At 39.5% G+C, this 115,343-nt stretch carries 99 protein-coding genes and 1 tRNA gene (1 of these 100 running past the window's edge); 51 read left to right on the forward strand and 49 right to left on the reverse strand.

Features of this window, described 5'->3' with window-relative positions; all coding sequences use genetic code 11:
- A partial coding sequence (locus ZA05_RS05770) for an OmpA family protein (protein WP_053990739.1) occupies positions 1-1,703 on the forward strand: 1,703 nt, incomplete at its 5' end.
- A gap of 164 nt (positions 1,704-1,867) precedes the next feature.
- Positions 1,868-4,234 (forward strand): T9SS type B sorting domain-containing protein, encoded by a 2,367-nt coding sequence (locus ZA05_RS05775; RefSeq protein ID WP_053990740.1) that lies wholly within the window; start codon positions 1,868-1,870, stop codon positions 4,232-4,234.
- Positions 4,235-4,244: 10 nt separating this feature from the next.
- Here the strand turns inward: ZA05_RS05775 and ZA05_RS05780 are convergent, their stop codons facing one another.
- From ZA05_RS05780 to ZA05_RS05790, 3 genes are all read right to left on the reverse strand, one after another.
- Positions 4,245-4,550, reverse strand: a complete 306-nt coding sequence (locus tag ZA05_RS05780) for an antibiotic biosynthesis monooxygenase (RefSeq protein WP_053990741.1) — start codon at positions 4,548-4,550, stop codon at positions 4,245-4,247.
- Positions 4,551-4,560: 10 nt separating this feature from the next.
- Complete coding sequence (locus ZA05_RS05785) at positions 4,561-5,292, reverse strand: YqjF family protein (protein WP_053990742.1); 732 nt, start codon at positions 5,290-5,292, stop codon at positions 4,561-4,563.
- A 117-nt stretch (positions 5,293-5,409) separates the two neighbouring features.
- Positions 5,410-10,989, reverse strand: a complete 5,580-nt coding sequence (locus ZA05_RS05790) for an Ig-like domain-containing alpha-2-macroglobulin family protein (protein WP_053990743.1) — start codon at positions 10,987-10,989, stop codon at positions 5,410-5,412.
- Positions 10,990-11,225: 236 nt separating this feature from the next.
- Here ZA05_RS05790 and ZA05_RS05795 point away from each other — a divergent pair, with 236 nt between their 5' ends.
- The 3 genes from ZA05_RS05795 (at position 11,226) to ZA05_RS05805 (ending at position 14,409) form a co-directional block, all read left to right on the forward strand.
- Positions 11,226-12,779: an aldehyde dehydrogenase family protein gene (locus tag ZA05_RS05795; RefSeq protein WP_053990744.1), complete on the forward strand. Its 1,554-nt coding sequence runs from the start codon at positions 11,226-11,228 to the stop codon at positions 12,777-12,779.
- Between the two features lie 189 nt (positions 12,780-12,968).
- Positions 12,969-13,868, forward strand: a complete 900-nt coding sequence (locus ZA05_RS05800; RefSeq protein ID WP_053990745.1) for an OmpA family protein — start codon at positions 12,969-12,971, stop codon at positions 13,866-13,868.
- Positions 13,869-13,884: 16 nt separating this feature from the next.
- Complete coding sequence (locus tag ZA05_RS05805; RefSeq protein ID WP_053990746.1) at positions 13,885-14,409, forward strand: hypothetical protein; 525 nt, start codon at positions 13,885-13,887, stop codon at positions 14,407-14,409.
- A 236-nt stretch (positions 14,410-14,645) separates the two neighbouring features.
- Here ZA05_RS05805 and ZA05_RS05810 read toward each other — a convergent pair whose 3' ends face one another.
- Both ZA05_RS05810 and ZA05_RS05815 read right to left on the reverse strand, forming a co-directional pair.
- Positions 14,646-15,779 (reverse strand): ATP-binding protein, encoded by a 1,134-nt coding sequence (locus ZA05_RS05810; RefSeq protein ID WP_053990747.1) that lies wholly within the window; start codon positions 15,777-15,779, stop codon positions 14,646-14,648.
- A gap of 18 nt (positions 15,780-15,797) precedes the next feature.
- A complete protein-coding gene (locus ZA05_RS05815) occupies positions 15,798-16,550 on the reverse strand; it encodes an SDR family NAD(P)-dependent oxidoreductase (RefSeq protein WP_053990748.1) in 753 nt (250 codons plus the stop codon).
- 312 nt (positions 16,551-16,862) lie between these two features.
- Between ZA05_RS05815 and ZA05_RS05820 the strand changes: the two genes are divergently transcribed.
- The 15 genes from ZA05_RS05820 to ZA05_RS05890 all read left to right on the forward strand — a co-directional run bounded on the left by ZA05_RS05820 (position 16,863) and on the right by ZA05_RS05890 (position 33,579).
- Positions 16,863-17,924, forward strand: a complete 1,062-nt coding sequence (locus tag ZA05_RS05820; protein WP_053991030.1) for a DUF4382 domain-containing protein — start codon at positions 16,863-16,865, stop codon at positions 17,922-17,924.
- Positions 17,925-18,077: 153 nt separating this feature from the next.
- Complete coding sequence (locus tag ZA05_RS05825) at positions 18,078-19,079, forward strand: MoxR family ATPase (protein WP_053990749.1); 1,002 nt, start codon at positions 18,078-18,080, stop codon at positions 19,077-19,079.
- 97 nt (positions 19,080-19,176) lie between these two features.
- The gene (locus tag ZA05_RS05830) at positions 19,177-20,043 is read left to right on the forward strand and encodes a DUF58 domain-containing protein (protein WP_053990750.1); all 867 of its coding nucleotides are present in this window, start codon (positions 19,177-19,179) and stop codon (positions 20,041-20,043) included.
- 15 nt (positions 20,044-20,058) lie between these two features.
- Positions 20,059-21,762, forward strand: coding sequence for a BatD family protein (locus tag ZA05_RS05835; protein WP_053990751.1), 1,704 nt, complete (start codon positions 20,059-20,061; stop codon positions 21,760-21,762).
- Positions 21,763-21,773: 11 nt separating this feature from the next.
- The gene (locus tag ZA05_RS05840; RefSeq protein ID WP_053990752.1) at positions 21,774-22,778 is read left to right on the forward strand and encodes a VWA domain-containing protein; all 1,005 of its coding nucleotides are present in this window, start codon (positions 21,774-21,776) and stop codon (positions 22,776-22,778) included.
- 49 nt (positions 22,779-22,827) lie between these two features.
- Entirely contained in the window at positions 22,828-23,865 is a 1,038-nt protein-coding gene (locus ZA05_RS05845; protein WP_053990753.1) for a VWA domain-containing protein, read from the forward strand.
- Between the two features lie 132 nt (positions 23,866-23,997).
- Positions 23,998-24,843: a tetratricopeptide repeat protein gene (locus ZA05_RS05850; RefSeq protein WP_231632454.1), complete on the forward strand. Its 846-nt coding sequence runs from the start codon at positions 23,998-24,000 to the stop codon at positions 24,841-24,843.
- Positions 24,844-24,879: 36 nt separating this feature from the next.
- A complete protein-coding gene (locus ZA05_RS05855) occupies positions 24,880-26,655 on the forward strand; it encodes a BatD family protein (RefSeq protein ID WP_053990755.1) in 1,776 nt (591 codons plus the stop codon).
- Between the two features lies 1 nt (position 26,656).
- The gene (locus ZA05_RS05860; protein WP_053990756.1) at positions 26,657-27,415 is read left to right on the forward strand and encodes a tetratricopeptide repeat protein; all 759 of its coding nucleotides are present in this window, start codon (positions 26,657-26,659) and stop codon (positions 27,413-27,415) included.
- Positions 27,416-27,471: 56 nt separating this feature from the next.
- Positions 27,472-27,774 carry a hypothetical protein gene (locus ZA05_RS05865; protein WP_053990757.1) on the forward strand — a complete coding sequence of 101 codons (303 nt, stop codon included), beginning with the start codon at positions 27,472-27,474 and terminating at the stop codon, positions 27,772-27,774.
- An 85-nt stretch (positions 27,775-27,859) separates the two neighbouring features.
- Entirely contained in the window at positions 27,860-29,452 is a 1,593-nt protein-coding gene (locus ZA05_RS05870; protein ID WP_053990758.1) for a SulP family inorganic anion transporter, read from the forward strand.
- 6 nt (positions 29,453-29,458) lie between these two features.
- The gene (locus tag ZA05_RS05875; protein ID WP_053990759.1) at positions 29,459-30,253 is read left to right on the forward strand and encodes a universal stress protein; all 795 of its coding nucleotides are present in this window, start codon (positions 29,459-29,461) and stop codon (positions 30,251-30,253) included.
- Between the two features lie 38 nt (positions 30,254-30,291).
- On the forward strand, positions 30,292-30,921 hold the full coding sequence (locus ZA05_RS05880) for a carbonic anhydrase family protein (protein ID WP_053990760.1): 630 nt from the start codon (positions 30,292-30,294) through the stop codon (positions 30,919-30,921).
- Between the two features lie 165 nt (positions 30,922-31,086).
- A complete protein-coding gene (locus ZA05_RS05885; protein WP_082333694.1) occupies positions 31,087-32,946 on the forward strand; it encodes a SulP family inorganic anion transporter in 1,860 nt (619 codons plus the stop codon).
- Between the two features lie 6 nt (positions 32,947-32,952).
- Positions 32,953-33,579 carry a carbonic anhydrase gene (locus ZA05_RS05890; protein ID WP_053990762.1) on the forward strand — a complete coding sequence of 209 codons (627 nt, stop codon included), beginning with the start codon at positions 32,953-32,955 and terminating at the stop codon, positions 33,577-33,579.
- Positions 33,580-33,638: 59 nt separating this feature from the next.
- On the opposite strand, the gene ZA05_RS05895 is transcribed toward ZA05_RS05890, so the two are convergent.
- The 3 genes from ZA05_RS05895 to ZA05_RS05905 form a co-directional block, all read right to left on the reverse strand.
- Positions 33,639-34,838, reverse strand: a complete 1,200-nt coding sequence (locus ZA05_RS05895; protein WP_053990763.1) for a T9SS type A sorting domain-containing protein — start codon at positions 34,836-34,838, stop codon at positions 33,639-33,641.
- A 302-nt stretch (positions 34,839-35,140) separates the two neighbouring features.
- Positions 35,141-36,232, reverse strand: coding sequence for an HmuY family protein (locus ZA05_RS05900; protein ID WP_053990764.1), 1,092 nt, complete (start codon positions 36,230-36,232; stop codon positions 35,141-35,143).
- Positions 36,233-36,245: 13 nt separating this feature from the next.
- Entirely contained in the window at positions 36,246-38,381 is a 2,136-nt protein-coding gene (locus ZA05_RS05905; protein WP_053990765.1) for a TonB-dependent siderophore receptor, read from the reverse strand.
- A gap of 73 nt (positions 38,382-38,454) precedes the next feature.
- On the opposite strand from ZA05_RS05905, the gene ZA05_RS05910 reads away from it, so the two are divergent.
- The 4 genes from ZA05_RS05910 to ZA05_RS05925 are packed head-to-tail and all read left to right on the forward strand — an operon-like array spanning position 38,455 to position 43,547.
- Positions 38,455-39,360, forward strand: coding sequence for a DUF6607 family protein (locus ZA05_RS05910; protein WP_053990766.1), 906 nt, complete (start codon positions 38,455-38,457; stop codon positions 39,358-39,360).
- Positions 39,361-39,364: 4 nt separating this feature from the next.
- Complete coding sequence (locus ZA05_RS05915) at positions 39,365-40,846, forward strand: ankyrin repeat domain-containing protein (protein WP_053990767.1); 1,482 nt, start codon at positions 39,365-39,367, stop codon at positions 40,844-40,846.
- A gap of 12 nt (positions 40,847-40,858) precedes the next feature.
- Complete coding sequence (locus ZA05_RS05920; RefSeq protein ID WP_053990768.1) at positions 40,859-41,344, forward strand: DUF2271 domain-containing protein; 486 nt, start codon at positions 40,859-40,861, stop codon at positions 41,342-41,344.
- Between the two features lie 10 nt (positions 41,345-41,354).
- Complete coding sequence (locus ZA05_RS05925; RefSeq protein ID WP_053990769.1) at positions 41,355-43,547, forward strand: PepSY domain-containing protein; 2,193 nt, start codon at positions 41,355-41,357, stop codon at positions 43,545-43,547.
- On the opposite strand, the gene ZA05_RS05930 is transcribed toward ZA05_RS05925, so the two are convergent.
- Entirely contained in the window at positions 43,544-44,083 is a 540-nt protein-coding gene (locus ZA05_RS05930) for a CvpA family protein (RefSeq protein ID WP_053990770.1), read from the reverse strand. The two genes, ZA05_RS05925 and ZA05_RS05930, sit on opposite strands and share 4 nt — an antisense overlap.
- Positions 44,084-44,193: 110 nt before the next feature.
- Here ZA05_RS05930 and ZA05_RS05935 point away from each other — a divergent pair, with 110 nt between their 5' ends.
- The 8 genes from ZA05_RS05935 (at position 44,194) to ZA05_RS05970 (ending at position 53,022) form a co-directional block, all read left to right on the forward strand.
- Positions 44,194-44,550, forward strand: a complete 357-nt coding sequence (locus ZA05_RS05935; RefSeq protein WP_053990771.1) for a hypothetical protein — start codon at positions 44,194-44,196, stop codon at positions 44,548-44,550.
- 35 nt (positions 44,551-44,585) lie between these two features.
- Positions 44,586-45,605, forward strand: a complete 1,020-nt coding sequence (pheS, locus tag ZA05_RS05940) for a phenylalanine--tRNA ligase subunit alpha (protein WP_053990772.1) — start codon at positions 44,586-44,588, stop codon at positions 45,603-45,605.
- A gap of 122 nt (positions 45,606-45,727) precedes the next feature.
- Positions 45,728-46,228, forward strand: coding sequence for a GbsR/MarR family transcriptional regulator (locus ZA05_RS05945; protein WP_053991031.1), 501 nt, complete (start codon positions 45,728-45,730; stop codon positions 46,226-46,228).
- A 20-nt stretch (positions 46,229-46,248) separates the two neighbouring features.
- Complete coding sequence (locus ZA05_RS05950) at positions 46,249-47,373, forward strand: efflux RND transporter periplasmic adaptor subunit (RefSeq protein ID WP_053990773.1); 1,125 nt, start codon at positions 46,249-46,251, stop codon at positions 47,371-47,373.
- A 22-nt stretch (positions 47,374-47,395) separates the two neighbouring features.
- On the forward strand, positions 47,396-50,536 hold the full coding sequence (locus ZA05_RS05955) for an efflux RND transporter permease subunit (protein ID WP_053990774.1): 3,141 nt from the start codon (positions 47,396-47,398) through the stop codon (positions 50,534-50,536).
- A 4-nt stretch (positions 50,537-50,540) separates the two neighbouring features.
- A complete protein-coding gene (locus tag ZA05_RS05960) occupies positions 50,541-51,956 on the forward strand; it encodes an efflux transporter outer membrane subunit (RefSeq protein ID WP_053990775.1) in 1,416 nt (471 codons plus the stop codon).
- Positions 51,957-51,974: 18 nt separating this feature from the next.
- Positions 51,975-52,568, forward strand: coding sequence for a TetR/AcrR family transcriptional regulator (locus ZA05_RS05965; protein ID WP_053990776.1), 594 nt, complete (start codon positions 51,975-51,977; stop codon positions 52,566-52,568).
- Positions 52,569-52,626: 58 nt separating this feature from the next.
- Positions 52,627-53,022, forward strand: coding sequence for a hypothetical protein (locus ZA05_RS05970; RefSeq protein WP_053990777.1), 396 nt, complete (start codon positions 52,627-52,629; stop codon positions 53,020-53,022).
- 6 nt (positions 53,023-53,028) lie between these two features.
- On the opposite strand, the gene ZA05_RS05975 is transcribed toward ZA05_RS05970, so the two are convergent.
- Positions 53,029-54,030: an NAD(P)H-dependent glycerol-3-phosphate dehydrogenase gene (locus ZA05_RS05975; RefSeq protein ID WP_053990778.1), complete on the reverse strand. Its 1,002-nt coding sequence runs from the start codon at positions 54,028-54,030 to the stop codon at positions 53,029-53,031.
- Between the two features lie 613 nt (positions 54,031-54,643).
- On the opposite strand from ZA05_RS05975, the gene lysM reads away from it, so the two are divergent.
- Positions 54,644-55,129, forward strand: coding sequence for a peptidoglycan-binding protein LysM (lysM, locus tag ZA05_RS05980; RefSeq protein WP_053990779.1), 486 nt, complete (start codon positions 54,644-54,646; stop codon positions 55,127-55,129).
- Between the two features lie 40 nt (positions 55,130-55,169).
- Here lysM and ZA05_RS05985 read toward each other — a convergent pair whose 3' ends face one another.
- Genes ZA05_RS05985 through mfd form a run of 3 tightly spaced genes read right to left on the reverse strand, consistent with a single transcriptional unit; the run spans position 55,170 to position 60,764 of the window.
- Entirely contained in the window at positions 55,170-56,474 is a 1,305-nt protein-coding gene (locus ZA05_RS05985) for a thioredoxin-like domain-containing protein (RefSeq protein WP_053991032.1), read from the reverse strand.
- Between the two features lie 55 nt (positions 56,475-56,529).
- Entirely contained in the window at positions 56,530-57,399 is an 870-nt protein-coding gene (locus ZA05_RS05990) for a DMT family transporter (RefSeq protein ID WP_053990780.1), read from the reverse strand.
- On the reverse strand, positions 57,396-60,764 hold the full coding sequence (mfd, locus tag ZA05_RS05995) for a transcription-repair coupling factor (RefSeq protein ID WP_053990781.1): 3,369 nt from the start codon (positions 60,762-60,764) through the stop codon (positions 57,396-57,398). Before mfd ends, ZA05_RS05990 begins: the two co-directional genes overlap by 4 nt.
- A gap of 338 nt (positions 60,765-61,102) precedes the next feature.
- Here mfd and ZA05_RS06000 point away from each other — a divergent pair, with 338 nt between their 5' ends.
- Positions 61,103-61,534 (forward strand): fructose 1,6-bisphosphatase, encoded by a 432-nt coding sequence (locus tag ZA05_RS06000; RefSeq protein WP_053990782.1) that lies wholly within the window; start codon positions 61,103-61,105, stop codon positions 61,532-61,534.
- 185 nt (positions 61,535-61,719) lie between these two features.
- Here the strand turns inward: ZA05_RS06000 and fbp are convergent, their stop codons facing one another.
- Complete coding sequence (fbp, locus tag ZA05_RS06005) at positions 61,720-62,733, reverse strand: class 1 fructose-bisphosphatase (protein ID WP_053990783.1); 1,014 nt, start codon at positions 62,731-62,733, stop codon at positions 61,720-61,722.
- Between the two features lie 123 nt (positions 62,734-62,856).
- On the opposite strand from fbp, the gene ZA05_RS06010 reads away from it, so the two are divergent.
- The 3 genes from ZA05_RS06010 to ZA05_RS06020 are packed head-to-tail and all read left to right on the forward strand — an operon-like array spanning position 62,857 to position 66,452.
- Positions 62,857-63,336, forward strand: a complete 480-nt coding sequence (locus ZA05_RS06010) for a GNAT family N-acetyltransferase (protein WP_053990784.1) — start codon at positions 62,857-62,859, stop codon at positions 63,334-63,336.
- 1 nt (position 63,337) lies between these two features.
- The gene (locus ZA05_RS06015; protein ID WP_053990785.1) at positions 63,338-64,588 is read left to right on the forward strand and encodes an aspartate kinase; all 1,251 of its coding nucleotides are present in this window, start codon (positions 63,338-63,340) and stop codon (positions 64,586-64,588) included.
- Between the two features lie 22 nt (positions 64,589-64,610).
- Positions 64,611-66,452: a lysophospholipid acyltransferase family protein gene (locus tag ZA05_RS06020; RefSeq protein ID WP_053990786.1), complete on the forward strand. Its 1,842-nt coding sequence runs from the start codon at positions 64,611-64,613 to the stop codon at positions 66,450-66,452.
- A 23-nt stretch (positions 66,453-66,475) separates the two neighbouring features.
- Here ZA05_RS06020 and ZA05_RS06025 read toward each other — a convergent pair whose 3' ends face one another.
- The 12 genes from ZA05_RS06025 to ZA05_RS06080 form a co-directional block, all read right to left on the reverse strand.
- Positions 66,476-66,928 (reverse strand): TM2 domain-containing protein, encoded by a 453-nt coding sequence (locus ZA05_RS06025; RefSeq protein WP_082333697.1) that lies wholly within the window; start codon positions 66,926-66,928, stop codon positions 66,476-66,478.
- A gap of 99 nt (positions 66,929-67,027) precedes the next feature.
- Positions 67,028-67,414 (reverse strand): VOC family protein, encoded by a 387-nt coding sequence (locus tag ZA05_RS06030; RefSeq protein WP_053990787.1) that lies wholly within the window; start codon positions 67,412-67,414, stop codon positions 67,028-67,030.
- 18 nt (positions 67,415-67,432) lie between these two features.
- Complete coding sequence (locus tag ZA05_RS06035; protein ID WP_053990788.1) at positions 67,433-67,891, reverse strand: DUF1801 domain-containing protein; 459 nt, start codon at positions 67,889-67,891, stop codon at positions 67,433-67,435.
- A 76-nt stretch (positions 67,892-67,967) separates the two neighbouring features.
- Positions 67,968-68,903, reverse strand: a complete 936-nt coding sequence (locus ZA05_RS06040) for a 2-hydroxyacid dehydrogenase (protein WP_053990789.1) — start codon at positions 68,901-68,903, stop codon at positions 67,968-67,970.
- Positions 68,904-68,911: 8 nt separating this feature from the next.
- Positions 68,912-70,285, reverse strand: coding sequence for a magnesium transporter (mgtE, locus tag ZA05_RS06045; RefSeq protein WP_082333698.1), 1,374 nt, complete (start codon positions 70,283-70,285; stop codon positions 68,912-68,914).
- Positions 70,286-70,296: 11 nt separating this feature from the next.
- Complete coding sequence (gene rsmA / locus ZA05_RS06050) at positions 70,297-71,079, reverse strand: 16S rRNA (adenine(1518)-N(6)/adenine(1519)-N(6))-dimethyltransferase RsmA (protein WP_053990790.1); 783 nt, start codon at positions 71,077-71,079, stop codon at positions 70,297-70,299.
- Positions 71,080-71,147: 68 nt separating this feature from the next.
- Positions 71,148-71,474, reverse strand: coding sequence for a DUF4286 family protein (locus ZA05_RS06055; protein ID WP_053991035.1), 327 nt, complete (start codon positions 71,472-71,474; stop codon positions 71,148-71,150).
- A 185-nt stretch (positions 71,475-71,659) separates the two neighbouring features.
- Positions 71,660-73,438, reverse strand: coding sequence for a tetratricopeptide repeat protein (locus tag ZA05_RS06060; protein ID WP_053990791.1), 1,779 nt, complete (start codon positions 73,436-73,438; stop codon positions 71,660-71,662).
- A gap of 392 nt (positions 73,439-73,830) precedes the next feature.
- Positions 73,831-75,099 (reverse strand): serine--tRNA ligase, encoded by a 1,269-nt coding sequence (gene serS, locus ZA05_RS06065; protein ID WP_053990792.1) that lies wholly within the window; start codon positions 75,097-75,099, stop codon positions 73,831-73,833.
- A gap of 45 nt (positions 75,100-75,144) precedes the next feature.
- A complete protein-coding gene (locus tag ZA05_RS06070) occupies positions 75,145-76,458 on the reverse strand; it encodes an HTTM domain-containing protein (protein WP_053990793.1) in 1,314 nt (437 codons plus the stop codon).
- A complete protein-coding gene (locus ZA05_RS06075; RefSeq protein WP_053990794.1) occupies positions 76,451-77,383 on the reverse strand; it encodes a bifunctional riboflavin kinase/FAD synthetase in 933 nt (310 codons plus the stop codon). The genes ZA05_RS06070 and ZA05_RS06075 overlap by 8 nt, the downstream gene beginning before the upstream one ends.
- A gap of 96 nt (positions 77,384-77,479) precedes the next feature.
- A complete protein-coding gene (locus tag ZA05_RS06080) occupies positions 77,480-79,429 on the reverse strand; it encodes a M43 family zinc metalloprotease (protein ID WP_053990795.1) in 1,950 nt (649 codons plus the stop codon).
- A gap of 275 nt (positions 79,430-79,704) precedes the next feature.
- Between ZA05_RS06080 and ZA05_RS06085 the strand changes: the two genes are divergently transcribed.
- Positions 79,705-82,437, forward strand: a complete 2,733-nt coding sequence (locus ZA05_RS06085) for a reprolysin-like metallopeptidase (protein ID WP_082333699.1) — start codon at positions 79,705-79,707, stop codon at positions 82,435-82,437.
- A gap of 52 nt (positions 82,438-82,489) precedes the next feature.
- Here ZA05_RS06085 and pth read toward each other — a convergent pair whose 3' ends face one another.
- The 3 genes from pth to ZA05_RS06100 all read right to left on the reverse strand — a co-directional run bounded on the left by pth (position 82,490) and on the right by ZA05_RS06100 (position 84,766).
- The gene (gene pth / locus ZA05_RS06090) at positions 82,490-83,056 is read right to left on the reverse strand and encodes an aminoacyl-tRNA hydrolase (protein WP_231632455.1); all 567 of its coding nucleotides are present in this window, start codon (positions 83,054-83,056) and stop codon (positions 82,490-82,492) included.
- A gap of 135 nt (positions 83,057-83,191) precedes the next feature.
- Complete coding sequence (locus ZA05_RS06095) at positions 83,192-83,812, reverse strand: 50S ribosomal protein L25/general stress protein Ctc (RefSeq protein ID WP_053990798.1); 621 nt, start codon at positions 83,810-83,812, stop codon at positions 83,192-83,194.
- Between the two features lie 12 nt (positions 83,813-83,824).
- Positions 83,825-84,766 carry a ribose-phosphate pyrophosphokinase gene (locus ZA05_RS06100; protein WP_053990799.1) on the reverse strand — a complete coding sequence of 314 codons (942 nt, stop codon included), beginning with the start codon at positions 84,764-84,766 and terminating at the stop codon, positions 83,825-83,827.
- A gap of 148 nt (positions 84,767-84,914) precedes the next feature.
- On the opposite strand from ZA05_RS06100, the gene ZA05_RS06105 reads away from it, so the two are divergent.
- Positions 84,915-84,996: transfer RNA gene (locus tag ZA05_RS06105), tRNA-Leu, on the forward strand.
- Positions 84,997-85,070: 74 nt separating this feature from the next.
- Here the strand turns inward: ZA05_RS06105 and ZA05_RS06110 are convergent.
- The 6 genes from ZA05_RS06110 to ZA05_RS06135 all read right to left on the reverse strand — a co-directional run bounded on the left by ZA05_RS06110 (position 85,071) and on the right by ZA05_RS06135 (position 91,715).
- Positions 85,071-87,275, reverse strand: a complete 2,205-nt coding sequence (locus tag ZA05_RS06110) for a heavy metal translocating P-type ATPase (RefSeq protein ID WP_053990800.1) — start codon at positions 87,273-87,275, stop codon at positions 85,071-85,073.
- A gap of 107 nt (positions 87,276-87,382) precedes the next feature.
- A complete protein-coding gene (locus ZA05_RS06115) occupies positions 87,383-87,844 on the reverse strand; it encodes a hypothetical protein (protein WP_053990801.1) in 462 nt (153 codons plus the stop codon).
- Positions 87,845-87,982: 138 nt separating this feature from the next.
- Entirely contained in the window at positions 87,983-88,603 is a 621-nt protein-coding gene (locus tag ZA05_RS06120) for a DUF4240 domain-containing protein (RefSeq protein WP_053990802.1), read from the reverse strand.
- Positions 88,604-88,772: 169 nt separating this feature from the next.
- The gene (locus ZA05_RS06125) at positions 88,773-89,225 is read right to left on the reverse strand and encodes a hypothetical protein (RefSeq protein WP_157514564.1); all 453 of its coding nucleotides are present in this window, start codon (positions 89,223-89,225) and stop codon (positions 88,773-88,775) included.
- A gap of 141 nt (positions 89,226-89,366) precedes the next feature.
- Positions 89,367-90,767, reverse strand: a complete 1,401-nt coding sequence (locus tag ZA05_RS06130) for a T9SS type A sorting domain-containing protein (protein ID WP_157514566.1) — start codon at positions 90,765-90,767, stop codon at positions 89,367-89,369.
- A 141-nt stretch (positions 90,768-90,908) separates the two neighbouring features.
- Positions 90,909-91,715 (reverse strand): response regulator transcription factor, encoded by an 807-nt coding sequence (locus ZA05_RS06135; RefSeq protein WP_053990805.1) that lies wholly within the window; start codon positions 91,713-91,715, stop codon positions 90,909-90,911.
- Positions 91,716-92,069: 354 nt separating this feature from the next.
- Here ZA05_RS06135 and ZA05_RS06140 point away from each other — a divergent pair, with 354 nt between their 5' ends.
- Complete coding sequence (locus ZA05_RS06140; RefSeq protein WP_053990806.1) at positions 92,070-92,525, forward strand: hypothetical protein; 456 nt, start codon at positions 92,070-92,072, stop codon at positions 92,523-92,525.
- A gap of 57 nt (positions 92,526-92,582) precedes the next feature.
- On the opposite strand, the gene ZA05_RS06145 is transcribed toward ZA05_RS06140, so the two are convergent.
- Both ZA05_RS06145 and ZA05_RS06150 read right to left on the reverse strand, forming a co-directional pair.
- On the reverse strand, positions 92,583-93,713 hold the full coding sequence (locus ZA05_RS06145) for a PepSY domain-containing protein (protein ID WP_053990807.1): 1,131 nt from the start codon (positions 93,711-93,713) through the stop codon (positions 92,583-92,585).
- A gap of 63 nt (positions 93,714-93,776) precedes the next feature.
- On the reverse strand, positions 93,777-96,122 hold the full coding sequence (locus tag ZA05_RS06150; RefSeq protein ID WP_197276054.1) for a TonB-dependent receptor: 2,346 nt from the start codon (positions 96,120-96,122) through the stop codon (positions 93,777-93,779).
- 113 nt (positions 96,123-96,235) lie between these two features.
- Here ZA05_RS06150 and ZA05_RS06155 point away from each other — a divergent pair, with 113 nt between their 5' ends.
- On the forward strand, positions 96,236-97,216 hold the full coding sequence (locus tag ZA05_RS06155) for an AraC family transcriptional regulator (RefSeq protein ID WP_053990809.1): 981 nt from the start codon (positions 96,236-96,238) through the stop codon (positions 97,214-97,216).
- A gap of 11 nt (positions 97,217-97,227) precedes the next feature.
- Here the strand turns inward: ZA05_RS06155 and ZA05_RS06160 are convergent, their stop codons facing one another.
- The 3 genes from ZA05_RS06160 to ZA05_RS06170 all read right to left on the reverse strand — a co-directional run bounded on the left by ZA05_RS06160 (position 97,228) and on the right by ZA05_RS06170 (position 99,816).
- Positions 97,228-97,578, reverse strand: coding sequence for an SdpI family protein (locus ZA05_RS06160; protein ID WP_053990810.1), 351 nt, complete (start codon positions 97,576-97,578; stop codon positions 97,228-97,230).
- 56 nt (positions 97,579-97,634) lie between these two features.
- Positions 97,635-99,320, reverse strand: coding sequence for an RluA family pseudouridine synthase (locus tag ZA05_RS06165; RefSeq protein ID WP_053990811.1), 1,686 nt, complete (start codon positions 99,318-99,320; stop codon positions 97,635-97,637).
- Between the two features lie 88 nt (positions 99,321-99,408).
- Positions 99,409-99,816, reverse strand: a complete 408-nt coding sequence (locus tag ZA05_RS06170) for a gamma-glutamylcyclotransferase (RefSeq protein ID WP_053990812.1) — start codon at positions 99,814-99,816, stop codon at positions 99,409-99,411.
- Between the two features lie 152 nt (positions 99,817-99,968).
- Here ZA05_RS06170 and ZA05_RS06175 point away from each other — a divergent pair, with 152 nt between their 5' ends.
- The 7 genes from ZA05_RS06175 to ZA05_RS06205 all read left to right on the forward strand — a co-directional run bounded on the left by ZA05_RS06175 (position 99,969) and on the right by ZA05_RS06205 (position 107,908).
- Positions 99,969-100,367 carry a DUF302 domain-containing protein gene (locus ZA05_RS06175; RefSeq protein ID WP_053990813.1) on the forward strand — a complete coding sequence of 133 codons (399 nt, stop codon included), beginning with the start codon at positions 99,969-99,971 and terminating at the stop codon, positions 100,365-100,367.
- Entirely contained in the window at positions 100,357-100,656 is a 300-nt protein-coding gene (gene trxA / locus ZA05_RS06180; protein ID WP_053990814.1) for a thioredoxin, read from the forward strand. The genes ZA05_RS06175 and trxA overlap by 11 nt, the downstream gene beginning before the upstream one ends.
- A gap of 303 nt (positions 100,657-100,959) precedes the next feature.
- Positions 100,960-101,346: a hypothetical protein gene (locus ZA05_RS06185; RefSeq protein WP_053990815.1), complete on the forward strand. Its 387-nt coding sequence runs from the start codon at positions 100,960-100,962 to the stop codon at positions 101,344-101,346.
- 203 nt (positions 101,347-101,549) lie between these two features.
- The gene (locus ZA05_RS06190; protein ID WP_157514568.1) at positions 101,550-101,963 is read left to right on the forward strand and encodes a hypothetical protein; all 414 of its coding nucleotides are present in this window, start codon (positions 101,550-101,552) and stop codon (positions 101,961-101,963) included.
- A 154-nt stretch (positions 101,964-102,117) separates the two neighbouring features.
- Positions 102,118-103,200, forward strand: a complete 1,083-nt coding sequence (locus tag ZA05_RS06195) for an efflux RND transporter periplasmic adaptor subunit (protein WP_053990817.1) — start codon at positions 102,118-102,120, stop codon at positions 103,198-103,200.
- 21 nt (positions 103,201-103,221) lie between these two features.
- Positions 103,222-106,464, forward strand: a complete 3,243-nt coding sequence (locus ZA05_RS06200; RefSeq protein WP_053990818.1) for an efflux RND transporter permease subunit — start codon at positions 103,222-103,224, stop codon at positions 106,462-106,464.
- Positions 106,454-107,908, forward strand: coding sequence for a TolC family protein (locus ZA05_RS06205; protein WP_053990819.1), 1,455 nt, complete (start codon positions 106,454-106,456; stop codon positions 107,906-107,908). Before ZA05_RS06200 ends, ZA05_RS06205 begins: the two co-directional genes overlap by 11 nt.
- Positions 107,909-107,985: 77 nt before the next feature.
- Here ZA05_RS06205 and ZA05_RS06210 read toward each other — a convergent pair whose 3' ends face one another.
- From ZA05_RS06210 to ZA05_RS06235, 6 genes are all read right to left on the reverse strand, one after another.
- Entirely contained in the window at positions 107,986-108,528 is a 543-nt protein-coding gene (locus tag ZA05_RS06210; RefSeq protein ID WP_053990820.1) for a YceI family protein, read from the reverse strand.
- Between the two features lie 11 nt (positions 108,529-108,539).
- The gene (locus ZA05_RS06215) at positions 108,540-108,899 is read right to left on the reverse strand and encodes a hypothetical protein (RefSeq protein ID WP_053990821.1); all 360 of its coding nucleotides are present in this window, start codon (positions 108,897-108,899) and stop codon (positions 108,540-108,542) included.
- 20 nt (positions 108,900-108,919) lie between these two features.
- Positions 108,920-109,774: a DUF5777 family beta-barrel protein gene (locus ZA05_RS06220; protein ID WP_053990822.1), complete on the reverse strand. Its 855-nt coding sequence runs from the start codon at positions 109,772-109,774 to the stop codon at positions 108,920-108,922.
- Positions 109,775-109,808: 34 nt separating this feature from the next.
- A complete protein-coding gene (locus tag ZA05_RS06225; protein ID WP_053990823.1) occupies positions 109,809-110,201 on the reverse strand; it encodes a hypothetical protein in 393 nt (130 codons plus the stop codon).
- An 11-nt stretch (positions 110,202-110,212) separates the two neighbouring features.
- Entirely contained in the window at positions 110,213-110,695 is a 483-nt protein-coding gene (locus ZA05_RS06230; RefSeq protein WP_053990824.1) for a hypothetical protein, read from the reverse strand.
- 239 nt (positions 110,696-110,934) lie between these two features.
- On the reverse strand, positions 110,935-111,384 hold the full coding sequence (locus ZA05_RS06235) for a LexA family transcriptional regulator (RefSeq protein ID WP_053990825.1): 450 nt from the start codon (positions 111,382-111,384) through the stop codon (positions 110,935-110,937).
- 161 nt (positions 111,385-111,545) lie between these two features.
- On the opposite strand from ZA05_RS06235, the gene ZA05_RS06240 reads away from it, so the two are divergent.
- The 3 genes from ZA05_RS06240 (at position 111,546) to ZA05_RS06250 (ending at position 114,449) form a co-directional block, all read left to right on the forward strand.
- Positions 111,546-112,136, forward strand: coding sequence for a HupE/UreJ family protein (locus ZA05_RS06240; RefSeq protein ID WP_053990826.1), 591 nt, complete (start codon positions 111,546-111,548; stop codon positions 112,134-112,136).
- A gap of 227 nt (positions 112,137-112,363) precedes the next feature.
- Positions 112,364-112,795 carry a dCMP deaminase family protein gene (locus ZA05_RS06245; protein WP_053991036.1) on the forward strand — a complete coding sequence of 144 codons (432 nt, stop codon included), beginning with the start codon at positions 112,364-112,366 and terminating at the stop codon, positions 112,793-112,795.
- A 61-nt stretch (positions 112,796-112,856) separates the two neighbouring features.
- Positions 112,857-114,449: a S41 family peptidase gene (locus ZA05_RS06250; protein ID WP_053990827.1), complete on the forward strand. Its 1,593-nt coding sequence runs from the start codon at positions 112,857-112,859 to the stop codon at positions 114,447-114,449.
- Between the two features lie 3 nt (positions 114,450-114,452).
- Here ZA05_RS06250 and ZA05_RS06255 read toward each other — a convergent pair whose 3' ends face one another.
- The 3 genes in view from ZA05_RS06255 to ZA05_RS06265 are tightly spaced (at most 12 nt apart) and all read right to left on the reverse strand, a layout consistent with a single transcriptional unit that may run on beyond the window.
- Positions 114,453-115,055, reverse strand: coding sequence for an FAD-dependent oxidoreductase (locus ZA05_RS06255; protein WP_053990828.1), 603 nt, complete (start codon positions 115,053-115,055; stop codon positions 114,453-114,455).
- Positions 115,055-115,258 carry a hypothetical protein gene (locus ZA05_RS06260; protein ID WP_053990829.1) on the reverse strand — a complete coding sequence of 68 codons (204 nt, stop codon included), beginning with the start codon at positions 115,256-115,258 and terminating at the stop codon, positions 115,055-115,057. The genes ZA05_RS06255 and ZA05_RS06260 overlap by 1 nt, the downstream gene beginning before the upstream one ends.
- A 12-nt stretch (positions 115,259-115,270) precedes the next feature.
- On the reverse strand, positions 115,271-115,343 hold the final stretch of the coding sequence (locus ZA05_RS06265) for a MarC family protein (RefSeq protein WP_053991037.1). It continues 515 nt past the right edge of the window; only the last 73 of its 588 coding nucleotides appear in the window; the start codon falls outside the window, past its right edge; it ends in the stop codon at positions 115,271-115,273.

Below are 115,343 nucleotides of genomic sequence, written 5' to 3' on the forward strand. Positions count from 1 at the left end.
TCTACAACACGGAGGCGGCCGAGGGCTGGTACGCGAAGGCCATCGAGGCCGGCAACCAGGACCCTGAGATGGTCTATAGATATGCCCAGATGCTGAAGGCCAACGGTAAGTACAGCGAGTCGAACGCACAGATGGCGAAGTTTGCCTCCCTGGCGCCGGGCGACGAGCGCGCCAAGGCCTACCGCTCTGCACCGGACTATATCGAGGCGATCAAGTCTACTCGCAAGCGCTTCGAGGTGGAGGACATGGCACTGAACACGCAGTACTCTGAGTTCGGGGCCGTGGAGAAGGACGGGGAGCTTTACGTGGTCTCCGCCCGCAACACGAGCCGCAAGACCTATGGCTGGAACGGGGAGCCGTTCCTTGACATCTACAGGTTTGCCAAGGGCGAGGACGGCAGCTTCACTGAAGGGGAGCTGTTGGGCAAGGAGATCAACACAAAGTACCACGAGGGTACGCTGTCCTTTACACCGGACGGCAATACGATGTACTTTTCACGTGAGAGCTTCTTCGAGAAGGTATACGAGAAGGAGGACCGCACGAAGATCAGTGTGATCCACCTGTTCCGCTCCAATAAGAACGACAACAAATGGGGACCTGCAGAGGGCTTTGCGATGAACAGCGACAGCTACTCGGTAAAGGACCCAGCGGTGAGCGCAGACGGGAAGACCCTGTACTTTGCCTCGAACATGCCGGGGGGTATGGGCGGTTTTGACCTTTACAAGGCAAGCATCAATGCCGATGGCAGTCTTGGAGAACCGGAGAACCTTGGGTCGAAGATCAACACGGAGGGGCACGAGGTGTTCCCTTTTGCAGGGAGCAACGGTGAGCTATATTTTGCCTCGAACGGCCACTTGGGCCTAGGTGGGCTTGATATGTTCCAGGTGAAGGCCGATATGTCCGGTGTTGACAACATGGGGGTACCTGTGAACAGCAGCGGTGACGACTTTGCCCTTAGCTATGACGATGCCACCGGTATGGGTTATGTGTCCTCTAACCGCGCAGGCGGGAAGGGCAACGACGATATCTACCGCGTAAGAAAGGTAGAGGAACCATGCGATACCCAATTGTTGGTTAAGATCACAGATGAGAAGAGCAAAGAGGCGATTGTGGGAGCTATGGCCACATTATACGGAGCCAACGGAGAGGAACTTGGCAGTGCTGTTTCCGATGCGCAGGGTATGGTAAGCTTCAGCGTATTGTGCGAGACGGATACGGAACTTGGAGTGACCTCTGCGGACCACATCGGCAAGCGCGTGTCAATCGAGGGAAGCCTTGAGAAGGAAGTAAAAGAGTCTGTAGAATTGGCACCTATCGAGGAGCTTATCGTAGCGGACCAGGTGGTACTCAACCCAATCTACTTCGACTTTGATAAATCGAACATCACGGCACAGGCAGCCTTTGAGCTTGACAAACTGGTACAGGTGATGACCAAGTACCCGGAGATGGTGATCTTGGCAACTTCGCATACGGACAGCCGAGGATCTGACGCCTACAACATGTCATTATCGGACAGCCGTGCGAAGTCAACGGCACAGTACGTGATCTCCAAGGGTATCGACAAGAGCCGCATCACCGGAGAGGGCAAAGGAGAGACCGAGCCTAAGGTGGACTGTGGAGGCAACTGCAGCGAGGAGCAGCACCAGTTGAACCGTAGATCGGAGTTCATCATCGTGAGCGGTGGACCTAAAACAGCAAACTAACCTATAATAACCAATCAAAAATAAAAAAGCTCCATCGGTAATGATGGGGCTTTTTTATTGGTTAAAATTAACTGAATGTTATTTGAAAGTTAAAAAGCATGATAAATTTTAGAGTAAATACAAATTCTCTTAGATTTCTTGGTTAAATCATGTTAATTTTTTAAATGAAATTAATTAAACTAATAGTATTGATTTTTTTATTGGGAACTTTTCCAGGCTATGCACAATTGGGATTTTGTTCAGGAACTTCTGGAGAGCCTATTTTTGTAGAGGATTTTGGAACGGGTACAAGTAATGGGCCACCATTGCCAAGTACTGTTACAACATATAATTATGTTACTGGTTATGGTAGTTTTGCAGCAGGAGAGTATACCATTTCCAATACTACCGATTATCACGCTTGGTATGAAACCGGTGACCATACACCTGGCGATGTTAATGGGAAATGTATGGTGGTAAATGGTAGTTTTTCAACAGGAGTATTTTATCAAATACAAGTTGAAGAATTGTGTGAATTCACAACTTATGAATTTTCTGCTTTTGTTTTAAATTTAATTAACCCTGCGACTACCTCTTGCAATCCTGCAATTCCTATCAATGTGACCTTTGAAATTTGGGATGAGACTAATAGTGTACTTATTGCATCTGGAGATACTGGCAATGTTTATGAGTCTTCTGAGATTACTTGGAACCAATATGGTTTGGTATTTCAAACGGAAGCAGGGCAAACCTCTGTGATTTTGAAAATGATCAACAATGCACCGGGTGGTTGTGGAAATGATTTAGCAATTGATGATATTGTCTTTAAAGCTTGTGGTGATACTACAGTGGTGACCGATGAATTAGGTAATACCGAAACAAGCATTTGTAATAGTGCCATTCCGTATGACTTGGATCTGATTGCTACACCTGATTATGCTGTGTATACTACCCATGCTTTTCAATGGCAAGAGAGTGTTGATGGCGTAAATTGGACGGATATACCTGGAGTTACGACTCAAAATGTTACTGTAACTGTTAATGGTCCAACATATTTCAGGACCAAAGTGGCGGAAGCAGCTATTAATCTAAGCAACGATCAATGTATTACTTATTCCGAAGTATTTTTCATTGATATCAATCCAGATCCAGCATTGGCAATAAGTGCAGGAGATGTGGATTTTAATTGCGATACAGGTCAGGCTGTGTTGTCCGTTACAGCTGAAAATGGTCTTCTTGTGAATTGGTATGATGAGCCTGCAGATGGGAATTTGTTGGCAGAAAATGGCCTTAGTTATGAAGCGACAATGGTAGGCAGTTTTTATGTGGAGACGGTAGATCCTGTAACGGGTTGTGTGTCGGTTTCTCGAACGGAAGTATCGGCGATTGGTGTTATTCCCGAGGCGCCTTTGAGCAATGGGGATGTAGATTTTAATTGTTATGATGGGTCGGCTTTGCTTTCTGTTTCGGTGCCAGACGGAGTGCAAGTGAATTGGTATGATGCCGAAACAGACGGCACTTTGTTGCTAGCCAATAGTCCTACCTATGAAGTCCTTCAAGAAGGGACGTATTATGTCGAAGCTGTAATTCTTGGAACGGGTTGTACTTCGGAAACACGTACCCCAGTTTCAACCACTATTACCTATCCAGAATTGCCTTTAAGCGCTGGTGATGTATTTGTGTGTGAAGAAGGAACGGCTGAATTGAGTGTTACTGTACCCGATGGAGTGACCGTGAATTGGTATGATGCCGAGACAGGAGGGAATTTGTTGGTGGAAGATAGTACTTCTATAGAGGTTTCTGAATTGGGAACTTATTATGCTGTGGCTGTTTTTGAAGATACCGGCTGTGCTTCACAAGGAAGTACTCCTGTAAGCCTAAACCTATTTGAAACTCCCGAAGTTTGGGACGAAACCTTATATTTTTGTGAAGGAGAATACATAATGCTTCACGCGGATATCATGGATGTGAGTTATCTATGGAATACCGGACAAACAACAGAAGGTATCAATGTAAACGAACCGGGAGTTTACACGGTGGAAGTCACCAGTCCCGAAGGTTGCAAGGCTACCAAAAGCATAACCTTGATCGAAATTGGGCCACCGGTGATTCAAAGTGTGGTTTCAGATGGCGCTACGATTATCATTACCATGCAAAATGAAGGAGATTATATGTATTCTTTGGATGGCATAGATTATCAATCCAGTAATGCGTTCAATAATGTGCCCGGTGGGTATTATACCATCCATGTACAAGAAATTAATGGTTGTGAAGAAGCAGTGATGGAATATCTACATTTTATGATTCCAAAATTGATGACGCCTAATTTCGATGGACATAATGACCGTTTTGATTTAGTAGGAATTGAGTCCTTTTCATCTTCCGAAGTTTATGTGTTTGATCGTTTCGGGAAATTGTTGGTGAGTTCAAGGAATACCTCTTTTGCTTGGGATGGTACCTATAACGATGCCCTTATGCCTACAAGTGATTATTGGTATTTGATCAAGATTGAAGGGCAGGTTTTTCAAGGACATTTTACCTTGAAACGTTAACCGGAATGCTTTAGAACTCGTATTCGCGCTCTACCTTGCAGATTTTTACATTGTACCAGCTGTACCAATGGGTTTTTCCTTTACGTTGAGCGACTAAATGTTCACTGTGTTGTTTCCATTTTTGGATGCTGTCTAGGCTATCCCAATAGCTAACCGTAATGCCTATGTCATTTCTGGCGCTGTCCATTCCCAAAAAGCCTGGTTGCTCTTTGGCCAGTTGTTCCATTTGTTGAGCCATTTCGGCATAACCTTCAAGTGTGTTGCTTTGTTTTGAGGTGAAAATAACCGCGTAATAGGGCTGAAACTCTGTGTTCATTGGTTGTGTATTAAGAGTGGGCAATGGGCAATTTGCGTTTTCCCCAAGTCAATACTTGTACGCCTTTGGAGTAGTGGCTTCGATTTGGAGGAGTATTTAAAAACATTTGGAATTTTGGATAATGGACCTTCAATTTTTTAACATTGAGCGTTTGAATGGGCCATTCCAAATGATGTACATCATAAGCAATTAGGTTGTCTCGATAATCCTGAAAAACGGCATAACGCTCCGTTAGCCATATATCCGTCTCGTCCTTATAATTCAAATAGTCGCCAAGCCGATATTCTACCTCAAGGATATTGTTTTGTTTAGTGTTTTGCGAGTGATAGCTAAAATCGTTGCGTTGGATATTGGCGTGTTGGTAAGGAAATTTTGAAATCATTTTCAAGATGCTGCAAGAGGATCTTTTGCTGCCTTCCATACTCAGAAAATAAACGCTAGGTTTTCCATGTCTCTTGACATAAGTGCGGAGGTTGATTTCATGAAAATCGGAAATATGTGGTAATTTTGGAACACTCCTAACCCCAATATTGTTCATGTCGAACGCTACCAAGCTAAGCCATGTTTTCCCATTTATGGTATCTAATTCTAATCCTTGAGGGAGTAGTGACTCCAATTCCTTAGGTTCAATTTCCCAATGGAAAAAAAGGGCCTTGTTCCATTCTTGATAGAATTTCCAAGGCCTTTTTGGTATGTTAAACGAGCGGTGTTTAGTGTGTTGTAATAGCTCTGTAGCTTTCATTTTAGTGTATTTTCAAGGAGGACATTATTTTAACTGCGGTCTTCCTTAAAATTACACATTTATTTTGTTTTCAGCTTTACCTTAGGTACACAATCTCCTGAAAATTAGAGCTTCGATTTATTTTACAACATCTACCCGTTTTCCTTTGTTTCTCACTAAATAATCATTGTCATACATAGCTTCTACTTGAATTCCTGGAAGGTAATAGGTTCCCAAATACGATGCATTCAACATGATATTGAAGGTTTTGGTGTCCTGTGGTCCTTTCTTGCTTAAATCGAAGTAGAAATTCACGCGGTCATCCCTAATATCTGTATAGCGTGCTTGACTAACTGTAGTATCTCCAAAATCGGTAAAGCGTGTGTTGACAATTTCCCAGCCCGAAGGGAATATTTGGGTTAAGGCAATATCGTTGACGTTTTCTTCTTTTAGGTTGCTCACTTTAACTGTGGCCACAAAATCCTGTCCTTGCTGAAGCTTGGTTATATCCACAGGATTACCGCCTAGGTCTTTGTAAACTACCGAAACGCTTAATCCGCGCTGTTCAGTCAATTCTTCTCCTAAGGGTAATTTTCCAGAATTCAAGATTCGTACATAAACAGTGTTGTTTATGTTGTTGGAGAAGGTTATGGTATTAGTACCTTCGGAAACCTTCAATTGACGTTGTGCAATGGCATTTTTCGTGTTTATGGTTTCTGTTTTTCCATTGAAGGTGTAAGCCAGATTTAAGGCTTTGCCGCCATTGGCATTTACCATTTTTGCCATGGACATCAAGCAATATGCCGTAGTTTGGGTACTCATCCATTTGTTGCTAGAGAGGCTGTTGGCAATATATTCGGCAGTTTCCCTCATCTTCGGATTTTTGGTCAAGACCATCGTCTCAAGAGCCATGGCACGATTTCTTTCTACTGAGCCATAGGTGTAATAATTGTATTGGGAAGACTTGAAATGAATATTCGCCGAATTGGAAATTTGCCCACTCGCTTCCTTTTGACCGGCCAACGCATAAGCAGCAGCTAAACGCCATTTGGCTTCATTGGACAATTCAGTAAATTCACGCAAGCGGTTCATGGCTGCCAAATCTGGTGCTCCGGCCAAAGCCAATGTGTATAAACGATAGGCTTGTGCTAAATCGGAATTATGGGAGCGGTAACTTGGTCTCCAATCCCTAGCTGCCTGTCTTTGATATTGTAGCCAATTGCTTTTAAAGGTCAAAGGCAGTACAAATCCTTTTTTCTCGGCTTCCAACATGAAGTGGCCCGCATAGGAGGTTCCCCAATCATTGGCTGATGCTTCACCCATCCAATAGCTCATTCCTCCATTTGCAGTTTGGAAATGCGATAAACGTTTGATGCCGTTTTCAATATTGCTCTGGATGGCTTTCTTTTTGTCGCCAGTCAAATCGAATATATCTCCCAAATACAATTGCGGAAATACGCTAGAAGTAGTTTGCTCTACACAGCCGTGAGGATATTGGATCAAGTATTGTAATCTACGTGTAAAATCCATTGGAGGGAGGGTTGAAAACTCTACGGTAGCACTGTTGCTACCAGGCACTCCAAATGTTGCAAAGTCAATTGTTTTATTGGTATTGCCTTCCAAAATAGAATCTATAGCCTTTGAGCTGATTGGGTTGGGATTGATAACGTCCATTTCAACTTTATAGGAAGACTGTTCGCCGCTTCCTTTGGCGATGACTTCTACCGTGCTAATCCCTTTGGCTTTACTCACATCCAATGAAAAGTAAGCCATTTGTTCTCCTGGTTTGCTAAACGAAAGCGTTTGGGAAGGGTCTCCTTCTATGGTAATGCCATTGCTTAATTTTAAGCTCAAGTTGACGGTTTTTACCTTGTCCTCCATAGCAAAAACGGTAACTGGAAGTGTTACTTTTTCGCCAGGACTTAATTTCCGCGGAAGCGATGCCAAAACCATCAAAGGTTTTTTAACCTGTACAGATTTGTCTGTGCTTCCATAGGCTTCGGTTTGGTTGTTTCCTGCAACCACCATGGTTCTCACGGCTCCTATGTAGTTTGGGAGTTTTAAGTTATGAGTGCGTGTTTCGCCAGCTTTTAGGGTAAATGGGCCTATATAACTTACGACAGGTTTAAAACGGTTTGCTTTTTTGTTTTTACCAGCAGTAGCATAGCCATCGCCACCTACGGCAAACACTTGGTCAATACTTCCTGAATACGCACCAATTACATCATCATAGATATCCCAGGTTTTTACTCCTAAGGCTTCACGGGCATAGAAGGTATCCCAAGCATTTGGGGTTTTGAAACGAGTTAAATCCAATAAGCCTTCTTCTACCATCGCAATGGTATAGGTCATTGGCTTGTCCTGTTTTTCGGAAACACTGATTTCGAAGGTCTGTTCCGGACGCAACACATCGGGCATTTTTAGTTCCGGTTCCAAACGAGTGTCTGGATCTTCCACCATAATTGGAATGACCCCGTAAAGTCTTATGGGAAGATCGTTGGCCGAAATTGCATGGGGTTGCAACAGCGAAATATTGATGAATACGTTTGGTGCCATTAATGACGTAATTGGCAATTCCACAGTGGTTTCTCCGGGTTGTGTTTTTACCCAGTTGAAGTCGATAACCTCGGTGCCATTTTCAACACTTACCAAAGCTCTTCCCTCAGATCCAGATTGGAAGGTGATTTTGGCTGTTTCGCCTACATTGTATTTCTCTTTATCGGCCGCAAACACCAACATTTTGGCGGCTTCTTTATCGGCTGATGGGGCTTTTTGCCACCAGTTTTTGTAGAAATAAACGGTGCGCCCGGTAGCGTGCCCGCTTGCTGGATCGATAACTCTAATGAGGTAACGGCCGCGTCTATAATCAGGGACATTTACTTTAAAAGTTCCTTTTCCTTTAGAATCTGTGTCTATCGTTGTATTAAAAAACGGTGTATGGTATGAGCTGGAAGCATAGCTGGATAGGTTGTCGTAAGAGGAGTTCCACCACCAGCGCCATTCAATTTTATATACTTTCACTTCCAAACCATCACGCTGTACAGGTTTTCCATCTTTATCCACAACAACAATGTCAAAGGTTTGGTCTTCTTCCGTAGGTAAAGACCCGTAGGCATTGCCTTTTGGGGATTTTAAACCAACGAAAGTTTTGTATGGGGCATAAGATTTTGTGAAAGCGTTTAATGAGAAATCTCCTCCGTTTTCAAAGGCACGTACCAAAAATTGGGCATTTAGCATTCCTGGAGCGTTTTTGCCAATCTCCAGTTTTGAATTGATTTGAGCTAGACCCTCGTCATCTACATTGCCTTCAAAAATGTTGAGTTCTTCGGTGTTGAATTCTCTGGAAGGATCTACAAAGGTATAGTCCTTATAGTTTTCAAAACCGCTATAGGAAGTGCTGAATTTAGCTTTCACTTCAGCTTTTAGATTTTTTCCTGGGGCTCCATGCAACCATTTTACATCCAAAAGTCCTTTAAGAGGTGCGTTGTAACCCAAGACCTCATTATCAAAATCCAAATTTAGCTTTAGTCTGTTGGGTTTTACCGTTTCTATTTTAAGGGATTTATGGAATACTGCGCCACCAACAGAAACTTTGGCGCCATAGTTCCCTGTCTTCCCTTCGGATGATGTTGGTACGGTAAATTTGTAAAACTGATTAACATTTTGGGTAGTGACATTTTTGTAAATGAGTTTGCCGCTAGGATCCATGACTTCCATTTTTACAGGATGCCCTTTTGGAAGTTTGTTTTGGGCATCATTTAAAATAAAGGTTAGGTGCAGCGAATCGCCTGGACGCCATACGCCGCGTTCGCCATAAATATAACCTTTTAGGCCGTGTTGCAATTTGTTTCCGGAGATGTCAAATTTGCTAAGAGATAATGAATTTCCATCGTGCAGTTTGACATAAGTGGTACTTTGTCCTTTGGTAACGATGGCAAACGCCGCATGTTTATCGGAGTCAATCAAAGTAAGACCTTCTTCGTCTGTGGAGGCTCTTGCGATTTCCTGTTGTTGGTAGTTGTAAATGGCCACCGTGGCATTAGACTCTGGATTGGTAGTTAAAATATCGGTTACCGCAAAATAATAGGAGTTGTTGGCTCCTTGTTTTACAATGGCTCCTAAGTTGGATGCGATCAAGTTTTGCGTGATGATGCGGTCTTCGTTGTAATAGGCATCATGGCAAGGATTATTTTTCTCGTTCCAATTATAGCTGTAGTGGCGGTAGCGATAGGTGAGATTGTCCCAATATTCTTCTTCCTTTAAATCCTCGTCTTCGGTGTCGGTTTCGGTATAATCTTCGTCATAATAATACTCTTCATCATAATAGTATTCATCGTATTCCTCATCATCATTGGAAGTGGAGGTCGCCGAATGTGCATCGCAATGGTACAGAGAATAACTTTTGTCGAAACTTAATTCTACACGGTAGATAGCGCCTGGTTCAGCTTGAAAACATTTGGAAAGGTCGATACTATAGGACTTCCATTTTCCTGTGTTTTCAGTTTCGTTTTGAATAAGTGGAATGGTATGTTTGGCAATTCTTCTCCCCACTTTTCTAATGTCTCGGGAACTGTTACTGTTTAGGTTATTGTCCTGTAAAAACTGAAGCACATTGTCTTCGAAAATCTTGATAATGCGTACATCAACCGCTTTTAAGTTGACAGCTTCAAAATTGAATTTCAGTTCTTTTGAATTGGGTAGGATAGAACCGCTTCCAATCAATTTTACATTGGGTTTAAGCTCTTCAAAGGACAGGATTTCAGAATAAGGCGTTTTTAGTTTGAAACCATCCTGGTTGGTGATGCCTTGAAAAACATCAATTTGGATATTACCCACCAATTTAGCATCTGGATAGACTTTTAACACGTTGCCATCCACAACAAATTTTGGGGATTTTACATTTTGAATGCTTACCAAACCATCAAAATTTTGCTGTTGCTTTAACGGATCGGAGAAGTTTAGGGATAAGCACTGCTCTGGCGACTGGATTACGGACACATCTACAATAGTAAAGTTATTGGTGCCGGGAATGGTGATTTCGCGTTCTCCTTCATTGGTGGCTTTTATGGTTTTTCCGTTCCAAGTCACCACAATTTTGGAGTCTTCCACCTTACGGTTGATACTGTCGATTTTGAATTCGAAAACCTTGGCACTTGCACTACTTTCATTGAAAACAATACTTAGAGGCTTATTGTTTTGGGAGGCTGTAAGCAGTTCTTTGGCATTGTCAAGAGAGATTACATCTGCCGACTTGATCATACCTTCCAAATATTGCCAGTTCTTGCTGTATGATTGCAGGTTGTTGGTGGTAATGTTGAAATTTGGAGTGATGGTTTTAAATTGAAACGTGTAATCCTTAAACTCATCAGGAATGTTTTGGTAGATGTCTTTCAATTTAACGGTTACAGTATACTCTGTTGAAGAATCCAATGGTTCGTCAGGAGTAAATAACAAGGAATGGTCGTTAGCAACGGTCAAAGTTCCTTGAACATACGGTGATATACTAACTAATTTATCATTGATTTCCTGGCCCATTTCCCAGCCTTCCACATTTTTGGCCAAATTAATTTGAATGGGTTCGGCTACAGAGACCATTCCAGAGGTGGTGTAGCTAATGTATTCCCTGAACTTAAAAATATTGTCAGGTTCTTCGTTCTTTTTACAGGATACGGCAAGCGCCATCACAAGTGCGATAGCAAATAATTTTCTTAGAAGCATAGGTTGGTGGTGATAAAATGAATGAACTTAATTGTAAGAAATCGTGCGTGGTTTCTTGTTAAAATAATTACGTTCAATGGGTTAGGTTTAGATTCGGTTTGGTTGTTAAATTTGTCTTAAAATGATGGTGTAAAGGGCTAAAGTTAACACTTATAAAGCAATGTGGACTTTATAAAAGCGACTTATTATTAGTATATTCGCAAAAAAGCAAACAAATAATTCAAAAATTTTAAATTATGCAGGCAGTTGCAATAGATTTCGGGATAGAAAAAGCCCTAGAGGAATTAGGGGTAAAAGATATAAATGAAGGGACTTCTACAGGATCTCAAAGTTTTTCAAATGGTGATATTATTGAAAGTTTTTCTCCAGTAGATGGACAACTTATTGCCAAGGTAAAATCTACCACAAAGGAAGATTATGAAAGGGTTATGGAGTCGGCAACTTCTGCCTTCAAAATTTGGCGTAGTACTCCTGCTCCTCAAAGAGGGGAGATTGTAAGGCAGTTTGGAGATAAATTGAGAGAGAAAAAGGAAGCGCTAGGAAAATTGGTATCCTATGAAATGGGGAAATCGTACCAAGAAGGCTTGGGTGAAGTTCAGGAAATGATAGACATCTGCGATTTTGCTGTTGGTTTGTCGCGTCAATTGCATGGTTTGACTATGCATTCAGAACGTCCAGGGCATAGAATGTATGAGCAGTATCATCCTTTGGGTGTGGTTGGCATTATTTCGGCCTTTAATTTTCCGGTAGCAGTTTGGTCCTGGAATACGGCATTGGCTTGGGTATGTGGTGATGTGTGTGTGTGGAAACCAAGTGAAAAGGCATCGCTTTGTGGGGTGGCTTGCCAAAATTTGGCCGCTGAAGTTTTTGCTGCCAATAATTTGCCTGAAGGAATTTCCTGTTTGATTAATGGAGATTATCGCGTAGGGGAGTTTATGACTAAGGATACTCGAGTACCTTTAATATCTGCAACAGGTTCTACCCGAATGGGAAAAATTGTAGCACAGGAAGTGGCCGCTCGTTTAGGAAAATCTTTATTGGAACTGGGAGGAAACAATGCCATTATTGTAACGCCAGATGCCGATATCAAGATGACAGTTATTGGAGCTGTGTTTGGAGCTGTGGGAACCTGTGGACAACGTTGCACCTCTACTCGTCGATTGATTATTCACGATAGTATTTATGATAAAGTGAAGCAGGCCATAGTGGATGCTTACAAGCAATTGCGGATAGGAAACCCACTAGATCAACACAATCATGTTGGGCCGTTAATTGATAAGGATGCTGTTGCTAATTATGAAGCAGCTTTGGCTAAAGTGGTTGCTGAAGGTGGTGAAATTTTGGTTGAAGGCGGAGTGCTTAGCGGAGAAGGATATGAAAGTGGTTGTTATGTAAAACCCGCTATTGCTGAAGCACAACCTGAATTTGAAATCGTGCAGCACGAGACTTTTGCGCCAGTATTGTACTTATTGAAATATTCTGGAGATGTGGAAAATGCCATTGAGATTCAGAATGGTGTTGCTCAAGGTTTGAGCTCTGCAATTATGACCAATAATTTACGTGAAGCAGAACGCTTTTTGTCGGTTGCAGGGTCTGATTGTGGAATTGCCAATGTAAATATTGGAACTTCAGGCGCCGAAATTGGAGGTGCTTTTGGAGGTGAAAAGGAAACCGGTGGCGGACGAGAGTCTGGAAGTGATGCTTGGAAAGTGTATATGCGTCGTCAAACCAATACGATTAACTATACTACTGAGCTGCCATTGGCACAAGGAATTAAATTCGACTTGTAGAAGACGATCTATAGTTAGAAAAGCTCCATTGAAAAATGGGGCTTTTTTTGTTTAAAGCAGATTGGGTGTACTTGTAAATAATTTCATCTGTTACCTTATTTTAAGTCAGAAAAATTTTCCTTATTCATTTATGTTAAAATTTGCTCAAAATTTAGTAATTTCAAGGTTAATTAATTAATCCTTAGCTAGATGAGTAAATTAACGTACCAACTCGGTATTTTGATTACAATCCTTCTTGGCGCAATTTTAAACTATTATTACTGTTGTGATGTAGAGGAAATTGTCGTTGAAGAGATTGTTTCAGAACCAATGATTGAACCAACCAAAAATCCATTTTTGGTTCAAGATGCAAATGGCAATTTGGATGTGAATGTTAATGACAACTTTAACTTCAAAGCATCAGAAATGGCCATTTTAGAACCGCTTTCCGAAAGGGTTGTAGGCGGTGTGACCCAATTGTCGGCCTATTTGGCTGAACATCCAGACAAATCTGTAAGTATAACCGGATATTATAAAAGCGATGAGCCTAACCATACAGCTTACCCCAATTTAGGCTTGGCAAGGGCGGGAGCCGTCAAAAACTATTTTGTATCCAAGGGGATTTCTTCCCGAGTCATCGACACACATGGCAAGCTTTATGATGCTATGGTTCCCGATGCGGACAATATTTATTACGGTCCGGTAGAGTTTGCTGTGGCAACTACTGGAGATCATGGTGACTTGGATGCTTTGGCAGACGAAATCAATAAGGATCCTCTGGTGTTAAATTTTGGTATTGACAAGTTTGTCATAAACCTTACTGAAGAACAACGGCATAAATTCGCTAAAATATCTCGCTACTTGGATAAGGTGGATGGAGCCACTTGTACAATTGTAGGGCATACCGATACCACGGGGCCAGAAGACCACAATATGGTCTTAGCTCAGGAGCGTGCCGATTTTGCCAAAGCCTATTTGGTGGCACATCACATTCCCGAGGCTAAAGTCATGACCGAATCCAAGGGGTCTTCAGAACCTATTGCCGACAATAGTACTACCGAAGGGCGTGCTGCTAACCGAAGAACCATTGTAACCGTTAACAAACCATAAACCAAAAAGATAAATTATGAACATGTGTAGTTTAATTCCAATTATAGTAGGCGCTATTTGTGCGCTCTTAGGGTATCTGTTAGGAAAAATGCTTGGAAAAGGACCTGACAATACCGCAGAAATTCAAGCTTTGAAAAATAAGATAGCAGAACTAGAGGGTAATTTAAAATCCTGTAAAGATAAATTAGGAGCGCTTCAAATGCAGGATAGCCGTATGGCTGCTGCTATGGCGCATGCCCCGATTCCTTTTAATGCGGCAGAAGCCAAGGCTATTTTTGGAAAAGCAATTAAGGAAAATGATCTTACAATTGTAGAAGGTATTGGTCCTAAAATTCAAGAATTGTTCCATAAACATGGTGTGCATACTTGGAAAGCACTATCTGAATGTAGCGTGGCCAAATGTCAAGAAGTGTTGGATGATGGAGGAGAAGCCTATAAAATCCACAACCCAAAAACTTGGCCAAAACAGGCTTTGTTGGCCTATGAAGGTAAGTGGAAGGAACTTTTTGATTGGCAACAAGAGCTCGATGGAGGTCTTTAATATCAATCCAAAATTAAAAGCAAAGCCGTTTCAAATTTCGAAACGGCTTTTTCTTTTGCAGGATTGGATGTAAAAACAAAACCCTATTTCAATGCCGAACTTTTATCGGGAGAAATAGGGTATGTATTTAATTGATTAATAGCTAGGCTAAATTCGTGAAAAAGAAGTTGATGGATTTACGGAAATCTATAACTGGTATCAAAAAATGTATAATCGGTAAAGGTCGAAAAGACCATTTAACTGTATTTCACTTTTCTTAAAATTCGCATGGCATCCTTGTAAGAATCGTAGATGCTTTCGCTGTATTGCCTTAAGTATGGTTTGGCTTCGTTCAGCTTGTCAATGGCGTTGTGGAATAGGTTTAGATAGCAGATTAAATAGGTCTCAGGAAGGTTTCTTAGGTCCGCAAGTTCATTGGGTGTTAGGGTGAGTCCTTTTTTTAGTTTAGCCAATAAAGTGTTGTTGGTGTTGTAAATGTGGTGCAAAACCTTTTTATCGAATTGAGGGGGCTGAAACAATAATTTGGCGTCTATATTGTAATTGGCGTTGTCCTCAAAACTGATAAGCGTTTCTTCCAAGGGGTAATATCTATAGGAATTTTGAAGCCCTAATTTTACATATTCAATAATCTTGAAACTATTGTCGTCGTAACTAATGGAAACCTCGTCTAGATTGGAAAAGAAAATCCGAACTTGTTCATTCACCAATTCAATATCTACCCTTGAAAAGAAAATTTCATCCTTAACAGTTTTTTTCTTTCCAGACCAGCACAATACAAAGTATTCCTTGAAAACCTTGTACTGCGGGTTGTAATCCTTGCGCTTGTTCATGAAATCGAACACGCCATCCAAAGTGTATTCAATATTGTTTTGGGAGTGGTGCTCTATAGCTGCTACGATTTTGGAATTAACATCCTTAATTTCAACATCGAAAACTTTGGGCATGCTCATGCTGCCTTCCCTGAAAAACACAGAGCCTCCGTAGTATTTCCAAATGTTTTTCCGAAGGGAGGTAATCTCACCAATGGGCCTAATGGTTACCAAACCCACCACTTTGTTGTCTGGCAAATGAGGAAAGGGAATGTTCTCATATTGCACGATGGGTGGGTTGGTTAAATAGGCGTTTATCAGGTTTTGAATCTTACTGTCGTCAAAGAAATCTACACCCCAAATTTTATTGTCTTCATCATCGACACCAATGACGATGTAGGAATTGTTTTTGGGGTTGCTGTTGGAAAGCGCGCAGATATGTTTTAAAAATTTGGCCTTTCCTTCCTTCTGGCTAATATCAATTTTTCGCTTCTTATCATAAAAACTGTTCTCGTCGTTATGTGCGAGCAAGTTTTTAATAAGTAAGCGTTTATTGATCATTTAGCTGTTTCTTAAAGGTTAGAGTTCTTTTTTAACGATGGTTGAGGAGGCTTGTGCCGTTGGGAAGACCAGTAAGTCCGCCACGTTGACATGAGAAGGACGTGATACCACAAAATAAATGATCTCGGCAATGTCTTCGGCCTGAAGCGCTTCAAATCCTTTGTAAACGGTATCCGCTACAGGATCACCTTTAAAACGAACTTGAGAGAATTCAGTTTCTACCATCCCGGGATTCACGGCACTTACCTTGATGCCAAATTGGTTAAGGTCAATGCGCATTCCTTCCGTTATTGCCAATACGGCATGTTTGCTTCCGCAGTAAACATTTCCTTTGGGGTATACTTCTTTTCCTGCCGAAGACCCAATGTTGATAATATGCCCAGAGTGGCGTTTCGTCATTCCTGGAATTACTGCTTTACTCACATACAAAAGTCCTTTCACGTTAATGTCCATCATGGCATCCCAATCGTCAAGAGAGCCATTTTGTATAGGATCCAGTCCATGGGCGTTACCCGCATTGTTGATTAAAATATCGATGTTTTTGAAATCGTCGGGCAAGGAAGCAATGGCATCTAAGGTGGCTTCTTTATCTCTTACGTCGAAGTTTAAAGTAATCACGTTGGTCTCTTTCTTAAGGGCTTCTTCAATAGTGTCCAAACGTTCTTGTCGTCTGCCGCATAAAACCAATTGAATGCCGTTTTTGGCAAAAATATGGGCTGTGGCGCGTCCAATTCCGCTGGTTGCTCCGGTGATTAAAGCAGTTTTTTTCATTGATTTTATATTAACTAGGTAATTTTAGCGTTTATGATGTTAGATTATTGCAAAAATGCCTTTTCTAAATTCAGAAATGACATAAATTTGCAAACTTTTTTGGCGATACAAGCCTCTGAAAACAAAACTAAAGTTACAGAATTGTATAAAAATACGGGAAGTTGAAGAGAGCTAATTTGTGAAGTTTGAGCTGTTTGTGTTTGAATGTTTTTGTAATTGGTTGTTTTTTAAGTGTGTATGGCTGTTTGAGTGAGTTGAATAATCTAAAAGTAGAATATGCTGCGTATATATAGACAAAACCCCAAATTAATTATGAAGATTTTAAAAACATGCTTTTTATTATTTAGTCTTGTCATATTTTTTACCCTTTCAAATTGTAGTAGCGATTCCTCTACTGGAAATGGTGTAGATGGCACCTCTTTTATTTCTGTTAGATTATCCGATGAACCTGGAGATTTTGATAATGTCTTTATAGATGTTCAAGATGTTATGGTGAAGGTGAACGATAACAGTGAAGGCGAAGGCGGTTGGCAGAGTTTAGGACCTATCAATGCTGGTGTTTACGACCTTTTGGAACTTACCGGAGGTATCAGTGTTTTGTTGGTAGACAATTTTGAAGTGCCTTCTGGCATGCTGAACCAAATTAGATTGGTGTTGGGCGACGATAACACTGTAGTTATTGACGGAGTGACACATGACTTACAAACCCCAAGTGCGCAACAATCTGGTTTGAAGATTAAGGTGAATGAAACCTTGGATCCTGGATTTACCTACGAATTCTTATTGGACTTCACCGTTGATGAGTCTATTGTAATTGCTGGCGATTCAGGAAACATCAATTTAAAACCAGTTATCTATGCCAGTGCAGAATATGCTTCTGGGATTATCGAAGGAATGGTGTCTCCATCCAATATTCAAGTGGTTGCTTCTGTTGAAGTAGATGGTAATATTATTTCGGCTTATACAAATGAAGAAGGCGTTTTCAATTTGAATGGCGTGCCTCAAGGAACTTATGATGTTACCATTACGCCTGCTGAAGGTTCTGGATATACGTATACAGTGATTGAAGGCGTTGAAGTTATCAACGGTCAATACACAGATATCGGAGTTATCAATTTGCCATTAATGCCTGGAAGTATCGCGGGAACGGTTCTTAACGAAGGACTTTCCGCTACTGCCTCAGTAATGGTGGAAGGTGAAATGGTTTCTGCTTCAACCGATGAACTTGGAACCTTTTTGTTGGAAGGGATTCCAGCTGGAATATATAATGTTTATGTGGCGCCAGAAGAAGGTTCTGGTTTGGAAACTTCAGAATTTATAGAGATAGAAGTAATTTCAGGTGAAACAACCAACTTAGGGGACATTATGTTATAAAATGTTAGGAGCCTAATAAAAAATTGTTAAAGAGCAGCACAATACGTGCTGCTCTTTGTTTTTTAACCTACAATTAACAGTTTGGCAGGAAAAATTTCAACAATTTGCAAGCCTCAATTAAGGATACTATATTCGAGTTTAAAAATAAATAGAATGGAACAAACAGGTACAATTGATATCAAGACCATCAATGAGAAAATTGAAAAAGAGAGTGCTTTTGTTGATTTGCTTACCCTAGAAATGAATAAAGTAATTGTAGGCCAGAAACATATGGTGGAGCGATTGCTTATTGGTTTGTTGGGACAGGGACATATTTTATTGGAAGGGGTGCCTGGATTGGCAAAAACTCTTGCCATTAATACGCTGTCCAAAGCTGTTCACGGGAGCTTTAGCAGAATTCAGTTTACTCCAGACCTGTTGCCTGCCGATGTGGTGGGAACCCTTATTTATAACATCAAGGAGAATGATTTCTCTATCAAAAAAGGACCAATTTTTGCCAATTTCGTGTTGGCGGATGAGATCAACAGGGCCCCTGCCAAAGTACAGTCGGCTTTGTTGGAGGCCATGCAGGAAAAGCAGGTAACTATTGGTGATGAGACCTTTGTGTTGGACAAGCCGTTCTTGGTAATGGCTACTCAAAACCCTGTGGAACAGGAAGGAACCTATCCGTTACCGGAAGCGCAGGTAGACCGTTTCATGTTGAAAACCGTGATCGATTATCCTAAGTTGGAAGAAGAGCAATTGATTGTTCGTGCCAACCTAAAAGGTGCTTTTGAAAAAGTAAATCCTGTGGTGTCTATCGATCAGATCTTGAGTGCGCAAAAGGCGGTTCGTGAGGTGTATATGGATGAGAAGATTGAGAAATACATCCTCGACATTATTTTTGCGACCCGATATCCTGAAAAATATAGATTGGCCGATTTGAAACCGTTGATTTCCTTTGGGGCTTCTCCTCGGGGAAGTATCAACCTAGCCACTGCCGCCAAATGTTATGCATTTATCAAACGTCGCGGGTATGTGATTCCTGAGGATGTGCGTGCGGTGGTTTATGATGTGTTGCGCCACAGAATTGGAATTACTTACGAAGCCGAAGCAGAAAATATTACTTCCGTAGATATCATCAATAAAATTGTAAACGAAATTGAAGTGCCTTAGTCGGTGCCTTTACGAGATAGATTTTGTTTCGCAGCAAGGCCTTTGCCAAACTGTGACCAACACTTTATTTGCTGATTGCTAAATACTGTAGGCCAATATGGATACTAAAGAGTTATTAAAGAAAGTTCGAAAAATAGAGATTAAGACAAGACGTTTGTCCGATCATATTTTTGGGGGAGAATACCATTCTACCTTCAAGGGACGTGGTATGACTTTTAGTGAAGTACGGCAGTATCAATTTGGGGATGATGTACGGAATATCGACTGGAATGTTACTGCACGTTACAACGAACCCTATGTGAAAGTATTTGAGGAAGAACGCGAGCTGACCATGATGTTGATGGTAGATGTTTCGGGTTCTGAATTGTTTGGTACGGAACAGCAATTCAAAAATGAAGTGGTTACCGAAATTGCTGCAACCTTGGCCTTTTCTGCCACACAGAATAATGATAAAATTGGCTTGATTTTGTTCTCGGATGAAATTGAGCTTTTCATTCCGCCTAAAAAAGGTAGATCGCATGTACTGCGTATTATTCGTGAGCTTATCGAGTTTCAACCTAAAAGCAGACAAACGAATGTTGTGGAAGCCTTAAAGTTCTTGACTAACGTCATGAAGAAAAAGGCCATTGTATTCATGCTCTCCGATTTTATTGCAGACGATTACAAGCAAACCCTGAAAATTGTATGTGGTAAGCACGATGTTACCGGAATTAGGGTGTATGATCAACGCGAAGAGGAAATTCCAAATATTGGGGTGGTGCAAATGCAGGATGAGGAAACGGGTGAACTGATGTTAGTCAACACTCAATCTAAAACGGTACGCCGCAACTATTCCAAATTTTACCATGACAAGGTAGATTACTTTAGGGATAGCTTTACAAAATCTGGAGCAGGAACTATTGACTGCCGCGTAGATGAAAGCTATGTGAAAAAACTGTTGGGATATTTTAAAAGACGCGCTTAAAAAAGATAATAACCTATGAAAAACAGCCTCGGAATTATAAAATTGAACCTCAAAAAACAACTGCAAGTTTTGGGTGTTTTGTTTTTGCTATTCGGTTTTACAAAGGTTTCATATGGTCAAGTAACTTCAACCGTAGATTCTACCAAAATTAAAATTGGAGAACAGATTACCTATAAAATTGCCGTAGAGGCCGATTCTACAGATTTGGTCGTGTTTCCAGAAGGGCAAACCTTTTCGCCTTTGGAAGTCATTCAATCTTATGAAATAGATACGACAAAGCAGGATGCCAAATTCAACTTAATCAAGAAATATGGTTTGACCCAGTTTGATTCTGGGAGTTATATCATTCCAAAACAAAAAATTCTTATTGGCGACAAAACCTTTTTCACAGACTCTTTAAGAGTTGAGGTGAATACAGTCGTAGTGGATACCACAAAACAAGGTTTGTATGACATCAAACCCTTTATAGAAGTCAAGGAACCATCTAGCAATTGGTGGAAAATCCTCTTGGCTGTTTTGGGCATATTTGCTTTGGTAGGCGGTTTGCTATATTGGTTCTTATGGCGAAAGAAACCATTGACCGAAGAAGAAAAAATAGCATTATTGCCGCCCTACGACAGAGCAAAAATGGCATTGAAAAGCTTGGATGAAAGCGATTATTTGCAAAAGTCAGAATTGAAAGAGTACTATTCTGAATTGACCTTCATCATTAGAAGGTATCTGGATGAAAAGGTTTATGACCGCGCTTTGGAAAGTACTACTGATGAGCTTATCGAACGTTTGTATTTGCTTAGGGAAGGCAACCAAATTTCCATAAGCAAGGAAGACATCCAAAACCTGGAAAGTATTTTGAAGCGTGCCGATTTGGTGAAATTTGCCAAGTCTGCTCCAGATGTGGCCTTGGCCGAAATGGATAGAAATACGATTGATTTGGAAATTGACCACGTGAAGGAATCCCTTCCAGAACCTACCGAAGAAGAGAAATTACTGGACCAGCAATACAAAGAAGAGCAGGAACGTAAAAAGAAACGCAAAAAAGTAATCATTACGGTTGTCATTGCCTTCTTCTTGATGATGGCTACGGTTGTAGGGCTTGGAATTAAATATGGCTTTGCTTATGTAAAAGATACGGTTATTGGTCATGAAAGTAAGGAACTTTTAGAGGGCGAATGGGTGAGCAGCGATTATGGCGTGCCGCCAATAAGCATTTCAACTCCTAGGGTATTAAAGCGCGTGGAGCTACCTCTTCCAAAGGAAGCTCAAGGCTCTGTAAAAGTGACGGCATTTAGTTACGGAACCCTTTTGGATATGTTCAGTGTTATGGTAAGTACTACGGTATTGCAGCAACCGCAGGGACAGCAAGCTCAGGGAGCCGATCAAAGTGCTCCAAAGATTGACTTGGCCCAAGCCTCAGAAATGGCCATTGCGGGGATGGAGCAACAAGGTGCTAAGGATATTCTGGTAAAAAGAGAACAGTTTATCACGCCCAATGCAGCCGAAGGTTTAAAAACGTACGGAAGTTTGAGTATTCCATTGCTGAATACGGAAACCTTAGTACCTGCAAAATATACCATATTGCAATTTACATCGGAAAATGTGTTACAGCAGGTGATGGTTACCTGGCCAGATAATGACGTGTATGCTGATGAAATGATAGATCGCATTATCAATTCTGTGGAATTGGTTAAAAAAGAACAAGAAGCTGAACAAGAGAAATAAACAAGAGCTAAATGTTGGAAGGTATAGAGTTTTTAAATAAAGAATTTTTTTGGATGCTGTTGGTGTTGCCCTTGGCATTGTTGTGGTATGTGTTGAAGCATAAAAAGCAAACTGCCGAACTAAAGATTTCCAGCTTAAAAGGCTTCAAGCTTACCAATACTTGGTTGCCAAAATTGAAGCATTTGTTGTTCGTTCTAAGACTTTTGGCTTTGGGATTGCTTATTACTGCCTTGGCGCGTCCAAGAACGGTGGATGTGTCTACCAAAACCAAAACTACCAGAGGAATTGACATTGTCATGGCTATCGATGTTTCGGCTAGTATGTTGGCAAAGGATTTAAAACCTAATCGATTGGAGGCCTTAAAGGATGTTGCTGCGGAGTTTATCAAAGGGCGCCCCAACGATAGAATTGGCCTGGTAGAATATGCAGGTGAAAGTTATACAAAAACACCAATTACCAGCGATAAGGCCATTGTATTACGTTCTTTGGACGATATTAAGTACAACACTATCATTGAAGGGGGGACTGCTATTGGTATGGGATTGGCGACTTCCGTGAACCGGTTAAAGGACAGTAAGGCTAAAAGTAAAATTATCATTTTGTTAACCGATGGGGTTAACAATTCTGGGTTTATAGATCCTAAGATTGCAAGTGAATTGGCTGTTGAATACGGTATTAAAGTGTATACCATTGGTTTGGGAACTAATGGAATGGCACTTTCTCCAATTGCCATTATGCCTAACGGTAAGTTTCAATATGGTCGTGTGCAGGTAGAAATAGACGAAGCACTGCTCAAGGAAATCGCTGATGTTACCGGAGGGAAATACTTTAGGGCAACCAACAATAAAAAGTTGGAAGAGATTTATGCTGAAATAAACAAATTGGAGAAAACGGAAATAGAGGAATTCAAATTCTATAATTACGAAGAAAAGTTCCGTCCATTGGTATTGCTAGCGAGTATATTGTTATTGGTTGAAGTGTTGCTGAGGTCTACCGTTTTTAGAAGTTTTGTGTAATAAAGATTAAAAGGAATAACCTTATAGAGGTTGTCAACAAGAATAGAATATGTATCAATTAGATGAAAAAATATGGTTCTGGGGGTTATTGGTCATTCCAATAGTCATCGTACTCTTTTTGATGCTCCAGATTTGGAAATACAGAGCCCAAAAGAAATTTGCCAATAAGGAGTTGTTGCAACGGTTAAGCCCCAACCAATCCTTGTTTAAATCCATCTTGAAGGTCGTGGTAATGTGCCTGGCCTTTGCCTGTTTGGCTTTGGCATTGGTAAACCCAAAGATTGGCACTAAGTTGGAGACGGTAAAGCGCGAAGGTGTGGATGTTGTGTTTGCTGTGGACGTGTCCAAAAGTATGTTAGCAGAAGACATTGCGCCTAACCGTTTGGAAAAGGCCAAGCAGTTGGTAACCCAAATCATCAATAATCTGGCCAGTGACCGTGTAGGGATCATTGCCTACGCAGGGAAAGCCTTTCCGCAGTTGCCAATTACAACGGATTATGCTTCGGCTAAGATGTTCCTGCAAAATATGAATACGGACATGTTGTCTTCACAGGGAACGGCTATCGATGAAGCTATCGAGTTGGCCAAAACCTATTTCGACGATGAGCAGCAAACCAATCGGGTGTTGATCATCATTTCTGATGGGGAAGACCACAGCGAAATGTCATCCAGCGTTGCCGAAGAAGCCAATAAAGAAGGGATTCGCATTTTTACCATAGGGGTTGGAGATGTTAAGGGAGGTCCTATTCCTATTAAGAAAAATGGGGTGGTGCTCAACTATAAAAAGGATAGTAATGGCGAAACGGTAATTACTAAACTCAATGAGGAAACTTTAAAAAGTATTGCAGAGGAAGCTAAAGGAGAATATATAAACGGCCGCAATACCGCTACGGTGGTAGAGGCCATTAGGGAGGTGTTGAACAAGATGGATAAAACTGAGTTTGAAGCCAAGGAATATGCCGATTTCAAAGACCAGTTCCAATGGTTTTTAGGTTTCGGGATTTTCTTTTTGTTTATCGATATTTTCCTGTTGGAACGCAAAACTGCATGGTTGAAAAAGTTGAATTTATTCAACGAAAACCTGTAGTTTCCCTTGTAATTAAGTAGCTTGTCGGCATAACGGCAATTTTATAAATTTTTTAACGGACATAAAAAACAGGGTTTTTTATCTTGGTATGTCCAATCGTTTAAAACAAAGGGTGTCCTTTGAATATTAACAATGAAGTCACAAATGAAACAATTGGTTTTAGTACTCTTAATGGTTACCACCGGGTTTTCCTTTGCTCAGGAGGATAGCAAGGAAAAAGAGCAATTGAAGGCAATGCAAAAGGCCAATTCATATGTGTATGATGCAAATGAACTGGTGGAAAAAGACGATTATGTAGCAGCCGAAATGGAATATCGAAAAGCCATTTCAGAGCAGCCTACTACCGTTTCGGGAGCTTATAATTTGGGAAATTCCTATTACGAAAAGGGCATTTATGACGAAGCCCTTTATCGTCATCAACAAGCTGCCAAAAATGCGACGGACAGAGCGGAAAAGCACAAGGCATTTCATAACATAGGTAACATTTTGATGAAAAATGAAAAGTGCCAGGAAGCTGTGGAAGCGTTTAAGAATGCCTTGCGAAATGATCCAACAGATGATGAAACCAGATACAATTTAGCCTTGGCAAAAGAGTGTGCAGAGCGTCAGCAGGAAAATAACAAGGACAAGAAGGACGAAGACGAGAACAAAGAGGACAATCAGGATCAAGAGAAAGAGGATCAACAAAATCAGGATCAGCAGAACCAAGATCAAAAGGATCAAGGTGATCAGGACGAAAAGGATGGTGAGGACAAGGAAGATGAGAAAGGAAAGCCTAAAGACGATAAGAAAGACAACCAAGGAGGTGACGATAAGGACAAGGAACAGCAAAAACCACAGCCACAGCCTGGACAATTGTCGCCACAGCAAATAAAGAATTTATTGGAGGCCATGAACAATCAGGAGCAGAAAGTTCAGGAAAAGATGAATGCCGAAAAACAAAAGGGTACTCCTGTAAAAGCAGAAAAGGACTGGTAGAACAAATTTACAAGATTTATAATTGCAGATAGACACATGAAATTGATCAAACATATCACATTATTGTTATTTGTTTTAAGCACCGTCATTGGTGCTGCCCAAGTAAAGTTTGAAGCCAAGGTAAGCAAGACCAAACTTGGGATTAATGAGCGTTTGCGCATCGATTTTGAAATGAATAAAGATGGGGACAATTTTACCCCTCCAGATTTCAATGGTTTTACCGTGGTGGGAGGTCCCAATACATCTGTGAGCCATTCTTGGCTTAATGGGAAGCGATCATTTTCTAAAACCTACAGCTATTTTCTGGCGCCTAAAAAAAGAGGGAAAATAACGATCAATCAGGCTACCATAGAAATTGATGGGGAGATTTATAAAACCCAAACCGTAGCCGTTGAGGTTACCGCTGCAGTAAAACGACCCAACGATCCTTACAATGCCGATAATATAGCGGAAGATAACATTCATTTGGTAGCTGAGGTTTCTAAAACCAATCCTTATCTCAACGAAGCCATTTCGGTAGAATATAAACTTTATGTGTCTGCCAATACGGGCGTGAGTAATTGGAGGGAGATAGACAATCCTAAGTATAGTGATTTTTGGAGTCAGAATATTGATATTAAAGGTTTAAAGGTGCAGAATGGAACCTATAAGGGTGAGGAATATCGTTATGTGGTGTTACGTAAAACAGTGCTGTATCCTCAGAAGACAGGCAAGTTGGAAATAGAGCCTTTAAGCTTGGATGTAACCGTGGATGTACCCACCAACCGACGTGATATTTTTGGAGGCCGTTTAATGACCAAAGTACACCGTACCGTGTCCGCAGGTGCTAGAACCATTAAGGTAAAACCGTTGCCCGAAGAGAATAAACCTTCGGATTTTACTGGGGCAGTGGGAGACTTTGACTTTAAAGTAGCTACTTCCAAACAATCATTGAATGCTACAGAATCCTTGCAGTTGAAATTGGAAGTGACTGGAAACGGAAACCTGAAACTGTTCAAGCTTCCTAAGTTAACGGTGCCGAGTTCTCTGGAGATTTATGAACCGGAGTATACCGAAAATGTTAGAACAAACCTGTCTGGAATGCAGGGAAGTATTTCAGATAGTTATACCGTAGTGCCTCAGTTTAAAGGGAAATACCCTATTCCAAAGGTGTCCTTCTCCTATTTCGATTTAAAGACCGAATCCTATAAACGCATCACTTCCGACGAATTAATTATAGATGTGTTGGAAGGGCCTACCAACAAGGCAACTTCAGATAACAGCATTACCACGGTGGCGGGGAACAAACAAAAGGTGATTTTGAGCAACGACCAGTTTGCCTTTGTAAAAACCAATGCCAATTTAACCACCGTTAAACCTAATTATTTCTTCAAGTCTACTTGGTTTTGGAGCTCTCTATTGTTGCCTTTATTGGCCATTCCTCTGGCAATGGTGTATAGAAAAGAACGTGATAAGCGAGCGGCAGATGTCTTTGGTAATAAAATCCGTAAAGCAGATAAACTGGCCAAAAAATATCTTAGTGAAGCCAAACGCAATTTGGGACAAAAGGAAGCCTTTTATGTGGCTCTTGAAAGGGCCCTTCACAATTATCTAAAAGCGACTCTGCATATTGAAACCAGTGAATTCAGCAAGGATAAAATTAGGGAATTGCTCAATTCGAAAAGTGTTGAAACTACCGTGGTAGAAGAGTTTGTGGGTATATTGAAGAATTGCGAATTGGCGCGTTACACCCCTATTACCAATGTAGAAATGCAGCAGGATTATGAAAAATCGGCCAAGACAATTTCATTAATTGATAAGCAAATTAGTTAAGATGAAAAAGTTATTCCTTATCATTTCCATACTGACCACTGCATTGGGCTTTTCCCAAAATGATTCCTTATTCGAACAGGGAAATAAGCTTTACAATGATGGAGATTATGCCGAAGCTATTGAAAAATACGAAACCATTTTGAACAATGGTGAGCATTCTGCCGAATTGTATTTTAACTTGGGAAATGCCAACTACAAGCTCAACAATATTGCACCTAGTATTTTCTATTATGAAAAGGCACTCCAATTGGCTCCCAATGATAAGGAGATCCAAAACAATATTGCCTTTGCCAAAAACATGACCATCGATGCCATTGATGTGATCCCTGAAGTAGGGCTTTCAAAAATTGTAAACGGAGCTACAAGGTCTTTAGGGTTTGATGGTTGGGCTTATATCGCCGTGGTGGGAATGCTCATTTTTGTGGTGCTATATTTGTATTACTACTTTAGCTATTCAACTGTTACCAAGCGTATCACTTTTGTGGCTAGTTTTGCTTTTTTGGGGATTACTTTAATAGCCTTGACATTTGCGTTCCATCGATATGAATTGCAAAAGAGGGATCAACCGGCTATTGTGTTTGCTGAAGAAAGCCAAGTGAAAAGCGAGCCGAACCTACGGAGTGAAGAAGCCTTTAGGTTGCACGAGGGTACCAAGGTACAAGTGTTGGACACTCTTAACGATTGGAAAAAAATAAAACTTACTGACGGTAAAACAGGCTGGATTAGTAGTAATGACATACGTCTGTTGAAGACTTTTTAAATTATTTTACAGATTTCTTAGTAACGAGTGTTATATTTGTTACTTTCTCAATTCAAATGATTCAAAAGGCCATAACAATTTTCTTTTTATCGGTATTTGTTGCTTTTATAGCAGCACCTACGGTTGTGGCAGTCCTTGATAACGATTTTGATACGGCAGCTTTCTTCAGCGTTAATGAAGAAGAGGAAAAGTCTGTGGAAAAGATTAAGGATACCGAAATAAAGTTTTTTGAGTTTGGAAAAAGTGAATTGGTATTTGATGTTTCCAAGGAAAAAAGAATCACAGTATTACCTTTGAAACACTATTCCAAGAAGTTTTTTAAAATTATATCTCCTCCCCCTGAACATACGATAGCTTAAACACAGTATTTACTCAGAATGTGATAAATCTGAGTCCATTTTCAAGTTTAACTATAGCCTTTTTTTAAGGCAAAAAAATTAGCGTATGTTTAAATATCTTAAACAAGATTTGCCGGCTAGTATAGTCGTGTTTTTTGTGGCATTGCCCTTGTGTTTAGGGATTGCCTTGGCAAGTGGCGCCCCATTGTTTTCTGGGGTCATTGCCGGTATTATTGGTGGTGTTATAGTAGGGTCCTTAAGTGGCTCCAATATTGGAGTGAGTGGACCGGCTGCAGGTTTGGCCGCTATTGTATTAACAGCCATTGGAGCTTTAGGAGGATATGAAAATTTCCTTGTAGCCGTAGTGCTTGGTGGAGTTATTCAATTGGTGCTTGGCTTTTTAAGAGCTGGGGTGATTGGTTACTATTTTCCTTCCTCGGTCATTAAGGGGATGTTGACAGGGATTGGAATCATTATTATTCTAAAACAGATCCCGCACTTTTTTGGTTATGATGCAGAACCTGAAGGGGCCGATAGTTTCCTGGAAGTGTCTGGGGAAAACAGTTTTTCTTCTATAGCCCATATTTTTGACAACCTCATTATGGGGTCTATGGTCATTGGAATTATTGGTTTGGCCGTAATTCTGATTTGGGATAATGTGCTTGCCAAAAAGGCGAAATTTTTCAAAGTGATCCAAGGCCCTCTGGTAGCCGTTGTACTTGGGATAATATTTTTTGCTTTTACAGAGTCCAACAGTGTCTTGGGGATTTCCAATTCCCATTTGGTGAGTGTACCTATTCCGGATGACTTTAGTTCTTTTCTAGGGCAGTTCACCTTTCCAAATTTTGCAGCCATTACCAATCATGAAGTTTGGGTAACAGCCTTTACCATTGCTTTGGTAGCAAGTTTGGAAACTTTATTGTGTGTGGAGGCAACGGATAAGTTGGATCCCCATAAAAATGTTACCCCAACCAATAGAGAGTTGTTGGCGCAAGGAACCGGAAACATTTTTTCTGGATTAATTGGAGGGCTTCCAATTACCCAGGTAATTGTTAGAAGTTCTGCCAATATCCAATCTGGAGGACGCACCAAATTGTCTGCCATCATCCATGGTATGTTATTGTTGATTTCCGTAATCTTGATTCCAAGATTGTTGAACATGATTCCATTATCCGTATTGGCAGCAATATTGTTGGTAGTTGGATACAAGCTTGCAAAGCCAAAATTGTTTATGGAAATGTACAAGTTGGGTTGGAAGCAATGGTTGCCATTTATCGTAACTGTGGTAGGAATTGTGTTTACAGATTTACTGGTAGGAATCAGTTTGGGATTGTTGGTGGGTATTGTTGTAATTCTATTGAAGAGCTACCAAAACTCTCACTTTTTGCATATTGAAGACAAAAGCAATGGCAAGCATAAAATAAAAATGACATTAGCAGAAGAGGTGACCTTCTTTAACAAAGGAGCGATTCTTAAAGAATTGGACAGTTTGCCTCGCGACACGTATCTGGAGCTCGATTTGATGAAGACCCGCTATTTGGATCATGATATTATCGAGATTCTTGAAGATTTCACGCATGTAGCAAAAGAACGCAATATTGATGTGAAACTGGTTTCCAAACGAGGTGTGGTAGAAAACCCTCCAAGTTTTGTAAAGTTCTTTAAAGAACGTCCAAAATCCAAATTAAGTTTAAGCTAAACACTTATGGAGTCCAAGGCACAACGCATATTGGTGCTTTCAGATTTGGGTAGTACCACGGCTACTACCCTTAAGAGTGCTGTGAGTTTGGCTAATATGGTCAATGGCAGTATTGAGCTATTCCATGTAAAAAAGCCGGGAGACATTGTGCAAAAGGAAAATCAATTGTCTGCCATTCGTAGCATAAACGAAGAAAAGAATAGCACTAAAAAGAGCATTCAAAAAATGATCCAACCCATCGAGGAAGTTTATGGAATTACTATCCAATACAGCTTTGTTTTTGGGAATGTCAAAAATGAAATTGGGACCTATCTCAAGGAGCGACGTCCAGATATTATTGTCATGGGCAAAAGGCCGTCCAAACTAATAAGCTTAGGCGGTGATGGTTTAACCCAATTTGTAATGGAAGAGCACGAAGGACCTATCATGATATCCGGCCTAGAGAATGGTCTAGAGCCTAAACAACCTTTGTCTATGGGTGTTTTTAATGGCTCCTATTCTGCTTTTGCAAAAAGCTTACTGCCTTTTGCAGACCAACCTATAAAGTCCTTCAAAATTGCAAATGGGGATGATTCTACAAGTGAAACTGAACAGTCTACGGATCATGAAGCTGTGGAATTTGTTTTTGAGGCAGGAGATCAAACCATTAAAAATATGTCCAATTACCTTTCTAAAAGCAGTGTAAATTTGTTCTGTATAGATAGGGGGCAGTCAAAAACTAAGAAGAATACAAAATCAAAACATACAGATATTTATAATATTGTAAATAATCTTAATATCTCCCTTTTATTGTCGATTTAAAATTGGCCTTTAAGTGAGTTGTAAAACCAAATAGAATTATGAAAGCACATACCAAAGAGACACAAGCAACAATGACCCCAGAAAAGTCGTTGACATTTTTAAAAGAAGGGAATTTAAGATTTCAGAATAACCTAAAGGCCAATAGAAATTTATTGGAGCAGGTAAATGACACTAGTGAGGGGCAGTTCCCTTTTGCAACTATATTAAGTTGTATTGACTCTAGGGTGTCTGCAGAACTTGTGTTCGATCAGGGATTAGGAGATATTTTTAGTGTGCGAATTGCTGGTAACTTTGTAAACGAAGATATTTTAGGAAGTATGGAATTTGCCTGTAAATTGGCAGGCACCAAACTTATCGTCGTGCTGGGACATACCAGTTGCGGAGCCGTTAAAGGAGCCTGCGATCATGCCGAAATGGGAAATTTAACCAAGTTGATCGAAAAAATTACACCTGCGGTGAATAGCGTTACAGAACCAACCGATGCAAGTTTAAGAACTTCAAAGAATTTGGAATTTGTAGATGCCGTTTCCGAGAAAAACGTTCATTTAACCATTGATAGAATTCGTAAAGAGAGTTCTATACTTGATGAGATGGAAAAGAATGGAGAAATTAAGATTATTGGTGCCATGTATGATATCAATACAGGAGCTGTAACCTTTTATGAGTAGGAATTACATAGCCCATTTCTTTAAATAAAATATGAACAGCGCTGGCATTAATGTCGGCGCGCTTTTTTTTAAAATTTTGACTTTTAGAATGAAAGTGTCTTGTAGGTACTTTTTTATTTATATTATAAAGGTTAACTTAGATAAACGATTTTAAAAGCATATAAGTTGAACAAAATTTTCTCCAATTTTAAGGGCGATCTGTTCGGTGGTCTTACGGCAGGGATAGTGGCATTGCCCTTAGCTCTTGCATTTGGAGTGAGTTCGGGACTGGGCCCCAGTGCGGGGCTTTATGGCGCAATTTTTTTAAGTTTCTTTGCAGCCCTATTGGGAGGTACCAATACGCAAATCTCTGGGCCAACAGCCCCAATGACAGCAGTGAGCATGGTGATTATTGCTGGGATTATTGCGGCCAATGATGGGGATGTGCAAAAGGCACTACCTACTATTTTAATTGTGTTTTTACTTTCGGGTATTATGCAAATAGGATTGGGGGTTTTAGGGATTGGAAGATATATTCGCTATATCCCTTACCCTGTGGTTTCTGGGTTTATGTCGGCCATCGGGGTAATCATTATTGTGACTCAAATCCTGCCTTCTTTGGGATATTATCCAAAGGAAGATTCGGTTTATGTAGAGCAGTTTAGGGCGAGGTCGGAAGAGGTCATTCTTGAAAATATTTTGAAAGAAGAAGCAGGGGAAGGTATTTTGGTTTTGGAAGACTTTAGAGAAACCATCAATAGAGCTGAAGGAATTACAGAAGCTGATATCGTTTTGGGGTCAGAGACCTTGGCGGCTAATGAAGCTTCTGGTGTTGTAGGTGCTATTAAAGTGTTGCCGAGGGCGTTGATGAATATAAATTGGTTGGAACTGGTTTTGGCCTTGGGGACAATTTTCATTATTTATGGGTTCAAGCGTATTACCAAAGCGGTGCCTAGTACTTTGGTGGCCTTGTTGGTTATGTCGACCATTGCTATTGTTTTCGGGTTGGATTATAGACCGATACAACAGATTCCAAGTGGATTTCCAATGCCTAACCTGGAAATGTTTACCAATTTCAGCCTAAAGCAATTAACACCTTATATTTTTACGGCGCTTACATTAGCCCTCCTTGGAGCTATTGATTCTCTATTAACAAGTGTTGTAGCCGATAATATGACCAAAACCAAACACCGGCCTAATAAGGAGTTGGTTGGACAGGGAATTGGGAACAGCATCGGGGCTATTTTTGGGGGAATTCCAGGGGCTGGTGCCACTATTAGGACGGTTGTAAATATCCAATCGGGAGGAAAAACTAAACTCTCGGGGATGGTCGCGGGTTTGGTCTTGCTTATTATTTTGTTGTTGTTGGGGCCAATAGCTTCCAAAATCCCGGCAGCAGTTTTGGCTGGAATTCTGATTACTGTAGGAATCGGGGTAATGGATTATAAAGGGTTGAAAGCCATTCCGAGTTTGCCTAGGGATACACGAATAGGGCCATTATGGCTGAGCTCTGAAGTGTTGATCATGATAGTGGTTTTAGTCCTTTCTTCTCTTTGGAATTTGGTGTATGCCGTAGGGATTGGGCTTATCATTGCCTCACTTATGTTTATGAAAAAGATTGGTGACCTCACCGCCGAACGGTCCGATGTTAAACCTTTGTCGGAAGAAAAGGGCTGGGCCAATGACTGTGGGTTTACGGATGAAATGAAGGCGAAAGTATATGTGAAACATGTTAAGGGGCCATTATTTTTTGGATCTACAAGCGAGTTTCAAAAGTTGGCATCGCAAATCCCAACCTCGGCCAAAACAGTGGTAATGCGTCTTGGCCGTATGCAGTATGTCGATCAATCGGGCCTTTACGCTTTTGAGGAGGTGGTTCAGGAGTTGAGTAAAAATGGGATAACGATTTTGTTGGTGGACCTATTGAAACAACCGCGTTATATGATGGAGCGGATTGGAATTATACCGGAGCTAATCCCAGAGGAGCATATTTTTACAGCTTTTAAGGACAGTACACAATGGATAAAAAGTAACGTGACAAATTAAACGAAAATGGATTTAAATAGAGTTTTTGAAAATAATGAAAAGTGGATTCAGGAGAAATTAGCCAAGGATGAAAACTACTTTAATAAGCTTGGGAAAGGGCAAAGTCCTCAGTTTTTGTATATAGGCTGTTCCGATAGCCGAGTAGATGTGGAAGGGCTCATGGGATTGGAACCAGGGGAAGTATTTGTGCACCGAAATATTGCAAATATGGTGATTGCTACCGATTTAAATGCCATGTCGGTCATAGAATATGCCGTGAACCATTTAAAGGTAGCCGATGTGGTTGTTTGTGGGCACTATGCCTGTGGCGGTGTTAAGGCAGCCATGCTGTCGGAGGATTTGGGATTGTTGAACCCTTGGTTGCGAAGTATTAGGGACGTGTACCGCTTGCATACTGAAGAGCTCAATGCCATTGACAATGAAGACCAGCGGTATGATCGTTTAATTGAGCTTAATGTTCAAGAGCAGTGTGTCAATTTAATTAAAACGGCCGCCATTCAAAAGGCAGTTAGGGAGCGTGGCTTAAAAGTTCATGGCTGGGTGTTTGATGTGCATTCAGGGAAACTCATTGACTTGAAAATTGATTTTACAGCTATATTGGAAAACATCCGGAAGATTTATCATTTGGACTAAAGATAAAAGCCACTCAAGTTGAGTGGCTTTTTTTGTTGTCAATTTTTCAGATCGAGAGGTTATTTCAAAATAACTTTTTTACTTATTGTATAATCTCCAGAGGTGAAATTAAGCATGTATACTCCTTTTTGTAGGTGAGATAGATCTAGGGTTTTATTGTAAAACCCTTGTTGGCTAGAAAGTGATGTTTCTAATATTTTGCTTCCTTGCATGGAATAGATGGTAAGATGGTTGGTGCCAGATTTAGCGACATCATAAATCAAGTTGATTTTACCATCGGAAGAAGGGTTTGGATAAACACCAAAAGTAACATTGTTGTCTAGTTCCTCTACTCCCAATGACTGGGTTACATTTTCAAAGGCAAAAGAAAGGTTTCCTGTGGAGCTACCTTCAAAAGCGGTGAAGTAAATCCTGTAAACCGAGTTGTCAGCATATTTTACATAATAAGCCATATCAGAATTCACATCATATTCTACTGATGAAACATAGGTTTTCCAATCGCTACCAATAGTATTGATCTCATCGGAATAGGTTAAGGTTGGATTTTCTGTAGCGCCTTCCATTTCTTCATTTTGAGCTACAGTAACTTGGTCATTGTGTAGTACCCCTGTTACTGGCCAAAACAAAGAACCATTACCATTGTAATCTGAAATGTATTTTGTAGCAACAAAGTCCCAATCTGTTGTGGCCGGTTGAGCATAAACTTCTTCTCCCGTTTCCAAGGAATAGAAGTTATAGGTGTTGTTGGGGTTATTTGTATTTTCTAGTGTTACCGTGGTATCTTCTCCCCAAGCATTGGTACTGGTGTTCCAAGTGGCATATTTAAATGTGTAACCATTAAAAGCATCCTGGTTTAAAAATTTACGATAGGTGCCATCTGCATATTTTAAAACAAAAATAACTGAGCCTTCAATGTGTTGGTTATCTGGGTTGTATTCTCCAAAACCATATGTTGCGGAACCATTGTCAAATGCACCTGTCCAAGTGGTTTCGCTATTGTACAATTGCGTCCATTCGGATTGGGCTTCAGTTGTTACTGGTATGTCATCCCAGGCGTTTGTATTGGTAGTTACCTCATATACTTTAATCCCTGCGTGATCATTTATGCGAATTCCTATATCGTCTTGTCCAGTTCTAAGGAAAGCTAGGTCCCAAACACTCCCGGGATAGGAGGTAGTGGTTAGGTTACTTAGTTTAAAGTAAACTTGGTTTGCATAGGAAGCCCCCATACTAAGATCTATATCTTGTTGGGCTTTCATATTAAGGATGCTTAGGAGCATCAAAAAAAGAGTGCAATGTAAAGTTTGTTTCATAATGTAATAATTAGGGTTGGTTATTGATTTTGTATGTCTTGAAAATTAATTTGGGCACTTTAGATCCAAATTTTGACAGTTTTTTCTGCTTAAATTTAGTTTTTTTCTCTTTGGTACAACGGCTTTTTGAGTTATGATTTGTTGCTTTTAAATAGATTTCCTGTAGGAATTAACTTAATTGCTTGATATGTGCTGTTTTGGGTTCTTGAGAAAAAAAAGCCACTGTATTTCAAGTGGCCTTTGTTACATTATTGTAGTAGTGAGTATACAAACTCTGGGTTTCCTCGTTCACCGGATTCGGTGGACATTGCCAAGAATTTTAGTTTGTAAAGGTTGCCATCGGTATCGCTGATGATGTAGAATACATTTTCTTTTACAGAAGGGGAAGCGCTAGGACCTCCGCCATTTCTCCAGCTGCTTCCAATAGTTCTTTGGTCATTGTATACAAAATTGGCGTCAACAACATTAGCTAACGTAAATTCATTATAGGTTAATTCTGTTTCAACTTCAGAATCGATCATATAAATGCCAACGTTGGCTTTGGTGTTATTCACCACAAAATCGGAATATCCATAAGCACCGTAACCTTCGATGAGGTTCGTGAATACTGTGAAGTTTAAATCCCAGTTCGTGGCCGCTGGCTCAACAGCTACTTCATTGTTGGTATTGAAGCTAAAGAAGGTGAAATTATGCTCGTTGTTTTTTGAAATAACAACTTCTTCATGGGTGGTATCATCCAAGTTGGCATATTGCAATACATAGTCGTTACCGTCTTTTAAAACGCGAATTTTCATCCATCCTCTTGATTCACCGGTTACGGCAATGGTACCAGTTTCTGGAGTTTCTGTGCCAACTTCATAGCCTAAGTTTAATAGGTATACTTTGTTGTCGGCATCATTTTCTGAAATCGTGGCAATGGCGGTTTCAGAAATATCACCTGATGGAGCGTCTACAAAGGCTGCACTCGCCGCTTGAAAGGTTCCAACCGCAACTTGAGGTTGTAATTGCTGTACTTCCTGGTCGCTAGAGCTTACCGCATCAATATCGGTTGAGGTTAAAGCCGCAGTAGCCATGTAGATAGATCCGTTGATGGTCACTTTGAATTCATCACCAGAATAAAATCCTAGGTCCCAAGAATCGCGTTGTACACTAGTGCTGGTGTTGGTGCTCAAATCTACATACACTTGGTTTTGTTGGTTTGGGCCTCCTACCTCTGGACTTACACTTGCGCCCTCAATTACAATGGAGATTGGGCCAGAGGGTGAATCATCATCACTACTACAGCTTGTAAAACCCAAGGTAGCAGCTACGCATAATACAGTAAAAAGTTTGTTGATCATAATGGTATTAATTTTAAAAATTCAGATTATATAATAGTTTTAAATAAAATGAGCGTCCGTAACCCAACAGCAGGGATTGACTACCTGAGGAGTGTGTGCCTCCAGAACTGAAATTGCTAATATTCACACTAGTGATATCCAGAAGGTTTCTGGCTCCTACAGTTGTAGTTAGTTTATTGTCAAAGAATGATTTTTTAACAGAGGCATCCAACCAACCATACCCATCGGTGGTTTGTTGCTCAAATGTGGCATAACCATTTTCATCTAGCCCCGATTGTACAAATCTTTGGGTAGGTCCTTGGTATTTAAAAAGCATGGTGATAAAAGTGTCCCATTTCTTTAGTTGATACGTGCTGCTTGTGTTGATTTGATAGGCATATAGAAAGTCATCATTTGAATTGACCTCTTTTTGGTGAATTTGACTAATTCCTTGCAGGGAAGCCCCTATTTTAAGTGTCCAACGATCTGCATTTAAGGAGTTGTCGGAGGTGATACCCCAAAGTTTATAACTATCAATATTAATAGCTTGGTCTAGCCGTGGAGAGAAGCTTACTGTAGCCCAAGCAATTTTGTCTTGAATGTCTATATAGCTTAACTTTAGAACATTTTGTAATGAAATATTGTTGAAATAGCTGTGTTTTTTAAGGTTGATAAATGCAGTTATTCCGTTTTCTGGATTTAGGTTTTCATTTCCTCTATAATTATGATTTTCATTAAAAAGGATGTAATAGAGTTCTTCGAAATTTGGCGTTCTATAAGAGGTTCCTACGTTAGCCCTAAGCTCAAAGCCATGGGACATTAAATAGCGAGCACTTAAACTACCTGTTACTTTAGAGTGGTACTTTGTATTGTACTCGTAGCGTAAACCAGGTCTTAAAGAAATGGCTTTGTTAAGTTGGTATTCTGATGAGCCAAATACGGCGTAGTTACTTTGTATTTTGGTTCTGTCTTCTTGAGTGTAACCTCCTGTGGCTTGAGTGTCGAAACCTTCATTATATTGGGTTTCATAGCCTAATTGAAAATTAAGATTTTTGGTTTTTACTAAGTTGCTTATAGTCCCTTTGGAAAAGAATACTTTACTGGACTGGTAGGTCTCGTTGGTTTCATTCGTTTTGTCTTCCGTAAGGATGTAATAAGTAAATTCATTCAGATTGCGTTCTTGTTGTTGATAGGAAAAAGAGGCCTGATAGTTAGCACTAGAATTTAAACTTCCATTAAGATTTAGGTTGTTGACAAATCGATGGGTGTTAAATATTTTATCCTCTAAAGCATAGGGATTGCTGGTTTGTGATGCTACATCAATATTTGGATTGACTGTTCGGTTATAATAGTTTAGGGTCTCATTAAAATATTCAAACTTGTAATTAAGGTTGAAACGATCTGTTTTGTAATTGACCATAGCGCCACTAGTAAGTTGGGTTTTTGGCAACCATTCGTAACCACGTAAGCTATCATTTAAGTAATGATCTTTTCCTTGTCTATCATTCAAAAAACCTGCAAATTGGTTGCGGTTAAAGCCTATTTTAGCGAACCATTTTTCGGAGAGATTGTGGGCTAGGTTTATGCCTTGTATATGTCTTCCTTCATCAAACCAAGCATATTCATCGCTTACGGTTTCTTCTTGAACTAAGGCTTCCAGTTTCCAATTGCTATCAATGGATTTTTTGGTAATGATGTTAATGACACCAGAAACAGCATTGGCACCGTATTCTACACCCATGGCACCTTCCACAATTTCGATACGTTCAATATCGTCCAGGTTGATTTGCGTTAAATCTATGTTGTTACCAAGTCCGTTATCACTTACCAATGGGATGTTGTCTACGAGAATATTAAAGTATTGGGCATCCAAACCAAAAAAGGATATGGTTGATTTCCCTGTTTGCGAACTCGGTAGAATGGTAAGGTTCAGGTTGAAATTGAGCAAATCGGCTAAATTATTGGCTGCCTGATTGTCTATTTGTTCCCTTTTTATAACAATAACATTGTGCACCGATTTTTTGATGGACTGCGGATTGTACTGTCCCGTAACCACTACTTCGGTTAAGGCTTCAATTTGGGTAGAGTCTTGTTTCACTTCCTGTGAAAAAGCGAAGCAGCTTAAAAAAAGTGAAAAATAAATAACGATTTTATTTTTATTTAGACTCATTCTTGATTAGTTTTGCGGTGCAAATATATCAATGTTATTTTAAATCAATCTAAATAAGCATAAAATTTTCTCAATGAAACGTATTTTCCCATTAGTGGCAGTGGCATTATTACTAAGTGTAAACCTAAATGCCCAAAACAAGAAGAAGCAGGACCAACAGGCCATCAAGGATATGTGTGGCTGTTATAAGGTGAACTTCAATTTCGCCGAAACTTTTGAGTATTCAGGAGATTCAACTTACGTGCCTTCCAAAACAAAACACGACAGAGGTTTGGAGTGGGTGCAATTGGTAGAGGATAGCAAGGATAAAATTTCCATGCAGCATTTATTGATCGTAGGACCATCGGATGCCCCTCATATTGTAAAGCACTGGAGACAGGATTGGGAATTCGAAAACACCGATTTGTATGTATACGACCATAATAATAAGTGGAGCTACCAAAGTTTGCCGAAAAGTGAAGTAAAAGGACAGTGGACGCAAAAAGTATTTCAAGTGGATGATAGTCCTAGATACGAGGGAACCGCGACTTGGGTACACGTAGATGGCAAAAGCTATTGGGAAAATACCACTACGGCGCCACTTCCAAGACGTGAGTATACACAACGTAGTGATTATAATGTAACTGTAAGAAGAAATCGCCACGAAATCACCGATAACGGTTGGATCCACAACCAGGACAACGACAAGTTAGTGCGTGAGGAAGGAAACGAAGATAAAGTGTTGGCTCAAGAAAAAGGATACAATACTTATGTAAAAGTAGACGATAGCAAGTGTAAAGCTGCACAGGACTACTGGAATACCAATCAGGCTAAATGGGCTTTGGTAAGAGCTAAGTGGGATGAAGTGTTTGCAAGACATAAAGACTTATATTTGGAGGAAAAAGTAGATAACAAAGTATTGTTTAAATATTTGTTTGATGCTGAAAAATACCAAACAGCGGAGGAGATCAATCCGTTAATTGAATCTTTTGTAAAATAAACTTATGAATAGTTGTTTTAAATCCTGTATCCTCGGTGCTATGTTGCTACTGGGGATACAGTCGTTTTCACAGGATAATGCTTTTTTAAGCCGTGACTTTTGGAAATCAAAGCCAGATGTTGCCGTTGTAAAAGCAAAAATTGCTGAAGGAAATGACCCTGCCCAGGCCAATGCTAATAATTTTGATGCTGTGGTTTATGCCATTTTGGAAGGCGCACCATTCAATACCATAGTGTACTTAATGTCGCAGGAGGGTAATGGTGTGAATAAATTGACCCACGATGGGCGTACGTATATTTTCTGGGCGGCCTATAAAGGGAATACCGAAGTCATGGAGTATTTGTTGCAACATGGTGCCAAAACCGATATCAAGGATGATAAGGGGAATACAATCTTAAATTTTGCGGCATCTTCAGGTCAAAAGAATACGCAGGTGTATGACCTATGTTTGGCCAATGGAGCCAATTTAAAAAAGGACCTTACACCTAATGGAGCCAATGCTTTGCTGTTGGTGGCACCAAATGATTACGATTTTCAATTGGTTCAATACTTCCAAAAAAAGGGATTGGATATCAATAGCGTGGATGGAGATGGCAATGGGATTTTCAACTATGTTGCTAGAACAGGCAATTTGGAAGCCTTGAAAGCATTACAGGCTAGAGGGATAACAGGCAACAATCAAGCCTTTATGTTTGCTGCCTACGGAACTAGAGGAAAGACCAACGGTATTGAAGTTTATAAATTTTTGGAGGAACAAGGCCTTAATCCTAATGTGATTAATAGAGAAGGACAGACACCTTTACATATTTTGGCGTCAAGAAGCAAGGATGAAGAATTGATCAACTATCTTTTAGAGAAAGGGTTGGACGTAAATGAAGAAGATCATGATGGGAATACTGCATTTATGAATGCCGCCTACCGTAATAGCTTGGATATGGTGCAATTGCTTTCTAAAAATCTTAAGGATATTAACCATGCCAACAAAAAAGGACAAACAGCCTTGTTTTACGCGGTGAAAGGAAATACAGTTGAAGTTGTTGATTTCTTATTGAAAAGAGGAGCGAAAATTGACATTGTGGATACCGAAGGAAATAGTTTGGTGTATGCGCTGGTAAATTCTTATTCCAAAAGAAATCCTAAAGGGTTTTCGGAAAAATTAAGTAGCCTTGAAAAACATGGATTACAGTTGGGGCAAACCCAAAAGAATGGCAATACATGGTATCATATGTCTGTTGAAAAGGGGATTTTGGAGGTGTTGAAAATGGCTGCAGAAATGAAAATCGATGTGAATGCCAAAAATGGAGAAGGCAATACGGCCTTGCATTTGGCAGCCATGAAAGCTTCGGATGATAGCATCATGAAATTTTTGGTAGCACAAGGAGCCAACAGAACCCTTATGACCGAATTTGAGGAAACGGCCTATGATTTGGCCCAAGAAAATGAATTGCTGAAGAGCAACAACATTTCAATAGAATTTTTAAAATAAGACATTGACAGAATGAAGAATATACGTTTCATAGCAGTAGCATTGATAATGGTTTTTGGATTGGTTTCGTTTACCAATCAAGGGCCGTCTACCAAATATAAATGCATGATTCAATTGACCAATTATACCGGGGAAGGTGCGTATGTAGCCATTTCATTGATCAATCCAGAAGGAGACTATGAGCAAACTTTGTTTGTTCAAGGTGATGATAATGAGTGGTACAATACTTTGGAATCTTGGTGGAAGTTTTACGGTAAAAAACGAAACAATATCGATGCCATTACAGGGGCTACGATCTCTGGGGGAGAGCGTAGTATTAATGTTATTGAAATCGAAGATTCTAAAATTGATGCCGGATATAGCATCCGTTTTGAAACTGCAGTAGAAGATCAAGAATATTACACGCAGGACGTAGAGTTTCCGTTGACATCAGAAACTGTAAAAAGCAAAGCAGAAGGAAGAGGATTTATCCGTTATGTCCGCATGATGCCAAATTAAACAATTTAATATGACCATTTCAATTTGGAGATACAGTCACCTTGCATTGGCTGTATCTTCTGTTGTTTTTATCCTTTTGGCTTCCATAACCGGGGCTATTTTGGCATTTCAGCCTATTTCTGAACAAATGGCACCTTACAAGGTTGCCGATTTGGATGAGGTTTCTTTGGCCCAAACTGTTAGGGTATTTAAGGAAAACTACCCAGAGGTTATCGAAATCAAGGTCGATGCCAATCATTTTGTAATGGCTTCGGTATTTACGGAGGAAGGAGACAACTTAGAAGGGTATTTTAACCCAACTACGGCGGAGTTTTTAGGACAGAAACTGGAACCTTCCAAATTCTTTCAATGGGTTACTAATTTTCATAGATCATTATTTTTAAAGGGTGTCGGTCGTTTTTTTGTGGGACTGTGTTCTTTTTTGTTGTTTGTAATTGCTATAACGGGGACTATTCTAATAGTGAAGCGACAAAGAGGCATCCAACAGTTTTTTGCTAAAATTGTCAACGAGAATTTCAGTCAGTATTGGCATGTGGTATTGGGACGTTTGTCTTTAATTCCTATCATTATCATTACCCTTACTGGTGTATATCTGTCGCTGGAAAAATTCAATCTGTTGCCAGAAAGCAAGGAAAAGCACAGGATTGACCTTGATATGATTTCAGAGCTTCCAAAACTGAATGTTTCGGAATTTGAACTGTTCCAAAACACACCACTTTCTCAGGTTAAAACCTTGGAATTCCCTTTCTCAGAAGATGTGGAGGATTACTACACCTTAAAATTAAAACAGGAGGAGTTAGTGGTAAACCAATACACAGGGGAAGTATTAAGTAGCTTGAAAGCTCCCATGGTGGAAGTGGTTTCCAATCTTAGTATGGTATTGCATACAGGTAAGGGGAATACGGTTTGGTCTATAATTTTGGGCTTGGCAAGCATCAATATTTTGTTTTTTATCTACTCAGGATTCGATATGACCCTGAAGCGTCGTGCTTCGGGATTGAAGAATAAATTCCAGAGAGACGAGTGTAAATACATCATTTTGGTAGGTTCGGAAAATGGCTCGACGATGCATTATGCTAATGCGTTTTATAAACAATTGTTGGAAGCTGGTGAAAAGGTGTTTATTACTGAGTTGAATGACTACACCGAATTTACCCAAGCAGAACAATTTATCATTTTCACAGCAACTTACGGACAAGGAGAAGCGCCTACCAATGCCAATAAATTTTTGTATCGTTTGCAAAGTACTAAACAGCCCAATCCTTGTGGATATGCGGTAGTTGGTTTTGGGTCTTTGGCCTATCCGGATTTTTGTCAATACGCCCTTGATGTGGATAAGGCTATGGAATTTGATTTCGAGAAAATACTGGAGCCTACTGGCATTCATGATAAATCGATAGAAGCGTTCCATCAGTTTGTGGGTTTATGGAGTTCTAAAATTGGCGTGACTATGGAACTTCCGCAGGAAGCCTTAGTTCAAAATAAAAAGCATACCAAAACATTTAAGGTTGTGGGGAAAACGACGGTTGCCGAAAGTCCAGACAATACCTTTCTACTCAAATTAAAACCTAAAAAAACACAGAAATTTACCTCTGGTGATTTGTTGGCCATCTACCCAAAGGATGATTATAGGGAGCGTTTGTATTCTATTGGGAAGGTTGATGGAAACATCCAATTGAGCATTAAATTCTACGAACATGGTTTGGGCTCCAATTACCTAAACGATTTGGGTGCAGGAGATAAATTCAAGGCAAAAATCATTAAAAACAGCACTTTCCATTTTCCGGTTAAAGCTCCAAAGGTCATACTTATTGGCAATGGAACGGGAGTGGCGCCTTTTTTGGGGATGCTCAATCAGAATACAAAACATAACGAAACACATCTCTATCTAGGTTTGCGTACTCAGGCGTCCTTTGAGTTATACGAATCACAAATAAATGAGTTGTTGCTTCAGGAAAAATTAAGTGATTTTGATTTGGTGCTTTCCCGCGAAGGGGATGCATGTTATGTACAGGATAAACTGCATGAAGATGCTTGGGAAATAGCCCAAGCGCTTTATAATGGCGGTGTGATTATGCTCTGTGGTTCCTTGGCGATGCAAAAAGGAGTGTTGGGCGTTTTGGAATCTATTTGTGTGGAGAATACCCACAAACCTTTGAGTTATTATCAAGACCGAGGGCAGCTTAAAATGGATTGCTATTAGTGGCTGCTATCTTCTTCGGTTTTAGAATCCCCTTCAAGTAAGCCTTCCATTTGTTCTGGATTTAGGATGGCTGGAAATATCATAGGAGCCAAAGATTTTACAGGACTATAAAGAATAGAATTTTCAAATTGATTTTCATTGGAGAAAGGCATGGAGTTGTTCATGCGATCATAAACAATAAGGATCACACTTAAGATCAAACCAATTTTCAAACCTCCAAAAAGGGCTCCCAAGAGTTTATTGATGATTCCCAAGGCTGCGAAATCGGCCAATTTGGTAAGGGCCTTGCCTGCTAGGGCAATTAACAATACAATCACCACAAAGGTAATGGCAAAGGCGGTAATGGTTATGGTATTTTCATCCCAATCTACTTTACTTTGCAGAAAGTCGGCGGCATAGTTGCTAAAATGCATGGCGCCAAATACACCGGCAATCAGGGCTACTAAAGAGGCGACTTCCACAAAAAGACCTTTTAAAAAACCTCTAATAATTCCAAAAAGCAGCAGGGCTCCTAAAACAATGTCAATTACACTCATGGGGTCAATAATTTCAACAAATATAAACATTACGGGCACTTATTGTCTTTTTTTGGTAGAGATGTACATAGGTACAACGATGTTTAGTAACTTTGCCCTTTTTAAAAGCTATGTCAAGAGACGAACAATTAAAAGAACGGTGGGATTTGGTGGTTGAAAAACTGTCAAAACAATTTGCAGATGGGGATACGTTGGACCTTGACGCTATAATTTACCTTATTGGAGTGCAGGAATTAGGCCAATTGGGGCGCCGATTTAAAAAGGACCATAAAGTGGATTTGATGCACATTGCCATTTGCCGTTTGTTGGAACCTTATGGTTACTACGAATTTGATTATTACGATGAAGATAAATGGCCACATTATAAGGTAAAGGAAGCTTTGCCTTTTTTAAAGGCAGGCGAGCAGTCGGTGTTGATGAAGGAAGCCATTGTTAACTATTTTGTGGAAGCAGAATATATAGAATAAGATTTATTAAATTTGCAGTCATTTCAAAGGATATCATGATAGAAAAGATTAAAGAGTTAATTGCTGAAGCGGAAGAATTTAAGGCGCAATCCAAAGAGGAAGTTGAAGCGTTCCGAATTAAATATTTGGGCTCCAAAGGCTTGTTGAAGGAGTATTTTGCAGAATTTAAAAATGTTGCCAACGACCAAAAGAAAGAATTTGGTCAGGTCATCAATGCTCTTAAAAAAACAGCCGAGGACAAAGTCAATGCTTTAAAGGAGGAGTTGGAAGCTAAGGAAGAGGTAAAGGGCATTTATGGGGATTTGTCCCGTCCGGGGGAACCTATTGAATTGGGAGCTAGACATCCTGTGTCGATTGTGAAAAATCAAATTATCGATATTTTTTCTCGTATTGGTTTTAATGTGAGTGAAGGGCCGGAAATTGAAGACGATTGGCATAACTTTACCGCATTGAACCTTCCGGAATACCACCCGGCAAGAGACATGCAGGATACCTTCTTTATTCAAACCAATCCTGATATTTTATTGCGTACGCACACCAGTTCGGTTCAGGTACGTTATATGGAAGAAAACAAGCCGCCTATCAGGACTATTTCTCCAGGAAGGGTGTATAGAAACGAAGCCATTTCGGCTCGTTCCCACTGCTTCTTTCACCAAGTAGAGGGATTGTATATTGATAAGGACGTAAGTTTTGCAGACTTAAAGCAGACTTTACAATATTTCACTACGGAGATGTTTGGGAAATCTAAAATTAGATTAAGGCCATCGTATTTCCCATTTACGGAGCCAAGTGCCGAGATTGATGTGTACTGGGGATTGGAAACAGAATCGGATTACCGTATCACCAAAGGTACCGGTTGGTTGGAAATTGGAGGCTGTGGGATGGTAGATCCTAATGTTTTAACAAATTGTAACATCGATCCAAAGGTATATTCTGGATTTGCATTTGGAGTTGGGATCGATCGTATTGCCATGTTGTTGCATCAAATCAATGATATTAGATTGTTGAGTGAAAATGATGTTCGCTTTTTGGAGCAGTTCAAATCAGCATTTTAAGAAATCACTTATATATGTAAGAAGCCGGTTAGTGCCGGCTTTTTTTATTTAACATTTTTTTAACGACTAGTTAGTTCGGTTTTTTCCGAACTAACTTTATTTTTGTGTAAATCTTTATGGTTATGGAGGCAGATTTACTCAAAGAGAAACAAAGACTGGTCGAAAAATTGGGCGTTCTTATTGAGAACAACGATAAGTTGGCTCCCGTGGCAGCGCGCATTGTTTCCTATGCTATTCTTACAGGAAAGTCAGGTTTGACTTTTGATGACCTTGTAACCGATTTATGTGCCAGTAAGAGCACCATTTCTACACATTTAAATCATTTATTGGATTTAAAGAAACTTACCTACTTTACAAAAGTTGGAGACCGCAAAAAATACTATATCGTCACTAGTGACAGTATTTTTCAGCATATCAACGGACTTATAGATATGTGGTCGTCCATCCGTGATTTACACCTTGAAATAAAAACCTATAAAGAAAATGTCAATGCCGTTTCAGAAGAGGAACAAAAGAAGTTCGATCTGGAATTTCATGATAATTATATCACCTTCCTGGATGAGATCATTGGGGCGGTTACCGATTTAAAACATAAAATCATAAATAAACAATCAAACGAGTAGCACTAATAACTAAATACAAGATGAGAAAAGGAAAAATTACCATGCTGTTGCTAACAGTATCGGCAATGTTTTTAATGGGCTGTGGTGGCGAAAATAAGCAAGTGGGGCAACAACAGCAGCAGCCACTGCCATTTCCTGTGACTACAATCCCTAATAAAACAATGACTGCTTATAAAACCTACCCGACCAGTATTCAGGGAATTATATCCAGTGATGTTCACGCCAAGGTGAGTGGTTACATCCAAAAGGTGTTGGTAGATGAAGGACAAAAGGTGAAAAAGGGGCAGGCGCTATTTAAGCTAGAAACAGAATCATTGAGCCAAGATGCCCAAGCAGCTCAAGCGGCTGTAAATGTTGCTCAGGTAGAAGTTGATAAATTGGGGCCATTGGTTCAAAAAGGGATCATAAGTAATGTGCAATTGGAAACTGCCAAGGCGCAATTGGCCCAAGCTAAGAGCAGCTACAACAGCGTAGTTGCCAATATTGGTTATGCTACCGTTAAGAGTCCTGTAAACGGGTATGTTGGAGCAATTCCTTTTAGGGAGGGCGCCTTGGTGAGTGCATCTAGTGCAGCGCTGACTACGGTTTCGGATATTGAACAGGTATACGCTTACTTTTCCATGAATGAATCTGAATATCTAGATTTTCTACAGAGCACGGAAGGGAAAACGATTCAAGATAAGGTGAAAAACTTTCCGAAGGTAACCTTGGTGCTGGCCAATGGCCAAAATTATGACCAAAAAGGAACCATTGAAACGGTTACTGGACAGATTGATGCCAAGACTGGAACGGTAAGTTTTAGGGCTGTGTTTGACAACCCCAATGGATTGGTGACCAATGGTAACAGTGGTACCATTAAAATTCCAACGATATATGAAGGGGAGCCGGTAATTCCGCAATCGGCAACTTTTGAGCAACAAGGACAAGTGTTTGTTTACAAGGTAAATGAGCAAAACCAAACGGTTGCCACTCCAGTGGTAATTAAGGATAAGAATAGCTATTTGTATTTGGTGGGGTCTGGAGTCAGGCCTGGTGATAAAATTGTAGCCAAAGGGATCGGTAAACTTAGAAACAAAACGACTATCCTACCTCAAGAGGTTCCTTTTGATAGTATTGCAAAACCCATCACACCTTTATTTCAATAATCCGAATAGAAAATAACGACATATGTTAAAGACATTTATAGAGAGACCGGTACTGTCTACCGTCATCTCCATTATCATAGTCATCTTGGGGGTGTTGGGCTTTACCACACTTCCCGTAGAACAATACCCCGATATTGCTCCGCCAACCATTACGGTAAATGCCACCTACCCGGGTGCCAGTGCAGAGACCATTATGGAAAGTGTAATCATTCCTATTGAAGAACAGATTAATGGGGTGGAGGGTATGACTTATATTACCTCTACAGCTTCAAACTCAGGTTCAGCATCCATTACGGTGTATTTCGACCAAGAAACCGATCCGGATATTGCGGCCGTGAATGTGCAAAACCGTGTGGCCAGAGCCAATCCCTTATTGCCTCAGGAGGTAATCCAAACAGGGGTGTTGACCCAAAAGCAACAAACCAGTGCGTTGATGTTCATGTCGGTGTATTCAGAAAATGAAAATTTCAATGCCACCTATCTTCAGAATTATTTAAAAATTAATGTGATTCCTTCCCTGCAACGGGTTAAAGGTGTTGGGAACGTGAACGTTTTTGGAAGTCAGGATTACGCGATGCGTATTTGGTTGAAACCCGAAAAATTGGCAGCCTTTAATTTGTTGCCTTCCGATGTAACAGCGGCATTGAAAGAGCAGAGTTTGGAAGCTTCAGCCGGGGCTCTAGGGCAAAACGATGGTCAGGCTTTTACCTATACCATAACGTATAGCGGACGATTTAAGTCGGAAGACCAATACAGCAACATCATTATTAAAGCCTTGGATAATGGGGAATATTTACATTTGAAGGATGTTGCCGATATTCAATTGGATGCCCAATCCTACGACTCCTTTGGATTTACCGATGGGCACCCTAGTATCAACATGGGGATTTACCAAACGGCAGGGTCCAATGCCCAGGAAATCATTCAACAAATCCAATCGGAGTTAGAGCGCCTGTCGCAAGATTTTCCGGAAGGTGTTCATTACGTAATCAATTACGATACCAACGAATTCCTTACAGCATCCATGAATAAGGTAAAACACACCCTTATTGAAGCCTTTATTTTGGTATTTATAGTGGTGTTTATCTTTTTACAGGATTTTCGATCGACCTTAATCCCTGCCATTGCAGTACCCGTAGCTATTATTGGTACCTTCTTTTTCCTAGGCGTATTTGGATATTCCATCAACCTATTAACCTTATTTGCTTTGGTATTGGCCATTGGTATTGTGGTGGATGATGCCATTGTGGTGGTAGAGGCGGTCCACGCCAAATTGGATGAAGGCGAACACAGTGCCAAAAAAGCAACATTGGATGCCATGCATGAAATTTCGGGAGCCATTATTTCCATTACCTTGGTTATGGCGGCAGTATTCATTCCGGTAACCTTTATACAGGGGCCGACGGGGGTTTTTTACGAACAATTTGGGGTCACCTTGATTGTTGCCATTTTAATTTCGGCAGTAAACGCATTGACTTTAAGTCCGGCTTTGTGTGCCTTGTTCCTTAAAGGGCATGATGAAAAGGACCATGAAAAGAAAAGCTTCCTGCAAGGCTTTTACGTCCGTTTCAATAAAGGATTCAATGCCTCGACAGCACGTTACGGAAAATCATTAAGATTCCTTTATAGAAACAAATGGATATCGGCCCTTATTTTAATTCTAGCTTCCGTAGGTATATGGTGGGCGGCCAATACTACGCCAACGGGATTTGTACCGGATGAAGACCGCGGGATTATTTTTATGAATGTGGAACTGCCTGCAGGATCTTCTATGGACCGTACCAATGTGGTGATGCAGGACATGTATCATAGAGCGAAAGATTTGCCGGGTGTTAGAGGTGTAACAGTAATTAACGGAAGAAGTTTAATAAGTGGGACCGGATCTAACTATGGTTTAGGGTTTATAAAACTTAATAAATGGGAAGAACGCGAAAACGAGGACGAAACAGCGTCTGCCATTATAGGGAAATTATTTGGCATTGCAGCTACAATCCCTGAAGCGAGAATCATTTTCTTTGCGCCTCCAAGTATTCCTGGTTTTGGACTGTCTTCAGGTTTTGAAGTAAACCTATTGGACAAATCAGGAGGTAATTTTACCGACCTTGAAGCGGCCACCCAAGACTTTATTGGACGTTTAATGCAGCATCCTACCATTCAATATGGACAATCGTCGTTCAATACCAAATATCCACAGTACGAAATGGAGATTAATGTGCCGCTGGCCAAAAAATATGGCGTGCCTATCAGCTCTATTTTCGGAACCATGCAAGGTTATATTGGTGGGATTTATGCTGCCGATTTCTCTAAATTTGGAAAGCAATACAGGGTGTATGTTCAGGCCGCGCCAGAAAGCCGTTCGGAAAAAGAATCCCTAAACGAATTGTACATCAAAACCGGTAGTGGTGAGATGACACCAATTACCCAATTTGTGAAGTTAAAACGTGTATATGGGCCACAGTCGGTAACCCGTTTTAACCTGTATAATTCTACTAAAATTTCGGGAGCTTCCAATCCAGGATTTAGTACTGGAGACGCTATTGGTATTATTGAAGAAGAACTTAAAAATCTGCCAACCCAGTACGATGTGGCTTATTCAGGCTTAACACGTGAGGAAGTAAATGCAGGAAATCAAACTGTGCTTATTTTTATGCTTTGTGTGGTGTTTGTATACTTCCTTTTGGCGGCACAATACGAAAGTTACTTATTGCCCTTGGCGGTAATCCTTTCGCTTCCTTTAGGCGTGTTTGGTGCTTTTTTCACCACAAAAATGATGGGGCTACAGAATAACATCTACTTCCAGATTGCCTTAATTATGTTGGTTGGTTTATTGGCCAAGAACGCTATTTTAATTGTGGAGTTTGCGGTACAACGCCGACGTCAAGGGGAAAGCATCGCAGATGCTGCCATACATGGAGCCCAAGCTCGTTTACGCCCTATTTTAATGACCTCCTTCGCTTTCATTCTGGGCTTAATGCCACTGGTGTTGGCCAAAGGTGTAGGTGCAGAAGGGAATAACTCCATTGGTAGTGGGGCTGCTGGGGGGATGTTGATAGGTACTGTATTGGGGATTTTTGTAATACCAATTCTCTTTATTTTATTCCAATGGTTACAAGAAAAAGTATCCAGTAAACCGGCAGTAGTAGAACAAACTAATGAAGACTAATTGTATGAAATCCATTATAAAACATAAATTTCTAAGCAGGGTTGTGGTGCTTGTATTTGCTTCGGCAACACTTCAAAGTTGTTTTGTTACCAAGAATTATGAACGTCCAGAGTTGGCGGAGACGGAGCACTTGTATAGAACGGATAATTTACCAACAGATAGTTTGTCTATGGCGGATGTGTCCTGGAAAGAGTTGTTTACAGATACCTATTTGAGTCAGTATATTGAAGAAGGACTGAACAATAATTTGGACATAAGAATTGCCATTCAGCAAATGGCCGCAGCCGAATCATATGTTAGGCAAGCCAAGGCTAGTTTTTGGCCTAGTGTGGGGGCGGACGCTTCCTTAACACATCAAGAGTTGGCAAAGAACAGCCAGTTTGGGGCGTTTTTTAATGGTTCGTTGCAACAATATCAATTATCGGCAAACCTTTCTTGGGAAGCTGATATTTGGGGAAAGATTAGAAGTCAAAAGCGAGCCTCACAGGCCAGTTTCTTGCAAAGTGTTTCTGCACACCAAGCGGTAAAAACAAGATTGGTTTCCAGTATTGCGGGTACCTATTATCAACTTCTGGCCTTGGATGCCCAGTTGGAAGTAACGAAGGCTACTATTGAAAATAGAGAGCGTAGTGTAGAAACTATCAAAGCCTTGAAGGATGCAGGTCAAGTGACGCAGGTGGCAGTAGACCAAAACATTGCCCAGCTGAACAACACGAAAGCGTTACAGGTGGATATTGAAAAAGCTATTTTCACCACAGAAAATACCTTGGCACTTTTACTAGGGAAGCAGCCACAGCAATTTGAGAGAAGTCAGTTTGAAAGTCAAAGCATCGATACAGAGATAAAGCTGGGAGTACCAACTGTATTGTTGAGAAACAGGCCGGACGTTATGGCGGCAGAGTATAGCTTGGTCCAAGCCTTTGAAATGACCAATGTGGCTAGAACCAATTTTTATCCGTCCTTAACTATAACGGCTGCGGGAGGATTTCAAAGTCTTGAGTTCAATAACTGGTTTGATACGGGGTCTCTATTTGCCAATATCGTTGGAGGTTTGACCCAACCTATTTTCAACCAACGCAAAATTAAGACACAACACGAAGTGGCTTTGGCACAACAAGAGCAAGCTTTACTTAGTTTTAAGAAAACATTGTTGGTGGCTGGTGGAGAGGTGTCCAATGCTTTGTATGCCTATGAAGCTGAAACCAAGAAGTATGTATTCAGGCAGAATGAGGTTGAAGCATTGCGACAAGCGGAGAGTAATTCGGAAGAATTGTTGAACAATGGTTTTGGAACCTATTTGGATTTATTGACAGCAAGAGAAAGTGCCCTTAGTGCAGAATTGAATGTTATAAATAGTAAGTTACAGCAGTTGCAAACAGTGGTGACCCTTTATGAAGCTTTAGGTGGAGGATGGAAGTAACCCTTAAATAGAAAACGTATGACCTTAAAAAGTGACATCTTGGAATGCTCGATTACAAATTTTACCAAATTTGGAAGCAAGCGGTTTACCTTGGATGAGCTGGCTGAGGTAATGGGGATTTCTAAAAAAACTATTTATAAACACTTTAAGAATAAAGAGGAACTAGTAGCCGAAAGTCTATCGGTTCTAGTAGAAAAGTATACCACAGAAATCAATGAGGTGATTCAGGACAATATTGATGATCCTATTCTGTGTATCATATTAATTTACGAAAGAGGGTTTGAGTACTTGAGGTATTTCAAGCCCTCTTTTTTGTTTGGTATCAAAAAGTATTACCCAAAGGCAGACCAGGTGTTTGCCAATTTTTCGGAAACATTTGTGTTTGAAATCGTCTATAAGCTGCTTCAGTCGGCTCAGGAAAATGGACATGTTAAATCTGGAGTCAATTTAAAATTGGTCTGCGAATTGTACTTTTTGAGAATTGATGCCATTGCCTTTAGAAATAATAATCTCTTCGACATCTATAACAAAAGAGAAATATTGAACCATTTAATTGTTTATAATCTTCGGGGCTTTACAGAGCCAAATTATTCAAATCCTTATTTTGAATAGTTTGTTTTTGACTAATTTTGCAAAAAATATCAAGCTTTAAAAACGAGACAGAGTTGTTATGAAAAAAGATATCCAGATTCCAAAAGTAGAGGAGGTTTATGTAGCGGTGGTTAATGAATTCAATAAGGTGCATAGAACCCAAGATTGGAATGCCTACATCATCAACAACAAGGACGTGGATTTAGATACCGTGTTAATTGTGTCCAAAGGCTATAGCGAAAGTAAGGAAACTCCAATTATGAGGCATACCCTAAAGATGCTACCTGCTAGGAGCTATGCCAAAATAGAATTTATGCCCGACGAATTGTTAGCCCTCAACAACGAGTTTAAGATTAGCTTTTTTGAAGGCAATACCATGTTTGATAAAACTTACGTGTTCAGAAAAAACACCATTAACAAAAAGGCATTGCAAACCATCCCGCTTATGCAGGAAAAAGGTGTATTGGTAAAATAAGTGGTGTTAGTCGAGCTTTTCGGTTAACTTTTTAAAGACTTTTTTAGGCTCTTTCCCTTCGTATAGGATATCGTATACGGCATTGATGATGGGTAAATTGGTCTTCTTTTTGTTTTTCTCATTTAGCAAATGGGCGCTTTTGGTAGCGTAATAACCTTCGGCAACCATACTCATTTCCATTTGAGCAGATTTCACCGTATACCCTTTACCAATCATATTCCCAAACATGCGGTTCCGTGAAAACACTGAATATCCCGTTACCAATAAATCGCCCAAATAGGCCGAATTATTGATGTTGCGTTTCATTTTGTGCATTTTCTTGATAAAGCGTTTCATTTCGCGAATGGCGTTGCTCATCAATACACTTTGGAAATTGTCTCCATAACCCAATCCGTGGGCAATACCTGCAGCAATGGCATAGATATTTTTCAGCATGACTGCATATTCAACCCCAATAATGTCATCGCTTATTTTAGTGCGGATATAATCACTGGATAAACTTTTGCCAATGGCTTTTGCCTTACTGGAATCGGCACAGGAGATGGTCAGGTACGACAAGCGCTCCAAGGCAACTTCCTCAGCGTGGCAAGGCCCTGCAATCACGGCTATATTTTCAAAAGGGATATTATAGATATCGTGGAAATGCTCACCAACCAATAGACCAGATTCTGGAATGATACCCTTTACGGCAGACACCACAATTTTTTCAGAGATATCCGTAGTAAGTTTTTCAAGTTCCGAATGCATAAATGCCGAAGGAATTGCAAATATCATCACATCGGCGTATTCCGCTATTTCATTGATGTCATTGCTCAATTTCAATTGTTCCAAATGGAACTCCACAGAGCTGAGGTAGCTTGGGTTATGCTGTTCATTTTCAAGGTGGCCCTTGATGTAACTGCTGCGCATGTACCAACCAACTTCATTTAGGTTCTCACATAACATTTTTACGATGGCAGTGGCCCAACTTCCGGATCCAAAAACAGCATATTTTAAGGGTTTGCTCATTTGATGTCACAATTTTGTAGGCCAAAAATACGTAAAATATAAGTCTTAAATGTTACGAAAGGTTGAAGTAGGTTATGGATTAGATGACAAAGGGCTATTCCCGGGATTTAAATTTGAAAAATTTGTATAACTTTTTGTGACTTGAGTATTAGGATATGTTGGACAGAAAATTTCACGGGGAATTTTTTTGTTGAAAATAACAGTGTATTGTGGTAATCTTTACTATATTTATCCCGTTATTTAACGGTTAAAGTATTGTAAATGTGAGGGATAATTCGTAACTTAAAACTTTAACATTAGATTATGATTTGTTAATTCAAGATTTTGTTTCTTTGGGCGTTCTTAAGAAAGAGGGGCTAGTCAAAAGGAAATACTTGAAGAGCACTTTCAGAACAGATTACAACATTGAATTCTACTTTAGTTAGAAACAACATATAACGATAGAAACTAAATTTTGGTTGGTTATTTAGTTTCCTAAAACGCTCACTTCGATTTCTTCGAGTGAGCGTTTCTTCTTTTCTTACTTTTTTAGTTAGTAACTTTTATTGGAATTGAACTATTATTTTTTGAATTTTACATTATTCATTTGTTGATAATTAAAAATCAAATAGTTATGGGGTTATTTTCGTTCATTAAAGACGCGGGTGCCAGTGTGTTTGGCATTGGAAAAACGGAAGCTGAAGAAGCTGCAGAGGCAAGCGCTGCCAAATTGGAAGCCGAAGCAGCAGCGGCTAAAAGTTTAGAGGAAACCATTACCGATTTAGACTTGAAAGTTAGTGGCTTAAAGGTTGGGATCTCTGGAGATATGGCCACGGTTTCAGGAATGGCTTATGATCAATCTACCAAGGAAAAGGTGGTTTTGGTTATTGGAAATAGCAATGGTATTGCAACGGTAGACGACCAGATGACAGTGGAACATAAGGAGCCTGAAGCGCAGTTTTACACCGTTAAAAGTGGTGACACCTTAGGGAAGGTTGCCAAGCAATACTACGGCAATGCCATGAAGTACCCCATTATATTTGATGCCAATAAGCCCATGCTTAAAGATCCTGATAAAATATATCCCGGTCAGGTGTTGCGCATACCACACCTGAGTTAAGAAATTTAAAACATCCGAAGACCCAATGTAAATTGGGCTTTTATTTTAGGGCTTCTTTCAGTTCTTCAATATCGTATGGTTTTGAAGTGATGATTTTGTTGTTGTCCAAAAGAAAATATGAAGGCGTACCGGTTACATTGTAGTCCTCGGCCAATTTATTATCCCATTTTCCAAGAGCCAGTACATGGATAAAGTTGGGGTAATTTAAAATTTCTGGTGTCCATGTGTTGGTGTCATTTTCCAGGCCAATGGCAATTACTTGCAGGTCTTTAGGAATAATTGTTTTCACTTCTGGCAGTTCAGCGAGGCAATGGGAACAGGTGCTACTCCAAAAGATGACCAAATAACGGCTAGCGATATCGAGGTCGTACAATGTTGTAGATATTTCATTGCCGTCTTTTTTTAAGGTGATGTCAAAATTTTGAGCTTTGTTGCCCACGGCATTTTTTTTGTAGTTGATGATTTCCCTGCTAAGTGGGCCATTATTGGTTTCCTTAGCAAGGTCTTCCAAATACGTATCAATAACATAATTGGCAACTTCGGCATTTTCCATCATTACAAAACGTTGCCAAACTGTATTTAGTAAAGTGGCCTGAACCATGGCGTCAGTGCCTTTCATTTGCTCCATTAAGGAATTGATATTGTCCATATAGATTTTATTGTCGGTGTTTGGAGCCATTCCAAATACATAGGCAAGCACTCTATCGTTCAGGAAATCGGAGCTTAACAATAAGGGATTCGAGAAATCTACATGTTGAAAATAAGTGCGTTTTAAATTTAGTGAATAGGTAGAGAGGTCTTCAAAGCTAGATGGAATATAAGGAGCATTGGCACTAATAAATGTATGGGCCATAGTGCCTTTTGAAGCGTCTTCAAACCCTCTTTGGGTGTCTTCCAAAGTTTTAAAAATGTCCTTATACGCCCCTTGATCAGTGCTTTCTTGCGAATAAAAATTGCTAATGGCCATGTTTACCAATTCCATACTTTTGGTATAGGAGGACCATAGTTTGTTTTCGTTGGAAGTTGTGAATTCCAATCCTTTTTCAATACTGAAATTAAGAGACACATCTTCTTTTCCATTGTAAATTAAATCAAAATTATATTCTTCGGGAGGAAGGGCATACACAATTTTGTAAATACCTGGTTTTGCCGCAGGATCCAATGGAATATGAAAAGTACCATCCTCTTCAATTTCGCTTTTATCCACAAAATTGGTGCCTGTGGGTGTTGCTTCATAAAGTAGGGCATAGGTGAAGTCTTTTGCAGGTGAAAATTTTCCTGATACCTTATGCTGGGCTAGTAGCAATGTGGGAAGAAGCAATAGAAATTGTGCGAGTGTTTTCATATCGTTTTTAAAAAATCTAGGATTTAAAGGCATCAGTTCAATAATTACGCCAAAATTAGGCTGAGGCATTTTTTTTATAGGATCGAAAACTCTCGATCATAACGGTAAATATAATTAATGTTCCACCAATAAATGTATTCCAGGTTGGTCTTTCATTTAAAAATAAATAAGCAATTAAAATTCCAAAAATGGGCTGTATACTGCTAATAATACTGGCTGTACTAGCTTCAAAAAAACGTAAACTTTGAATGAATAGCGTGTGGCCAATAGCTGTGGTTAGCAAGGCAAGCATTAGCACATAGGGGAACTGTTCCTTTACGTTACCAAACCCAAAAAGCCCAATAAATGGTAACAGGGCTATGGATAAAATTGCCACTTGATAAAACATGAGCATGATGCCATTGTAGCGCGCCACATGTTGTTTTAAAATCAAGATTCGGATGGAATAGCAAATGGCAGATGCAATACCAAAAAGAGCGCCTTTAAATTGGCCGCTTTCCAAACTGAATTCTGGAGCCAACATGTAAATACCAAAGCCAACCAACCCTCCCAATAAGAGGTGAATGGGATCAAATTTCACTTTGGAAAATAGGGGCTCCAATAAAGCTGTAATGACAGGGAAAGTAAAAAGAGACAACATGCCAATGGCAACATTGGATAGTTTTAAGGCATAAAAATAGGTAATCCAATGGCCTCCCATTAGCAATCCACTTACCAAAAAAGTAAACCGATCCTTGGAATGAATTCCCAAGGGAATTTTTTTGAAATAACAATAGAGAAATAAAAATACAGCAGCCAGAATAGACCGCCACCAAATGATTACCGTTGTGGGCATTTCGATGTATTTGCCCAAAGTCCCAGAGGTACTAATAAAAATGGTGGCAAGGGTTAGCCAAAAGAGATGGCTTAAATGGCTTCCTTTCATATATCTTGTAGTCTGCTAAGAGCCTGTTTTACAGTTTTTATATGGTCAAAGGTTAACAATAGTCTAAGGCCTGTGCGAGTTTCTTTTTCTTTCATCTTGCAGGCTTGAGGATTAGATTGTACATATTGCAAGACTTTGGTGAAACCAGGGCTCTGGTAAAAGCGACTTTGTTGGTCACTAATAAAATAACCAATGAGTTTGCCTTTCTTCATCAGTACTTTTTCAAGTCCCATTTTGGCTGCAATCCATTTAATGCGTACACTGTCCAAAAGATCTACAACTTGGAATGGCATTTCACCAAAACGATCCACCAATTCTGTTTCAAACTTTTGAAGCGCTTCTTCGGTTTTTATCTCGTTAAGTTGAGTGTACAGGTTGAGGCGCTCCGTAATGTTATTGATATAATCATCTGGGAATAACAGCTCAAAATCGGTGTCGATTGTAATGTCTTTTACATACTCTTTTTCCTTGCCGTCGTCTGGATAAAGATCTTTGAATTCATTTTCCTTGAGTTCTTCAATGGCTTCATTCAATATTTTTTGGTAAGTGTCAAAACCAATATCATTGATGAACCCACTTTGCTCGCCGCCCAACAAATCTCCAGCACCACGGATTTCCAAATCTTTCATAGCGATGTTGAAGCCGCTTCCCAATTCAGAAAACTGTTCTAAGGCAGTAATACGTTTTCTGGCATCTGTTGTCATGGCAGAATATTCGGGGGTGATAAAGTAGCAAAATGCTTTTTTGTTGCTTCGGCCTACACGACCACGCATTTGGTGTAGGTCACTCAACCCAAAATTATTGGCATTATTAATAAAAATAGTATTGGCATTAGGTACGTCCAAACCACTTTCAATAATGGTAGTGCTTACCAATACATCAAATTCCCCATTGATGAAGGACAGCATGAGTTCTTCCAATTTTTTACCATCCATCTGTCCGTGACCAATAGCCACTTTGGCATCTGGTACCAAACGTTGGATAAGCCCTGCAACTTCCTTGATATTTTCAATGCGGTTGTGGATGAAGAAAATCTGCCCGCCTCGCTGAATTTCATAAGTGACAGCATCGCGAATGGTTTCTTCACTAAAACGAATAACATGACTTTCTATAGGGTATCTATTGGGGGGAGGTGTGGTAATCACCGAAAGGTCCCTAGCCGCCATCAAGCTAAACTGCAAGGTTCTAGGAATAGGGGTTGCAGTAAGGGTTAATACATCTACATTGTCCTTAAGGGTTTTAAGGCGTTCCTTAACAGCAACTCCAAATTTTTGCTCCTCATCAACAATTAGCAAACCAAGATTTTTAAACTTCACCGTTTTGTTGGCCAATTGATGTGTTCCAATAATGATATCAACCCCACCACTTTCTAAGCTTTCTAGGGTAGTTCGTTTTTCTTTGGCAGTTCTAAAACGGTTGACATAATCTACGGTTACAGGAAAATCCTTTAAGCGTTCCCTAAAGGTACGGAAGTGTTGGTATGCCAAGATGGTAGTTGGTACCAAAACGGCCACTTGTTTCCCGTTGTCTACTGCTTTAAAGGCGGCACGAATGGCCACTTCTGTTTTTCCAAACCCAACATCCCCACACACCAAGCGGTCCATGGGGCGTTCGCTTTCCATGTCCGTTTTGATATCGGCCGTTGCCGTACTTTGATCTGGAGTGTCTTCGTAGAGGAAGGAGGCTTCCAACTCATGCTGGAGATAACTGTCTGGGTTGTATTGGAACCCTTTTTCCAGTTTTCTTTTGGCGTAAAGCTGAATTAAATTAAAGGCAATTTCCTTAACCCTTGATTTTGTTTTTTGTTTAAGGGTTTTCCAAGCTTTGCTGCCCAGTTTATAGACTTTTGGAGGTTTCCCGTCCTTGCCGTTGAACTTGGTAATTTTATGTAAGGAATGGATGCTGAGATATAATACATCTCGTTCGCCATAAACCAACTTGATGGCTTCTTGTTTTTTGCCTTCGACTTCAATTTTTTGTAGGCCTCCAAATTTTCCAATTCCGTGGTCTATATGAGTTACATAGTCGCCAATATCCAAATTGGTAAGTTCCTTAAGAGTGATGGCCTGCTTTTTAGCATAACCATTTTTTAGGTGGAACTTATGATAGCGTTCAAAAATTTGGTGGTCGGTGTAGCAAGTAATTTTATTGTCATGATCCACAAAGCCTTGATATAGTGAAAGCACAATGGTTTCGTAATGCACATCCTGATCTACATCATCAAAAATATCATGGAAACGTTTGGCCTGTTGCTCACTTACACAGGCAATATAATTGGTGTAACCTTTGTTATGGTTGTTATTAAGATTGTCTATTAATAGTTCAAACTGCTTGTTGAACGAAGGCTGTGGCGTGGTATTGTAATCAATTTCTTTGCTGTTGTCAGCTCCCGAACTAAAGAACGAAGAGGCTCCAAATTCAACAATTGAGAAATCCAAAAGCTGCTTTTTGAACAGTTCCGAATGACAGAACAATTCTTTAGGTTCAGAATGCTTTATTTCTGAGCTTAACTTTTCAAAGGCCTCTTCCGCTTTTTTAAAGAATTCATCGATTCGGCCAAAGAGGATGTCGGCATTTTTGATAAATACCACCGATTTTTTCGAAATATAGTTGAAAAAACTCTGGCGGCTTTCTTCCAAAAGTTTGTTGGCAACGTTTGGAATGATGGTTATTTTTTTAATCTGTTCTGTAGACAATTGCGTCTCCACATCAAAGGTTCGGATACTGTCAACTTCATCTCCAAAAAACTCGATACGGTAAGGTTCGTCATGCGAAAATGAAAACACGTCAACAATGCCTCCACGTACCGAAAATTCTCCGGGTTCGGTCACAAAATCCACACGTTTGAATTTGTACTCAAACAGGATTTCGTTTACAAAATCAATGGAAAGTTTATCGTTTACCGAAATTTTCAAGGTGTTTTTCTCAAGTTCCTTTCTGGTCACTACCTTTTCAAACAGTGCATCTGGATAGGTGACAATTACGGCCGGTTTTTTTCTGGAATTGATTCGGTTTAAAACTTCCGCTCTCAGCAATACATTGGCATTGTCCGTTTCTTCTATTTGGTAAGGGCGCCTATAACTTCCGGGGTAGAACAGAACATCTTTATCTCCCAACAACAGCTCAAGGTCGTTGAGGTAAAAAGCAGCTTCTTCCTTATCGTTAAAAACCAAAAGGAATGGAAGGTCTGTTTCCCGAAAAGTTTCAGCAATTACAAATGATAAAGACGATCCTACCAAGCCCTTTAAGTGGGTTTTTGGAGGGGTAATTTGGTCGTCTTTTTGTTGGGTTTTGGCAATGGCAGTCTGCAGACTTTGCGTTTGCAACATCTGTGCATAGGTTTGCGAGAGAACGGTTTTACTCAAGGCAGAATATTTTATGCAAATATAAAGTTTAGATTTGAAATAGGCCTCAGGCTTTAAAGGTCTAAATGGTTTGAAAATATTACTTTTTTAGGCCGTTTTTATGACAAACAAAATGCCAAACCGGACGGTTAAACGTTCTTTAGAGTCATTGGAGTTCTGTGTCCAATTCCAATTATTTATAAAAACCGGCTATTTTTACTCGGTTGTTTCATAGTGTTTTGGGGTGTTTTTGCAGTGTGTTTAGAGCCTTTGAATAGGGACTTTTAAAAAAGCAAAATTTATGTTTTAAAAGCCTACAAGTTTGACTATATTTGCACGACTTTTAAAAAAGAGAATATATGTCGATTTCAGATTTATTTGACAGCGGATTTAAAAAACGTAATGAGGATCATTTTGCGGCCATTGTAAGGGTTGCCATGAGTGATGGGATTATTAACAATGAAGAACGAGCGTTTTTAGATAGATTGGCAAGAAACCTAGGTATTGATGACCACGATTACTCAGTAATTCTTAAGGACTATAAAACACATCCAATTAACCCACCTACATCTTACGAACTGCGTTTGGAGCGTTTGTTTGATTTGGCAAGAATGGTATGGGTTGACCATATCCAGTCTGATGACCAAGTGAACATGTTGGAGAAATTTTGTGTAGGCCTAGGCTTTAGACCAGACAATGCCAAATACATCACCGATAAGGCTTTGCATTTGGTACAGGAAGGTGTCGATATTGAAATTTTTAAAGAGGAAATGAAAGCAATGAACAAATAGTTGCTACAGGATATCAAAAGAAAAGCGAACCAAATTGGTTCGCTTTTTTGTTTTTAAGAAGTTTATAAGCCACAAATTCAGGAATGTATTTGTCTAAAAAGAAATAAATAGTCGTGTATTCGTGGCGAAATTAAATTAAGGAATGAACCAACGTTCAGTCCCAAACATACATACATACATAGTTGTTATTTAGGATCGGCTAGTTGTATGAATTCTTCTGCTTTTTCTACCATATTTCTACTGCCGCATAAAAATGGAACACGTTCGTGGAGTTCAGTAGGTTGTATGTCCATTATTCTAGTATAGCCATCACTGGCCTTTCCGTTGGCTTGTTCGGCAAGAAAGGCCATGGGATTACATTCGTACAACAAACGTAATTTTCCATTGGTTTTTGGCGAACATTTAGGGTACATATAAATCCCGCCTTTTATCATATTCCTATGGAAATCGGATACCAAGGAACCAATATATCGAGAGGTATAGGGTCTGTCCCCTTCTTCTTTTTGACAATATTTTATATAATCCTTAATTCCTTGTGGAAAGTGGATGTAATTTCCTTCGTTTACCGAATATATGTTCCCATCCAAAGGGAACTCCATATTGGGATGCGATAGGTAAAATGTACCTATGGCAGGGTTTAAAGTGAATCCATTAACCCCGGCGCCAGTGGTGTAAACAAGCATTGTTGACGTTCCGTAAACCACATAACCAGCGGCAACCTGTTGATTTCCCTTCTGAAGGAAATCCTCGATGGTTACTGGAGTGCCTACTGGGGTCACGCGCCTGTACACCGAAAAAATGGTTCCTACAGACACATTTACGTCGATATTGGAAGACCCATCCAAAGGGTCTATAAGGACCACATATTTGTTTTGGTTGTTCTCGTCCTGAGAATTGATGGAGATGAAATCGTCTTCTTCTTCACTGGCAATACCGCAAACTATATTACGGTTGGTGAGGGTTTGGATAAATTTATCGTTGGCCAAAACATCCAATTTTTGTTGGTCTTCTCCTTGAATGTTGGTTTCGCCAGCAGCACCAATAATATCTACCAGTCCTGCTTTGTTAACTTCGTGGTTAACCACTTTGGCGGCCAGTCTGATGGAATTGATAAGTCTTGATAGCTCTCCCGATGAATATTTAAATGCGGCTTGATTTTCTATGATAAACTCTCCTAGAGTTTGATGTTTGTGAGACATGAAAGTAGATCCTTTTGTTTGTGCAAATATCGGAGAATTTTAACCAACTACAACGTTTTCGTAAACAATTATCACGTCAATTTTTTAAGTTTAAATTATATTTGAAATTAGATATCTAATATTATGAATTGTACAATTAGGGAGGCACTTAAATCTGATATGCCCAAAGTGCTGGAGCTCATCCAGGAGCTTGCCGTTTTTGAAAAAGAACCAGATGCAGTGGAAGTCACCATAGGGGAATTGGAGCAAAAGGGATTTGGTGAAAATCCCAGTTTTCATTGTTTTGTAGCAGAGGTAGATAGTGTTGTAGAAGGGATTGCTTTGGTATATATGAGATTCTCCACTTGGAAAGGTGTCGTGTTGCATTTGGAAGATCTTATTGTAAGGCAAAGCATGCGTGGTCATGGTTTGGGTACCAAACTTTTGGATGAGGTTATCAAATACGGAAATCACTTGGGAGTGAAGCGCATTTGCTGGGAAGTGCTGGATTGGAACACCCCAGCCATCGATTTTTACGAGAGCAAAGGCGCCGATGTTAAGCGCGATTGGGACGTGGTACATTTGGATGAACAAGGAATAGCCAACTACATTTCAAAATTATAATATGCAGGTATTTAAATTTGGAGGCGCATCGGTTAAAGATGCTGAAGGTGTTAAAAATCTGGTGTCGGTTTTGGAACAGGTTGGGGTGAAAAATACCTTGATTGTCGTTTCGGCAATGGGTAAAACTACCAATGCTTTGGAAGGTGTGGTTCACAATTATTTTCATAGCCCTGAAGAACTGCAGAGTTCCCTTCAAGAAGTCAAAAAATATCACAACGAAATTTTACTCGAACTGTTTGAACAAGAGGGGCATTCTGTGTTTCAGAAAGTATCTTTACTTTTTAATGAGCTTGCAGAATTTTTCCAAAGAAATAAATCGCCAGACTATAATTATGTATATGATCAATCTATTGGGTATGGTGAGTTGGTGTCTACCACTATCGTTAGTGAATATCTCAACCATGTAGGTTTGGTAAATACTTGGTTGGATGTAAGGAACTGTATCAAAACCGATAATTACTATCGGAAGGCCAATGTAAATTGGGAAGACACACAAACCAATATCACGACTCAGGTAAAACCAGATGTTCTAAATGTCACACAGGGGTTTTTGGGGAGTGATGCCAATAATTTTACCACCACCTTGGGGCGTGAAGGCAGTGATTATACGGCCGCCATTTTTGCCTATTGTTTGAATGCCGAAAGTGTGACTATTTGGAAGGATGTGGCAGGGGTTTTAAATGCCGATCCACGGTATTTTGAACATGCCCAATTGCTGCATCGAATTTCTTATACCGAAGCTATAGAATTAGCCTTCTATGGGGCTTCGGTGATACATCCAAAGACCCTTCAGCCTTTACAAAAAAAGGAAATTCCTTTACATGTAAAATCCTTTTTGGAGCCGCAAAGTAAAGGGACTACGGTGTGTAAGGGAGTGGATATAGAACCTAAGGTGCCTTGTTTCATCGTAAAGAAAAATCAGGTGCTGATTTCCTTGTCTTCATTGGATTTTTCATACATCGTGGAAGATAATATCAGTGCTATTTTCAACTTACTGCATACTTACAAAATGAAGGTGGATGTTATCCAAAATTCCGCCATTAGTTTTTCCGTGTGCGTGGATAATTTGTATGATAACCTAGATAAGTTATTGCAGGATTTAAAAGCGAATTTTAAGGTCACTTGCTATAAAAACGTCTCTTTATATACCATACGACATTATAATAACACGGCTATTGAGGCTTTGGAAGATGGTAAAACTTTGCTCTTGAAACAGTTAACGCAAGATACGGTGCAGATGGTAACCAATTGAACAATTTAGTACATTTGTCATTATGAGTAAACAACAAAATGCTGGTTTGGTAAGTGCTAAGGAAGTAGCTAAAGCCATACAAATGGACAAGTACGGGTTTGTAGGGACTTTCTCGGGATGGGTATTGATGAAGTTGCTGAAAATAGCTAAGTTAAACAAGATTTACAATCGTAATAAGCATTTCTCCGATCTTGAATTTTTGGATAAAATCTTGGAGGAATTTCAGATTAAGTTTGAAATCCCAGAGGAAGATTTAAAGCGGCTTCCCAAAGATGGAGCCTATATCACGGTATCCAATCATCCTCTTGGAGGTATTGATGGTATTTTGCTGTTGAAGTTGATGTTGGAGCAACGTCAGGATTTTAAGATTATTGCCAATTTCTTGTTGCACAGAATAGAGCCTCTTAAAAAGTATATTTTACCTGTGAATCCTTTTGAGGATCGCAAAGATGTGAAGTCTAGCATTGCCGGATTTAAAACTGCTATCAAACATTTAAAAGAAGGTCATCCCCTTGGGATTTTCCCGGCAGGAGAGGTGTCGACTTATAGAGATGGCAAATTGGTAGTTGATAAGCCGTGGGAAGCAGCTGCTATGAAATTGGTAAAAAAGGCAGAAGTGCCTGTGGTGCCTATTTATTTCCATGCCAAAAACAGCAAGTTGTTCTACGAACTTTCCAAAATCAACGATACATTTAGGACTGCAAAATTACCATCGGAGCTGCTAACACAGAAGCGTCGTGTGATTAAGGTGCGTATTGGACGACCTATTTCTGTGAGTGAACAAAAGGAGCATCTGACCATGGATAGTTATTCCGAATTTGTACGTCGTAAAACCTATATCCTTTCCAATTCATTTGATGAAAAAGGGAAGTTTCTTAGTAATTTTTCTACTACTCTTAAGGCTACAAAACCACCAAAACGTATTGTAACACCAATTGCTACCGATGTGATGGTGGCAGAAGTGGATGCTTTGCGAGAGAACGATATGAGGTTGCTGCAGAGCAAAAATTATGAGGTGTTTTTGGCGCCTGCCAGTGTCATACCAAATAGTTTAAGGGAGATTGGAAGACTGCGTGAAATTACCTTTAGGGAAGTAGGAGAGGGAACTAATGAAGCTATCGATTTGGATACTTTTGATACCTATTACCACCATATGTTTTTGTGGGATAACGAACGTCAACTAATTGCCGGGGCTTACCGAATGGGCTTGGGAGCGGCTATATTTGAGAAGTACGGAATCGATGGATTTTATCTGCAGGATTTGTTCCGTTTTGAACCGGAATTGTATAAAATGATGAGCCAGTCCATAGAAATGGGACGTGCTTTCATCATTAAGGAATATCAACAAAAACCGATGCCTTTATTCCTTCTTTGGAAAGGGATTGTGCATACCACTTTACGATATCCAGAGCACCAATATTTAATAGGTGGCGTGAGTATTAGTAATCAGTTTTCCAATTTCTCGAAGTCTTTGATGATCGAGTTTATGAAATCCCATTACTACGATCCTTATGTGGCGCAATATGTGCGTCCGAAAAAGGAGTTTAAGGTAAAGCTAAAGGATGCCGACAAAGATTTTGTCTTTGATGAAACCGAAGCCGATTTGAATAAGTTTGACAAGATTATTGACGAAGTAGAACCAGGAGCTTTGCGTTTGCCAGTATTGCTAAAAAAATACATTAAGCAAAATGCGAAGTTGGTAGCATTCAATGTGGATCCTCTGTTCAATAATGCTGTGGATGGCCTGATGTACATTAAAATTGCCGACCTGCCAGAAAGTACCGTTCGTCCTGTTATGGAAGAGTTTCAAGCCGAGTTAGAGCAAAAACTCTCCGAACAAAACGATGTGGAGAGTGCGGGGTAATATTCAGGATGTAAACTGAAATATTAAAACCAAGGTTTCTTCCCTAATTGGTAGGTTTTATAGAATTCTCCGTCGGTTTTCGTAAGGTAAATGATACCTTCTATAACGGTAAATACCCATACCAAAAAGCCCAAGAACCCAAAACTAAGCACGGATAGCACGATGGTTGCGATCAATAGGATGAGCCCTTCTTTGTTGTATCCCAAAACAAATTTATGAATACCAAAGCCGCCCAATAAAATGGCCGTTACGCCAGCGAGTACTTTTTTATTAGTCCCCGTAGTTTTTTCGAAGGCTTCTTTGGCACTTTCTCTAAATTCCCTAGTAGCCTCTTCGGCTTCCTTGCCAAATTCTTTAGCACTGTCCTTGGCTTCTTTACCAAATTCTTCGGCTTTATCGGCTGCTTTTTTAGCTGTTTTTTTGGCGTCGCCCAACATTTCGTTAAGGTCGTCTCCTAGGCTTTTTTCATCAGACATGACTGTGAGTTAATGGTTAGATATTTAAAAATACTAAAAAATACTATCGTTTGCTCCATGAAGGAGAAGAGAATATTTTCTTACCTATTTTATTTTGGCTTACTTAAATGCTTGGTCAATAGGTTCCCATAGCTCAATTTTGTTACCGTCGTTGTCCAAAATCCATGCAAATTTTCCATAGTCGTATGTTTCCATATCTCCCACAATGATGACACCTTCTTCCTTTAAAACTTTCAACAAAGCTTCCAAATCCTCAACCCGATAATTGAACATAAAACCCTTTTGGGAAGGTTCATAATACTTGGTGTCTTTTGGAAAGGGACTCCATTGGGTAGAGCAATCATTGCCGTCTTTGTCTTTCCACCAAAAAGTACAGCCGTAATCATCGGTATTGAAACCAAGGTGCTTTTTATACCATTCTTTGGTGGCGTTGGGATCGTCGGTTTTAAAAAATAAACCGCCAATGCCTGTTACTCTTTTTTTCATATGGTGATTGTTGAGTGATTATTTTTTCTTCAAGGCGTTTTCATAGACCGAAATCCATGCTTCAGGTGTCATTTTGGTACATAATTCCGCAATTAATTGCATTGGGATTTCATTGATGCGTTTAAACCGAATACAGCTTTTACCCATATCTAATTTGTATTTGCTGTATTTGGGATATTCTTTTACAAACCATTCGTGAATTTCGGGTACGGCATAAATGCCGCTATGGTATAGATTGATGGAGTTTTTCTGTGAGGCGAAACTCATAAAGGGCAATGGTTCCTCTGGGGTACAGTGATAACCTTTGGGGTATAGGCTATGCGGTACATAGTAACCTATCATTCCATATTGAATGCCTTCCTCGAAACCTTCGGGGAGGTTGTCTTTGATTGTCTGTCTTAGTGTTTTTAAAACGTTTTGACGTTCTTCTGGTACCTGACTGATATAATCCTCTGGGGAGCTGGCTTTATATTGCATGTTAGAATTGCTGTAATGTTAATATGCTAAAGATAGTATAAAAACAGCGAATCCTATTTAGTTTGGATTGGGTGGTTTAGTAAAATTCGGCTTTGATTTTATCTACAATGGTTTGCGCCAATTTCTCTTTACTTTCAATGGTCCAGCCTGCAATGTGGGGAGTGAGCAATACGTTTTGTGCCTGAATTAGATATTTAAAGGCTTCGGGCATTTCTTCTAAAAACAGGTTTTCAAAGGAGGCCTTTTCATATTCCAAAACATCCAAACCAGCACCTAATATTTTACCTGTTTTGAGAGCGGCAACCAAATCTTCGGTTGCCACACTCTTGCCACGGGCTGTGTTGATAAACCAAAATGGTTTTTTGAATTTATCAATGAATGTTTTATTAATCATTCCCAAGGTAAGCGGTGTTTGTGGGGTGTGTAGGCTCACTACATCCACTTGTTTACAGAACACTTCCAATGGTACTTGTTCTGCATTGTTGTCGCCTACACCTGCCTGTATGTCGTAGCACAAGACGTCTACTTCAAAACCCTTCAGTTTTTTTGCAAAAGCTTTTCCCATGTTGCCATACCCAATAATACCTATTGTTTTGCCATCTAGTTCCACACCTCTATTGGCTTCGCGAAGCCATTTGCCTTGACGTACTTCGGCATCGGCTTTGTTAAGGTTGTTGAATAATGAAAGTAGCATACCCAAAGCCTGTTCGCCTACGGCATTTCGGTTGCCTTCAGGAGCAGCAATCAATGAAATGCCTTTTTGCTGGGCATAATCACAATCAATATTTTCCAAGCCGGCACCAACGCGACCAATGAATTTTAGGTTCGTTGCGGCATCCAAAAATTGCTTGTCAATGGTGAATCTACTTCTAATAACGATGCCTTCATATGCCTCGATTTTGGATTCGATTTCAAATTTTGTAGAAGTGTAATCTTCATGATTAGTGAATCCCAAATCATTAAGTTGCTCAATTAACAAAGGGTGATTGGTATCGAGGTGAAGGATGTTCATAATAGTTGCTAGAAACCTAGAATCATTTTGGCGATTAGGAAATAAATTAAAATTCCAAAGATATCGTTGCTTGTGGTGATGAATGGTCCTGTGGCTACAGCAGGATCTACACCACGTTTATCCAAGAATATGGGGATAAAAGTACCCACAAGAGCTGCAATGACAATTACGGTAATCAAGGCCACGCAAATGGTAATGGAGACCAAATAAGGGGTTCCAAAAAAGAAATGGCTAATTGGCAAAACAATCATGGCAATACCAACACCATTTACCAAGCCCAATAGGAATTCCTTGAAGAGGCGTCTTACTATTTTTCCTTTTACCGTGTCATTTGCCAAACCTTGTACCACAATCGCAGACGATTGTACACCTACATTTCCTGCTGTTGCTTGGATAAGCGGAACAAAGGAGAGTAGTATGGTATATTTTTCCATAGCCGTTTGAAAGCCAGAAATAATCGTAGCTGCTCCTAATCCGCCGAACATACCTATTAACAACCAAGGCAAACGTGCTTTGGTCAATTCAAAGATGGTATCATCGGCTTCAACGTCTTGAGAGATACCGGCAGCCAACTGGTAGTCTTTATCGGCTTCTTCCCGGATTACATCTACAATATCGTCGATGGTAATACGACCCAACAATATTTGGTTGTCATCTACTACAGGGATAGCCTCCAAGTCATATTTTTGCATCACCTTGGCTACTTCTTCTACATCCTCTTCTACATGTACATAATCTACATTTTTGATGTATATATCACCAATTTTTTGGTCGCTTTTGGCGGTAATCAAATCTTTTAGCGAAAGGCGCCCAATTAGTTTTTCCTGTTTGTCTACCACGTAAATGGAGTGTACACGGGTAACATTTTCTGCTTGTCCTCTAATACGGCGTAAGCACCCTGCAACGGTCCAGGTGGCATAAACCTTAACGAGCTCTTTGGCCATTAATCCACCGGCGGTATCCTCGTCGTAAGCCAAAAGCTCCGTAATTTCCGCTTTATGCTCTTCGTCTTCAATGTTGGAAATAACTTCCTGTTGACGTTCTTCGGAAAGTTCTGCTAGAATATCGGCGGCATCATCGGTGTCCAGCTCTTCGATTTCCTCTGCAATTTCCTTTGCAGAAAGGTTTTTTAGAACCTTTTCCCTGTTGTCTTCATCCAACTCCATCAGGACGTCGGAAGTGGTTTCAGAATCGAGCAATTTGATAACGTATATGGCTTCGTCCAGATCTAGTTCATCTAGGATTTCGGCTATATCGGCATAGTGAAACTCTTTCAGGAGTTTGCGCAGCTCTTTGTTGTTTTGTTCTTCAATGAGTTGCTCAACCTGTTCTATCAGTTCATCTGTCAGTTCAAATTGTATGTGCTCTCTTTCTTCAGACAAAGGGATATATGTTATTGGTTTTCAATTAGGGATGTGAGTTCGATAAACTCTTGAACGTTGATTTGTTCGGGGCGCTTGCCAAATATAACATTTGCTTTTAAATTTTCTGAAGAAATGAGGGTTTTTAAACTGTTGCGCATTGTTTTTCTGCGTTGTTGGAAAGCGGTTTTTACGACCTTAAAGAAGAGGGCTTCATCAACCGGAAGGGTATAATTCTCCTTTCGTTTTAAAAGTAATACTCCAGAGTCTACTTTTGGAGGCGGATTGAATACGGTTGGAGGAACGGTAAATAGGTACTCGGCATCATAAAAAGCTTGAGTGAGCACAGATAGAATGCCATAAACCTTGTTGCCTTCTTTGGAGCAGATGCGTTGGGCTACTTCCTTTTGGAACATTCCTGAAAACTCCGGAATCTGATCACGCATTTCTAAAGCCTTAAAAACGATTTGGGATGAAATATTGTAGGGGTAATTACCAATAATGGCGAAAGGTTCCTCTCCAAAAACTTCGGTAAGGTCGTATTTTAAAAAGTCCTTTTCAATAACGCGATCAGCAAGATTGAGGTAGTGGCTTTTAAGATAGTCTACCGACTCGGTGTCAATTTCAATAACATGGGTAGTGATGTTCTTTTTTAGGAGGTATTTGGTAAGAACTCCCATCCCTGGGCCAATTTCCAATACATGTTTGTATCCTTCCAAGGAAAGCGAGTCTGCAATTTTTTCGGCTATGGACTCGTCGGTTAAAAAGTGTTGCCCTAAATGTTTTTTTGCTTTTACCTGATGTTGATGTGCCATAATCGAAATGGTTTTGTAAGTGTTTGAATGAGGTGTGCTATAGCTATAAGCCCTATTTGGCTTATAAATTAGTTGAAATCAACGGTGTATTCATCGATGATTTCCAATTCAGTTCTAAATGCCAACATCTTATCTGCGAATCTTTTCAGGCCTTCATTTCTTAACTGCATGGCAAATACTTCGTAATATTCGTCCAAGGCTTGTCTTGAGAGTGCCCTGTACTGAATGGAATATGTTAAGCCTCCTTTTTCTTCCTCAACCAAAACTCTAGTAAGTTTGGCTCCTTTAAATTTTCCTGTGGCCAATACTTGTGGAATGTGTTCGGATTTCATCCACTCCAACCATTCTTCTTTTATGGTCTCTTCAATATGCGTTGTGACGTTATAAATAATCATAGTCTTGGTAATTTTTTGCAAATAACAGGAGTTCCCTATCATCTTCAAAGGCTTTTGTTCTTTTTTCATAAGATAAGCCTATTTTTTGTATTTCTAAGCAGGTATTTGTGAATTGTTTAGTAGGAAAAGGAAGGCGAAAAATTTGGAGAGGAAAAGCTCCAATTGGGTGAGTGAAAAGTTAAAATTTAATTGATGGTGTCTCCTCGAAGCATTCTAAATTTCTTTCTGGCATCCACAAAGTAGATGCTGTCTTCGTGATTAAAAATGATTTTTTCGTAAAGTTCTTTAGCCTTTTCGGGTTGCCCCAATTTATTGGTATAAAGTTCCGCCAGAAAGTAGTAGGCATCATCGGCCAAGATATCTTCGCGGTAATTGGCAATGATCAATTGGTAATTATTGGCGGCTTTTTCAAATTGTTTTTTCTTTTCGTAAAGTTGTGCTTGTTTAAACAATGCTTGGTCTTCAATACTTTCACCTTTGTGTTCGGTAAGCACTTGGTCCAATAGGCTGATGGCTTCATCTGTTTTGTTTTGAAAAGCCATTAAATCTGCTTTGGCATAAAGCTTTAGTGCTACATGAAGAGAGTCTTCGTATTTGTTGTCCGAAATCAATAATTTCAAATCCAGGGCATCATTGGCTATGAGTTGAGAGGTGGAGGATTTTAATATTTTTAATTGGGATTCGGCCCATTCAAAATCGCCCTTGTAATAACTGGTTTTTGCCACCTTAAAACGGGCCTCCTGGGAGATGGTACTATTTTTAAGGTTGGCCTGAATTTGGGAATAAAAAATCAAGGCTTCGTTAAATTTTTCCTGATATACCAGAATATCTGCCAATTTCAGTTTTACGGTAGCTTCTTGGAAATCTGAAAGCTCCAATTGCAGGGATTGTTTTAAAAATTTGGTGGCAAGCTCAGGTTCATGCTTATAAAAGGCCAGAAAGTTTCCATAGGCAATCTGAAGCGGAACAGTTTGTTCGTAAGTGCCATATTCTTTAAAAATATTCTGGTACTGTGCATCGATGCTGTTGTAGTCCTTTGAAGAAGCATTGGTAGTTTCTATTTCCAACAAGAATTGATGTGCTCTCAAGATGCTGGAAATGTCTTGGGAGTTTTGTAAAATATATTCAAAGATGTCGGTGGCAATTTCATCGTCGTTTTCGTTCAAGGCTACCATGGCCAGCTCCATAATCCGATCAAGGCTTTCTGGATTTCTTTTGTAAAGGGCTTTTTCCTGAGTGAAGGATTTTGCATAATCTTTTTCCTGAACATATAACCAGCTCAAAAGGTCATACCAATACACATCTGGATTACTTTGGATTTTCTTTAGTAGTAGCTTTTTGAGGTGAACATTATTTTCGTTGTCCTTGTTTTCGGAAACAAAATCGCTAAACGCCCTTTTTGCATTATTGATAAACTCTGGTTTATCCTCAATATAATCGATGTAGTTGGAGAACATTTGCTCAACATTGCCTTGTTCACCATAAATTCTTGCCAACTGGATGTTGTAATTTTGATCTGGATTGAGTTCTATGCCACGTTTATAAACCATTATGGCTTTGTCCAATAGGGAATGGTCTTCAAACTTTCTGGCAATACTGCTCACATAAATTGGGCGTTCCTCAATTTTTTGAATGGCCTGATTGTAATAGTGTTCTGCTTGGGCTGTGCTGTCCTGAAGTTGATAGTTATATCCCATTTCAATCAATAGCGTAGGAAAGGAACTTCTGCTGATACGTTCGGAAAGCATTTGTCCTGCTTTGTCGTATTGTTCCAGTTGTTGGTAGGTCTCTACAATTTTGTAAAGATATTTTGTAGAGCCGGGTTTGGCCTCATCCAATTGTTGGTAGATGATGAGTGCTTTTTCAAAATCACCTTGTTTAAAATAGTTGTCTGCAAGTTGCTCGCTTTGGGAAAATACCAAAGTGGTCCATAGCGCCATAACAAGTAAAACTATCTTTTTCATAAGGCTAATTTATGTAAATATAAGCAATGCGCTTGCCACTTGATGTGAATGTTTTGATAAAAAAAATGCCCGAACCTAGGTTCGGGCATTACCAGCCAAAATAAATGTGCTATTAATCATTATTCTTTAAAATGATTCAATTATTCTGCTGTGGCAATTTTTAATGCTATATGTTGATTTACAATAATTTCTTTAAAAGAAAATTTTACTTACTAACACAATGAGTGAAATAAGTATAATGATGCGCTTAAGATTTTTCATAAGTAGGTCGTTTTAATCGCTGTACTAACTTCATACTTATTTACAAAAAATCAAAATAAAACTACAAAAAATCGACGAACGGCATTGTTTTTTTGCGTTTTGTCGATTTTTTATAGTTTTTTCTTACAAATTTATATTTTTTCGAAGCCTGTGTAAGGAATTAGCACTTCTGGGATGTTGATACCGTCTTCGGTTTGGTAGTTTTCCAGTATCCCTGCAAGCACTCTTGGTAAGGCCAGGGAACTACCGTTAAGTGTATGGCATAACTGCTTTTTGCCTTCTCCATTTTTAAATCTAAGTTTAAGGCGATTGGCCTGAAAAGTCTCAAAGTTTGAAACGGATGAAATTTCCAACCAACGATCCTGTGCGGTTGAGAAAACCTCAAAGTCATAAGTAAGCGCTGAAGTGAATCCCAAATCACCACCACACAAACGTAAAATACGGTAAGGCAATTTTAGTTCTTGAAGAATGCCCTTCACGTGTTCTACCATTTCATCCAACGCTTGGTAAGATCTTTCTGGGTGTTCCACACGTAAAATTTCAACTTTATCAAATTGATGTAAACGGTTAAGGCCTCTTACGTGTGCCCCATAACTTCCAGCCTCTCTTCTAAAGCAAGGTGTGTATCCTGTTAAGGCTATTGGTAAATCGGCTTCATTCAACATTTCATCTCTAAAAATGTTGGTGGCTGGTACCTCCGCTGTAGGGATTAAATACAAATTGTCCTCGGTAACATGGTACATTTGCCCTTCTTTGTCCGGCAATTGACCAGTTCCAAATCCAGAAGCTTCATTTACCAAATGTGGCAATTGGTATTCTGTATAACCGGCTTCAGTATTTTTATCTAAGAAATAGCTGATAAGTGCCCGCTGTAATCGAGCGCCTTTTCCTTTGTAAACAGGAAATCCAGCACCTGTAATTTTATTACCGAGTTCAAAATCTATGATGTCATGTTTCTTTGCCAATTCCCAGTGAGGTAATGCACCTTCCGGTAGCACCGGGACATCTCCTTCACGGTATACTTCCTCATTGTCCTCATCCGTATTTCCTGCAGGAACAATCGTATTGGGAACGTTTGGTATTTTATACAAAAGCTGATTTAAAGCTTCTGTAGTTTCATTAAGCTGATCTGAAAGGGTTTTTGAATCTTCTTTCAGTTGGCCTGTTTTTTCCTTTAAGGCATTGGCTTCGGCTACTTTTCCCGATTTGAACAACATTCCAATTTCCTTGGAAATACTATTGGATTCAGCTAAAATGTTGTCCAATTGTGTTTGGAAACCTCTTCTGTCCTCGTCTAATTTAAGGACGGTTTCTATCATTTCGGTGGCATCGATATTTCGTTTAGACAAACGGGTAATGATATCGGCTTTGTGTTCTCTAATAAAAGGTACTTGTAGCATGTGCTTTAAAATTTAAGGAACAAATTTAAGGAATTAGCTATAAAATCAATCTTGTTTTGAAGGCAAAATCCAAGAACTGTGTTTGTAGGGTTCCCAAGGTACACTGGCCAAATCTACGCTGGAATCTATAAGCTCTTGCCGTGGTTTACCATTGACACTTACATGGCAGGTGACATAGACCTCTACGTCAAATCCCTTCTCGGCAAAATCCTTTTTTAAATGTTGGGAAAACTGCCAAATGACGTCGGGTTTAACCATAGCTCCCCTTATTTGTTTTCTGGTGAGATAATCGCTGAGCCTTATGGGTAATTCTTTGCCAGTAGCTTTGTCAATTACTTTGTAGGTTGCCATACCATTTTTGGCTCTCAACATCATACGCCAGGATAGACGATGGCCTTCTTCGGTCCATAATACATCATCTTTTATAAAATGATGACGCAATGGAAGTCCAATTTGAGCTAAGAAGTAGACTGAAAAGACGGCGATCATAACTTTATGGTACTTCGGAACAAGAATCTCGCTCCTAGCATAAAATTCTTTCTTTCTTAAGAATAGCTTTTGAATGGTTTTTGGTTCAAAAAAGAATAGGTTGAAGGCCAATGATAGGTAAGGAAAAATCCCTACTTGAAATACAAATGAATTGAACAGATGAAAGAAGATGGAAGCGATAAAGGCATATTTTCTAGTGGGTTTCCATAGCATTAAGGGAATCACTAATCCGTCAAACAAAATGCCACCATAAGCCAAGCAGTAGTGGACCCATTTTTGCTGTAAAAGCTCGCCAACTAAAAAATAGTGTTGTTTGGATTTCAAAATCAAACCAATGGCGGATGCATCTAGCCAATCGGGGTACATTTTAGCTATGGACGCATAAGTGTAAACAATAAAAAGTTGTAGCACAAAAAGATATTTATACCATTGCGGCATGGAATTGCTTTTGATTTCAGGGTTTAGTTTGGAGTCCAAAGAGAGATATCTGTTGGCAGGTTGAATAACCATCATGGCGCTTAGGAGCATCAACAAATAATAATGATTATTGTAAGATGACTTCTGCATGAAATATGTTCCCGACCACATGATGGTGAAGGCAAGCATGCTCCAACGGTATTTGTAGCCCACCATGATGAAGAGACCGAAAAGCCCCATGAGGGCATAGTAAACATACATGCCGTTACCAGGTAATGGTTGCAGCCATTCAAAACCAATAAATGAAAAAGTGAATTTTGGTTCTACCAAGGTGCGCTTGATCCATCCTGTAAAAATGGCTCCTATACTTTCACAAATCAATAGAAATCCAAAAATAATTCTAAAAACCACTAGGGCACTATTATCTATATGCTTGAATAGAATTTTATTCATTGATAAGGGAAATGAATTTCAGGGAGTTTTCTTGATCCAATTTTAATTGTTGTTGCAATAGGGCTACCGAAGCAAATTTTTGTTCATCCCGAAGGCGGTGTAATAATTCAACCCGAACGGTTTTACCGTAGAGGTCTTCATCAGTGTCAAAAAAATGAACTTCAATGGATTGTTTGGTTCCATTTACGGTTGGGTTCGTTCCGATATTCATCATACCGTAAACCGTTTTTTGATTTGAATGGGATTTTACAACATACACCCCGTTTTTTGGAATGAGTTTGTAGTCTTCTTCAATATAAATATTGGCCGTTGGAAAGCCAATTTGTTTGCCCAGTCCTTTTCCTTGGGTAATGGTTCCTGTTAAAAAATAAGGATAGCCCAAATACGAATTGGCGGTAGCAATATCCCCGTTGTCCAAAGCGGTTCTTATTTTGGTGGAACTTACAGCAACATTTTCAATATCTTCAGCAGAGATTTCCTCAACTTCAAACTCAAATTGGGTTCCAAAAGATTTTAGGTCTTCAATATTTGCACTCCTGTTTTTGCCAAAACGATGGTCGTATCCAATAATGATATGCTTGGCATGCAATTCATCCACAAGGATGTTTTTCACATAATCATGGGCCGATAAATTGGCGAAATCCTTGGTAAAGGTTTTTACGATTAAGTGGTCCAAGCCCATTTGCTCCAAGATTTCCTGGCGTTCAGTAATAGTATTTAAAAGTTTGATGCTGGCATCTTTTTGAAGCACCATCCTTGGGTGTGGGAAAAAAGTGAGTATGACAGATTCCAGTCCTTTGTTCTTGGCGGTTGCTATAAGGCGTTTGATAATTTTTTGATGGCCAATATGTACGCCGTCGAAGGTGCCAATGGTTATGACTGAAGGTTTGTCGATATATGTTGTTGAGGAATTGTGTAGTTTCAAGCCTATAATTTTGTGTAAAAATAGGTATTAAAGCTATTAAAATAAAAAAGGAGGATTGAAATTGTCAATCCTCCTTTTTTGCTGTAGGCAAGGCCTTTATTTTTTAACAAATGGTAATGTAATACTCTTAGATTTGTTTGAAATTCTGATGAAATACATACCGTTGCTGAAAGCAGCAGAGTTGATGGAAAGATCAGAATGATTGGAAATAGACTTCTTCAGGATTGATTGTCCCAAAATGTTGAAAATTTCATAGGATTCTGGTAAATTATTTGAATCTTCTAAGGAAATGTTCAATTGGTTACTTGTAGGGTTTGGAAATAGGGAAATATTGGTTGTGCTAAAGTAGTCATCTGTGCCAAGTGTAAATGTCGAGATTTTTGTTTCTTCAGAATAACCAAATTCCCCGCCACTAACGATCACGGTATCGTCATCAGCTGTTAACTCGTAGGAGCCAAAACCATAATCACAACAAAGGCCATCTCCTGCAAAATCGGTGATTAAAAATGTGTAACATTCTTCAGGCACTACATCAAAATCGTAGTTAAAAGTGGCTGAATTGTTAGTGTAGTTTCCACCAGAGTATAATAAGGTGCCTTCACTATCTCTAAATTCCCAATCTGTTTCGTAGCTATAATTGTCAGTAACCAAGGTTAAATGAATTTGTGTGGTCGAGGAAAAGGATGCTGAATTCACAAAGGTATAGGAGCTTGTGTTATTGCATTCTCTTAGGTCGTTGGTATTGTTTACATCTGTAATCGATACGTCAAAAGTATGCTCTCCAGGTCCCGTTGCTGTAAGTGTTGGTAGGGTGATGTCCTCAAATTCACCGTAATCAAGGGCGCCGGACCAAGCATATGTGTTTGAAAGTGCTTGGTTTAATCCGTATTCTACTTCAAGAGAACTTAGAACTAAATCTCCATAATTGGTTATCCTAACAGAGGCACTGGTTTCTCCAGAGCATGCGTTCGAATCTAGATTTTTAATTTCTATTGAGGCATCGATATCCACTGAAGCTAATGAGCTGCAAGCATCGGAGCTAGTCGTGTTTGGTCTGTTAGCGGAGTTTTCCAAGGTTGCCAAAATTCGAGCTTTTTGATCGTTGGTAAATACATTCATGCAGGCATCGTTGGTATAATCCATATAATTTTCAACCATGTCTGGGAATCCTGTGGGAACAGGGCAGGAATCTGCATTGGTAGGACAACCATAATTTTCCTCAGCAATAGCAGGAGTGTCATCACAAAAATCTCCATCAGAACAACCACCTTCAAACGTGTGATAAAGTCCAAGGTAATGGCCAACTTCATGCGTCATGGTTCTCCCTAAATTAAAGGCCCCAGTGATGGTTACTCCATCCGCATCATTGCTCCCAAAATAATTATAACCAGAAACTACGCCATCTGTATTGGCCGGCCCTCCTGGAAATTGTGCATAACCCAATAAACCATTGTTGCCAAAATTTACGGACCACATGTTCATGTATTGAGAAGGATCCCAGATAGTTGTTGGTTTTAGAATTGCATCAATGTCATCAGGGTCAGCCCATTCGGTACTAATGGTTGACATATCTATCCGATCTATTCCAGTGGTAATACAGCCATCTGGAGTTCTGGATGCTAAACAAAATTCTATTTCAACGTCAGCTCCGTCGGGATTCGTATTATATCCATTGGTACCTATCATTCTTCTGTAATCTTCATTCAAAACTTGGATTTGGGAGAGTACTTGGGCGTCTGAAATATTAGCTCCAGTACCAATGGGTTCTCCGTTATGAATAACATGTACTACTACGGGGATAGTATATTGTAAAGAGCGTTGTGCGGTGCTATTATTCAGACGATTTTTGATTACTTTAATTTTTGGAGACATTTTGGCTTCATAAGCTTTACTACCCATCATTTTAGGGTTTTTTATTAAAAGCTGTTGATTATGATCATCTGTTCCGCAGGTGCGAATTTCAGTTACTTCATTGTTTTGGGCCTTTATTGCAAGAGAGCATACCATGCAGGCGGAAAGAAGTAGGTTAAAAGTAGTTTTTTTCATGTTGTGTAATGTTATGTTTTATGCCTACAAAATATAAAATATTGATGATAAATGCATTAAAGTAGTGGAGCTATTGTAGTCGTATATTACGAACTTGAGAATTTGGGCTTTAAGGATTTCTTAATCTGACTTTAGGTTAGATAAGGGGTGAAGGTTATTTTTCGCAAAAAATAAATGAAAATGAGAATGTTAAAATCAGAATGACAAAGTCTGTAAATTTTTTGGTTCTGAGATTATATGATATATTCGCAGGAATTCCTAAAAATTGATTAATAATGAAGTTAAATTACACGAATTTTTTTATTCTTTTAGTATTTGCTTTAGGGACTTTTACAATGCATTCTCAATCAAGAAAAGCATATTGGTCTAAAGCAGATACTAAGGGCTTGGTAACAGCCAAAAAATTAGATAGGGCTTCCCAACCTAATACATTTGAAGTATTTACTTTAGATATCCAACAGTTTAATGCAGCTCTAGAAAATGCTCCTTTGCGTGGTAGTATTTCAGGAAAGTCCAATACAATAATAGAGTTCCCGACAGCGAAAGGAGAGTTTCAGTCATTTAGAGTTTTGGAGTCTCCAATAATGGATTCTGAACTAGCTGCAAAATACCCCATGATAAAAACCTATAAGGCTTTCGGTATTGATGACCCTACAGCGTCTATGCGCTTTAGTGTTACTCAATTTGGATTGCATGCTATGATACTTTCAGGAAAGCAAGGGACCTTATATATTGATCCATATACTTCAGACTATAAAACTTATATGGTCTTTGAGAAAAAGGATTTGGGAGCAAACACTCAGAATTTTGAATGTTTACAGGATGAAGGTTTGTCATTAAATTCTATTGAAGGAGACTTATCTTCTCAAAGGACTGCAGCTGATGACGAAAAATTGAGAACCTATCGACTGGCTCTATCTTGTACTGGGGAATACGGTGCTTTGTTTGCAGGTTCAGGTGATATTGCTTCGCAAAAGGCAAATGTTCAAGCGCAAATGGTTATAACCATGAATAGGGTCAATGAAATTTATGAACGAGATTTGGCTATTACCTTAGAGTTTATTGCCAATAATGATGAGGTTATTTATTTGAGTTCTGCTACGGATCCTTGGACCAATGAATACAATTTTAAAACTGCGCAAACACTGGATAATGTTATTGGTGTTGCCAATTATGATATAGGGCATAATTTCAATACTTCAGGTGGGGGCAATGCAGGATGTATTGGTTGCGTGTGTGCCTCAACGTCTCAATATAATTTTCATAAAGGGAGAGGTTTTACCGGAAGTTCAAATCCAGTAGGAGATGCTTTTTACATCGATTATGTAGCTCATGAGATGGGGCATCAGTTTGGTGCGTATCATACCCAATCCAGTGTTCAGTGTTTTAGTGGGAATGGAGAGAGTGAAGTAGAGCCAGGTAGTGGAAGTTCAATTATGGGATATGCAGGAATCTGTTACCCCAATGTGCAGAACAATAGTGATGCTCATTTTAATTATATAAGTGTTTTACAAATAACGAATAATGTTAAAACAGGGGTAAGTAGCGGTTGTGCTGAAGAACTGGATTTAGTAAATCAGGCTCCGGTTGCTAATGCTGGGAGCGATTATACCATACCAGCTAGTACGGCGTTTGTGTTAACTGGTTCTGCAACGGATGAAGATGGAACTGAAACTCTTACTTATAACTGGTCTCAGAATGATCCTTCACCTACTGGTAAGTATTCCTCTCCTATGACTACTTGGACTACAGGGCCACTGTATCGTTCGTTATTACCTACCGATTCACCCCAACGTTATTTACCAAAATTTGAAGATGTTTTAAATGGGAATTTGACACCTACATGGGAGGTGACGCCATCGGTTTCTAGAGATTTGAACTTTGCATTTTTGGTGAGGGATAATGGTAGTGGTGTTGGCAATGGCATTGGGCAAACGGATGCTGATTTAATGACAGTGACTGTTAATGCCGATGCGGGGCCGTTTGTGGTAACTTCCCAGGATGAGGAAGGTATTGTATGGAATAATGGCGAAACAGAAACTATTACATGGGATGTTGCAGGGACAACAGCCAATAATATCAACACCTCTCATGTCAACATATTGTTGTCTGTAAATGGAGGAGAAAGTTTCGACGTAGTTTTGGCTGAAAATACGCCAAATGATGGTGAGGAAAATATCATTGTTCCCAATATGCCTGCTCCTTATTGCAGAATTATGATACAGCCAGTTGGAAATATATATTATGCCGTAAACTCGTCTGTATTTTCATTAGATTATGAGGTGGCCTGTGTGCAGTATGGCTCTGGTGACTTAAATTTGTCGATTCCAGATGGAGTTGGTGCTAATGCAGAAGGAGAAACCTTAATAAGCTCTATTAATGTAGGGGAGTCGGCAACAATTAATTCGGTAACCGTATATACTGATATTTCTCATAGTTGGGTGGGAGATCTTCTTGTTGAATTAAGACACCCAGATGGAGAAACGACATCTACTCTTTATAATAGAAATTGCAATGGAGGGCAAGACGATTTGGATGTTCTTTTTGATGATAATGGTAATGCAATTTCTTGTGATAATCCTGTGAGCGGGACATTTGTGCCAGAATCATCTTTAAGTGTATTCTCTGGTTTAGATACAGAAGGAGATTGGGAGTTGTCAATATCAGATTATTATAGCTCAGATCAAGGGACTTTGAATTCTTGGTATGTTGATATTTGTACGGTTACCCCATTGTCTTTGAGTACCGATGAATTCTCGGCCAACGAATTTACTATTTTCCCTAACCCTAATAAGGGAGAGTTTACCATTAAGTTGAATTCACAATCGGGGAATGATATAAAGGTGGATGTCTACGATGTAAGGGGACGACTGATTTACCAAAGGTCATTTACAAATTCATCAGATTTTAGTGAGACTATTGGATTGAATAATGTGCAATCTGGAATGTATTTGGTAATTGTAAATGATGGCGAGCGCAGCGCTACCAAAAAGATTATCGTGGAATAATTTTAAGAAGAAACATTCAAATAAAAAAGGAGCGACATTTGTCGCTCCTTTTTTATTTTCCGTTGAAGGTGTTCATGGTGATATTAACACCGGCCAACCCGAATGAGTTGATCACTTCTATTGATTTTGTTAGACGCTCGGGAAGCTTTTCGGTTTCTTCGGGAGTCCATTCTCCCAAAACATAATCCACCTGCCGGCCTTTGGTGAAGGCGTCGCTAATACCAAATCTGAAACGATTGTATTTAGTGGTTTGCAATTTGTCCTGTATGTCTTTTAATCCATTGTGTCCACCGTCGCTGCCTTTGGTTTTTAGGCGAAGGGTGCCAAATGGAAGGTTTAAATCATCCGTGATGACCAATAGATTTTCCAAAGGAATCTTTTCCTTTGTGAGCCAATACTGAACCGCTTTTCCACTTAGGTTCATAAAAGTGTTTGGTTTTAGGAGAATGAACTGTCTTCCCTTTAATTTGTAGGTGGCAATATCTCCTAATTTTTGGGTCTCAAAAGTAAGGGATTCCTTTTCTGCTAAATAATCCAATATCTTGAAGCCGATATTGTGCCGGGTTTCGGTGTATTTATCGCCGATGTTTCCGAGGCCTGCAATTAGAAATTTTTTCATGGGGTGAATGTCTTTGTCTTCAACCGAAGTGTTTTTTCTAAAGAAATTAAACAGCTTACACATGCCTGAATGTTTGTGTAAAAATAAAAAAGCATCCCACAAAAGGGGATGCTTTTTGAATATAAGATTTTAAATCTATTCTTGAGCTTCTGCTGCTGGTGTTTCAGCTGCATCGTCTTCTTCTTCATCCTCGTCGGATACATTCATTGCGGCTCTAGAACGTCTTACTTGACAAACTACAGTGTTGTCTGGGTGTAAGAACTTGTAAGCTTCATTTTCCAAAGCTGTAATGTAAAGCTTACTACCAATTCTTAAAGGCGTGATGTCTGCCTCGATGAAATCTGGTAAGTTAGCAGGAAGCGCCTTAACTCTTAGTTTACGCTTGTTCTTACGCAATACACCACCGTTCAATACCCCTCTAGAAGTACCGATAACGTGTACCGGGATGTCCATAGTAATTTCTTTGTCCTCGAATAACTGATAGAAATCGATGTGAAGGATTTTATCGGTTACAGGGTGAAATTGGATATCCTGCATTACGGCGTTGTAAGTGTCGCCATTTTCCAAAGCAATCACAACTGTATGCGCATCAGGCGTATAAACCAGTTTAGAGAATGCTAATTCAGGTGCTGAGAAATGAACTGGCTTGTCTCCTCCGTATAATACGCAAGGAACCTGTCCAGCATTACGTAGGGCTTTCGTTGCTTTTTTGCCCACGCTTTCTCTTTGAGATCCATTGATTGTAATTGATTTCATTTGTTGTTTATATTAAATTAAAAATTTATTACTGATAGATTTATTGTAGTGCACGTTGTGCATTACATCGGCAAACAATTCGGCGCAGGTCAATACGCGAATTTTGCTGCTCTCTTGTTTTAAAGGAATGGAGTCTGTAACGATCAATTCCTCCAATTTTGAATTTTCCAAACGCTCATAAGCACTTCCGGAAAGGATTGGGTGGGTACAAATAGCGCGAACACTTAAAGCGCCTCTTTCCATCATCAAATCGGCTGCTTTGGTCAAGGTTCCGGCGGTGTCCACCATATCATCTACCAATACCACATTCTTGCCAGTAACATCACCAATCAATTCCATATGAGAAATCAGGTTGGCTTTGGCGCGCTGCTTGTAACAGATTACCACATCACTACTCAAAGCTTTGGAATAGGCATACGCTCTTTTAGAACCTCCCATGTCCGGAGACGCAATAGTTAGGTTGTCCAGGTTTAAGCTTTCCAAATACGGTAAAAAGATGGTAGAAGCAAACAGGTGGTCTACAGGTTTTTCGAAGAACCCTTGAATTTGATCTGCGTGCAAATCCATGGTGATGATACGGGTTGCCCCAGCAGCTTCCAACATTTTAGCGACTAATTTTGCTGCAATCGGCACTCTAGGCTTATCTTTTCGGTCCTGTCTGGCCCATCCAAAATAAGGCAATACCGCTGTAATGTGTCTTGCGGAAGCACGTTTGGCGGCGTCGATCATTAATAACATTTCCATTAAGTTTTGTGGTCCAGGGTGTGTAGATCCTATAATGAAAATGCGAGTTCCTCTAATAGACTCCTCATAAGAAGGCTGAAACTCTCCGTCGCTATATGTTGAGGTAATCACGTTACCCAATTTGACACCAAAATTCTCTGCTATTTTTTCGGCAAGTTCCCTGCTTTGTGTGCAGGTAAAAATTTTGGCTTCCGTTGCTACATTAGGCATTGGTAAATGTTTGTTTTGTAACGAATTAAAATTCGGTTTGTTAAATGAGGTGCAAATTTAGGAATTTATTTTAAGTCTAAAAGAATAAAAGTTCTAAATTTTTCTTGCGAGAACGAAAATAATTTATAATTTTGCAATCCGATTTCAAGCCTTGGTGGCGGAATTGGTAGACGCGCTGGATTCAAAATCCAGTTTCTTCGGAAGTGTGGGTTCGATTCCCACCCAAGGTACAAAGACCCGGTTAATCCTAGATTGATCGGGTTTTGTGTTTTTATAGGCTGTCTTCTCTTTTTACTAAACCGATTTACAGTTCATACTTCAATAACCGTAGGGCATTCAATACAACAACTAAGGTGGAGCCTTCATGGCCTATAACGGCAGGTCCTAGATCTACCATACCCAGTATTGTTAATGGTACAAGAATCGCAACCATTCCCAAACTGATGATCAGGTTCTGTTTGATAATTCTTTTCGCTTTTCGGCTAAGTCCAATGGCAAAAGGGAGGTTATTCAATTTATCTGCCATTAAAGCGATATCGGCAGTTTCCAAAGCCACATCCGAACCGGCTGCGCCCATTGCGATTCCTACCGTGCTTTTGGCCATGGCAGGAGCGTCGTTAACGCCGTCCCCCACCATAGCGACGCTGCCTTTTTCTTCTTGTATCAATTGTTCAATTGCAGTTACCTTGTCTTCAGGAAGCAGGCTGCCCAAAGGATCGGTAATACCAATGTTTTTGGCAATGGCATCCGCCACCTTTTGATGGTCTCCTGTTAACATGACCATTCGTTTAATGCCAAGTTCCTTTAAGGCTGAAAGTGTCGCTATGGCTTCTGGGCGGGCGACGTCCATGACAGAAATGATCCCTAAATAGTCTTTGTCTTGATAAACAATCATAGCTGTATGTCCCTCCGATTCGAGTTTTGACATGTTTTTGTCAATTTCAGATGGGATTTCTTTACCTGTGATTTCTGTTAGGAGCCGCCGATTTCCTAGATATACAACTGACCCTTCCCAAGTGGCTTTGATACCTCTTGCTACCAAGGCTTCTAAATTTTCGGCTTCGGAAATTGGAAGGGTACCCAATTCTTTTTTTCCGCCTTCTACTATGGCTGCTGCCAATGGATGATCGCTCAATGCCTCTACTGCAATGGCGGCTTTCAATAGGTGTTCCTTAGTCGTTTTTCCGTAAGGAATGGCGTTGGTTAGTTTAGGTTTGCCTTCCGTGAGCGTTCCCGTTTTGTCAAAGGCAATGGCGCTTAGTGCGCCTAGGTCTTCCAATGGTCGCCCACCTTTAATCAAAACACCTTGCCGGGCTGCTCTTGCTATTCCAGCCAAAACTGCACTTGGTGTAGAGATTGCTAGGGCACATGGTGAGGCGGCAATTAAAACCGACATGGCCCTATAAAAGCTTTGTTGAAAGGTTTCGTTAATGACTAAAAAGGCAAGCAATAGTAAAACTACCAGAATCAAAACTATGGGTACATAAAACTTTTCAAACTTGTCTGTTAAATGTTGTGTAGGGGATTTTTGAGTTTCGGCTTCTTTTACCAAAGTGATCAATCTGGATAGGGTACTGTCTTTTGCCAGTTTTAAAACTTTCACTTCCAAAACACCACTACCATTTATGGTGCCTGCAAATACGCGATTTTCAGGGGCTAACTTATTGACGTCATTTTCACTTTTCCACTGCAGGCTGGGGCGTTTGTCAATAGGCAGGCTTTCTCCTGTAATTGGCGCTTGGTTGACGGCGCTTGTGCCTTTTGTTATTACACCGTCGGCTGCAATTTTGGTGTTGGGCTTGACTAAGATAATATCTCCAATCATTAATTGCTCGATTCTTACTTCTAGCACATCATTATCTCGTTTGACCAAAGCTACGGGAGGTGTTAAATCGGAGAGGGCTTGAATGGATTTTCTAGCTTTCTTCATGGCGTAGTGTTCCAAGGCATGACCCAAACTGAACAAAAATAGGAGCAGCGCCCCTTCTCCCCACTTCCCCAAAGCCGCCGCGCCTATGGCTGCAAATAGCATGAGGAAATCTATTTCAAACTGTCCTTTCAATAAATCTCTTCCCGCTGTGATAAAGGTGAAAAATCCTCCCCAAAAGCAGCTGATTACAAAAAGGGTAGTGGCTACACCTTGGGCAGTATTATAGATTAGGGAAATGGCCAATCCAAATAGCCAGAGTACTCCACTGATTATGGCAAAATACAGCTCTGTGTTTTCCCCAAAAAACAGGAGTTTTGATGAAATTTCGTGATGCCCAGTCGATTTATTTTTTGGGTGGTTATTATGTATCTGGCCGATTTTGAATCCCAGTTTTTCTATGGATTGGATGATCGTGGATGGATTGGTATGGTTGTTTTTGTTGTCCCATTCCAATTGGACCATTCCTGAAGCTGAAACAGAAACAAAATTGACGTCAATTTTGTTTCTTAAAATTTCCTCAATTCTTCGGGCCTTTCTAGCATGTCTAATTTCTTTTATTTCAATATGTAGCTTTGGCATAATTAAAATATCAATGCTGTTGGGTCGTTTTTTTTGCGGAGGTAGAGAGTTGTCTGTATAACTGTTAGTTATAGGATTAAATATACTTCAATTTTGGTTTAGAGTGATTATATATTGTTGGTAACAGTGTTTTTATCTTTTCTGTGATTTTCAAACATTTCGATTGCACCTTTCAAAAATCCAAACATTCCCAAACCTAACACGATAATACCAACGGATAACTCTTTTAAAATACCATTACCCAATTTAAAATATCCAATTAATCCTAAACACAATAAAAACAGAATAGTGGAACCTATAAAAACAATGGCAATTTTTCCTTTTTTGGGATTTTCCCAAATTTTTCTCGAAATCTTATTTTGTATCCTCGTAGTATCTTGTAAGGAGGAAAAACTTGTTCCGAGTCCCATAAAAATTAAACCTGTGTTTAAATTTTCGAAGATTACATTGGGATTTTCTTTTAATGTTTCCATTCCCAATAGATAAGGTGTCAACACATAGTACAATGCCATCAGCATCAAAGGATATTGTAAATAACTTATGTAATGAAATATTTTTCTGAAATCCATTAATTCAGTTTTGTTTACGTTGTTGCTATCGGTCCGTTAACAGACAATTCTCCTATTATATAGTGTTGGAATTCCTAGCGGATTAGGTTGTAGCCAAATCATTTGTAATTGTGACAATATATGGTTACAGTCTGTTTTTTAATTCCACATTTTTTCAAACAATTTTGGGCAAATGGCCTTCATTGATTCTGGTTGCTCTTCTTCCCAATTAAATTCGAATTGAGGATAATTTTCTTCATTAAATTTAAAGTCATCCCCTATGAAGTCATACAGTTCCTTTCCAGTTTTATTTTCAAATGCTGTTAGCGCCACATACCAGAAGCTTTCGAAGTCGTACAAATCTTCTCCCTCAATAAATTCTGAAATCAAGCTGTCAGGGTTGTCTTTTGCTTTATAATAGGTTTCTTTTCCTCTAGAAATTACCCAATTTCTAAAATACTCAAACCCATCGTCAGAACATCCCCCGTTCATTATATATCCTGCACACCACATTTCGGAATTATAGGTGTCATAAAGTAATTTGTCGGTTCTCAATCTGAAACCAATCATTTGTTTTGGTGTCAATTTTTCAATTTCTGTTATTAAAACCCTCTCTTGGTCATCTTGATTTTTTGTGTTATTGACTGATTTTTCTACAATATCCCAGAAGATTGTTTCGTCCAACATTTCACTGGTTTTCTCTATTTCTTGATGCGATGTTTTTGGATGTTCTTTTTTACTTGGATCGTTTTTTCCGAAGAGCTTGTCGAATATTCCCATTTGATTTTTTGTGTTAGTTTTTTGATTACAACTTAATGTTAGTAATGGTTTTTATTAATTATTTTTTATCTCAGTGAATTAATGAAGGTCAAAAACTTCATTCTCATTTTACATTCAGAATAAAACTTGCAAGTTTCCTTTTAGGTTTGCCTATCTCCTTTTCAAATTTTCAGGTATGGTCAAATTCTTCAATTTTACCAATAAACTCAAAGTTTTCCGATTTTTCTATTGAACGAGAAATTGAAAAAGGTTTGGAGATCCAATTGTTTTCCAACAAGTGTTTTTTTATTTCTATATCAAGCTCTTTTTCTGCTTTAAACCTTGGATAGACAAAATCTTTCAGTTTGGCAAAATAGAGATTTAGTTTTCGTTTATAGGCTGACTTGGTAAATACAAAAACTTGATTTTGTGTCTGACTGTACTTAATATCCTCTCGTAAAACAACTTTAACTCTCCAATGGACAGGTCTATATTCTTTATAACATACTAGATTTCCAATCACTGTTTCTAACGTTCCACCAAATCCATTTTTTATGTAATGTCTTATTTCTGCAATAATGACATTTTCATTTCTTTCTTTCCACAAAAACAGATATTTGTCTAGTAGTATCGTGTATTTCATAAATTATATCCAATGGGCTTGGTAATGATTTTGTTAATATGAAACTATGTAGGTGTTTGAAGTAGGAATCGAGCCAAATTAAAGGTAGCGATATTTAGTTTAACATTTATCGAGCAATGAATTAAAGTCATTTCTGTCTTGTCAGTTTTTCGCCACTTTAACGGTTTCAGACATGTTATCGTCATTAAAAATTTGAATTATATACATTCCATTTTCTAAACTTTCTAAATTCAACCGTTCTATGCCGTTACTATTTATTTGAGTTTTATGAAATACCAAATTTCCATTCATGTCAATGATTTTTAGGGCAGTATTTGTTGAATTTTTAGGTGAATTATATTTAATTGTCAGTTCGTTTTCAAATGGATTTGGATATGTTTTTGCTATGATAAGCTCTTCCTTTTTCCTTTTGTAAACTATAAAACTTCCAAGGCCTAGCAATAATATCGTAAGGCCTCCAAAAATAAAACGGTTTCTTTTAGATGATATCCGTTCCTCCTCCTTTTCCTTTAAGTAAGAAATAACTTCCTCTGGCAGAGAATAGATAGAAGAATTTTCGGAAAATTCAAGCGTATCATTTACAAATGAAAATTGAATGAGCCTTTCTTCTTCTAGATAGTCTAGAGTATTGGAAGTATAGTCAACTTGATAAATGGACTTTATTTGTTCCTTAATGTTTAGATATATATCTTTTAGTTTTTTAGGGTCGTTAGTGTAATAGTAAAGTCCATCTGTTTTTTGAGATACTTGCTCTAGGAGAGTGCTATTGACATTGCCCAATCCAATGGTGTAGATTGCAATCTCTTTGTCATTTGCAAAATCAATAACTTCCTGTGATGTGTGTGTTGATTCATTGTCTTGACCATCTGTAAGGGCTACAATAACAGATTTACTTGATCCTTTAGAAAGGTTTTCAATAGTTAAGAATAAAGCATCATAGAATGAAGTTCTACCATTAGGTGAAACTTCTTCTACAAATAATTTAATTCCAGATACGTCATTGGTTAGCGGGTATATTTTATCAACTGTTGTTGAGAAGCCTACAAATGAAATTGAATCGTTTGATGGTTTGGTTTCATCTAAAAAACCTAGAACTCCTTCTTTAGCATAGTCAATTGCCATAACATAGTCTTCAGGCATTGGTAAGCCAGAAAAATAGTAATCCTGCATCGTTTCTAAGTCTTGTGGCATTTGAGCCGGATTATCAACCATAGAACCAGAATGGTCGAATACTAATCCAATATTAATGGGTTTGTCCTTAGAGATGTTTAACAATTGAATTACGTCACAATCTTTGTGGTTTTCTGTGACTTGTATTTCAGATTTGTCTAAAGTCCATAATGGTTTACCAAATTTATTTTTAGCTTGAAACACTACGGAAACATTAGGGAATGAATCAGGATAAACCTTGATAATTGATAAATCAAAAGCGTTTTCCGACTTGATTTCTGTTTGGATTTCTTCAGTTTGCCCAAAACAAGTCAGGGTTTTTATGAATAGGATGACTATTGTTAGATGTCTCATTTCTTTAATTACAGCCACAATAAAGTTAAACACTAAGAGTGTAGCATCTTATATCGGCCTAGTTGGTTAATTTATTAAAGATAGAAATTTGTGGTAAAAATTGTATGAAAAAACTGTATTTAATAAGGTGGGACATTTCGATGCTGTTGCTCAAAGGACTTAAACTATCATCCCGGCATTAATGCACTGGCTTACCAATTCTACAGTGTTGCTGGCGCCAGACTTTAAAGCGATGTTCCGTCTGTGTGTTTTTACGGTTTCGGCTGATATGTGTAGCAAATTGGCGATGGTTTTGGTACTTTCCCCTTTGGCCAAATGCTGAATAATTTCTTTTTCGCGCTTGGTGATGGTTTCGAACCAGTCCTTTTTTTCGTCAATGGAGTTGTTTGGGCAAAAGCATCCTGTATGGCTGCTAATATTGTAATAGGACTTTTCGCCATCCAAATGAATGAACGAAACCTCATTTGTCGATTTTACTTTTAAGTGGCTAATATCAGTATGGATACTAATGATGTGTTTGGGCAGTATTTCTTCACTAAGTGCAATTATTGAGGTTTGTACCATCATCGTTTTTAACTGCTTACAATCGTCAAACCTGTTGTAGGTGAAAATTATTTTATAGGAAAGAATGTCGTTTTTGGGTAGGAACCGAAAGAAAAAATCCTGGATCACCTTTTCTTTTTTTAGAATTTTTTGGAATTCTTCAGGTTGTACCTTGGCGAGCATTTTTTCCATGGTGACTTCCTCGGCAGGGATGCCCAAAATTTTTTCAACACTTGGCGAAATGTACTCTATTGTTAGGGTTTTAAGGTTGAGGATGTAGTAATAACTGGCCCCGGGAGAAAAAATATTAGCAATTTTAATAAGCTCTTCCGAGTTTTTAAAAGTCTCGGCATGGCCTATGTTTTTGGTATAATTTTCCTTCCAAAAGTCTATAATGGTGGCTGGTTGGTGGTTGGTGTCCATTTCAATTGTTTTAGCTTATTGGGAGATTATAAATTATTGAGATATGCTAGTTGTGACAATTATTATAGATGAAGCGCTGTTTTGTCCGATAAAAGGCTAGTTTGGTCTTTGTTTTGAATACAGAAAGTATCTTAAAGTGGTTGAATTGTAGTTGGTTTGGAGGCGGATTTTTGAGGCTTCTACTCAATATCTCTATGCTAAATATACCATTTGTGAATAAAAATGATAATTTTCGGTTCTTTAGGTTTGTTTTGTGTTGGTATTCAGGTGTTTGTGGTTGTTATTTTTTTGTTTTTTCAGAATAATGCGATAACTTCGTTAATCTAATTTTTGATAACTAAAAAATTACTAACTATGAGAAAGATAATCTTGATAGGAATGCTTTTGTTTGGTTTTCAAACTTTTGCCCAAACGGCAGAAATGGAAGCTTTTAAGGATGTATTTAATGCTGAAAAGAAAACAGCTCTTGGCGAATTCATGGATTTGGAGACTTCGCAAAGTGCTAAGTTCTGGGAAATCTATAATGATTACACCGAAGAACGTAAGGATTTGGCCAACAGACGTATTGAGCTGTTGAAAAAGTATGCTTACCAATATGGAACCTTTACGGACGAACAGGCGTCTGAAATAGTTAAGGAAACATTTTCCATCAGGGACCAAAGTGATAAAACCCTCTGGAAATATTATAAAAAATATGAAAAGGAATTTGGGGCCAAAACTGCCGCAAAATTTGTCCAGTTTGAACTGTACGTGCAAACCTCCATCGACAACGAGCTGCAAACGGCAATGCCTTTGATAGACGCAAATTAAGCCTAATAACTACTACTAAAGAACCACCTAAATCAGGTGGTTCACTGTTTTATGGTTTTAGCTACGGTTAGACTTCTTTTTCTTTTTTTGTTTCCCCCACCAAATTATAAAACCAGTCACGGATAGTGAGGTCGCTATTGCGCCGGTGAGGAATGTTATCAATTTCCCAATTTGGCCCCACCATTGCCCCATATGTAATTGCCACATCGCATTTTCAGTCTTTTCGTGAAGCACACTTTTTTGTGGCAACTGAAGTTTTTCTCCTGTGTAACGGTCGCAAACAGTGTAGTCGGCATTTTCAATACTTTTTAATCCCGGAGTACCCGAACCAAAGGTTAGGGCTCCCATTTTGTCCAATTCATAGACCCAAATGTTTACGGCCTGCTTGTTGGGGTAATCTTCATTTAGGGTTTTGTAGGCTAGTTTTACCATATCTTGGGAAACACAAGTACTGTCTGCCGGTGGTATTTGATCACGTAATCCAATCTTGTCGCCTCCCGAAATTTTAATGGTTAAATCCATTAAAGGATGAAAGAATATTAGGAGTCCCGTTAGACTTAAAATGATACAGAAAGGTAAAGAGTAAAATCCTAATACATTGTGCAAGTCATAGTTTAAACGCTTAAACTTGGCATTCCATTTTATTTGGAAACTGGCCTTACGCGTGGCTTTTGTCCATTTTTTTGGCCACCATAAAATCAAGCCTGTTATGGAACCTATTAAAAATATAATGGTGGATATAATCACGATCCAAGACCCTACTGGACCAGCCAACAATTGGGCGTGTAAATGGGCGGTAATGTAAAAGAAGTAGATAGTGTGGTCTTCCTTAAGAACTTTACCGGAATAGGGATTCATATAAATCATGAATAGGTCTTTTGTTTTCATATTGAAAACGCGAAGACGAATACTGCGTTGGGGGTCTTTATAAAAAACAATTTCTGAGATGTGATAATCTGGGTTGATATCCTTGATGATATCATACATCTCCTTTTGTGTTATCTTTTGTGTTTCGGCTTTTACATAAAGAGCGTCTCCCGCGCTCAACTCTAAAATCTCATCGCAGTACACAATAATGGTTCCTGTTAAGCATACAAACAGCACAATGATACCAGCGACAAGGCTTGGCCATAGATGAATCCAAGCGACTACTTTTTGAAATGTATTTTTCCCTTTCTTTTTCCCCATGATCTTTCAGCTTAAAAAGGGACGAAATACACTTCGTCCCTAAAGATAATTATTAACTAGAAATTAGAATTTGTAGGCCAGACTTATAACGGTATTACGTGTTTTTTGCGGCTGTACATACGATCCCATGTTAGACCAATATTCTTCATCGGTAATATTGTTGAATTTTACACCAATTCTATAGCTAGGCTTGTCGTAAAAGATGCTGGCATTTAAAATGGTGTACCCTGGACATAGAATTGTATTGGCATCATTTACATAGGATTCACTAACGTAATTGGTTCCAAATCCAAATCCTAAGCCATTTGCCGGGCCTTCAGCTATTTTATAGCTGGTCCATAAGTTGAATACGTTTTCTGGAGCAGCATAGGGGGTGTTTCCAATAATGGCTTCATCGCCTTCTTCAAAAGCACTGCTGTTATTAGCGTAACCAGCCACAATATTCCAACCTCTCAATGGGTTTGCGATGATTTCTACCTCAAAACCTTTGCTGCTTTTCTTGCCGTCCTGTACCTGGGTGTAAACGCTGCCATCAAGGACATAGCGAACGGCATCCTTTACGGTTATGTCGTAGTAGCTAAGTATAGTGCTTAATTTTCCTTTGAAAAGTTCTGCTTTTACACCACCCTCTATTTGGGAGGCATACTCGGGGTTCAGAGTAACTATTTCTCCAGAAGATAGGTCTGGGGCAACATTTTTAAAGCCGTTCATATAGTTTCCAAAAATGGATAATTTGTCTTTTACTATTTGGTAAACTGCTCCAAATTTAGGAGCTAAGTAGGACTGCGAATAATCGCTGGCAATATCATTGTAATTGTCTAATCTTAAACTGGCCATTACCGAAAGCTTGTCGGTTATTTCCAAAACGTCGGAAGCGTAGATGTTGAAACTATGTTGGTCTCTTGTGCCTACACGAAAGGCTTCCGTTTCTCCCAATGTGTTTTCGTAAAGGTTGATGTTGAAATCTGGCGTTGGATTGTCTGGGCCTACCGTGTCATACACAAACTGAGTTCTTCTATAAGGTGTTTTTAGGTCGTAGTAATCCAATCCAACTACCAATTTGTTGTTCATTTTGCCAATGGAAAATTCACCTATAAAGTTTTGCTGAATTTCTATGACGCTGAATTGGCTTTCAATGTTCATAATACGTCTATTGGCAGTACTATCATCTGCAAAATCTAAAAACAAGTAGTTAGTGCTGTTGTCCACATTACTTGATGACAAGGTGGTTTTGGAGGTCCAGTTGTTTGAGATTTTGTAATCGGCGTTGGCAAATACATTGTACGATCTAATATCGTTGTTCAAATAATCGCTACCGTAGGAATGTTCAAAGTTATAGTTCAAATCGTCCAATGAAGCAATTCCAGATCTGCTTGGGTTGAAGTATGTACTAGGGGCTTTGGTGCGGTAAAGTTCAGCCTCCAGGTTTAAGGTTAGGCGGTCATTGGCTTTGTAGGTTAGCGATGGTGCCGCAAACCAATTTCGTGATAAACCGGCATCTTGAAAACTATGTTCTGAGTGTTTGGCGGCATTCAGTCTAAAAAGTACCGTTTCTTCCTTGTTTAAAGGTGTGTTTATGTCTACGGTGAGACGAGCCAGATTGAAACTTCCTGTAGAAAACCCAACAGAGCCGCCAAAGCTTTCATAGGGCTTTTTGGTTACAAGGTTGATAACACCCCCATAGGAGGACACAATGCTGGTTCCGAATAGTGTTCCGGAAGGGCCTTTAATCACTTCAATTCGGTCTACATTTGCTTGGTCTGTTGAGGTTCTAAACGCGGTGCCAATACCATTTCTTGTGGCAATATCGGCACTAAAACCTCTAAGGTAAAGATTTACCCCAACACCTCCAGAGCCTATACCTTGCATGACATTGCTGATTCCTGGTGAATTTTGTAAGGTACTTTGGATGTCGGTAACCTGTAACTCTTCCAAGAGCTCTCCCGTAATTACCGAATACACTTGTGGATTTTCGAGGTTTTTTAAAGGCAGACGTGCTACATAATCGGTTTGTTTCTGGTCGAATTTGTTTTTTCTTTTCACTTCTAGCACCACCTCATTCAGTTGCTCTTCGGTTAAATTCAGAATGATGTTGGCAACGTTGGTGGTTTGCCCTTCTTTTATTTCAACTTCAATAGATTTGGTTTCCAAACCTAAAAGTGAAAAGGTCAAGGTATGCTTGCCGGCACTAATGCTATTTAATTTATAGTAGCCATTCTCATCAGAAATGCCTCCTTTGTTTGTGTTTTCAACCACAACGTTGACAAATGCGGCAACCTTATTGTCATTAGTAAAAATTTGTCCTTCTACATTTCCGTTGTTTTGAGCAAAGGCATATTGCAAACTGCATAAAAGCAAGAGCAGGGCTGCTTTCAGACTAAAAATTGAATTTGGGCTTTTGGTGTTCACGTTGATTTTATTTAGATTAATTATAAATAATATTGTAATTTTGGGCAAAAATAGTGCAGGGGATAGGCTTGGTTTTAACGCAAAAGGATTTTTAAATAACGCAAAAGGAAGAAATGAAATCAATTTTAGTAAGCTCCATAAATAAGAACAAGGTTATCGTCAAGGAGTTTGAAGAAGATTTTAAATGTTGTGATTATAGAGAGCGAAGAAAAGTAATTGAAAACGAAGCCCAAAATGGAACCTTAACCGAGATGCGTTTGGACGGGGTAAGCATTATTGCTCTGGATTTGTCTACAACAGAGTATTCCATGGCGGTGCAACATGATTTTCCCTTGTTCAAACTGCAGTTTGAAATAGAAGGGAGTAGTTTGTATACACCTTCAAATCCATTGTCATTAAAAGTGGCCATTCCTGGAGGCCACTACAATCTGTTCTATCTTCCAGAAGTAAATGGAGAATTGCAATACAAGACCAACTACAGGAAGACTTTGGAAATTGTTTTTACCGAAAACTATATCAAGAAAATTATAGGTAAGGATTTCAAAGCGGTTTTTCTGAAATTGGGAAAGGCCATTACAGAGAAAGTACCCTTTCTTTTATGGGAAACTAGTAAGCCCATTACCCCAGAATTGCAGATCTATGTTCAGGATATATTGCATTGCAAGTATTGCAAAAGTTTGAAGAAACCCTATTTAGAGGCCAAAGTAAACGAGCTGCTAATTTATTTGTTGGCAAACACCAATGAAGATAATTTTGTGGAAGCACAGTTTAAGGTGCCTAAAGATGATTATCAGCATTTAATGGAAGTTGAAAATTATATCAGGCATAATCTGGACAAGCAACTTACCATTCCCGAACTGGCTTTAATTGCGGGCATGAATACCTCAAAATTAAAGCACAGTTTTAAGGCTGTTTTCGACACTACCATTTTTAAATATATTACCCAACTCCGAATGGAGAAGGCTAAGGCACTTATTGTTCATGATGGGTTTACGGTAAGTGAAGCCGCTTTTAGCGTAGGGTATAAGCATCCTCAACATTTTACGGCGGCCTTCAAGAAAATTTATGGTTGCTTGCCAAGTAGTATGGTCTAAAATAACCTGTTCTAGGTTTTACCAAATTTTTGTTTGATAGCATGTTCTACCTTAATGAGAATCCCTATTACTGAACCAATCAATGAGGTCATGCCCAATGCAGTTGCTGTTTTATGTGAGGGGGTGAAGACAAATCCCAATAGACTGAATATAATAAGGAAGGCCCCTGCAATCATTAATATTTTGGCAGCATATACTTGTGCGAAATCCCAACGTTCCTGGTTTTTCATGGAGCGGCCTGTTCTATAGCCATAAATACCGTTGATGGTTTTGGGAGGAAACTTAAGCATGATCAGGCCAACCAAGATAAAAATGGCTCCTGAGCTGGCCGGAATTAAAAATAAGGGATTGTCTATTGGCATAGGAAGCTATTTTGCCTAAGATACAATTTTTTCAAAAAGTAAGTAATGCCTTTACTTTAAAAAGGCGCTTCGCAAATGATGGTCATGACCTCTTTGGAAACAGGGTGCGTAAACGTTAAACGTTCGGCATGAAGGTGTAATCTATCGGTTTTGGTGCCATATAAATCATCGCCTACTATTGGAATTTGCAGCCCTTTGCTGTGCGCTGCATGGACCCGTAGTTGGTGGGTGCGTCCTGTAATTGGGTAGAAGTGAATGCGGGTTTTCCCGTTTTCTACAGATACTACTTCATACTGCGTTTTGGCGGGTTTTCCGTGGTCATAGCACACCAATTGCTGAGGCCTGTTGTCCAAATCAACCCGTAAGGGGAGGTCGATGGTGCCTTCGGTGGTTGCTAATTCGCCGTCTAAAAGGGCCACATAGCGTTTTTTTACGGTACGTTGTATAAACTGTCTTTGAAGCAATTTGTGGGTGCGCTCGTTTTTAGCTACCAATAGTAAGCCAGACGTAGACATATCTAAACGATGTACTAGCAGCGGACCTTTTGCTTTTGGGAGGTATTGTTTCATTTTTGTCAATACCGATTCGTTTTGGGTCTTTCCTGGTACCGACAAAAATTCGTGTGGCTTGTTCACCAATAAAAGATGCTCGTCTTCGAATACAATGTCCAATTCTTTGTCGTAGGTTATGGATTGCTCTATGGGGTTGTCTTCCACGATTAAGCCTTGCATCATATGTCCCAAAATGGGTTCGCACTTGCTGCGGCAAGAAGGATAGAACTGTTTGTGTTTGCGTACTTCCGATTTTGGCGAGGCACCCCACCAAAATTCTGCCATGGCAATAGGTTGCAATTGGTTTTGATAGGCATATTGAAACAGTTTTGGAGCGGCACATTCTCCCGATCCTGCTGGGGGAACAGGGGATGATGTATCTTTAAAAATGTCCAATAAATCTTTTGAAAGGCCTTCGGCATTTAAAAAACGATACTGTTCATGAAGTCGCTTTTGTAGATAAGCCGATTGTGATGCGCGCTGTTCTTTTAGCTCGATTATGGGCGCTGTGACTTTGGCTAAGTTTAGTTCGGCATCTTTTATGGCGGTTTCCCAATGTTGTTTTAGTTGTTTTAGCTGAATTTGGTATCCGATGCTTTCTGTTTTTAATCTTTCAAAAAGAGCTTGAAATTCACTGTCGCTTAAAACTTCTTTGGCTTCATCCCGTTGTTTATTGCGTTCTATCTTTTTGGCCTTCATCATGATCTTAAACGCTGCAAGCTCCCTTTCTGCGTTTCTTTTACTATCAGCTAGCTGTTCTTTGGCCATTAGTAATTCGTTGGCACTTTCAAGGGTTTCAATGGTTCTGTTGAGTTCATTAAGCTGGGCTTCTCCTTTTTTGTAAAAACCTTCTTTGTTTAAGGTGTCATATACGGTTGGGACAAAGCCTTTAAGGTGATTACTTTCAGCCAATTTTCCGGAAAAGGCCGCTAGATAAGCCAATTCGTTCTGTTGGTTTTTTACGACCATCACTCCAAACATTTTTCCAATAACCAAGCCTTGCATTTCTGGAGCTAAACCAAAATTATGCTCAAAATCGGTTTGGTTTTCCAAATAGGTTTGCAAATCCTGTGCTGCCTGAATGCATAATGGATGGGGTTGGTAGTAAAATGGAAATGTGAATTTTTCCGGTAAGTCTACTCCCGAATCCGCCTTTAAGGGATGTATCAATGTGTCGCCAAAATGTTGCATAGCTTCTGAAAAAGTGCCGCAAAGAAACGAAATAATAATGAATGTTAGCTTTGTCGTTAAGGGAGGCTAAGGCTTGCAAGTGTGATTTTTAGGGTGCCAAGTAGTTTCCGGAGTGGATCTGTTCTAGGTGCTCTGTGTCTAAATTGTAAATATACACCCAGGATAGCAGTGTGCTGCCATCTTCTAAATAAGTGTTAACTTTTATACGTTTGTAGAGATCAGGTTCTGTGGAATGAGGATCTATGCCTTCGTAACTATCCAAAACTTCAAAAACACGAATGGTATTGCTAAGCTGGTAAATGCTTCCGTAGACTTTATCTTTGGAATCGTCACTTAAAATAGCTCCTGGATAATTTTCGACCTTAAACAGTTTACCGTAAAAATAACCATCGCCTATCCATTGCGAATATTCAAGTAAAAAGCAAGACATCTCGTGACCAGTATCTTTCAATAAAGTGCCGTACACAAATAAATAGGTTGTTTCCATAGAAGTCATGGTAGAAGGTTGTTATCAATAATTAAAAGTATAAAAAATAGCCCTTAGGCCCGTGTGTTTTTCTGTTTAAAAACTGTAACCTAGGTCACGCCATAAAACTGAGGTTTTCTTAACTTTGTTGTTTAAGTAATTGTAAATCAATCAATAAAAGTATGAATTATTATTTTTCAACAAACACAACGGGAACTTTTGATGAAACTATAGATAAAGTAACCGCTTTATTGAAACAGGAAGGTTTTGGTATATTAACGGAAATAGATATGAAGCAAACTTTGAAAAATAAGTTGGATGTGGATATCAAGAAATATAAAATTTTGGGAGCTTGTAATCCGCCATTTGCCTATAAGGCACTTCGGGCAGAGAATAAAATAGGAACCATGTTGCCCTGTAACTTTATTGTTCAGGAGCTTGGTCCTGACCAAATGGAGGTGTCCTGTATCAATCCCATGGTGTCTATGCAGGCGGTGGGTAACGACACCTTGGAAGATGTTGCCCAAGAAGTGAGTTCCAAATTAGAAAATGTGATCAAAAACCTTAAAAATGAAGCGTAGTTTTAATGAGATTGTTAATGCCGATACCCCTGTATTGGTAGATTTTTTTGCGGATTGGTGTGGGCCATGTAAAATGTTGGCGCCTATTTTAAAACAGGTTAAGGAAAGTCTTGGCGACACCGTTAAGATTGTAAAAATAGATGTGGATAAGAATAATGCCTTGGCGGCCAAGTATCAGGTTCGGGGAGTACCTACAATGTTGCTTTTTAAAAATGGGCAACAGGTTTGGAGACAATCTGGTGTGCTTCAGAAAGAGGATATCATTCAGGTGATTAAGGCAAATTCTTAGTTGGGTAAAGTAAAAAAGGCGTGGGAGCTGAAACCACGCCTTTCATCTCAAGTTCATCGATGTTTTAAGGAGCCATAACAAAGGCAGGCTTCATCGATAGTTGTCCAGTTAAAGAGTCGCAAAGAAACTTATTCATGAGTGAAATGAAGGGGTTCTTGGGTTAAGGAATGCTTAACTTTAATGATGGAATGTTAACAGATGGTTTTAGGGGTGTTGAAAAATTGCCTGTGGATAACTGTCGTATTTGCACTGTTAAAACGAGTATATTTTTTCGTAACTTTCTGATACTTAAAATTTAAGGCCATGAAAATCAACAAGGAAAACATCCCAGCTACCATGGAATCTCCAGATGCTATCATGCGTGCTCAGGCCGACTTTGGAGCCATGACCGCTTGTTATAATGAATTACCAGCCGGAACCGACTTTACGCCACTTTTAGACGGATTGGAGAACAACAGTTGTCATTGCCCACATTGGGGATACATTATTGAAGGGGCACTTTTGGTGCTGTATGACGATGGGAAAGAAGACCTGTTACAAGAAGGCGATGTATTTTATTTGCCTGCAGGTCATACCGCTGTAGTTCAGGAGAATGTCAAGTTTATTGATTTTAGTCCTACTAAGGAATACAATGAAGTCATTACCCATGTTGGCAAGAAAATGGCAGAATTGGAAGGAGAGGCTTCCTGATTTCTTCGTGTTTTGTTAATTGCTATTGGTCGGTGATTCATAGGGAGTTGCAATTTATTATTTTCTGCTTGCTTCTTTTTTGTGTATCTCTAAATTCAACTGTCTAAAATCTGGGGATTCACAAAAGCAACACTTTTTTGCAAATATTTAATGTTTAAAATTTGTTTGGGTTCTTCGCTTCTTTTAGTTTTGCCTCCCAAATGATGAGAACATTCCTAAAATATTTCTTATTTGTTTGTGCGGTACTTATGTTTGGGTACGGCCAAGCTTTTGCCAATTTTTCTTCAGAAGGCAATGGGAGTGTTCACGTTAATCAAAATCAGAGTGTAGCTAAGCAAGGCCAACACAACTCTTTTATTACAAAGGGGTGGTCCCATTCTGAAAAGGAAATGCCCGTTCTTGAGGTTTCCATTGCAGAACCTGAAGAGGAGAACGCTCACATTTACGATTTTAAAAAACAATTAGAAGGGCAGTACTACTACATTTCGGCAATTTGCTTTGCTCTTGCTATCGGCTTTATTCTTGCTGAAAAGAAAAAACATCTACCTTTTAGTAAGTGCCATGTGCATTTACCATCCCAAAAAATATCCGTCCTGTACCAAGTGTTCAGGATTTGATTTTTGCGTATTAAGGCAATTTAATATTGCCTAACTTCTGTAATATGTCCTGAGGATCTAGACCTTTTAGCGGACATGTTGCCTATTTCAATTCATACTTTTTTCAAACTATTCAAACATAAAGCCAAGGAGCTTTATACAAACAAAAATTATTATGAAGAGATTCCCAATTTACGTTGGTCTATTGGCCATGGTATGTAGTGTAGGTTGTAACTCGCACAAGGAAGAAAAGCACGAAGAACGGACCTTTCAGGTAACCAATCCTGTGTATAGGGACACTTCCATTACCAAGGAATATGTCTGTCAGGTGCATTCTATCCGAAATATCGAGATCAGAGCTATGGAAAAGGGCTACCTGCAAGACATTAGAGTAGATGAAGGTCAAAAGGTGAAAAAGGGACAGATGATGTTCCAGATCATGCCGAATATCTATCAAGCAGAGCTTCAAAAGGCAAAGGCCGAAAGTGAGGCTGCTTCTATTGAATACCAGAATACCAAATTGTTGGCAGACAATGATGTTGTGTCTCCAAACGAATTGGCCCTGGCAAAGGCCAATTACGAAAAGTCTAAGGCTGAGGTTGTCTTGGCAGAAACCCATTTAGGATTTACCAATATTAAAGCGCCCTTTGATGGGATTATGGACCACCTTCATGTGCGTGAAGGTAGTATGTTGGATGAAGGAGAGTTGTTGACAACACTTTCAGACAACAGTCAGATGTGGGTATATTTCAATGTGCCTGAAGCCGAGTATTTGGATTATGTCATGAGTCAAAACAAAGACGATAAAAAAGAGGTTCGTTTGTTAATGGCCAACAATAAAACATTCAACCAAAAAGGTGTTGTTGAAACCATTGAAGGAGAATTCAATAACGAAACAGGAAATATTGCCTTTAGAGCGACCTTTCAAAATCCTGATGGCATATTGCGTCATGGAGAAACAGGAACGGTCTTAATGACGACGCCTTTAAAACATGCCATGTTGATTCCGCAGAAGGCTACTTTTGAGGTTTTGGATAAACGTTACGTGTTTGTGGTAGATCAGGACCACATTGTTAGACAAAAGGAAATCAAGGTAGGCGCAGAGCTTTCGCATTTGTTTGTAGTTGAAAGTGGTCTTGATGAAAAGGATATCATTCTTTTGGAAGGCATCCGTTTGGTTAAGGACAGTCAGAAAATTGCTTATGAGCTAGAGCAACCAGATGAGGTTTTGGTCCATTTGGACGTTTACGCCGAATAATAATCCCAAAAATTTTAGATCATGTTTAAAAAGTTTATTCATAGACCGGTATTGGCTATTGTCATTTCGGTAATGATAGTTTTTGTGGGGTTATTGGCGATAAAGCAGTTGCCTATTTCGCAATTTCCCCAAATTGCCCCAACCACTGTTAACATATTCATAGCCTATCCAGGGTCGAGTGCCGACGTTTTGGTAAAGTCAACCTTGATTCCTTTGGAAACCGCCATTAATGGAGTGCAAGGAATGCGATATATTGCTTCCGATGCCACCAGTGCAGGTGAAGGAACGGTAAGAATTATTTTCGATCCAGGTACCGATCCCAACGATGCCGTCGTCCGGGTTAAGACCAGAGTGGACCAAGTAATGCCGCTTTTGCCAGAATTGGTGCAAAGGGAAGGGGTAATTATTACGCCGGTTCAGCCTAGTATGTTGATGTATGTGAACCTTTATAGCAAAAAGGACAATACAGATGAAAAGTTTCTTTACAATTATGCGTACACCAGAATAGTTCCAGAGATTCAAAGGATCAATGGGATTGCGAGTGCCCAAATTTTAGGGAGCCGTAAATTTGCCATGAGGGTTTGGTTGAAACCAGATCGTATGCGTGCCTATAATATTTCGGCGGAAGAAGTGCTTGAGGCGATGGAGGACCAAAGTATTCTGGCACGTCCAGGACGTATTGGTAGAAGTTCAGGGAAAAAATCCCAATCCTTGGAGTATGTATTGACCTATCGTGACCGTTATAACGAGCCTGAAGAGTATAAGGAGATCATTGTAAGGGCCAATTCCAAAGGGGAAATGATTACCCTTGGCGACATTGCCGATGTGGAACTGGGAAGTGAATTCTTCGATATCTATTCCAATCTCGATGGGGAGCCTTCGGCTTCTATCGTGTTAAAACAAACTTTCGGAAGTAACGGAAGTGATGTTATCAAGGCCGTAAAAGAAAAATTAAAGGAACTCAAGGAAGATTTGCCTCCAGGGGTGGATTATAAAATCAGTTATGACGTTTCCAATTTCTTGGATGCTTCCATAGAGCAGGTATTGCACACGCTTCGAGATGCTTTCATCTTGGTGGCTATTGTGGTGTTCATATTCTTGGGAGACTGGCGTTCTACGTTAATCCCCATTATTGCCGTTCCGGTATCCTTGGTAGGGGCCTTTTTTGTGATGCAAATATTCGGCTTGTCCATCAACTTGATCACTCTTTTCGCCTTGGTATTGGCCATTGGTATTGTGGTGGATGATGCCATTGTGGTTGTGGAGGCCGTCCATATCAAGATGGAAGAAGAACATCTCACGCCTTATCAGGCTTCCAGTAAAGTATTGGGTGAAATTGGAGGGGCTATTATTGCCATTACCTTGGTAATGGTTTCGGTTTTCATCCCTATTTCATTTTTGAATGGGCCAGTAGGAGTGTTCTACAGACAGTTCTCCATTACCATGGCTGGTGCTATTGTAATTTCAGCCATAGTGGCCTTGACATTAACGCCTGTATTATGTGCCATGATTTTAAAGAACAATCATGGACAGCCAAGAAAGAAATCATTGATGAACCGTTTCATTGATAGTTTTGACCGTCTTTTTGAAAGATTGACGGGACGCTATGTAGGATTCCTGAAGCTTATTGTTCATAGAAGGGTGATTACGTTTGGAGTGCTGATAGCTTTCTGTATCGGAACTGGATTGGTGAATAAAGTGGTGCCTTCAGGGTTTATACCTAGTGAAGACCAGGGGATGATTTATGCCATCATTCAAACACCGCCGGGAGCTACTTTGGAGCGTACTAATGATGTCGCTAGAAAACTTCAGGCGATGTGTGAAGAGATTGAAGGCGTGGAATCGGTATCGTCTTTGGCAGGGTATGAAATTATGACCGAAGGTCGTGGTTCCAACGCAGGAACCTGTTTGATTAACCTTAAGCCTTGGTCGGACCGTAAGCATTCGGTACACGAAATCATGGAAGAACTGGAAGAGGAAAGCAAGGATCTTGCAGCGGTCATTGAATACTTCGAACCACCTGCGGTACCAGGATTCGGGTCCTCGGGAGGGTTCTCCTTAAGATTATTGGATAAAACCAACGGTACCGATTATCATGAATTTGAAAGAATCAACAACGAGTTTTTGGAAGCTCTGGGACAGCGTAAGGAGTTGAGCGGTTTGTTTACCTTCTTTGCGGCCAATTATCCACAATATGAGTTGAAGATCAATAATAAGGCAGCCATGCAAAAAGGGGTTTCCATTGGAAATGCCATGGAAAACCTCAATATTCTAATTGGTAGTACCTACGAGCAAGGGTTTATCAAGTTTGGACGCTTTTTCAAAGTGTATACTCAAGCGGCTCCGGAGTACCGTAGCTTGCCAACCGATTTGGAAAAACTTTTTGTGAAAAATGAAGAAGGCGAAATGGTGCCCTATTCTTCTTTCATGACGTTGGAAAAGAAATTGGGACCTAACGAGATTACCCGATACAATTTGTATAATTCCGCAGCCATTCGAGGGTTGCCTTCAAAAGGTTATACTAGTGATGATGCCATTAAGGCCATTCAAGAAGTAGCGCAACAAACCTTGCCTCGTGGGTATGATATTGCTTGGGAAGGTCTTTCGTACGACGAAGCGCAACGCGGTAACGATGCTCTTTATGTTTTCATCGTGGTGTTGATCTTTGTGTACTTTGTATTGGCAGCTCAATATGAGAGTTTCCTATTGCCGTTGGCGGTGTTGTTGTCATTGCCAATTGGAGTATTTGGATCGTTTTTAATGTTGAAGGCCATGGGACTATCCAACGATGTATATGCTCAAATTGGGATGATCATGCTAGTTGGATTGCTAAGTAAAAACGCCGTGCTTATTGTGGAGTTTGCGGTGCAAAGGCACAGGCAGGGTGCTACCGTTTTGGAAGCGGCTATTGAAGGAGCCAAAATGAGGTTCCGACCTATTTTGATGACATCGTTTGCCTTTATAGCTGGATTGGTGCCCTTGGTAATCGCTACTGGTGCTGGGGCTATCGGAAATAGAACCATTGGAGGCTCTTCTTTGGGAGGAATGTTGATAGGAACTCTTTTTGGAGTGGTTGTCATTCCAGGGTTGTATTACATTTTTGGAAAAATGGCAGAAGGAAGAAGCTTGATCAAGGATGAGCACCAAGAACCAATTTCTGAAGAGTTTGTGAGACGTGGTGAAGAAGAAAGTGCTTTAAGGCAGCGTCTGAAAGAGATGAACAAACAAATCAAAAAACTAATGAAAGGAAACAATGAGAAATAAATCAGTTTTTAAAACCTTCAATTTCAAAATTGGAGCACTTGTGGGATTTGTGCTGTTCGCTTTTACCAGTTGTGTGCCCACCAAGGACGTTAGGGATGAGAACACAGCATTGCCAGAAACTTTCTCAGAGCAGGTTGTGGTAGATACGAGCAATTCTGCCAAGATCAATTGGAAGGAATTCTTCAAGGATGACTATTTAACGGCTTTGATCGATACGGCTTTGGTGAACAATCAAGAGCTTAATATCATGTTGATGCAAGTGGATATGGCTAAGAATGAAATTCGTGCTCGAAAAGGAGAGTATTTACCTTATGTAGATATTCAAGCCGCTGGTGAAGTAGAAAAAGTGGGACGTTATACCAGTCAAGGTGCCAACGATGCCAATACAGATATCAGACCTGGAGAAGAGTTTCCGGAGCCGCTGCCTAACTTCCAAGTGGCAGCTATTGCTTCTTGGGAAGTGGACGTGTGGAAAAAGTTGCGCAATTCCAAAAAAGCGGCAGTCATGGAGTACTTGTCTTCGGTGGAAGGGAAGAACTTTATGGTAACCAATCTTATTTCTGAAGTGGCGGAATCCTATTATGAGCTTCAGGCTTTGGATAATAAATTGGCCATTATCACTCAAAACTTACAACTGCAGCAAGATGCTTTAAAGACCATTCGTCTTCAGAAGCAAGCAGCCAAGGCCACCGAATTGGGGGTTCAGCGTTTGGAAGCTGAGGTTTTTAAGAACAAGAGTGAACTGTATTCAGTAAAACAGGAAGTGGTAGAGGCCGAAAATCGAATCAATTTCTTGATAGGAAGGTCGCCTCAACATATCAATCGCGAATCTGAAGGGTTTATCGATACCGAAATGGACACGATTTTTGTAGGAGTCCCATCGCAATTGTTAGCCAATAGACCCGATATCCGTCAAGCGGAATACGAATTGGCAGCCGCCAAATTGGATGTCAAAGTGGCCAAGGCTAATTTTTACCCTTCCTTTACGATTAGGGCTGGTGTTGGCTTGGAGGCTTTCAGTTTAAAATATCTATTCAATACGCCAACCTCATTGCTGTACACTTTGGCAGGTGATATGGTGGCGCCGCTTATCAATAGAAATGCTATTAAAGCGGAATATTTTAATGCCAATGACAGACAGGTACAGGCCATTTTTGAATACGAGAAGTCCATTTTGGGCGCCTACATTGAAGTGGTTAATGGGGTTTCCAAGATTGATAATCTAAGAGAAAGTTACCACTTAAAAGAGCAACAGGTTGAAGCTTTAACAAAGTCTATCGATATTACTAATAAACTCTTTAGGTCGGCGAGAGCAGACTATATGGAAGTGTTGTTGACCCAAAGGGATGCATTGGAGTCGAAGATGGAATTGGTTGAAACCAAAAAAGAGCAAATGACTGCTTTTGTAACAATGTATAAAGCCCTCGGGGGCGGATGGAATTAATTCCTTGGTATAGGAATTATGGTTGGTTGATGAGAACCCCCATGTGTAATGAAAAGTACAATGGGGGTTTGTTTTTGTTATTTCTTGTCTAATGTGAAGTTGAAACTCACTTTAACGTCTTTGGAAATTTTATTCTCAACAATACTTGGTATTTTGATGTTGTAATCCGAAATGAGCACTACAAAACTTCCTGTTAGGACGAGTTGATCTCCTTTTTTTTCTATAGTCACAGGAATGTCCTTTAGGGTATTGGTAACTCCGTGAAAGGTCAGCTCACCATCTATGGTGAATTGCTGTTTCCCTGAAAGGCTTTTCCCTTCAAAATCTTTGAAAGTGCCTTTAAAGGTCGCTTTCGGGAATTCTGAGGATTCCGCATAGTTTTCATTGAAATGTTCCTCCATGAGGGCATTTTTAAACCGAAATCCTTTTACCAATGCCAATGAGGCAAATTCACCATTGTCAGCATTTAAAATAGCGGTTACCGAAGTGTTTTTGGCGGCCACTTCCTCAAAGGAGGGCACCGAAGCTTCAAACTCCAAGGTTCCTGTTTTCGTGAGATACTTTTCCTGGGCAAAGCCTGTAAGGCTGAAGCATATCAGGAGGTAGACAAGTGTTTTCATAATAATGGTATTTATTCTTCAAGTAGGCCATCTGTTTCCCATTGCTCAACTTGGTCAATGAGGTTTTGTGGCAATTTAGGACCTCCAACAGGCATTAATAATGCTGTGTTATCTGTCGTGATACGTCCAAAAAGATTTCTGTTCAACATAGATTCTTTTACAGTTTCATAAGTTGTCAATGCCATTGGTGCGCCATTTACTGGTGGATTACTGTGGCAGTTGATGCAATTATTATCCATGATGGATTTAATATGCTCGTTATAGGTAATTGTTTCTGTAATAGGAGTGTCGTCGGTTAAGTCGTCTTCGCTATCGTTGGAACAGTTAAACAATAACAATAAGGCTAAAATTGAGGTGTAAGTTAATTTCATAGTTGTTTTTTTGTGTGTTATTAAAATATTCTGCTTAAGTTAAATCCAAAATAAACGTCTCCGTCGGTCCAGTCGCCAGTGCTTTGTCCTAAGAATCCGTTGGTGTTCATGGGTTGTGCATTGGTGAAATGCATTTGGAATACATGGCCTCCCGTTTCCAAATCTACACCAATTGATAGTGGGTTTTTGAATGGTGAATTAGAAGCGCGGTTAAGGTGCCAGCCATAGTCCATATTAAGGGACCATCTGGTTGACAATTTGTATCTCCCTCCAAATCCAAGGGCAAATTGCGAGTTATCTTGGTCATCAAACTGCACATAATTGTCATGGAAAAAGGTGGGTGCTAATTCTAAAGATAGATTTTTGGTGACTTTCCTTGAAATGAGTAATTGTGCTGTGTATCCCAATCGGTGTTTAAATTCCAGTTTCGGCAGGTTATCCTCGTCTAATGCAGTATTTATCAATAGCGAATTATAGCCTACAATAGTTAGGGGAAACCCATTGGTTTCCTGTCTGAAAAGGCGATATTTAATGGCGCTTTCATAAATCTTCTGGTAGGAACTTCTCGATACACTGACGTTGAATCCGTCGCTAATTCCGTAGATGAAATTAAGTCTGGTTACGGCATCGTCAAGACCGAAAAAGGTGTCGAAACCATTTTCGATACTGCCGAATCGGTGCGCTACTACAAAGGTAAATTCGTTTTTGGCGACGAGTTTGGTAGATTCAAAATTGACGATTTTAAGACCTTTAAATACGGCAGAAACATAGGGGTCTACCATAGTGTCTGTGTCTATTTCGCTTAGTAAATCCTCTTGAGAGAAGGAGGATAATGGAATGCAAAACAGAAAAAATAAAAAATAAAGATGCTTCATATGTGATAAGAATTCAATAAAGGGTTGTTATGAGTTAGTTGTTGATAGGGTTGCATTGGTCTAATTTCAGTTCTTCCAAAAGATCATCATAGCCAATAACGCGCCCTTTGATGGTGATGGTTTGACCTTGTACTATAGTGGTTTCAGCAGGTTGTGATAGTTGGCAAAATATTTTGTCGTTAAGTGTGATACTTTGTGTTGAACTTTCAGTAATTATCCCAGAAACTGCAATGGTGTTGTTTAGGTATTTTGCTTCAGCAGCTGTTGGGTCTGAAGAGAATTCAGAAACCAAAGCTGGGGCTTCCACAGTAAAGCTTGGAGCCTCTTTTTCTATATTTCTATGGTCTTGATAAACGTAGTTGTACCCCAAAATGGCCACGATGGCAATTATGGCGATAATGAAAAGCCAGTTACGAGTTGATTTCATATAATGGAGGGTTAGAGTTTTTGGAAAGTTAACGTATCGGTGCCTCCATTGCCTCCACTAATATCGATAAGTTTAATTGTTGTGCTGCTATAGGTGTCTATATCCCAATCGTCATTTAGGTCTTCAAAATCATTAGTGTCTGGCACATTAAAAAAGATATTGAAATCAAGATCGTCATCACTGTTATTGTCATCGTCTGTACTATTGCTACTGTCGGTAATAGTCCAGATACCTGTATGGGTAGTTGTGCCGTTGGTTGCGGTTAGGGTGCCATTGCTTCCAAAAGTGAAGGTATAACCTGTGAAATGGCTGGTTTCATCTTCATTAGAATCTATGAATGAAGTTATAATCCAATCTCCAGATTCAGCAATATTTTCAACCTCTTCAATAATTGCATCGTTGTTTGAATTATTGTTGTCATCATCAGAGGAGCAACTTGTAAGTATCCAAGAAAACCCGAGCGTAAGAAGGGCCAAAAGAAGTGATTTTTTCATAACAATTGAATTAATTTGAAGTCTAATCTAAAATAGATTAAAGTGTTAAAATATCAATTTTTTATGAGAAAGTTAATGAAATAGTTGTGTTTTGAGAAATAAAACTGAAAAACCCAGCAATATTTGGACTTGTTATTTGCGTATTTTGGAAGGGGTAGGTAAGGCCTGCTAGAGCTAACCAATAAGAAATACCTGAAAGAATTTTGAACTTAGTGTATGTTTGAGCGTGCTGAATGAAATTACATTTTCTTAATCACGTGTGTAACGACACCCCATATTTGGAAGTTACTTTCCTCATTTACTTTTACGGGGTCGTAAGCAGGGTTTTCTGGCATTAAAAATACTCCTTCGCCTGTAACGTTAAGCCGTTTTACGGTAAATTCCCCATCAATAAAACACACTGCTATTTTGTTATGTTTGGGGGTAAGGCTTCTATCGACTACCAATAAGTCCCCATCGTCCAATCCTGCTCCTATCATGGACTGCCCACTTACTCTGGCATAGAAAGTAGTTTCCTTATTGCGTACCAAGGTTTGGTCTAGGCTTATTTTAGACTCTTCGTAATGGTCTGCGGGAGAGGGGTGGCCGGCAGATATTCCCGTTTGAGCCAAAGTAATTTCCAGACTATTGGAAAGATCTGGAGAAAAAAACTCGAGGCTGTTGCTGGGTGTTAAGAACTTTAGGGCCATTTGGTTGTTTTTTGGTAAGCAGTTAGGTTTTGTATTGATGTTTTAAAAATACATTAAAAAGTATAAAAACCTATCTTTTCCGATGGTGACAATATGTTAAAATTTGTTTTGCCAATCCCTGATTAATCGTATTTTTGACTTATCCCAAATTCTAATTAATTATGCTTGCCGATTTCTTAACTCACCTTCAGCAGGGTATGTACCATGTGCTGAACATGAAAGCCTACGACCACATTTTATTTTTGATTGTTTTGATGGTTCCATATCTGTTCAAAGATTGGAAACGCGTTTTACTTTTGATTACCATGTTTACTTTGGGCCATTCGTTGTCTTTGGCCTTGGCCACTTACAATGTGGTTAGAGTGAATGCGTCTCTGGTGGAATTTTTAATCCCTATTACCATTTTAATTGTGGCCCTTTACAATGTGTTTACTTCTGGCAAAAAGGCTCAAAATGAAAAGATAGGAATTTTATTTTTTGCCACCTTGTTTCTCGGGTTGGTGCATGGAATGGGTTATGTGGGAACTTTTGGAAGATTGGTACATGCATCCGATATGAAACTGCTCACCCTATTGGAAATCTCCTTAGGCTTGGAAATAGCCCAGCTTATTGTTGCTTTCATCATTTTGTTTATTGGGTTCTTGGGAGAAACCATATTTAGGTTTTCCAAGCGTGATTGGGTGATGGTGATTTCAGCCATGGTTTTGGGTGCTATAATTCCTATGCTGATGCGCAGTGGGTACCTTTCTTGAAGATTGCATGTAAATTAGGGTTTTGATAAAACTTTAACTCTAAACGCATTGCAATTAAACTATGAACCCGTTATCTTCGTTATACCGTTTGCAGGCATGTAAACGATATCCCTTTTTAACCCTAGCCCAATTGCTGGGGGAAACCTGAATAGAATAAATTTAGTGTATATCATTCCGTGCTTTTGCGTACAGAAGATGGGCACGCCCTGATAATTGAAAATAAAAGAATGCCGAAAAAGAAACAGTTGCGCTATGACAAGGCGTATTTAAGAATTGCCAAAGAATGGGGAAGATTATCACATTGCAAACGGAAACAAGTTGGAGCCCTTATAGTTAAAGACAGAATGATCATTTCAGATGGGTATAACGGTACGCCCACTGGCTTTGAAAACTATTGTGAAGATGATGAGGGCTATACCAAATGGTATGTGTTACATGCTGAAGCCAACGCTATTTTAAAGGTGGCTTCCTCCACGCAATCCTGTAATGGAGCAACTTTATATATCACCTTGTCGCCTTGTAAAGAATGTAGTAAATTGATACATCAAGCAGGAATTGTTAGGGTTGTGTATCAGCAGCCATATAAAGATGATTCTGGAATCAGGTTTTTGGAAAAAGCAGGTATTGACTTGGTGTTGATTGAAGATTTGGAGGATTGATTTCCTTTGAAATATTAAAAGCGAATTATAGCTATAAGTAATTGAAACGTCTCAAAAAGGATTGAGTTTTAAGAAAAAATACATACCGCTTATTGTGGGGATAGCCGTGGCTATTGGTGTGCTTATTGGGGGAAAACTGAATTTTGCAGATACCTCCGACAGACTGTTTACATCCAATAGTAAAAAGGACAAACTCAATCGACTGATAGATTATATTGAATACGAATATGTTGATGACGTTAATACAGATAGCATTGTAGACGTTACTGTAAATGGCATCTTGGATAATCTCGATCCACATTCTACCTATATTCCTAAGGGGGAAATGGAGCGTGTGACAGAGAATATGAAGGGAGATTTCGTAGGGATTGGCGTTAGCTTTTATACCTACAAGGATACGGTTACTGTGATTAGACCTGTTGAAGGTGGGCCTAGCGAAAGGGCGGGTATCAAGGGAGGAGATCGCATTATTGTAGCCGATGGTGATTCTATATTTGGACGGAATTGGTCTAACGATGATATCATCCAAAAACTGAAGGGTGAAAAGAACACTAAAGTGCGTTTGACTGTATTCAGAAAGGGCGAAGATGAATTGCTTGATTTTGACATCAAAAGAACTGTAATTCCTATAAAAAGTGTAGATGCTGCTTATATGCTTACATCTAAATTGGGCTACATTAAAATTAACCGTTTTGCAGAGTCTACCTATCGCGAGTTTAAAGTAGCCTTGGACAAACTTCAAGATAATGGAGCTACACAGTTGGTTTTGGATCTTCGTGACAATCCAGGTGGCTTTTTAGGGATTGCAGAGCAGATTGTAGATGAATTTTTAGAAGACGATAAGCTAATTCTATTCACTAAAAACAAGGCCGGTAAAATAGAGCGAAGCTATGCCACGCGCAACGGGGATTTTGAGGAAGGTGAAGTGTATATTCTCATCAATGAAAATTCTGCCTCTGCCAGTGAAATTGTAGCTGGGGCGCTTCAGGATAATGATAAGGGAACTATTATTGGTAGACGTTCTTACGGAAAAGGATTGGTGCAACGTGAAATGGCACTGGGGGATGGAAGTGCAGTACGCTTAACAGTTTCGAGATATTATACACCTACAGGGCGTTCCATTCAGAGGCCCTACCATAACGGCAATAACGATGAATATTATAATGATTACTACAAGCGACTTCGCAATGGAGAACTTAATGAGGAAGCAAGTATTGAGGTGGCCGATTCATTGAAATTTGTGACTCCAAAAGGAAAAATTGTGTATGGAGGCGGTGGTATAATCCCGGATATTTTTGTGCCGTTGGATACGAGTTTTCAAAACGAAACATTAAGCTATATCAAGCGAAGAGGGTATGTTAGTAACTTTGTGTTCGAGGAACTGGATCGCGATAGAAGTGTGTATGGCAATGTGGAGAAAGAGGATTTTATTCAAAATTTCGAAGTGAGCGATGATATTGTGGTCAAGTTTCAGGATTACTTGAATCTGAAAGAAAGTACCAAGATGACGTTTGTGGCTTACCACGATGCCATAAAAAGAATGATCAAGGCAGATTTGGCTGACCAGTTATATGGAGGCAACACCTACGAGCGCATCATGAATTCCGCTGATGATATGATTTTGGAAGTGGTTAAATTAAGTAAAGGGGAGTAGCCTTTATAATTTGTCATGTACATGGCTTTGCTTTCCATCGTTCCAAAGGGTTAGGATATCTGTAGCCACTTGTGCGCCACTTCCTGCAGCAATATTGAATTGACTTCTCCAGCCGGCCAAGGTACCCGCTACATAAAGTCCTTTTGTAATTAGATGGTCTTCATTTTTTAACCAAATGCGCTCCTTTTCAACCGCAGCTCGAGGATGTGGAGCAATATAGTTTTCAAGTCCTTTAATGGATAGTACGTTGGTGTAACCAGCAGCCACTATAACTATTGCAGAGGTATATGTGCTTTTGTTGGTGAGTACTTCAAAACCCTCAGGCGTCCATTTTATTTCCAGCACCTTTTCGTTTTCAATTTGATTTACATGTGGGTACTGAGTCGCCAGTTGCTGTTTTCCTTGTTCCAGAACAGATTGGCCGGTAGTGCCTGCTGCTAAGCCCAAGGCATTATTGAATAAGGCGCTTTGGAGATGTGATGCCTTTTGGTGCATAACAATACCAATCTTTTTGTCCTGGGCGTATAATTTGTTGACTGCAGATCCAAGAACTAATGCGCAGGACATTCCTGCGGCACCGCCACCAATTATTAAAGCGTCGAACATTATTTTTTGTTTTTCATTTTTTTCTCAATGCGCTTTGAGATACGCAAAATCTGTAGTAGTACAATTCCGCAAAGGGCAGCTAGAATAGTAATCAATGCAATGATACTTTGGCCTTTAAAAGGAGCGCTAAAATCAATTTGAGTAATGTTGAATATGATAAGTGCCGAGGCAATGACTGTAAAAATGATGGTAAATATTTTCATGATAATATATGTTTAAGCGAGTTCAAATAGAGCTTTAATGTTGTGAGCAAATAGTTTTACCGCAATGGCCAAGAGTATAACACCA

Source organism: Mangrovimonas sp. TPBH4, assembly GCF_001280505.1.
Lineage (GTDB): Bacteria > Bacteroidota > Bacteroidia > Flavobacteriales > Flavobacteriaceae > Mangrovimonas_A.

What these genes read in the sequence shown, in the direction of transcription:
- ZA05_RS05775 (WP_053990740.1), top strand. Translation starts at nt 1,868, where the DNA reads ATGAAATTAATTAAACTAATAGTATTGATTTTTTTATTGGGAACTTTT.
- ZA05_RS05780 (WP_053990741.1), bottom strand. Translation starts at nt 4,550, where the DNA reads ATGAACACAGAGTTTCAGCCCTATTACGCGGTTATTTTCACCTCAAAA.
- ZA05_RS05785 (WP_053990742.1), bottom strand. Translation starts at nt 5,292, where the DNA reads ATGAAAGCTACAGAGCTATTACAACACACTAAACACCGCTCGTTTAAC.
- ZA05_RS05790 (WP_053990743.1), bottom strand. Translation starts at nt 10,989, where the DNA reads ATGCTTCTAAGAAAATTATTTGCTATCGCACTTGTGATGGCGCTTGCC.
- ZA05_RS05795 (WP_053990744.1), top strand. Translation starts at nt 11,226, where the DNA reads ATGCAGGCAGTTGCAATAGATTTCGGGATAGAAAAAGCCCTAGAGGAA.
- ZA05_RS05800 (WP_053990745.1), top strand. Translation starts at nt 12,969, where the DNA reads ATGAGTAAATTAACGTACCAACTCGGTATTTTGATTACAATCCTTCTT.
- ZA05_RS05805 (WP_053990746.1), top strand. Translation starts at nt 13,885, where the DNA reads ATGAACATGTGTAGTTTAATTCCAATTATAGTAGGCGCTATTTGTGCG.
- ZA05_RS05810 (WP_053990747.1), bottom strand. Translation starts at nt 15,779, where the DNA reads ATGATCAATAAACGCTTACTTATTAAAAACTTGCTCGCACATAACGAC.
- ZA05_RS05815 (WP_053990748.1), bottom strand. Translation starts at nt 16,550, where the DNA reads ATGAAAAAAACTGCTTTAATCACCGGAGCAACCAGCGGAATTGGACGC.
- ZA05_RS05820 (WP_053991030.1), top strand. Translation starts at nt 16,863, where the DNA reads ATGAAGATTTTAAAAACATGCTTTTTATTATTTAGTCTTGTCATATTT.
- ZA05_RS05825 (WP_053990749.1), top strand. Translation starts at nt 18,078, where the DNA reads ATGGAACAAACAGGTACAATTGATATCAAGACCATCAATGAGAAAATT.
- ZA05_RS05830 (WP_053990750.1), top strand. Translation starts at nt 19,177, where the DNA reads ATGGATACTAAAGAGTTATTAAAGAAAGTTCGAAAAATAGAGATTAAG.
- ZA05_RS05835 (WP_053990751.1), top strand. Translation starts at nt 20,059, where the DNA reads ATGAAAAACAGCCTCGGAATTATAAAATTGAACCTCAAAAAACAACTG.
- ZA05_RS05840 (WP_053990752.1), top strand. Translation starts at nt 21,774, where the DNA reads ATGTTGGAAGGTATAGAGTTTTTAAATAAAGAATTTTTTTGGATGCTG.
- ZA05_RS05845 (WP_053990753.1), top strand. Translation starts at nt 22,828, where the DNA reads ATGTATCAATTAGATGAAAAAATATGGTTCTGGGGGTTATTGGTCATT.
- ZA05_RS05850 (WP_231632454.1), top strand. Translation starts at nt 23,998, where the DNA reads ATGAAGTCACAAATGAAACAATTGGTTTTAGTACTCTTAATGGTTACC.
- ZA05_RS05855 (WP_053990755.1), top strand. Translation starts at nt 24,880, where the DNA reads ATGAAATTGATCAAACATATCACATTATTGTTATTTGTTTTAAGCACC.
- ZA05_RS05860 (WP_053990756.1), top strand. Translation starts at nt 26,657, where the DNA reads ATGAAAAAGTTATTCCTTATCATTTCCATACTGACCACTGCATTGGGC.
- ZA05_RS05865 (WP_053990757.1), top strand. Translation starts at nt 27,472, where the DNA reads ATGATTCAAAAGGCCATAACAATTTTCTTTTTATCGGTATTTGTTGCT.
- ZA05_RS05870 (WP_053990758.1), top strand. Translation starts at nt 27,860, where the DNA reads ATGTTTAAATATCTTAAACAAGATTTGCCGGCTAGTATAGTCGTGTTT.
- ZA05_RS05875 (WP_053990759.1), top strand. Translation starts at nt 29,459, where the DNA reads ATGGAGTCCAAGGCACAACGCATATTGGTGCTTTCAGATTTGGGTAGT.
- ZA05_RS05880 (WP_053990760.1), top strand. Translation starts at nt 30,292, where the DNA reads ATGAAAGCACATACCAAAGAGACACAAGCAACAATGACCCCAGAAAAG.
- ZA05_RS05890 (WP_053990762.1), top strand. Translation starts at nt 32,953, where the DNA reads ATGGATTTAAATAGAGTTTTTGAAAATAATGAAAAGTGGATTCAGGAG.
- ZA05_RS05895 (WP_053990763.1), bottom strand. Translation starts at nt 34,838, where the DNA reads ATGAAAGCCCAACAAGATATAGATCTTAGTATGGGGGCTTCCTATGCA.
- ZA05_RS05900 (WP_053990764.1), bottom strand. Translation starts at nt 36,232, where the DNA reads ATGATCAACAAACTTTTTACTGTATTATGCGTAGCTGCTACCTTGGGT.
- ZA05_RS05905 (WP_053990765.1), bottom strand. Translation starts at nt 38,381, where the DNA reads ATGAGTCTAAATAAAAATAAAATCGTTATTTATTTTTCACTTTTTTTA.
- ZA05_RS05910 (WP_053990766.1), top strand. Translation starts at nt 38,455, where the DNA reads ATGAAACGTATTTTCCCATTAGTGGCAGTGGCATTATTACTAAGTGTA.
- ZA05_RS05915 (WP_053990767.1), top strand. Translation starts at nt 39,365, where the DNA reads ATGAATAGTTGTTTTAAATCCTGTATCCTCGGTGCTATGTTGCTACTG.
- ZA05_RS05920 (WP_053990768.1), top strand. Translation starts at nt 40,859, where the DNA reads ATGAAGAATATACGTTTCATAGCAGTAGCATTGATAATGGTTTTTGGA.
- ZA05_RS05925 (WP_053990769.1), top strand. Translation starts at nt 41,355, where the DNA reads ATGACCATTTCAATTTGGAGATACAGTCACCTTGCATTGGCTGTATCT.
- ZA05_RS05930 (WP_053990770.1), bottom strand. Translation starts at nt 44,083, where the DNA reads ATGAGTGTAATTGACATTGTTTTAGGAGCCCTGCTGCTTTTTGGAATT.
- ZA05_RS05935 (WP_053990771.1), top strand. Translation starts at nt 44,194, where the DNA reads ATGTCAAGAGACGAACAATTAAAAGAACGGTGGGATTTGGTGGTTGAA.
- pheS (WP_053990772.1), top strand. Translation starts at nt 44,586, where the DNA reads ATGATAGAAAAGATTAAAGAGTTAATTGCTGAAGCGGAAGAATTTAAG.
- ZA05_RS05945 (WP_053991031.1), top strand. Translation starts at nt 45,728, where the DNA reads ATGGAGGCAGATTTACTCAAAGAGAAACAAAGACTGGTCGAAAAATTG.
- ZA05_RS05950 (WP_053990773.1), top strand. Translation starts at nt 46,249, where the DNA reads ATGAGAAAAGGAAAAATTACCATGCTGTTGCTAACAGTATCGGCAATG.
- ZA05_RS05955 (WP_053990774.1), top strand. Translation starts at nt 47,396, where the DNA reads ATGTTAAAGACATTTATAGAGAGACCGGTACTGTCTACCGTCATCTCC.
- ZA05_RS05960 (WP_053990775.1), top strand. Translation starts at nt 50,541, where the DNA reads ATGAAATCCATTATAAAACATAAATTTCTAAGCAGGGTTGTGGTGCTT.
- ZA05_RS05965 (WP_053990776.1), top strand. Translation starts at nt 51,975, where the DNA reads ATGACCTTAAAAAGTGACATCTTGGAATGCTCGATTACAAATTTTACC.
- ZA05_RS05970 (WP_053990777.1), top strand. Translation starts at nt 52,627, where the DNA reads ATGAAAAAAGATATCCAGATTCCAAAAGTAGAGGAGGTTTATGTAGCG.
- ZA05_RS05975 (WP_053990778.1), bottom strand. Translation starts at nt 54,030, where the DNA reads ATGAGCAAACCCTTAAAATATGCTGTTTTTGGATCCGGAAGTTGGGCC.
- lysM (WP_053990779.1), top strand. Translation starts at nt 54,644, where the DNA reads ATGGGGTTATTTTCGTTCATTAAAGACGCGGGTGCCAGTGTGTTTGGC.
- ZA05_RS05985 (WP_053991032.1), bottom strand. Translation starts at nt 56,474, where the DNA reads ATGAAAACACTCGCACAATTTCTATTGCTTCTTCCCACATTGCTACTA.
- ZA05_RS05990 (WP_053990780.1), bottom strand. Translation starts at nt 57,399, where the DNA reads ATGAAAGGAAGCCATTTAAGCCATCTCTTTTGGCTAACCCTTGCCACC.
- ZA05_RS06000 (WP_053990782.1), top strand. Translation starts at nt 61,103, where the DNA reads ATGTCGATTTCAGATTTATTTGACAGCGGATTTAAAAAACGTAATGAG.
- fbp (WP_053990783.1), bottom strand. Translation starts at nt 62,733, where the DNA reads ATGTCTCACAAACATCAAACTCTAGGAGAGTTTATCATAGAAAATCAA.
- ZA05_RS06010 (WP_053990784.1), top strand. Translation starts at nt 62,857, where the DNA reads ATGAATTGTACAATTAGGGAGGCACTTAAATCTGATATGCCCAAAGTG.
- ZA05_RS06015 (WP_053990785.1), top strand. Translation starts at nt 63,338, where the DNA reads ATGCAGGTATTTAAATTTGGAGGCGCATCGGTTAAAGATGCTGAAGGT.
- ZA05_RS06020 (WP_053990786.1), top strand. Translation starts at nt 64,611, where the DNA reads ATGAGTAAACAACAAAATGCTGGTTTGGTAAGTGCTAAGGAAGTAGCT.
- ZA05_RS06025 (WP_082333697.1), bottom strand. Translation starts at nt 66,928, where the DNA reads ATGTCTGATGAAAAAAGCCTAGGAGACGACCTTAACGAAATGTTGGGC.
- ZA05_RS06030 (WP_053990787.1), bottom strand. Translation starts at nt 67,414, where the DNA reads ATGAAAAAAAGAGTAACAGGCATTGGCGGTTTATTTTTTAAAACCGAC.
- ZA05_RS06035 (WP_053990788.1), bottom strand. Translation starts at nt 67,891, where the DNA reads ATGCAATATAAAGCCAGCTCCCCAGAGGATTATATCAGTCAGGTACCA.
- ZA05_RS06040 (WP_053990789.1), bottom strand. Translation starts at nt 68,903, where the DNA reads ATGAACATCCTTCACCTCGATACCAATCACCCTTTGTTAATTGAGCAA.
- rsmA (WP_053990790.1), bottom strand. Translation starts at nt 71,079, where the DNA reads ATGGCACATCAACATCAGGTAAAAGCAAAAAAACATTTAGGGCAACAC.
- ZA05_RS06055 (WP_053991035.1), bottom strand. Translation starts at nt 71,474, where the DNA reads ATGATTATTTATAACGTCACAACGCATATTGAAGAGACCATAAAAGAA.
- ZA05_RS06060 (WP_053990791.1), bottom strand. Translation starts at nt 73,438, where the DNA reads ATGAAAAAGATAGTTTTACTTGTTATGGCGCTATGGACCACTTTGGTA.
- serS (WP_053990792.1), bottom strand. Translation starts at nt 75,099, where the DNA reads ATGCTACAAGTACCTTTTATTAGAGAACACAAAGCCGATATCATTACC.
- ZA05_RS06070 (WP_053990793.1), bottom strand. Translation starts at nt 76,458, where the DNA reads ATGAATAAAATTCTATTCAAGCATATAGATAATAGTGCCCTAGTGGTT.
- ZA05_RS06080 (WP_053990795.1), bottom strand. Translation starts at nt 79,429, where the DNA reads ATGAAAAAAACTACTTTTAACCTACTTCTTTCCGCCTGCATGGTATGC.
- ZA05_RS06085 (WP_082333699.1), top strand. Translation starts at nt 79,705, where the DNA reads ATGAAGTTAAATTACACGAATTTTTTTATTCTTTTAGTATTTGCTTTA.
- pth (WP_231632455.1), bottom strand. Translation starts at nt 83,056, where the DNA reads ATGAAAAAATTTCTAATTGCAGGCCTCGGAAACATCGGCGATAAATAC.
- ZA05_RS06095 (WP_053990798.1), bottom strand. Translation starts at nt 83,812, where the DNA reads ATGAAATCAATTACAATCAATGGATCTCAAAGAGAAAGCGTGGGCAAA.
- ZA05_RS06100 (WP_053990799.1), bottom strand. Translation starts at nt 84,766, where the DNA reads ATGCCTAATGTAGCAACGGAAGCCAAAATTTTTACCTGCACACAAAGC.
- ZA05_RS06110 (WP_053990800.1), bottom strand. Translation starts at nt 87,275, where the DNA reads ATGCCAAAGCTACATATTGAAATAAAAGAAATTAGACATGCTAGAAAG.
- ZA05_RS06115 (WP_053990801.1), bottom strand. Translation starts at nt 87,844, where the DNA reads ATGGATTTCAGAAAAATATTTCATTACATAAGTTATTTACAATATCCT.
- ZA05_RS06120 (WP_053990802.1), bottom strand. Translation starts at nt 88,603, where the DNA reads ATGGGAATATTCGACAAGCTCTTCGGAAAAAACGATCCAAGTAAAAAA.
- ZA05_RS06125 (WP_157514564.1), bottom strand. Translation starts at nt 89,225, where the DNA reads ATGAAATACACGATACTACTAGACAAATATCTGTTTTTGTGGAAAGAA.
- ZA05_RS06135 (WP_053990805.1), bottom strand. Translation starts at nt 91,715, where the DNA reads ATGGACACCAACCACCAACCAGCCACCATTATAGACTTTTGGAAGGAA.
- ZA05_RS06140 (WP_053990806.1), top strand. Translation starts at nt 92,070, where the DNA reads ATGAGAAAGATAATCTTGATAGGAATGCTTTTGTTTGGTTTTCAAACT.
- ZA05_RS06145 (WP_053990807.1), bottom strand. Translation starts at nt 93,713, where the DNA reads ATGGGGAAAAAGAAAGGGAAAAATACATTTCAAAAAGTAGTCGCTTGG.
- ZA05_RS06155 (WP_053990809.1), top strand. Translation starts at nt 96,236, where the DNA reads ATGAAATCAATTTTAGTAAGCTCCATAAATAAGAACAAGGTTATCGTC.
- ZA05_RS06160 (WP_053990810.1), bottom strand. Translation starts at nt 97,578, where the DNA reads ATGCCAATAGACAATCCCTTATTTTTAATTCCGGCCAGCTCAGGAGCC.
- ZA05_RS06165 (WP_053990811.1), bottom strand. Translation starts at nt 99,320, where the DNA reads ATGCAACATTTTGGCGACACATTGATACATCCCTTAAAGGCGGATTCG.
- ZA05_RS06170 (WP_053990812.1), bottom strand. Translation starts at nt 99,816, where the DNA reads ATGACTTCTATGGAAACAACCTATTTATTTGTGTACGGCACTTTATTG.
- ZA05_RS06175 (WP_053990813.1), top strand. Translation starts at nt 99,969, where the DNA reads ATGAATTATTATTTTTCAACAAACACAACGGGAACTTTTGATGAAACT.
- trxA (WP_053990814.1), top strand. Translation starts at nt 100,357, where the DNA reads ATGAAGCGTAGTTTTAATGAGATTGTTAATGCCGATACCCCTGTATTG.
- ZA05_RS06185 (WP_053990815.1), top strand. Translation starts at nt 100,960, where the DNA reads ATGAAAATCAACAAGGAAAACATCCCAGCTACCATGGAATCTCCAGAT.
- ZA05_RS06190 (WP_157514568.1), top strand. Translation starts at nt 101,550, where the DNA reads ATGAGAACATTCCTAAAATATTTCTTATTTGTTTGTGCGGTACTTATG.
- ZA05_RS06195 (WP_053990817.1), top strand. Translation starts at nt 102,118, where the DNA reads ATGAAGAGATTCCCAATTTACGTTGGTCTATTGGCCATGGTATGTAGT.
- ZA05_RS06200 (WP_053990818.1), top strand. Translation starts at nt 103,222, where the DNA reads ATGTTTAAAAAGTTTATTCATAGACCGGTATTGGCTATTGTCATTTCG.
- ZA05_RS06205 (WP_053990819.1), top strand. Translation starts at nt 106,454, where the DNA reads ATGAGAAATAAATCAGTTTTTAAAACCTTCAATTTCAAAATTGGAGCA.
- ZA05_RS06210 (WP_053990820.1), bottom strand. Translation starts at nt 108,528, where the DNA reads ATGAAAACACTTGTCTACCTCCTGATATGCTTCAGCCTTACAGGCTTT.
- ZA05_RS06215 (WP_053990821.1), bottom strand. Translation starts at nt 108,899, where the DNA reads ATGAAATTAACTTACACCTCAATTTTAGCCTTATTGTTATTGTTTAAC.
- ZA05_RS06220 (WP_053990822.1), bottom strand. Translation starts at nt 109,774, where the DNA reads ATGAAGCATCTTTATTTTTTATTTTTTCTGTTTTGCATTCCATTATCC.
- ZA05_RS06225 (WP_053990823.1), bottom strand. Translation starts at nt 110,201, where the DNA reads ATGAAATCAACTCGTAACTGGCTTTTCATTATCGCCATAATTGCCATC.
- ZA05_RS06230 (WP_053990824.1), bottom strand. Translation starts at nt 110,695, where the DNA reads ATGAAAAAATCACTTCTTTTGGCCCTTCTTACGCTCGGGTTTTCTTGG.
- ZA05_RS06235 (WP_053990825.1), bottom strand. Translation starts at nt 111,384, where the DNA reads ATGGCCCTAAAGTTCTTAACACCCAGCAACAGCCTCGAGTTTTTTTCT.
- ZA05_RS06240 (WP_053990826.1), top strand. Translation starts at nt 111,546, where the DNA reads ATGCTTGCCGATTTCTTAACTCACCTTCAGCAGGGTATGTACCATGTG.
- ZA05_RS06245 (WP_053991036.1), top strand. Translation starts at nt 112,364, where the DNA reads ATGCCGAAAAAGAAACAGTTGCGCTATGACAAGGCGTATTTAAGAATT.
- ZA05_RS06255 (WP_053990828.1), bottom strand. Translation starts at nt 115,055, where the DNA reads ATGTTCGACGCTTTAATAATTGGTGGCGGTGCCGCAGGAATGTCCTGC.
- ZA05_RS06260 (WP_053990829.1), bottom strand. Translation starts at nt 115,258, where the DNA reads ATGAAAATATTTACCATCATTTTTACAGTCATTGCCTCGGCACTTATC.